Origin of the sequence: Bradyrhizobium sp. WSM1417 (genome assembly GCF_000515415.1) — a bacterium.
In the GTDB taxonomy this organism is placed as follows: Bacteria; Pseudomonadota; Alphaproteobacteria; order Rhizobiales; family Xanthobacteraceae; genus Bradyrhizobium.
Genome location: NZ_KI911783.1, coordinates 3,217,152 through 3,327,708 on the forward strand (window position 1 = coordinate 3,217,152; position 110,557 = coordinate 3,327,708).

The 110,557-nt window shown below is 64.4% G+C and carries 105 protein-coding genes, 1 tRNA gene and 1 riboswitch (2 of these 107 only partly in view); of the genes, 49 read left to right on the forward strand and 57 right to left on the reverse strand.

The features are described 5' to 3' along the window. Positions 1–1,102, forward strand: the 3' portion of a protein-coding gene (locus tag BRA1417_RS0115545) for an alkaline phosphatase (protein ID WP_027516529.1). 464 nt of this gene lie to the left of the window's left edge; 1,102 of the gene's 1,566 nt are visible here — the last part of the coding sequence; the start codon falls outside the window, past its left edge; the stop codon is at positions 1,100–1,102. 146 nt (positions 1,103–1,248) lie between these two features. Further along, complete coding sequence (locus BRA1417_RS0115550) at positions 1,249–2,067, forward strand: aldo/keto reductase (protein WP_027516530.1); 819 nt, start codon at positions 1,249–1,251, stop codon at positions 2,065–2,067. A 69-nt stretch (positions 2,068–2,136) separates the two neighbouring features. Here BRA1417_RS0115550 and BRA1417_RS0115555 read toward each other — a convergent pair whose 3' ends face one another. After that, the gene (locus BRA1417_RS0115555; RefSeq protein WP_027516531.1) at positions 2,137–2,364 is read right to left on the reverse strand and encodes a hypothetical protein; all 228 of its coding nucleotides are present in this window, start codon (positions 2,362–2,364) and stop codon (positions 2,137–2,139) included. 96 nt (positions 2,365–2,460) lie between these two features. Then, positions 2,461–2,913, reverse strand: coding sequence for a hypothetical protein (locus tag BRA1417_RS0115560; RefSeq protein ID WP_027516532.1), 453 nt, complete (start codon positions 2,911–2,913; stop codon positions 2,461–2,463). A 158-nt stretch (positions 2,914–3,071) separates the two neighbouring features. On the opposite strand from BRA1417_RS0115560, the gene BRA1417_RS0115565 reads away from it, so the two are divergent. Beyond that, positions 3,072–3,344, forward strand: a complete 273-nt coding sequence (locus BRA1417_RS0115565) for a helix-turn-helix domain-containing protein (protein WP_027516533.1) — start codon at positions 3,072–3,074, stop codon at positions 3,342–3,344. 17 nt (positions 3,345–3,361) lie between these two features. Further along, entirely contained in the window at positions 3,362–4,216 is an 855-nt protein-coding gene (gene hpaD / locus BRA1417_RS0115570; RefSeq protein WP_027516534.1) for a 3,4-dihydroxyphenylacetate 2,3-dioxygenase, read from the forward strand. A 10-nt stretch (positions 4,217–4,226) separates the two neighbouring features. On the opposite strand, the gene BRA1417_RS0115575 is transcribed toward hpaD, so the two are convergent. Together BRA1417_RS0115575 and BRA1417_RS0115580 are read right to left on the reverse strand one after the other, a co-directional pair. Further along, positions 4,227–5,462, reverse strand: a complete 1,236-nt coding sequence (locus BRA1417_RS0115575) for a PLP-dependent aminotransferase family protein (protein ID WP_027516535.1) — start codon at positions 5,460–5,462, stop codon at positions 4,227–4,229. 64 nt (positions 5,463–5,526) lie between these two features. Next, positions 5,527–6,054, reverse strand: coding sequence for a DUF3124 domain-containing protein (locus BRA1417_RS0115580; protein WP_027516536.1), 528 nt, complete (start codon positions 6,052–6,054; stop codon positions 5,527–5,529). 67 nt (positions 6,055–6,121) lie between these two features. Here BRA1417_RS0115580 and BRA1417_RS0115585 point away from each other — a divergent pair, with 67 nt between their 5' ends. The 4 genes from BRA1417_RS0115585 (at position 6,122) to BRA1417_RS0115600 (ending at position 11,579) form a co-directional block, all read left to right on the forward strand. Then, on the forward strand, positions 6,122–7,849 hold the full coding sequence (locus BRA1417_RS0115585) for a cation:proton antiporter (protein ID WP_027516537.1): 1,728 nt from the start codon (positions 6,122–6,124) through the stop codon (positions 7,847–7,849). 175 nt (positions 7,850–8,024) lie between these two features. Further along, entirely contained in the window at positions 8,025–9,101 is a 1,077-nt protein-coding gene (gene ribB, locus BRA1417_RS0115590) for a 3,4-dihydroxy-2-butanone-4-phosphate synthase (RefSeq protein ID WP_027516538.1), read from the forward strand. A gap of 161 nt (positions 9,102–9,262) precedes the next feature. Continuing rightward, a complete protein-coding gene (locus BRA1417_RS0115595) occupies positions 9,263–10,477 on the forward strand; it encodes an acyl-CoA dehydrogenase (RefSeq protein ID WP_007594720.1) in 1,215 nt (404 codons plus the stop codon). Between the two features lie 178 nt (positions 10,478–10,655). Further along, positions 10,656–11,579 carry an MBL fold metallo-hydrolase gene (locus tag BRA1417_RS0115600; protein ID WP_027516539.1) on the forward strand — a complete coding sequence of 308 codons (924 nt, stop codon included), beginning with the start codon at positions 10,656–10,658 and terminating at the stop codon, positions 11,577–11,579. A 7-nt stretch (positions 11,580–11,586) separates the two neighbouring features. On the opposite strand, the gene BRA1417_RS0115605 is transcribed toward BRA1417_RS0115600, so the two are convergent. Continuing rightward, on the reverse strand, positions 11,587–12,441 hold the full coding sequence (locus BRA1417_RS0115605; RefSeq protein ID WP_027516540.1) for a DUF1499 domain-containing protein: 855 nt from the start codon (positions 12,439–12,441) through the stop codon (positions 11,587–11,589). Positions 12,442–12,613: 172 nt separating this feature from the next. Next, positions 12,614–14,242: a fatty-acid--CoA ligase gene (locus BRA1417_RS0115610; RefSeq protein ID WP_027516541.1), complete on the reverse strand. Its 1,629-nt coding sequence runs from the start codon at positions 14,240–14,242 to the stop codon at positions 12,614–12,616. 65 nt (positions 14,243–14,307) lie between these two features. Between BRA1417_RS0115610 and BRA1417_RS0115615 the strand changes: the two genes are divergently transcribed. Continuing rightward, positions 14,308–15,444 carry an extensin family protein gene (locus BRA1417_RS0115615; protein ID WP_027516542.1) on the forward strand — a complete coding sequence of 379 codons (1,137 nt, stop codon included), beginning with the start codon at positions 14,308–14,310 and terminating at the stop codon, positions 15,442–15,444. Positions 15,445–15,481: 37 nt separating this feature from the next. Here BRA1417_RS0115615 and BRA1417_RS0115620 read toward each other — a convergent pair whose 3' ends face one another. Next, the gene (locus BRA1417_RS0115620; RefSeq protein WP_027516543.1) at positions 15,482–16,168 is read right to left on the reverse strand and encodes a L,D-transpeptidase; all 687 of its coding nucleotides are present in this window, start codon (positions 16,166–16,168) and stop codon (positions 15,482–15,484) included. Between the two features lie 335 nt (positions 16,169–16,503). Here BRA1417_RS0115620 and BRA1417_RS0115625 point away from each other — a divergent pair, with 335 nt between their 5' ends. The 3 genes from BRA1417_RS0115625 (at position 16,504) to BRA1417_RS0115630 (ending at position 18,703) form a co-directional block, all read left to right on the forward strand. Next, positions 16,504–17,481 carry a magnesium transporter CorA family protein gene (locus tag BRA1417_RS0115625; protein WP_027516544.1) on the forward strand — a complete coding sequence of 326 codons (978 nt, stop codon included), beginning with the start codon at positions 16,504–16,506 and terminating at the stop codon, positions 17,479–17,481. Positions 17,482–17,667: 186 nt separating this feature from the next. Further along, on the forward strand, positions 17,668–17,886 hold the full coding sequence (locus BRA1417_RS42825) for a hypothetical protein (RefSeq protein WP_026233114.1): 219 nt from the start codon (positions 17,668–17,670) through the stop codon (positions 17,884–17,886). Positions 17,887–18,082: 196 nt separating this feature from the next. Beyond that, complete coding sequence (locus tag BRA1417_RS0115630; protein WP_027516545.1) at positions 18,083–18,703, forward strand: Uma2 family endonuclease; 621 nt, start codon at positions 18,083–18,085, stop codon at positions 18,701–18,703. A 40-nt stretch (positions 18,704–18,743) separates the two neighbouring features. On the opposite strand, the gene BRA1417_RS0115635 is transcribed toward BRA1417_RS0115630, so the two are convergent. Together BRA1417_RS0115635 and pdxH are read right to left on the reverse strand one after the other, a co-directional pair. Then, complete coding sequence (locus BRA1417_RS0115635; protein WP_007607375.1) at positions 18,744–19,496, reverse strand: SDR family NAD(P)-dependent oxidoreductase; 753 nt, start codon at positions 19,494–19,496, stop codon at positions 18,744–18,746. Between the two features lie 97 nt (positions 19,497–19,593). Continuing rightward, positions 19,594–20,235, reverse strand: coding sequence for a pyridoxamine 5'-phosphate oxidase (gene pdxH, locus BRA1417_RS0115640; RefSeq protein WP_027516546.1), 642 nt, complete (start codon positions 20,233–20,235; stop codon positions 19,594–19,596). Positions 20,236–20,348: 113 nt separating this feature from the next. On the opposite strand from pdxH, the gene BRA1417_RS0115645 reads away from it, so the two are divergent. Beyond that, positions 20,349–20,750, forward strand: a complete 402-nt coding sequence (locus BRA1417_RS0115645) for an RT0821/Lpp0805 family surface protein (RefSeq protein WP_027516547.1) — start codon at positions 20,349–20,351, stop codon at positions 20,748–20,750. 109 nt (positions 20,751–20,859) lie between these two features. Continuing rightward, entirely contained in the window at positions 20,860–21,822 is a 963-nt protein-coding gene (locus BRA1417_RS0115650) for a DnaJ C-terminal domain-containing protein (RefSeq protein ID WP_027516548.1), read from the forward strand. A gap of 328 nt (positions 21,823–22,150) precedes the next feature. On the opposite strand, the gene BRA1417_RS0115655 is transcribed toward BRA1417_RS0115650, so the two are convergent. Both BRA1417_RS0115655 and BRA1417_RS0115660 read right to left on the reverse strand, forming a co-directional pair. Then, a complete protein-coding gene (locus BRA1417_RS0115655) occupies positions 22,151–22,921 on the reverse strand; it encodes an anti-sigma factor (RefSeq protein ID WP_027516549.1) in 771 nt (256 codons plus the stop codon). 106 nt (positions 22,922–23,027) lie between these two features. Next, positions 23,028–23,516 carry a sigma-70 family RNA polymerase sigma factor gene (locus tag BRA1417_RS0115660; protein ID WP_007594679.1) on the reverse strand — a complete coding sequence of 163 codons (489 nt, stop codon included), beginning with the start codon at positions 23,514–23,516 and terminating at the stop codon, positions 23,028–23,030. 173 nt (positions 23,517–23,689) lie between these two features. On the opposite strand from BRA1417_RS0115660, the gene fabI reads away from it, so the two are divergent. From fabI to BRA1417_RS0115680, 4 genes are all read left to right on the forward strand, one after another. Continuing rightward, complete coding sequence (gene fabI / locus BRA1417_RS0115665) at positions 23,690–24,505, forward strand: enoyl-ACP reductase FabI (protein ID WP_007594677.1); 816 nt, start codon at positions 23,690–23,692, stop codon at positions 24,503–24,505. A 14-nt stretch (positions 24,506–24,519) separates the two neighbouring features. Then, complete coding sequence (locus BRA1417_RS0115670) at positions 24,520–25,119, forward strand: histidine phosphatase family protein (protein WP_027516550.1); 600 nt, start codon at positions 24,520–24,522, stop codon at positions 25,117–25,119. A gap of 88 nt (positions 25,120–25,207) precedes the next feature. Further along, a complete protein-coding gene (gene aroC, locus BRA1417_RS0115675; protein WP_027516551.1) occupies positions 25,208–26,296 on the forward strand; it encodes a chorismate synthase in 1,089 nt (362 codons plus the stop codon). An 80-nt stretch (positions 26,297–26,376) separates the two neighbouring features. Beyond that, positions 26,377–27,567 carry an adenylate/guanylate cyclase domain-containing protein gene (locus tag BRA1417_RS0115680; RefSeq protein ID WP_027516552.1) on the forward strand — a complete coding sequence of 397 codons (1,191 nt, stop codon included), beginning with the start codon at positions 26,377–26,379 and terminating at the stop codon, positions 27,565–27,567. A 44-nt stretch (positions 27,568–27,611) separates the two neighbouring features. Here BRA1417_RS0115680 and BRA1417_RS0115685 read toward each other — a convergent pair whose 3' ends face one another. From BRA1417_RS0115685 to BRA1417_RS0115710, 7 genes are all read right to left on the reverse strand, one after another. Continuing rightward, on the reverse strand, positions 27,612–28,781 hold the full coding sequence (locus tag BRA1417_RS0115685) for an HWE histidine kinase domain-containing protein (protein ID WP_027516553.1): 1,170 nt from the start codon (positions 28,779–28,781) through the stop codon (positions 27,612–27,614). A gap of 61 nt (positions 28,782–28,842) precedes the next feature. Then, positions 28,843–29,094, reverse strand: a complete 252-nt coding sequence (locus tag BRA1417_RS42830) for a hypothetical protein (protein WP_084462249.1) — start codon at positions 29,092–29,094, stop codon at positions 28,843–28,845. Between the two features lie 546 nt (positions 29,095–29,640). Beyond that, entirely contained in the window at positions 29,641–29,946 is a 306-nt protein-coding gene (clpS, locus tag BRA1417_RS0115690; RefSeq protein ID WP_027516554.1) for an ATP-dependent Clp protease adapter ClpS, read from the reverse strand. A 43-nt stretch (positions 29,947–29,989) separates the two neighbouring features. Then, a complete protein-coding gene (locus BRA1417_RS0115695) occupies positions 29,990–30,331 on the reverse strand; it encodes a DUF190 domain-containing protein (protein ID WP_027516555.1) in 342 nt (113 codons plus the stop codon). A gap of 2 nt (positions 30,332–30,333) precedes the next feature. Then, on the reverse strand, positions 30,334–30,762 hold the full coding sequence (crcB, locus tag BRA1417_RS0115700) for a fluoride efflux transporter CrcB (RefSeq protein WP_027516556.1): 429 nt from the start codon (positions 30,760–30,762) through the stop codon (positions 30,334–30,336). A gap of 6 nt (positions 30,763–30,768) precedes the next feature. Further along, positions 30,769–31,158 (reverse strand): fluoride efflux transporter CrcB, encoded by a 390-nt coding sequence (gene crcB / locus BRA1417_RS0115705; protein WP_027516557.1) that lies wholly within the window; start codon positions 31,156–31,158, stop codon positions 30,769–30,771. Between the two features lie 16 nt (positions 31,159–31,174). Then, positions 31,175–32,386, reverse strand: a complete 1,212-nt coding sequence (locus tag BRA1417_RS0115710; RefSeq protein ID WP_027516558.1) for an MFS transporter — start codon at positions 32,384–32,386, stop codon at positions 31,175–31,177. A 135-nt stretch (positions 32,387–32,521) separates the two neighbouring features. Beyond that, positions 32,522–32,599: riboswitch (Fluoride riboswitch) on the reverse strand. A gap of 283 nt (positions 32,600–32,882) precedes the next feature. Between BRA1417_RS0115710 and BRA1417_RS0115715 the strand changes: the two genes are divergently transcribed. Further along, positions 32,883–33,752, forward strand: coding sequence for a DUF1194 domain-containing protein (locus BRA1417_RS0115715; protein WP_027516559.1), 870 nt, complete (start codon positions 32,883–32,885; stop codon positions 33,750–33,752). Between the two features lie 166 nt (positions 33,753–33,918). Next, the gene (locus tag BRA1417_RS0115720) at positions 33,919–34,551 is read left to right on the forward strand and encodes a hypothetical protein (protein ID WP_027516560.1); all 633 of its coding nucleotides are present in this window, start codon (positions 33,919–33,921) and stop codon (positions 34,549–34,551) included. Between the two features lie 4 nt (positions 34,552–34,555). Here BRA1417_RS0115720 and BRA1417_RS0115725 read toward each other — a convergent pair whose 3' ends face one another. After that, entirely contained in the window at positions 34,556–34,735 is a 180-nt protein-coding gene (locus tag BRA1417_RS0115725) for a hypothetical protein (protein ID WP_027516561.1), read from the reverse strand. 31 nt (positions 34,736–34,766) lie between these two features. Further along, entirely contained in the window at positions 34,767–35,825 is a 1,059-nt protein-coding gene (locus BRA1417_RS0115730) for a class I SAM-dependent methyltransferase (protein ID WP_027516562.1), read from the reverse strand. Positions 35,826–35,993: 168 nt separating this feature from the next. Between BRA1417_RS0115730 and BRA1417_RS0115735 the strand changes: the two genes are divergently transcribed. Next, positions 35,994–36,596: a hypothetical protein gene (locus tag BRA1417_RS0115735; protein ID WP_027516563.1), complete on the forward strand. Its 603-nt coding sequence runs from the start codon at positions 35,994–35,996 to the stop codon at positions 36,594–36,596. Here BRA1417_RS0115735 and BRA1417_RS0115740 read toward each other — a convergent pair whose 3' ends face one another. The 8 genes from BRA1417_RS0115740 to BRA1417_RS0115775 all read right to left on the reverse strand — a co-directional run bounded on the left by BRA1417_RS0115740 (position 36,597) and on the right by BRA1417_RS0115775 (position 45,668). Then, positions 36,597–37,844 (reverse strand): class I SAM-dependent RNA methyltransferase, encoded by a 1,248-nt coding sequence (locus tag BRA1417_RS0115740; RefSeq protein WP_027516564.1) that lies wholly within the window; start codon positions 37,842–37,844, stop codon positions 36,597–36,599. Then, entirely contained in the window at positions 37,837–38,571 is a 735-nt protein-coding gene (locus tag BRA1417_RS0115745; RefSeq protein WP_027516565.1) for a TlyA family RNA methyltransferase, read from the reverse strand. Before BRA1417_RS0115745 ends, BRA1417_RS0115740 begins: the two co-directional genes overlap by 8 nt. Positions 38,572–38,597: 26 nt before the next feature. Beyond that, positions 38,598–39,152, reverse strand: coding sequence for a nucleoside 2-deoxyribosyltransferase (locus BRA1417_RS0115750; protein WP_027516566.1), 555 nt, complete (start codon positions 39,150–39,152; stop codon positions 38,598–38,600). Between the two features lie 32 nt (positions 39,153–39,184). Beyond that, on the reverse strand, positions 39,185–41,113 hold the full coding sequence (gene dxs, locus BRA1417_RS0115755; protein WP_027516567.1) for a 1-deoxy-D-xylulose-5-phosphate synthase: 1,929 nt from the start codon (positions 41,111–41,113) through the stop codon (positions 39,185–39,187). Between the two features lie 597 nt (positions 41,114–41,710). Beyond that, entirely contained in the window at positions 41,711–41,962 is a 252-nt protein-coding gene (locus BRA1417_RS0115760) for an exodeoxyribonuclease VII small subunit (protein ID WP_027516568.1), read from the reverse strand. Between the two features lie 73 nt (positions 41,963–42,035). After that, positions 42,036–42,965, reverse strand: coding sequence for a histone deacetylase family protein (locus BRA1417_RS0115765; protein ID WP_027516569.1), 930 nt, complete (start codon positions 42,963–42,965; stop codon positions 42,036–42,038). Positions 42,966–43,099: 134 nt separating this feature from the next. Then, positions 43,100–44,758, reverse strand: coding sequence for a bifunctional UDP-sugar hydrolase/5'-nucleotidase (locus tag BRA1417_RS0115770; protein ID WP_027516570.1), 1,659 nt, complete (start codon positions 44,756–44,758; stop codon positions 43,100–43,102). A 148-nt stretch (positions 44,759–44,906) separates the two neighbouring features. Continuing rightward, positions 44,907–45,668 carry an enoyl-CoA hydratase-related protein gene (locus tag BRA1417_RS0115775; RefSeq protein ID WP_027516571.1) on the reverse strand — a complete coding sequence of 254 codons (762 nt, stop codon included), beginning with the start codon at positions 45,666–45,668 and terminating at the stop codon, positions 44,907–44,909. Positions 45,669–45,914: 246 nt separating this feature from the next. Here BRA1417_RS0115775 and BRA1417_RS0115780 point away from each other — a divergent pair, with 246 nt between their 5' ends. After that, entirely contained in the window at positions 45,915–47,156 is a 1,242-nt protein-coding gene (locus BRA1417_RS0115780; RefSeq protein WP_027516572.1) for an MFS transporter, read from the forward strand. A gap of 39 nt (positions 47,157–47,195) precedes the next feature. On the opposite strand, the gene BRA1417_RS0115785 is transcribed toward BRA1417_RS0115780, so the two are convergent. Continuing rightward, positions 47,196–48,374 carry an IS481 family transposase gene (locus tag BRA1417_RS0115785; RefSeq protein ID WP_035968316.1) on the reverse strand — a complete coding sequence of 393 codons (1,179 nt, stop codon included), beginning with the start codon at positions 48,372–48,374 and terminating at the stop codon, positions 47,196–47,198. Positions 48,375–48,575: 201 nt separating this feature from the next. After that, positions 48,576–50,354 (reverse strand): acyl-CoA dehydrogenase, encoded by a 1,779-nt coding sequence (locus tag BRA1417_RS0115790; protein WP_027516573.1) that lies wholly within the window; start codon positions 50,352–50,354, stop codon positions 48,576–48,578. Positions 50,355–50,608: 254 nt separating this feature from the next. Between BRA1417_RS0115790 and BRA1417_RS0115795 the strand changes: the two genes are divergently transcribed. After that, a tRNA-Gln gene (locus BRA1417_RS0115795) sits at positions 50,609–50,683 on the forward strand. A gap of 22 nt (positions 50,684–50,705) precedes the next feature. Here the strand turns inward: BRA1417_RS0115795 and BRA1417_RS0115800 are convergent. Further along, the gene (locus tag BRA1417_RS0115800) at positions 50,706–51,968 is read right to left on the reverse strand and encodes an ROK family protein (protein WP_027516574.1); all 1,263 of its coding nucleotides are present in this window, start codon (positions 51,966–51,968) and stop codon (positions 50,706–50,708) included. 255 nt (positions 51,969–52,223) lie between these two features. On the opposite strand from BRA1417_RS0115800, the gene BRA1417_RS0115805 reads away from it, so the two are divergent. From BRA1417_RS0115805 to BRA1417_RS0115820, 4 genes are all read left to right on the forward strand, one after another. After that, positions 52,224–53,189: a sugar-binding protein gene (locus BRA1417_RS0115805; protein ID WP_084462488.1), complete on the forward strand. Its 966-nt coding sequence runs from the start codon at positions 52,224–52,226 to the stop codon at positions 53,187–53,189. 51 nt (positions 53,190–53,240) lie between these two features. Continuing rightward, positions 53,241–54,767 carry a sugar ABC transporter ATP-binding protein gene (locus tag BRA1417_RS0115810; RefSeq protein ID WP_027516576.1) on the forward strand — a complete coding sequence of 509 codons (1,527 nt, stop codon included), beginning with the start codon at positions 53,241–53,243 and terminating at the stop codon, positions 54,765–54,767. Then, a complete protein-coding gene (locus BRA1417_RS0115815) occupies positions 54,764–55,825 on the forward strand; it encodes an ABC transporter permease (RefSeq protein WP_027516577.1) in 1,062 nt (353 codons plus the stop codon). Before BRA1417_RS0115810 ends, BRA1417_RS0115815 begins: the two co-directional genes overlap by 4 nt. Positions 55,826–55,961: 136 nt before the next feature. After that, the gene (locus tag BRA1417_RS0115820; RefSeq protein WP_027516578.1) at positions 55,962–57,311 is read left to right on the forward strand and encodes a carbohydrate porin; all 1,350 of its coding nucleotides are present in this window, start codon (positions 55,962–55,964) and stop codon (positions 57,309–57,311) included. A 109-nt stretch (positions 57,312–57,420) separates the two neighbouring features. Here the strand turns inward: BRA1417_RS0115820 and BRA1417_RS0115825 are convergent, their stop codons facing one another. Then, the gene (locus BRA1417_RS0115825) at positions 57,421–58,308 is read right to left on the reverse strand and encodes a VOC family protein (protein WP_027516579.1); all 888 of its coding nucleotides are present in this window, start codon (positions 58,306–58,308) and stop codon (positions 57,421–57,423) included. A 167-nt stretch (positions 58,309–58,475) separates the two neighbouring features. Between BRA1417_RS0115825 and BRA1417_RS0115830 the strand changes: the two genes are divergently transcribed. After that, positions 58,476–59,663 carry a CaiB/BaiF CoA-transferase family protein gene (locus tag BRA1417_RS0115830; RefSeq protein ID WP_027516580.1) on the forward strand — a complete coding sequence of 396 codons (1,188 nt, stop codon included), beginning with the start codon at positions 58,476–58,478 and terminating at the stop codon, positions 59,661–59,663. Here BRA1417_RS0115830 and BRA1417_RS0115835 read toward each other — a convergent pair. Beyond that, positions 59,660–60,445: a DUF72 domain-containing protein gene (locus BRA1417_RS0115835; protein ID WP_027516581.1), complete on the reverse strand. Its 786-nt coding sequence runs from the start codon at positions 60,443–60,445 to the stop codon at positions 59,660–59,662. The two genes, BRA1417_RS0115830 and BRA1417_RS0115835, sit on opposite strands and share 4 nt — an antisense overlap. 94 nt (positions 60,446–60,539) lie before the next feature. Here BRA1417_RS0115835 and BRA1417_RS0115840 point away from each other — a divergent pair, with 94 nt between their 5' ends. Next, positions 60,540–60,755 carry a hypothetical protein gene (locus tag BRA1417_RS0115840; RefSeq protein WP_027516582.1) on the forward strand — a complete coding sequence of 72 codons (216 nt, stop codon included), beginning with the start codon at positions 60,540–60,542 and terminating at the stop codon, positions 60,753–60,755. Positions 60,756–60,761: 6 nt separating this feature from the next. Here BRA1417_RS0115840 and BRA1417_RS0115845 read toward each other — a convergent pair whose 3' ends face one another. The 5 genes from BRA1417_RS0115845 to BRA1417_RS0115865 all read right to left on the reverse strand — a co-directional run bounded on the left by BRA1417_RS0115845 (position 60,762) and on the right by BRA1417_RS0115865 (position 67,175). Beyond that, positions 60,762–61,910 (reverse strand): amidohydrolase, encoded by a 1,149-nt coding sequence (locus tag BRA1417_RS0115845; RefSeq protein ID WP_027516583.1) that lies wholly within the window; start codon positions 61,908–61,910, stop codon positions 60,762–60,764. Between the two features lie 268 nt (positions 61,911–62,178). After that, the gene (locus tag BRA1417_RS0115850) at positions 62,179–63,267 is read right to left on the reverse strand and encodes a mandelate racemase/muconate lactonizing enzyme family protein (protein ID WP_027516584.1); all 1,089 of its coding nucleotides are present in this window, start codon (positions 63,265–63,267) and stop codon (positions 62,179–62,181) included. Positions 63,268–63,369: 102 nt separating this feature from the next. Further along, entirely contained in the window at positions 63,370–64,377 is a 1,008-nt protein-coding gene (locus BRA1417_RS0115855) for an alpha/beta hydrolase (protein WP_245286364.1), read from the reverse strand. 326 nt (positions 64,378–64,703) lie between these two features. Beyond that, complete coding sequence (locus BRA1417_RS0115860; RefSeq protein WP_027516586.1) at positions 64,704–65,897, reverse strand: M20/M25/M40 family metallo-hydrolase; 1,194 nt, start codon at positions 65,895–65,897, stop codon at positions 64,704–64,706. Between the two features lie 24 nt (positions 65,898–65,921). Next, positions 65,922–67,175: an MFS transporter gene (locus BRA1417_RS0115865; protein ID WP_027516587.1), complete on the reverse strand. Its 1,254-nt coding sequence runs from the start codon at positions 67,173–67,175 to the stop codon at positions 65,922–65,924. 156 nt (positions 67,176–67,331) lie between these two features. Here BRA1417_RS0115865 and xylB point away from each other — a divergent pair, with 156 nt between their 5' ends. The 4 genes from xylB to BRA1417_RS0115885 all read left to right on the forward strand — a co-directional run bounded on the left by xylB (position 67,332) and on the right by BRA1417_RS0115885 (position 72,599). Further along, complete coding sequence (gene xylB, locus BRA1417_RS0115870; RefSeq protein WP_027516588.1) at positions 67,332–68,777, forward strand: xylulokinase; 1,446 nt, start codon at positions 67,332–67,334, stop codon at positions 68,775–68,777. Between the two features lie 209 nt (positions 68,778–68,986). Further along, positions 68,987–70,522 (forward strand): sugar ABC transporter ATP-binding protein, encoded by a 1,536-nt coding sequence (locus BRA1417_RS0115875; protein ID WP_027516589.1) that lies wholly within the window; start codon positions 68,987–68,989, stop codon positions 70,520–70,522. After that, positions 70,515–71,555: a ribose ABC transporter permease gene (locus tag BRA1417_RS0115880; protein ID WP_027516590.1), complete on the forward strand. Its 1,041-nt coding sequence runs from the start codon at positions 70,515–70,517 to the stop codon at positions 71,553–71,555. The genes BRA1417_RS0115875 and BRA1417_RS0115880 overlap by 8 nt, the downstream gene beginning before the upstream one ends. Positions 71,556–71,651: 96 nt before the next feature. Continuing rightward, on the forward strand, positions 71,652–72,599 hold the full coding sequence (locus tag BRA1417_RS0115885) for an ABC transporter substrate-binding protein (RefSeq protein ID WP_027516591.1): 948 nt from the start codon (positions 71,652–71,654) through the stop codon (positions 72,597–72,599). Between the two features lie 155 nt (positions 72,600–72,754). Here the strand turns inward: BRA1417_RS0115885 and BRA1417_RS40535 are convergent, their stop codons facing one another. Both BRA1417_RS40535 and BRA1417_RS0115895 read right to left on the reverse strand, forming a co-directional pair. After that, complete coding sequence (locus BRA1417_RS40535; RefSeq protein WP_035968563.1) at positions 72,755–73,072, reverse strand: hypothetical protein; 318 nt, start codon at positions 73,070–73,072, stop codon at positions 72,755–72,757. 304 nt (positions 73,073–73,376) lie between these two features. Next, a complete protein-coding gene (locus BRA1417_RS0115895) occupies positions 73,377–74,639 on the reverse strand; it encodes a L,D-transpeptidase (RefSeq protein ID WP_245286239.1) in 1,263 nt (420 codons plus the stop codon). Positions 74,640–74,837: 198 nt separating this feature from the next. On the opposite strand from BRA1417_RS0115895, the gene BRA1417_RS0115900 reads away from it, so the two are divergent. Then, positions 74,838–76,043 (forward strand): transglycosylase SLT domain-containing protein, encoded by a 1,206-nt coding sequence (locus BRA1417_RS0115900; RefSeq protein WP_027516593.1) that lies wholly within the window; start codon positions 74,838–74,840, stop codon positions 76,041–76,043. Positions 76,044–76,297: 254 nt separating this feature from the next. Here BRA1417_RS0115900 and BRA1417_RS0115905 read toward each other — a convergent pair whose 3' ends face one another. From BRA1417_RS0115905 to BRA1417_RS0115915, 3 genes are all read right to left on the reverse strand, one after another. Next, positions 76,298–76,648, reverse strand: a complete 351-nt coding sequence (locus BRA1417_RS0115905; protein ID WP_027516594.1) for a hypothetical protein — start codon at positions 76,646–76,648, stop codon at positions 76,298–76,300. A 424-nt stretch (positions 76,649–77,072) separates the two neighbouring features. After that, positions 77,073–77,354: an HGGxSTG domain-containing protein gene (locus BRA1417_RS0115910; protein ID WP_027516595.1), complete on the reverse strand. Its 282-nt coding sequence runs from the start codon at positions 77,352–77,354 to the stop codon at positions 77,073–77,075. Beyond that, entirely contained in the window at positions 77,351–78,007 is a 657-nt protein-coding gene (locus BRA1417_RS0115915; RefSeq protein ID WP_027516596.1) for a hypothetical protein, read from the reverse strand. Before BRA1417_RS0115915 ends, BRA1417_RS0115910 begins: the two co-directional genes overlap by 4 nt. Positions 78,008–78,442: 435 nt before the next feature. On the opposite strand from BRA1417_RS0115915, the gene BRA1417_RS0115920 reads away from it, so the two are divergent. Then, entirely contained in the window at positions 78,443–79,417 is a 975-nt protein-coding gene (locus BRA1417_RS0115920; RefSeq protein WP_027516597.1) for a tripartite tricarboxylate transporter substrate binding protein, read from the forward strand. Here BRA1417_RS0115920 and BRA1417_RS0115925 read toward each other — a convergent pair. Beyond that, the gene (locus BRA1417_RS0115925; protein WP_027516598.1) at positions 79,404–79,889 is read right to left on the reverse strand and encodes an NUDIX domain-containing protein; all 486 of its coding nucleotides are present in this window, start codon (positions 79,887–79,889) and stop codon (positions 79,404–79,406) included. The two genes, BRA1417_RS0115920 and BRA1417_RS0115925, sit on opposite strands and share 14 nt — an antisense overlap. A gap of 99 nt (positions 79,890–79,988) precedes the next feature. Between BRA1417_RS0115925 and BRA1417_RS0115930 the strand changes: the two genes are divergently transcribed. Beyond that, the gene (locus BRA1417_RS0115930) at positions 79,989–81,113 is read left to right on the forward strand and encodes a DUF1236 domain-containing protein (RefSeq protein WP_027516599.1); all 1,125 of its coding nucleotides are present in this window, start codon (positions 79,989–79,991) and stop codon (positions 81,111–81,113) included. 50 nt (positions 81,114–81,163) lie between these two features. On the opposite strand, the gene BRA1417_RS0115935 is transcribed toward BRA1417_RS0115930, so the two are convergent. Next, entirely contained in the window at positions 81,164–82,120 is a 957-nt protein-coding gene (locus tag BRA1417_RS0115935; protein ID WP_027516600.1) for a lytic transglycosylase domain-containing protein, read from the reverse strand. 182 nt (positions 82,121–82,302) lie between these two features. Here BRA1417_RS0115935 and BRA1417_RS0115940 point away from each other — a divergent pair, with 182 nt between their 5' ends. Further along, the gene (locus tag BRA1417_RS0115940) at positions 82,303–83,337 is read left to right on the forward strand and encodes a L,D-transpeptidase family protein (protein WP_027516601.1); all 1,035 of its coding nucleotides are present in this window, start codon (positions 82,303–82,305) and stop codon (positions 83,335–83,337) included. Here the strand turns inward: BRA1417_RS0115940 and BRA1417_RS0115945 are convergent. The 3 genes from BRA1417_RS0115945 to BRA1417_RS0115955 all read right to left on the reverse strand — a co-directional run bounded on the left by BRA1417_RS0115945 (position 83,334) and on the right by BRA1417_RS0115955 (position 85,882). Further along, positions 83,334–83,609, reverse strand: a complete 276-nt coding sequence (locus tag BRA1417_RS0115945) for a hypothetical protein (RefSeq protein WP_027516602.1) — start codon at positions 83,607–83,609, stop codon at positions 83,334–83,336. The genes BRA1417_RS0115940 and BRA1417_RS0115945 overlap by 4 nt on opposite strands. 79 nt (positions 83,610–83,688) lie before the next feature. Further along, positions 83,689–84,546, reverse strand: coding sequence for a VOC family protein (locus BRA1417_RS0115950; protein ID WP_027516603.1), 858 nt, complete (start codon positions 84,544–84,546; stop codon positions 83,689–83,691). Between the two features lie 145 nt (positions 84,547–84,691). Next, entirely contained in the window at positions 84,692–85,882 is a 1,191-nt protein-coding gene (locus BRA1417_RS0115955) for a urate hydroxylase PuuD (RefSeq protein ID WP_027516604.1), read from the reverse strand. Between the two features lie 234 nt (positions 85,883–86,116). Between BRA1417_RS0115955 and BRA1417_RS0115960 the strand changes: the two genes are divergently transcribed. Further along, positions 86,117–87,451 (forward strand): sorbosone dehydrogenase family protein, encoded by a 1,335-nt coding sequence (locus BRA1417_RS0115960; protein WP_027516605.1) that lies wholly within the window; start codon positions 86,117–86,119, stop codon positions 87,449–87,451. Positions 87,452–87,615: 164 nt separating this feature from the next. Here the strand turns inward: BRA1417_RS0115960 and BRA1417_RS0115965 are convergent, their stop codons facing one another. Genes BRA1417_RS0115965 through BRA1417_RS0115975 form a run of 3 tightly spaced genes read right to left on the reverse strand, consistent with a single transcriptional unit; the run spans position 87,616 to position 89,804 of the window. Next, positions 87,616–88,416, reverse strand: coding sequence for an SDR family NAD(P)-dependent oxidoreductase (locus tag BRA1417_RS0115965; protein WP_027516606.1), 801 nt, complete (start codon positions 88,414–88,416; stop codon positions 87,616–87,618). Position 88,417: 1 nt separating this feature from the next. Next, positions 88,418–88,972, reverse strand: a complete 555-nt coding sequence (locus BRA1417_RS0115970; protein ID WP_027516607.1) for a carboxymuconolactone decarboxylase family protein — start codon at positions 88,970–88,972, stop codon at positions 88,418–88,420. A gap of 19 nt (positions 88,973–88,991) precedes the next feature. Beyond that, a complete protein-coding gene (locus BRA1417_RS0115975) occupies positions 88,992–89,804 on the reverse strand; it encodes an SDR family NAD(P)-dependent oxidoreductase (protein ID WP_027516608.1) in 813 nt (270 codons plus the stop codon). Positions 89,805–90,038: 234 nt separating this feature from the next. Between BRA1417_RS0115975 and BRA1417_RS0115980 the strand changes: the two genes are divergently transcribed. The 4 genes from BRA1417_RS0115980 to cyoD are packed head-to-tail and all read left to right on the forward strand — an operon-like array spanning position 90,039 to position 93,889. After that, positions 90,039–90,872, forward strand: coding sequence for a ubiquinol oxidase subunit II (locus tag BRA1417_RS0115980; RefSeq protein ID WP_027516609.1), 834 nt, complete (start codon positions 90,039–90,041; stop codon positions 90,870–90,872). Then, a complete protein-coding gene (gene cyoB / locus BRA1417_RS0115985) occupies positions 90,862–92,862 on the forward strand; it encodes a cytochrome o ubiquinol oxidase subunit I (RefSeq protein WP_027516610.1) in 2,001 nt (666 codons plus the stop codon). The genes BRA1417_RS0115980 and cyoB overlap by 11 nt, the downstream gene beginning before the upstream one ends. Beyond that, positions 92,862–93,503: a cytochrome (ubi)quinol oxidase subunit III gene (locus BRA1417_RS0115990; protein ID WP_027516611.1), complete on the forward strand. Its 642-nt coding sequence runs from the start codon at positions 92,862–92,864 to the stop codon at positions 93,501–93,503. The genes cyoB and BRA1417_RS0115990 overlap by 1 nt, the downstream gene beginning before the upstream one ends. Beyond that, positions 93,500–93,889 (forward strand): cytochrome o ubiquinol oxidase subunit IV, encoded by a 390-nt coding sequence (gene cyoD / locus BRA1417_RS0115995; protein WP_027516612.1) that lies wholly within the window; start codon positions 93,500–93,502, stop codon positions 93,887–93,889. The genes BRA1417_RS0115990 and cyoD overlap by 4 nt, the downstream gene beginning before the upstream one ends. 217 nt (positions 93,890–94,106) lie before the next feature. Here cyoD and BRA1417_RS0116000 read toward each other — a convergent pair whose 3' ends face one another. Beyond that, the gene (locus tag BRA1417_RS0116000; RefSeq protein WP_027516613.1) at positions 94,107–94,895 is read right to left on the reverse strand and encodes a thermonuclease family protein; all 789 of its coding nucleotides are present in this window, start codon (positions 94,893–94,895) and stop codon (positions 94,107–94,109) included. Positions 94,896–95,091: 196 nt separating this feature from the next. Between BRA1417_RS0116000 and BRA1417_RS0116005 the strand changes: the two genes are divergently transcribed. The 4 genes from BRA1417_RS0116005 (at position 95,092) to BRA1417_RS0116020 (ending at position 100,036) form a co-directional block, all read left to right on the forward strand. Then, positions 95,092–96,690 carry a GMC family oxidoreductase gene (locus BRA1417_RS0116005; RefSeq protein WP_027516614.1) on the forward strand — a complete coding sequence of 533 codons (1,599 nt, stop codon included), beginning with the start codon at positions 95,092–95,094 and terminating at the stop codon, positions 96,688–96,690. Between the two features lie 7 nt (positions 96,691–96,697). Beyond that, complete coding sequence (locus BRA1417_RS0116010) at positions 96,698–97,147, forward strand: hypothetical protein (RefSeq protein WP_027516615.1); 450 nt, start codon at positions 96,698–96,700, stop codon at positions 97,145–97,147. A 91-nt stretch (positions 97,148–97,238) separates the two neighbouring features. Beyond that, on the forward strand, positions 97,239–98,258 hold the full coding sequence (locus BRA1417_RS0116015; RefSeq protein ID WP_027516616.1) for a S1C family serine protease: 1,020 nt from the start codon (positions 97,239–97,241) through the stop codon (positions 98,256–98,258). A gap of 59 nt (positions 98,259–98,317) precedes the next feature. Beyond that, complete coding sequence (locus tag BRA1417_RS0116020; RefSeq protein ID WP_027516617.1) at positions 98,318–100,036, forward strand: FAD-dependent oxidoreductase; 1,719 nt, start codon at positions 98,318–98,320, stop codon at positions 100,034–100,036. 141 nt (positions 100,037–100,177) lie between these two features. Here the strand turns inward: BRA1417_RS0116020 and BRA1417_RS0116025 are convergent, their stop codons facing one another. Continuing rightward, a complete protein-coding gene (locus tag BRA1417_RS0116025; protein ID WP_027516618.1) occupies positions 100,178–103,654 on the reverse strand; it encodes an indolepyruvate ferredoxin oxidoreductase family protein in 3,477 nt (1,158 codons plus the stop codon). A 177-nt stretch (positions 103,655–103,831) separates the two neighbouring features. Between BRA1417_RS0116025 and BRA1417_RS0116030 the strand changes: the two genes are divergently transcribed. The 3 genes from BRA1417_RS0116030 (at position 103,832) to BRA1417_RS0116040 (ending at position 107,372) form a co-directional block, all read left to right on the forward strand. Further along, on the forward strand, positions 103,832–104,800 hold the full coding sequence (locus tag BRA1417_RS0116030) for a hypothetical protein (protein WP_027516619.1): 969 nt from the start codon (positions 103,832–103,834) through the stop codon (positions 104,798–104,800). A 204-nt stretch (positions 104,801–105,004) separates the two neighbouring features. After that, positions 105,005–105,706: a cysteine hydrolase family protein gene (locus tag BRA1417_RS0116035; protein WP_027516620.1), complete on the forward strand. Its 702-nt coding sequence runs from the start codon at positions 105,005–105,007 to the stop codon at positions 105,704–105,706. A 10-nt stretch (positions 105,707–105,716) separates the two neighbouring features. Next, positions 105,717–107,372, forward strand: a complete 1,656-nt coding sequence (locus BRA1417_RS0116040) for a hypothetical protein (RefSeq protein WP_027516621.1) — start codon at positions 105,717–105,719, stop codon at positions 107,370–107,372. Here BRA1417_RS0116040 and BRA1417_RS0116045 read toward each other — a convergent pair whose 3' ends face one another. The 4 genes from BRA1417_RS0116045 to soxA form a co-directional block, all read right to left on the reverse strand. Next, complete coding sequence (locus BRA1417_RS0116045) at positions 107,373–108,197, reverse strand: carbohydrate ABC transporter permease (RefSeq protein WP_027516622.1); 825 nt, start codon at positions 108,195–108,197, stop codon at positions 107,373–107,375. Further along, entirely contained in the window at positions 108,194–109,132 is a 939-nt protein-coding gene (locus BRA1417_RS0116050) for a carbohydrate ABC transporter permease (protein ID WP_027516623.1), read from the reverse strand. Before BRA1417_RS0116050 ends, BRA1417_RS0116045 begins: the two co-directional genes overlap by 4 nt. Further along, positions 109,129–110,451 carry an ABC transporter substrate-binding protein gene (locus BRA1417_RS0116055; RefSeq protein WP_026233315.1) on the reverse strand — a complete coding sequence of 441 codons (1,323 nt, stop codon included), beginning with the start codon at positions 110,449–110,451 and terminating at the stop codon, positions 109,129–109,131. The genes BRA1417_RS0116050 and BRA1417_RS0116055 overlap by 4 nt, the downstream gene beginning before the upstream one ends. A 78-nt stretch (positions 110,452–110,529) precedes the next feature. Beyond that, positions 110,530–110,557 carry the end of a sulfur oxidation c-type cytochrome SoxA gene (soxA, locus tag BRA1417_RS0116060; RefSeq protein WP_027516624.1) on the reverse strand. The gene runs 752 nt beyond the window's last position, so the window shows 28 of its 780 coding nt (coding positions 753–780); its start codon lies beyond the right edge, outside the window; the stop codon is at positions 110,530–110,532.

Genomic DNA, 110,557 nt, shown 5'->3' on the forward strand with positions numbered 1-110,557 from the left:
GGGCATCGACACATCGCGCGGCGGCTACCGCAGCTATCGCACCATGCTCGACAATCGCCCGGACTTCTTCATCCACTCCGGCGATCACATTTATGCCGACTGCACGATTGCCTCCGAGCAGACGCTGCCGAACGGCGAGATCTGGCGCAATGTCGTGACCGAGGAGAAATCCGAGGTCGCGCACACGCTGGCGCAGTTCCGCGGCAATTACAAATACAACCATCTCGACGAGCACTTCCGCGCCTTCCATGCCGAAGTGCCGATGTTCGCGCAATGGGACGATCACGAGGTCGCCAATGATTGGTCGCCGACCGGCAGCTATGACGCGGCCGGCCATGAGGATGACGGCACCCCGCGCCTGGTCGCGCGCGCCCGCCGCGCCTTCTTCGACTTCATGCCGATCCGCGACATCGGCGCGCGAAAGGGGCGGGTCTATCGCAAGATCGCCTATGGTCCGCAGCTCGACGTCTTCATGATCGACATGCGCAGCTATCGCGACGAGAGCTGGAACAAGGGCGACGATCACCGCGGCTGGATCCTGGGCGCCGAACAACTCGCCTGGCTGAAGCGTGAGCTCGCGGGCTCGCGCGCGACCTGGAAGGTGATCGCGGCCGACCTGCCGATCGGGCTGGTCAGCCTCGATGCCGTTGCATTGGGTAATGGGCCGCCCGACCGGCGTGAGCACGAGATCGCCGATCTTCTCGCGTCCATCAAGCGCGCCGGGATCCGCAACATCGTCTGGCTCACCGCCGACATGCACTACACCGCCGCGCATTATTACGATCCGAACAGGGGGCAATTCCAGGACTTCGAACCGTTCTGGGAGTTCGTCTCAGGGCCCTTGCATGCCGGCACCTGGGGCCCGGGCAAACTCGACGATACCTTTGGTCCGGTTGCGATGTACCAGAACGGGTGCAGCGAGGCGCAGGGCGAAAACCTCGCGCCCTGTTTCGGACTGCAATTCTTCGGCAAGGTCGACATCGATGGCCGAACCGGCGTGATGAGCGTGACGCTGAAGGACGTCGACAACCGGGACCTCTGGTCGGTCGATATTGTGCCGCAGCCGCAGGCGCGTCCAGCCGTCGTGGCGCAGCATTCCTGAGGGGTGCTAACCCGATCTTGATTGGCCGCATTGCGCCTGCCGCGCTATGCTGTCCGTTCCCGCCACCTCTCTTCCATCCCCAAAGAGTCTGCTCACGCAGCATCGCTGCTGGCCTCGGCGGGCTGAACGATGTCAGGAGCCTTTTCATGGATACTCTCAAGACACAGGGCATCAGCATGCCCAAGCTTGGCCTCGGGACCTTCCGCATGCAGGGCGATGCCTGCCGCGCGGCAGTCGAGAGCGCGCTGTCGATCGGCTATCGCCATATCGATACTGCCGAGATGTACGGCAACGAAGAATCGATTGGCGCGGCGCTCGCCGCAGCCCGGCTGCCGCGGGGCGAGCTGCACGTCACGACGAAAGTCTGGCACGAGAACCTCAGCGCCGACGCCATTCGCCGCGCTTTCGACGCCAGCCTGAAGAAGCTGCGGCTCGACCATGTCGATCTTTATCTCGTGCACTGGCCGTCCAAGGCGGCGAACTGGGGTGCGGTGTTCGAGACCCTGATGAAGCTGAAGGAGGAGGGGCGCACGCGGGCGATCGGCGTCGCCAACTTCACCACGGCGCTGCTCAAGATCGCGGTCGAGGACATCAAGGCGCCGATCGCCTGCAATCAGATCGAATATCACGCCATGCTCGATCAATCGAAGGTGCTGGCCTATCTCAAGGCCAACTCGATTCCGCTGGTCGCCTATTGCCCGTTGGCACAGGGGCGCGTGGCCTCCGATCCGGTGCTGGCCGAGATCGGCGCCAGGCATAATGCAACCGCCGCGCAGGTCGCGCTGAAATGGCTGCTCGAACAGGACGGTGTCGCCGCGATCCCGAAAGCCTCGCGCCGAGAGAGCCAGCAGGCCAATCTCGACGCGCTGAAGATCACGCTCGACGATGCCGACCGCAACAAAATCGCCGCGCTGCCCAAGGACAGGCGCTGCGTCAATCCCGGCTTCGCGCCGGCATGGGATTGACCTCGCCGAACGTTTCGTGCACGCAAAGAAATGGCCCCGCGAGGGGCCATTTCCATATTGCGTTGCGCATTAGTCCCAATGATGGCGGTGACCACGCTTGATCACGACGACGCGGTCGCGATGGCGCCAGCCGCGATGCCAGCCGTGATCGCGATGCATGCCGTATTCGGCGCGGGCGCCATACATGCCGTGATGATGACCTCCGCGCTTGATCACCACCGTCTCCGCGCTGGCGAGCGTCGGCAGTGCAACCGCGAGCGCGCCGACAGCGGCAAGCACATAACCAAACTTCTTCATGATGTTCTCCTCCAATGGAATGCAAATCTAAACGGCGCATTCGCGGGAACGTTCCGGAGGAATCGCAGGAGATTTCTGAACGCCTGTTCAGGTGGGTTAATCGCAGCGCTGTTGTGCAGGTGTTGGCGCGCCGGTCGCGATGTATTTGCCGTCCCTGATCGTGTACTCGCCGCGCTCGCTGCGATTGTAGATTGCGCGCAAGCTGCCTTGCTTCGAGAGGAGCAGACCGAACTCGCGGGTCTGCTGCAGCAAGGGGAAGTACACCATCACATTGAGCAGGCCGTCGGCGCTGACCGTCGCCGATACCACTTCGTTTTCGTCCTTGGTCTCGCCGAAATTGCGCCGGTACATCACCCTTCCGTCCTTGCGGATCTCGTAAATCAAAAGCGCGCCCTTGTCGCGGTCGGGCCGGACCGCGCAGTCGATCGCCCATGAGCCGAGCAGACCCCATTGCTCAACGGTCGCCGCGAGCGACTCGGCACCAGCCGCCGGCTCGAACGCAACCCACAGCACTGCTGCCGCGATCCAGCGGTTCAAACAACGCCTCATGTTCTGAAAAGCCCCACCTCCGAATGATTCCGAAGTGTAGCATCCTGCGAGCAATCGTCCACGCTGACCACCAATCGCGCGCGAATTTGATCCGCGTCAATGAGGCCGGCCGCTTCCGGGGTAGGATGGCGCTCCCGAAGGCGAAATTGGATAGACCGATGCTGAATCAAGTCATGGATTTCGCAGGCGAGGTGCTGCCCGGGAGCTGCGCCGTGCCGCCTTATTCCGAGAGCGCGTTTCTGGCCGAGCTGGGCGACCGCTTGAAGTCCTCACGCATGCGCTGCGTCCTGTCGCGCCGGGAGCTGGCCCGCCGCTCCGGGATTTCCGAGCGCTACATCGCCCAGATCGAGGCCGGCAAGGGCAACGTCTCGATCGTGCTGCTGCTGCGGCTGGCCTCCGCGATCCACGGCAGCCAGCCCGAGGCGGCTTGACCCTTGAGGTGAGCGCGATGGGGCACCTCGTACTGGCAGCCAAGGTCACGCACGTCCCCTCGCTGATGCTCTCGGAAAGGCCCGGCAGTCATTTGCGCTCGGCGCGCGAGGCGGCCGTGGGCGCGTTGCGCGAGCTCGGTCGGCGGGCGAAAGCGCGCGGCGTCACCACCTTCGTGGTGTTCGACACCCACTGGCTCTCCAATTTCGGCTATCACATCAACGCCAACGCGCGACATCGCGCCTCGTTCACCAGCCACGAGGCGCCGCACATGATTCAGGATCTGAGCTACGATCTGCCGGGCGACACGAGACTCGCCGAAGCGATCGCCGCCGAAGCCGGCGTTGCGGGGCTCGATGTCAACGCGCATCAAGTGCCGAGCCTCGGGCTCGAATACGGCACGATCGTGCCGATGCACTACATGAATTCGGACGGCTTCGCGAGGGTGGTTTCGGTTGCCTCGCCGCTGTTCACGTCCTTCGAGGAGAGCCGGACTCTCGGCGAGGCGACGCGACGTGCCATCGAGAAATCCGGCGAGCGGGTTGCGATCCTCGCAAGCGGCTCGCTCTCACATCGGCTCTGGCCCAACAAGAAGCTGGGCCCCGAGGCGTGGACGAGCGTTGCCAGCGAGTTCAACCGCCAGGTCGATCTGCGCGTGCTCGAGCTTTGGCAGAGCCGTCGCTACCGCGAATTCCTCGACATGCTTCCGGATTACGCCACCAAGTGCAACGGCGAGGGCGGTATGGCCGATACTATCATGCTGTTCGCCGCGCTTGGCTGGTACGAGTACGATGGCGCGGCCGAACAGCTCTGCGAGTATTTTCCGTCCTCCGGCAGCGGCCAGGTCAACGTGGAATTTCACGTCGCGGCATAAGGCATCGCCCTCACACTCCCGCCTTCTCCACATTGGCGCTGCGGGCGGGCACGCCGAACTCCTTGCGGCAGATATCAGCCAGCACGGCGACGCCCTCGCGGATCTGCTGATGTGAGGGGCTCGCAAAGCACAGCCGCAATCGCGATCTGGAATGATTTTTGTCGGTCGACCATTCCGGCCCCGGATTGATCGATACGCCGGCGGCAAGCGCGGCCTGATACAGCTTCAGCGTATCCACCTGATCGGGCAGCTTCACCCACAGGAAGATGCCGCCCCTGGGCTCCTCGAACTCGGCTGCCGTCCCGAACTGCTCGTTGACGGCCTCCATCAGCGTATCGAGCTTGGTGCGCAGCGCCTTCGTCAGCGCCGGCACGTGGGTCGAAAAATGCGGCTTGCAATAGGCGGCGAGCACCATCTGCTCCAGCGCGCCGGAGCCGGCGTCCGTCTTCAGCGCCAGCATCCGCGACATCACATCCCAGGGCGCGACGATGAAGCCGACGCGCAGCGCGGGCGCGATCGACTTCGAGAACGAGCCGATATGGATCACGCCGCCGTTCGGGCTCATCGCATGGATCGCCGGCGGCCGCTGTCCTGACCAGACCAGATCGGCATAGCAATCGTCCTCGAAGATCGGCACGCCGTAGTCTGCCGACAGCCGCAACAGCTCCGTGCGGCGGCCCTCCGGCATGATGCTGCCGGTCGGGTTCTGCACCGTCGGAATGGTGTAGATGTATTTCGGCCGGATGCCGCGGCCCTTGAGGTCGGCCAGCGTCGCGGCCAGCGCGTCCATGCGCATGCCGTCCTTGTCGAGGGGGATTCCAACGACGTTGACTCCGAGCCGTGCCAGGCGGGTCAGCGAGCCCTGATAGCTATCCTGCTCGAAGATCACGGTATCGCCGCGCGTCAGCAGCGTGGCGTTGACGAGGTCCAGCGCCTGCAGCGAGCCGGAGACGATCAGGAGATCGTCGACTGTGCAGTTGATGCCCGCATCGCGCTTGAGTTTTGTGACCAGGAATTCGCGCAAGGGCAGATAGCCCTGGGGACCATGCGCCAGCCCGTAAGTGGCGAGCGAGCGGCCTTCGCGTTGCAGAGCCAGGTTGGCGGCCTCGATCAGATGATCGAGCGGCAGCTGCTCGGAGTCGTTATTGCCCCCGACAAAACTGTATTTGGCGAGGCCCGTCCAGCGCGCAGAGGGGGCCGGCAGCCCTGCGGGAAACAGGGGCGCAAAATCGAAGCTGGACGTCATGGGAGCGTTCCTCGTTCTATTCTTGTCAGGCTGCCGGCTTTGCGCCGGCCATCGTGCTTCTTGCCTATTTCTTGCCGACCGTCCGGGTCGGACGGCCCTGGCTGATGAAAGCGTAATGCGCATTGGCGACGCCGCCAACCATCAAGGCCTCGACGGCAGGCTCGGCGATCTCGCTTGTTGCGGCCCAATCGACGAGGAAATTGGCTCCGGTCCCGCCGCGTACGTCGTCGGTCGGAATGAAGATCGAGACGGTGGCGAGGGGCTTCAACGCGACGGGTGCCTTCAGATAGCTCTCGACCTGCTTGCCTGCGGTGTCGAAATAGGCGATGCGTTTGACCACCAGTGCTTGCGTCTCGGAGGCGTTGTGCACGCTCAGGGTCACCGAGAAGTCGACGCGCAGCTTGCCCTGGCTCATCGCGACGCTGGAATAGGCGGGCACGTAGAATCCGCCGGAGACGGCAAGTTCTTCCTTCGGCAATGCGGTGAGGGAATCGGCAAAGCTTTGTTCGATATTGACCTTGGATTGAGCGGCTGCGGGGACGGAGCAGAGGAGGGGGCATAGCAGCATTGCAATGGCCAGCCCCATCCGCATGTGACGAATTGCTCGCTTGCCGCGCCGCACTCGATCACTAGGGTGCGGCAAAACGGACCAATCTGGCATGCACGAGCTCATTCGCGACATCACTCTCTGTATCCTGTTTGCCTGGATGCTGGGCCTGCTTGCCCACTTCTCCAGGCAGCCGTTGATCCTGGCCTACCTTATCGCCGGCTTCTGCATTGGTCCATTTGGCGCCGGCTGGGTCAAGTCGCAGGAATCGATCAGCGTCATCTCCGAGCTCGGCCTGATCTTCATGCTGTTCATGATCGGCCTGGAGATCGACCTGAAGAAGATCGTGCGGGCGGGAAAGGTCATCCTGTTCGCGGCGGGCGGCCAGCTCCTCGGCGGCTGCCTGCTCGGGGTGCTGTTCTTCGCCGGCATCGGCCTGTCGCTCGGGGGCGGGCAGTTCGATGCTGTTTACCTCTGTGTCGCCTGCGCGCTGTCGAGCACCGTCATCATCGTCAAGGTGCTCTACGAGAAGCGCGAGCTCGACACGCTGCCGGGCCGCATCACCCTCGGCGTGCTGGTGCTCCAGGACATCTTCGCGATCCTGTTCCTGGCGGTGCAGCCGAGCCTTGCCAATCTGGAAATCAGCGTCATCCTGCTCTCGATCGGCCGCGTCGCGGTGCTGGTCGCCGCGGCCCTGCTGGTGAGCCGCTACGTGCTGCCGCGCCTGTTTCACCAGATCGCCCGCCGCCCCGAGTTGATCCTGCTCGGCGCGCTCGCCTGGTGCTTCCTGGTCGCCGAGACCGCCGAGCGGCTGTCGCTGTCGCGCGAGATGGGCGCCCTGATCGCCGGCGTCTCGCTTTCGACCTTTCCCTACGCGCTCGACGTCACGGCCAAGGTCACCACGCTTCGCGATTTCTTCATCACGCTGTTCTTCGTCGCGCTCGGAATGACCATTCCCGTGCCCGGCCTCTCCGTGATCGGGCTTGCCCTGATGATCGCGGCGTTCACGGTGGTGAGCCGCCTCGTCACCACCTTCGCCCCGCTCTATCTGATGAAGCAGGGCCTGCGCGCCAGCCTGTTGCCGGCCCTGAATCTCGCGCAGATCTCCGAATTCTCGCTGGTGGTGATCCAGACCGGCGTCGCCGCCCACCACATCGCGGCCGAGACGGCGAATGCGGCCTCCTTCGCCTTTGTGGTGCTGGCGGTGCTCTCAACCTTCGTGATGACCCGCAGCGACGAGATCACCCGCTGGGCGATCGGTCCCCTGAAGCGGATCGGCCTGCGCGATCTCGACCACGGCAACGGTCACGGCGAGGAAGGGCACGAAGGCCATGGCGAGGCGCGCCGCATCGTCATCCTCGGCTTTTTCCGTGCGGCGAGCGCGCTGCTGGCCGAGATCGAACGGCAGGCCCCGGTGCTGCTCGAGCAGACCACCGTGATCGACTTCAACCCCAATGTGTACCAGACGCTGCTTTCGCGCGGCCTGCACGTGATCTATGGCGATATCAGCAGCGCCGACACGCTGCTCCATGCCGGCGTCGGCAAGTCCGAGATGATCATCCTCAGCGTACCGGATTCGCTTCTGAAGGGGGCCAGCAACGAGAAGCTGGTCCGCCACGTCCGCACCCTCAACCCGACCGCCATGATCGTTGCCACGGCCGATCTGTTGTCGGATGTGGACGAACTCTACGCGGCTGGCGCCAGCTATGTCACCGTGACCCGGCTCAGCGACGCCCATGAGCTGTTCACGGTGATCGAGGCCGCTCAAGCCGGCCTGTTGGCCGACAAGCGTGCCGAGCTCGATCAGCGGCTCGGCGAGCGGCGCGAAGTGCTGCCCTGACCGCGCCCGGCTGGCTTCTCACCGGGGCTTTTCCGCGCCCATATCCCTGATCTCCCCAGTGCAAGCCGCCCGCCGGGCAGGGCTGCGGTCCGGCATATGCGGTTGCACCGGGGACACTAGCGCCCCGGCCCAAGTCCGGCTAAGCCTCCGGGCCATAACCGTCAGAGATTGGGAAATGCCGGATAACGTCCAGGAAGTCTTGCAGGCCTTTGCCCGGGGTGAGCTCGTGGTCGTCACCGACGACGATGACCGCGAGGGCGAGGGCGATCTGATCGTCGCCGCCTCGTTCTGCACCGCGGAGAAGATGGCATTCATCATCCGCCACACCTCCGGCATCGTTTGCGCGCCGATCACCACCGAAGATGCGCGCCGCCTGCGGCTCGATCCGATGGTGGCCCACAATGATTCCGCGCACACCACCGCATTCACGGTCTCGATCGACTACAAGCCCGACGGCGGCACGGGCATCTCTGCCGAGGAGCGCGCCTCCTGCTGCCGCGCGCTGTCAAATCCCAACGCCGGCGCCAACGACTTCGCCCGTCCCGGCCACATCTTCCCGCTGATCGCCAAGGACGGCGGCGTGCTGCTGCGCTCCGGCCATACCGAGGCCGCGGTCGATCTGTGCAAGCTCTCCGGCCTGCCGCCGGTCGGCGTCATCAGCGAGTTGATGAACGACGACGGCAGCGTGATGAAGGGCGAGCAGGTCGCCCGCTTCGCCGCCCAGCACAACCTCAAGCACGTCACCATCGCCGACATGATCGCCTACCGCCAGGTGCGCGAGAAGCTGATCGAGCGGGTCTCGACCTTCGTCACTGAAAGCCCGATCGGGCCGCTGCAGGGCTATGCCTACCGCTCGCCGTTCGATTCCATCGCCCACGTCGCCTTCGTCTACAACGGCGTCGGCGACGGCAAGAACGTTCTGACACGCTTCCACAAGCCGAATATCGTCAAAGACATCTTCACCGGCCACAAGCGCATGGCGGCGGTGCTCGAGCACTTCAAGAAATCCGGCCGTGGCGTTCTGGTCTATCTGCGCGACGGTGCTGCCGGTGTCCCCGTGGCGCCGCTGCCCGATGAGAGCGCGACCGAGGCTGACCGCAACCGCCAGTGGCGCGAAGTCGGCGTCGGTGCACAGATCCTGCGCGATCTCGGCGTCACCTCGATCCGGCATCTCACCTCTTCGGTGCACGACTACAAGGGCCTTTCCGGCTTCGGCATCGAGATCGTCGCCAACGAGCTGCTCGAAAGCTAGCGCTGTCATCCCGGGGTGCGCGAAGCGCATCCCCCGACGCGCGCCTCGCGGGTCCCCCAGGAATCACGCGGACCCGATCCTCTGCAACGCAATTGCACTTGTTGCCGCGGCGCTTTACGTTGTCGGGCAAATTTTGACGGAACCAGACGAAAGGACGTTTCATGACCGCGCGCCCTCAGGCCAAGGACAAGCCGGCTTCGGCTTCTTTCCAATGGGACGATCCGTTCCTGCTCGACGAGCAGCTCACCGAAGACGAGCGCATGGTGCGCGACACCGCGCGCGCCTACGCCCAGGACAAGCTGCTGCCGCGCGTCGCCAAGGCCTATCTCGAAGAGAAGACGGATCGGGAGATCTTCAACGAGATGGGCGAGCTCGGCTTGATCGGCATCACGTTGCCGGAGGAATATGGCTGCGCCAATGCAGGCTATGTCGCCTATGGTCTGGTCGCGCGCGAAATCGAACGGGTCGATTCCGGCTACCGCTCGATGAACTCGGTGCAGTCCTCGCTGGTGATGTATCCGATCTACGCCTATGGCGACGAGAACCAGCGCAAGAAGTACCTGCCGAAGCTCGCCAGCGGCGAGTGGGTCGGCTGCTTCGGGCTGACCGAGCCTGACGCCGGCTCCGATCCGGCCGGCATGAAAACCCGCGCCGAGAAGGTGTCGGACGGCTATCGCCTGACCGGCAGCAAGATGTGGATCTCGAACGCGCCGATCGCCGACGTGTTCGTGGTCTGGGCCAAGTCGGCCGCGCACGACAACCAGATCCGCGGCTTCGTGCTGGAGAAGGGCATGAAGGGCCTGTCGGCACCGAAGATCGGCGGCAAGCTGTCGCTTCGCGCCTCCATCACCGGCGAGGTCGTGATGGACGGCGTCGTGGTTCCGGAAGACGCGCTGCTGCCCAACGTCTCCGGTCTGAAGGGCCCGTTCGGCTGCCTCAACCGCGCCCGCTACGGCATTTCATGGGGTGTGCTCGGCGCCGCCGAGGACTGCATGCACCGGGCCCGCCAGTACACGCTCGACCGTAAGCAGTTCGGTAAGCCGCTCGCTGCGACCCAGCTCGTGCAGAAGAAGCTCGCGGACATGCAGACCGAGATCGCGCTGGGCCTTCAGGGCTCGCTGCGCGTCGGCCGCCTGATGGACGAGGGCAAGTTCGCGCCCGAGATGATCTCGATCATGAAGCGCAACAATTGCGGCAAGGCGCTCGACATCGCCCGCGTCGCGCGCGACATGCACGGCGGCAACGGCATCTCGATCGAGTATCACGTGATGCGCCACGTCCATAACCTCGAGACCGTCAACACCTACGAGGGCACCCACGACGTCCACGCCCTGATCCTGGGCCGCGCGATCACGGGCATTCAGGCGTTTTTCTAGGCACGTATTCCGTGGCCGTTGTTTGCTCAGCTGCCATCGTCCGCCTTGTGCGCAATTGCGCACTGGGGCGGACGATCCAGTATCCCAGAGACCTCGCCTTCGTCTCGACCGCCGCGGCGTACTGGATACCCCGCTTTCGCGGGGTATGACGGCAGAGAGTTTGGCTACAGGAAGTCCCATGTCCGACAACGACGACGTCCCGTTCAACCGCGACTTTCCGCTGAAGCCCGGCATCGTCGAGGAAGTCCGCCCCGGTGTGCGGCGCGTGCTCTGTAACAATCCGAGCCCGTTCACTTTCACCGGCACGGTCAGCTACATCGTGGGCCGGGGCAATGTCGCGATCATCGATCCCGGTCCGGACGACGAGGCGCATGCGGCGGCGCTGCTCGATGCTGTCAGCGGCGAGACGGTGAGCCATATCTTCGTCACCCACACCCACCGCGACCATTCGCCGAACACCGCGCGGATCAAGCGGGCGACCGGCGCGCCTGTTTACGCCGAAGGCCCGCACCGCGCCTCGCGCCCGCGTTTCGAGAGCGAGAAGCACAATCCGGAATCCGGCGCCGATCGCGACTTCGCGCCCGATATCAGGATCGCCCACGGCGACGTCGTCGAAGGAGACGGCTGGCGGCTCGAGGCCGTGGCGACACCCGGCCATACCGCCAATCACCTCGCGTTTGCCTGGCCCGAGCGGAAATTCAACTTCGTCGGCGATCACGTGATGGGGTGGTCGACCTCGATCGTGGCGCCGCCCGACGGCTCGATGATCGACTACATGGAATCGCTGGATCGTCTCGCCGCGCGCGAGGAGGATATGTATTTCTCCGGCCACGGCCCCGAAATTCCAGACGGTCCGCGCTTCGTGCGCTTCCTGATCCGTCACCGCAAGGCGCGCGAGGCCTCCATCCTGCACCGCCTCGCCAAGGGCGAGACCGACATCCCGACCATGGTCCGGGCGATCTATATCGGCATCGACCCGAGGCTCACCACCGCGGCAGGCTACTCCGTGCTGGCGCATCTGGAAGACCTGGTCGCCCGCGGCGTGGTGGCCACGGACGGCGATCCCGTGATCGGCGGGACCTATCGGATGGCGAACGCCTAGCGTTCCGTCACTTCTTCACCGTCTTCGCCGGCGCCTTCGGCGGCGCCACCGGCGTCTTCTTCACCGGCTTGAGTGCGTCGGCATCGGCGGCGGTGTTGAGATCGTCGATGAATTTCTTCACGCGCGCGGCGTTGCTGCCGAGGTCGCTCTCGAAATAGCGCGAGGCGGAGCGGATATCGACGCGGGAATCCTCGCCGTCGGGCACGACGCGGATCGCGATGTCCTCGCGGAATCCCATGATCGGCGAGCGCGCCACCGCCTCGATGCGGCCGATGCGGCGCGGCGGCTGCGGCGCGCGCTCGTCGATCACAAGCCATTTGCGCTTGTTGACGAGCTGAAGCGCGATCGCATAGGCGCGGTCGACCGAAATCTCGAGCTCGATCGGCTCGATATCAGGATAGAACTGACGCTGCTGCTCGGCCGAATAGAGGCCGGCATACACAGCGGTATTGGCACCATCGCCGGTGCGCAGGCGGGCCAGCGCGTCGAAGCGCGGCGGGTCGATCGGGTCGGTGGTGATGTCGTGGATCGCCGGCAGCTTGCGGTATTGCAGGCCGAGATAAGCGGGATAGGCGAGGATCACGCCGTCGATCAGGAACGCGAGCAGGATGCGCGCCATGCCGCGCGAGCCGTTCTGCCAGATCGCGGCAAAGCCGGCGAGCCCGAACAGGATCGAGAGCGCCGCAATCCCAAGCCCGCCGAAGAAGGTCGCGAGTGCCGGCTTCATCTCCAGGAAGCCGAACCGGACGATAATGATCGAGACCACCACCGCCACCACAGCGAACACGGCCAGATTGCGCGCCCAGCTCGCGAGGCTGGACACGGGCTCCGACTGATAGGGAGCGGAAAACCTGCGGGCCATCGGGTGAGCTCTGCCGGGGTCTTGAGGGCGATGCCGGCCGATCGGGCACGACGATGGGCCGTTGAGACCACGGCCCCGAGGCAAATTCAAGGGTTCCCGGGATGTTACGGCCTGTCATTCCGGGTTCGATGCCGTTGGCATCGCCCGGAATGACGGTGTTTGGTTTGGCCGCCTACGCTGCCGCGTTCGGGAAGCGGTATTCTTTGAACTGGTCGCGCAGCGCGGTCTTCAGGATCTTGCCCGTCGCCGTGTGGGGGATACCGTCGACGAAGGCAACGTCGTCGGGCATCCACCATTTGGCGATCTTGCCGTCCATGAACTTCAGGATGTCCTCGCGGCTGGCCTGCTGGCCCTGCTTCAGCTGCACGATCAGCAGCGGACGCTCGTCCCATTTGGGATGAAACACCCCGATCACGGCGGCTTCCGCCACGGCTGGATGGCCGACGGCGAGGTTCTCCAGCTCGATCGAGGAAATCCACTCGCCGCCGGACTTGATCACGTCCTTGGAGCGGTCGGTGATCCGCATGTAGCCGGCTTCGTCGATGGTCGCGACGTCTCCGGTGTCGAAGAAGCCGTCCTCGTCGAGGATGTCAGTGTCGACCCGGTAATAGGCCTTGGCGACGGCCGGGCCGGCGACCTTGAGACGGCCGAAGGTCGTGCCGTCCCAGGGCAGTTCCTTGCCGGCATCGTCGGTGATCTTCATCTCGACCGCGAACGGCGCGTAGCCCTGCATCTGCAGCACGTCGAGCCGCGCCTCGCCGGTCGCATTCTGGAACGGCGGCTTCAGCGCCGCGACGCTGCCGATCGGGCTCATCTCGGTCATGCCCCAGGCGTGGCGGACGTTCGAGCCCATGTCGAGGAAGGCCTTGATCATCGAGCGCGGCATCGCCGAGCCGCCGCAGATCACCATCTTCAGGTCCGGCAGCTTCAGATTGTTGGCGGTCATGTGCTGGAGCAGCATCAGCCACACCGTGGGCACGCCGGCGGTATGCGTCACCCTCTCGGTCGAGAGCAGCTCATAGACCGAGGCGCCGTCGAGCTTGGCGCCGGGCATGACGAGCTTGGTCCCCTGCGAGGGCGCGGAGAAGGCGATGCCCCAGCTGTTGGCGTGGAAGAGCGGCACAACGGGGAGCATGGTCTCGGAGGCGCTGGTGCCGAGCGCGTCGACATTGTTGGCCATCAGCGCGTGCAGCACGTTGGAGCGATGCGAATACAGCACGCCTTTGGGGTCGCCGGTGGTGCCCGACGTGTAGCACATCGCGGCCGCCGTGTTCTCGTCAAAGTCCTTCCATTTAAACTGGCCGTCGGCCTCCGCGATCCAGTCCTCGTAGGCGACCACGTTCTTCAGCGTCGTCTGCGGCATGTGCGCCTTATCGGTGAGCACGACATAGCGTTCCACGCTTGTCAGCTTGTCGGCGATCTTCTCCAGGACCGGAATGAACGTGATGTCGGTCATCACGATGCGGTCCTGCGCATGGTTGATGATCCAGGCGATCTGTTCGGGGAAAAGGCGGGGATTGACGGTATGGCAGATGGCGCCGATCCCCATGATGCCGTACCAGACCTCGAGATGGCGCCAGGTGTTCCAGGCGATCGTTGCGACACGGTCGCCGAGCTTGATGCCGTCGCGCTCCAGCATTTGCGAGACCTTGAGCGCCCGCTTGTGGATATCGGCATAGGTGGTGCGATGGATCGGTCCCTCGACCGAGCGCGTCACGACCTCCTGCTTGCCATGAATCTTGGCGGCGTGTTCGATGATCCGGTGGCAGAGCAGGGGCCAGTCTTGCATCAAACCAAGCATTCCGTCGTTCCTCCGAGAAGCCGCTGGGCGGATTGTCGCTCTCAGCGTTGGGCCAAAGAATTGTCATGAGTTTTAGCCTGCCCGCCTTTCGCCGCAAATGGTCTTGTCGCGGCTATATGTCCGTCGGCGCGGCCATGGTTACCGTCGCGCTTGGTCTCGCGGATCGGGCAGAAGCGCGCAAATATGGGTCTCCGCTGGACATCTTTGGTATTGCTGCACCACGGCCGCGCGCGGCGGTTCATTCTGCCAATATTTCTGGCAGGATCCCGCTCCCAAGGCCTCGCCCCGAGGAGGCCCCCAAGGCCTCAGCCAAGGCGTCGGACGAGGCTCCTTCGGAGACCGACGGCAAGCCTTCCGCGGAAAGGCCTTCCGCGGACAAACCTGGCGCCACCAAGCCCGCCGAGGCGGCGCCGCCGCCCGAGAAGCAGGCCTCGGCGTGCCGCCTTGCGCTCACCGAGGAGATCGCGATCGCGCCCTCGATCCCGGATATCCGCGGCCCGGGAGCCTGCGGCGGTGAGGATCTGGTGCGGCTCGAGGCCATCGTGCTGCCGGACAAGCGCAAGGTGGCGGTCAAGCCGGCGGCGATCCTCCGCTGCACCATGGCGTCCGCAATCGCCGATTGGGTGCGCAAGGACGTGGTGCCGCTGGCCTCGAGCCTCGGCTCGACCATCAGCGATCTCGACAATTTCGACAGCTTCGAGTGCCGCGGCCGCAACCGCGTTGTCGGCGCCATGCTGTCCGAGCACGGCAAGGCCAACGCGATCGATGTCCGCGCCATCAAGCTCGTTAACGGGCAGTCGATCGGCCTGACCGATCGCACCATGTCGCGCGAGGTGCGCGAGCGCGTGCTGCATTCGGTTTGCTCGCGCTTTTCGACCGTGCTCGGCCCTGGCTCGGATTGGTACCACGAGGACCATATCCATCTCGACCTCGCGCAGCGGCGCAACGACTACCGGATCTGCCAGTGGAACGTCTGGGATCCGCTGCCGCAAATTGCTCCGCTGCTGCCGGCGGAACGGCCCGAGGAGGCGCCGCCACGTGAGTTCGCGGCCAAGCCCGAAGCGAAGCCCGAGGCCAAGCCCGATGCCAAGCAAGGAGTTGACGACGAGGCGGCGGAGACATCTTCTGCGCCCGCGGACAAGCCTGCGGCCGACGGCAATAAAACCCAGCCGCACAAGCCGGCAACAAAAAAGCGCCGGTAAAACCGGCGCTTTTGAATGTCTGAGATCAGGAACCTGATCAGTAGCTGCCCGCCTGGCCGGTTTGGCTGCCGCCGAGTGCGAGGCGCGAATTGTAGGGCGAATCGCCATGCTTGGGTTCGAGCACCACAACGAGGGTGCCGACCTTGACGCGATCATAGAGATCGATCGCGTCCTCGTTGGTCAGGCGGATGCAACCCGACGAGATCGAGGCGCCGATATATTCCGGCTGGTTGGTGCCGTGAATGCGGAACAAGGTGTCCTTGCCGCCGGAGTAGAGATACATCGCGCGGGAGCCCATCGGATTGTCCGGGCCGGGTGCGACATAGGTCGGTACGCCCAGGCGCGAAATTTCGCCGGGGGTGGGGTGCCAGGCCGGCCACTCGGTCTTGCTGCCCACCTTGGCGATGCCCGACCAGGCCATGGCCTCTTCGCCAACCGTGATGCCGTAGCGGATCGCCTTGCCGCCATCCAGCACGTAATAGAGATAATGGTTGTCGGAATCGACCACGATCGAGCCAGGCGTTTCCTTGCGGTGGTAATCCACGATAGCGCGGCGGAACGGCTCTGCGACCGCAGTATTCTCATACCTGACCTTGGCGAGGAGTTCCTTGTCCTTCGGCTTGAACGCCTTGGTGTCGGTCGCCTCGTAATGCGTGGCCTGCATGCAGCCCGACAGCATCAGGCCAGCGGCCAGAATCCCGAACATAACTTTCAGCGACGACATGATTTGGTTCCAATCGACAACAACAAGCTTTCGTGGGGCTTGAGCAAGCCCAAGTCCACGATTCCGTTGGCTCCATTATCGTTGAAATCTGCCACAATTCCAGCCTTACGAAGCTTCTCCCGCGCTGCAAGACCTTACCTGTGGCTTTTCTGCCGCAAATTTTGCGGGCCAGAGTCGGTTTCGGGGCAAAACGGGCGCATGTGTCGATTCTGTGCCACAGTTGGGCCATGGCGTCGCCACAAATGCAAACGCTCCGTTAATGTGCTTGTCATCATCAACTTGTCAGAATCGCGCTAAGGGCTGTCAGTCTGTCGCAGGCCCTGCTGGAGTTGTGCATGTTTTCTGTGTTTGTTCCCTCCGAGTCCTCCCTCAAGAAGGCCTTCGTCGAGGATCTCGCGGCAGTCCCGGAGCATGCGGTCTGGATCGACCTCGTCAACCCGACCGCGGCGGAGGACAAAGCCGTCGAGAGGCTCTCGGGGATTGCGATCCCGACCCGGGAAGACATGCAGGAGATCGAGATCTCGAGCCGTCTCTATATGGAGAACGGCGCGCGCTACATGACCGCGACGCTGATGTGCCACTCCGACACCGATATGCCCCGGACCACGGCGGTGACCTTCATTCTCGGCGACCACCGTCTGGTGACGGTGCGCTATGACCAGCCCAAGCCCTTTGCGCTGGTCGAGGCCAAGCTGGCCCGTTCCTGCACACCGGCCATCACCGGCGAGATGGTGCTGATGGAGCTGCTCGATGCCGTGATCGACCGCTGCGCCGACATCCTGGAGCGCTGCGGCGCCGAGATCGACCAGGTCTCGCATGACATCTTCGAGCCGGAGAGCGAGCGCCACGGTCACGCCAAGCAATATTCGCAAATCCTGATCTCGATCGGACGCAAGGGCGATCTGACCTCCAAGGTTCGCGAGAGCCTGGTCTCGATCGGCCGCGTCGTCGCCTTTCTCTCGGCCGTGGTAGAGGGCGTGAAATGGTCGAAGGACATGCGTGAGCAGCTCAAGACCATGCAGCGCGACGTCGTCTCGCTGACCGACCACGCCTCCTACCTCTCCAGCAAGATCACCTTCGTGCTCGACGCCATGCTCGGCGTCGTCAATCTCGAGCAGAATAACATCATCAAACTGTTTTCGGTCATGGCGGTTGTCCTGATGCCGCCGACGCTGATCGCCTCGATCTACGGCATGAATTTCAAGTCGATGCCGGAACTCGAATGGGCGCACGGCTATCCGTTCGCGCTGGTGCTGATGCTGATCGCGGCGATCGTTCCGTACTGGATCTTCAAGTGGAAGAAGTGGCTGTAATAGCTACCGAGATCTTACGCGGGACGCAGAGACACAGTGTCTGGTGTCGCAGAATAGAGCGGGATTGCGGCCGCACGGCGATGTGTGCTCGCCGCCCCAATTCCTCCGGTAAAATTTGAGCGGTGGGCTGAACGTTTACGCGAAACTTGTCTGCGATAAGGAGCAGGTAAGCCGCGAGGAACAGCCATGGTTGAAAAACACATAACGACGCCCCCCAACGTCATCGATCTGGCGAGCTATCGCCACGTCGCGACGAGCGGCAAGGCGTCGTCGATGTCGGCACGCATGTGCCGGCACTGTGGTGCTCCGCTGCTCGACGGTGAGAACGACGACGATTGTTCGACTGCAATCAGCACGGCCGCTCCGCAGCCACGCGAGAGGTCACGTCGGATTCGACTCGATTGAGGAACGGAAGCCAAGCGCGATCCAGGTCCTGCGGCGGCGTTGTCTGGATCGCCTTGCTCCCGTTCCCGTAGCTCTTCCCTACAGTTGGACCGTAGCGTCTGATGGGAAGGTGGCGGCCCCTGCCAGCCCTCCTTATCTCTATTGGCGTTCGCGGCGGAGCCGATTAGGCTCACGCCCGGTGACGTCGGAGACGCCGATGGGTGTTGGAATCAAAGAACCCACCAGGGCCGGGCGCATGTCCGGCGAGCGCTTCCGCGTGTTCCAGGAAGGTCGGCCGGACCATGAGCGCTGGGAGCTTGTCGGAGGTGTCCCGATGATGATGACGCCGCCGACGATTGCGCACAACCGCATCGCGGGAAATCTTGAGCGTCTGCTCAACGACGCGCTCGCGAGTCACGATCAGAGTCGCATCGCAATGCAGCGTCCCGGCATCGAACTTGGGTCGGGCGAATTCCGCCCCGAGCCGGATGTTGCCGTCATCGATGCGGAGTACGAGCCGGACCAGAGGTTCGTCGAGCGAGCCTATCTGCTGGCAGAGATCGTCTCCGCCAGTGACGACACGCGGGTGCCCGCCACCGAAAAAAGGTGGATCGACGTCAAACGAACCATCTACCTCGCGCACGCGGCCTGCGAAGCGGTGCTCATCATCGAGCAGGACCGGATGGAGGTCCGTCTCGACGCGAGAACGCCGAGTGGCTGGAGCTCGCAAACACTCGGCGGGTCCGAGCAATTGAAGCTGCCCGCATTCGGAGTGCAATGCGCCGTTGCTGATCTCTATGAGGGGACACCGTTACAGCCGCGAAAGCGCCCCGCTTGAAGGGCTCTCAGACTCTCCGTCTTTGTACGATGACGAGAGCCTACACGTGCTGGCCGCCGTTGATGTGGATCTCGGCGCCGTTGACGTAAGAACTGGTGTCCGTGCACAGCACGTAGATGATTTTGGCGACCTCGTCCGGTGTGCCGAGGCGATGCATCGGGATCTGCTGGTCGACGATCTTCTCGGTGCCCGGCGACAGGATCGAGGTGTCGATCTCGCCGGGTGCGATCGCGTTGACGCGCACGCCGACGCGGCCGAAATCGGAGGCCATCTCGCGCGTCAGGGATGCGAGCGCAGCCTTCGAGGTGGCGTAGGCGGCGCCCGCGAAGGGATGCACGCGCGAGCCCGCGATCGAGGTGACGTTCACGACAGAGCCCTTGGCCGTCTTGAGTTCCTCGATCAGTCCGCGCGCCATCATGATTGGCGCGAAGAAGTTGACGTTGAACACGTGCGTCCAGGTGTCGAGGTCGGTGTCGATCGAGCCGAGCCTGGAGCCGCCGGCGCCCTTCGGTGAGATCGCGGCGTTGTTGACCAGCGCATGCAGCATGCCGCCTTCGAGCCGGTCGCGGATGTCGGAGATCGCGCGGGTGGTATCGGCGGGGGTGGCAAGATCGACCTGGATATGGTCCTCAGGGCCTGCGTCCCACGGACAATCCTCCGGGAACGGATGTCGCGAGCAGGTGATCACGCGCCAGCCGGCCGAGGAGAAACGGATCACGGTGGCATGGCCGATGCCGCGGCTAGCCCCGGTCAGGAGCAGCGTGCGGCGCGGCGCGTTGGAAGGCTGCGGCATGAAGGTCTTTCAGGTTGGAGCATGATCCGGATCCGGAGGGCCGCGTTAGCGCAAAGCGGGCAGGGGCTTTCCGAAAGGATGATGCTCGAACAAAATACTAAGGATACATCCGCGTCTTGGACCATTTCTGGCCGGCCGCGTCATGGCGAAATTCGATGCGGTCGTGCAGGCGGAATGGGCGGTCGTGCCAGAACTCGATACGCGACGGCGTGATACGCCAGCCGCTCCAGCCCGGCGGCCGTGGCACCTCGCCGATGATGTGCTTGGCGGCGACCTTGGCGATCGCCTGCTCGAACGCGAAGCGGCTCTCGAGCTCTTGCGACTGCTTGCTCGCCCAGGCGCCGATCTGCGCCTGCTTGGGCCGGGTGGCGAAATAGGCGTCGGCCTCGGCCTCGGTCACCGGCGTCACGTTGCCGCGGATGCGGACCTGACGGCGCAGCGACTTCCAGTGAAAAAGTAACGCCGCCTTAGGATTTGCGGCGAGTTCGCGGCCCTTCTGGCTGGCGATGTGGCTGTAGAAGACGAAACCATCGGTATCGAAGCCCTTCATCAGCACCATGCGCACGTCCGGCAGGCCGTCGGGGTCGACGGTTGCGAGCGCCATGGCGTTCGGATCGTTTGGCTCGCTCTTGATGGCTTCGTTCAGCCAGGCCTCGAACAGCGCAAAGGGCTCGTCGGCGGCGGTGAAATCACCGGATGTTAAGGGTGTCTGGTGTTTCATCGAGGTCGTGTCGGTCATGTCTGGGGTCCGAGTTGCGTCCTGCGGTCCAAAACGCGCTGTTGTCTGCTACCGCCCTATATAGGGTATGGGGACGCGTTGGCCTATCGGCGATCCGGCCATCCGGCTTCGTCATGACGATCATTCTGATCGGGCTCGGCACCGGCGGTTGCAGCTTTTCCCGCAACGACAAGAGTGCCTACGCCAAGGCCGACGACAGCGACCTCACCGGCTCGATCGCAATGCCGGCCAAGGCGCCGACCGACACCGATCTCGCGTTCGCCCGCAACGCCGCCTCAGACGTCCTCAGCAAGAACGACAAGGATTCCAGCCAGCATTGGGAGAATCCGGAAACCGGGGCGCGCGGTTCGGTCACGCCGATCGCGCAATCCTATGCCGCCGAGGACGGCCGTAAGTGCCGCGACTTCCTGGCAAGCTATGTCAACGGCAGCACCGAAAGCTGGCTCCAGGGCGCCGGCTGCCAAAGCAGCCGTGGCAGTTGGGAGATTCATACGCTAAAGCCGTGGCGGAGCTAGGAATCGCTCCACCAGCCTAGTTGCAAAAATACCACTCGCCCCCCACATGAGGCTCAGTTGGGGCGGGGAGCCCTTTGTACAATTCGATTTCTTGAAGGAGACGTGACGGATGCGCGACCCCTATGAGGTCTTGGGGGTGCCGCGGAGCGCCAACGCTGCCGCGATCAAGAGCGCCTATCGCAAGCTTGCCAAGAAGCACCATCCCGACAGCAACAAGAACGACCCGAAGGCGGCCGAGCGCTTCGCTGAGCTCAATACGGCCAACGAAATCCTCGGCGACGAGGACAAGCGCAAGCAATTCGACCGCGGCGAGATCGACGCCGACGGCAAGCCGCGCTTCCAGGGTTTTCCGGGCGGCGGCGGGCCGCGCGGGCGCGCGGGTCCCGGTGGGTTCGAAAGCTATACGTTCCGCGGTGGCGGCGCGGGCCCTGGTCCGGGCGGCGGCGCGTTCGAGGACATCCTCAACAGCATGTTCGGCGGTGGGCCGCGCCCGCGCCCCGGGGCCGGCGGCGGTGCCCAGTTCGAATTCGACACTGGCGGGATCGGGCTCGATCTCGACGTCAATGTCGCCATGACCGTCTCGCTGGAGGAGGCGGTGAAGGGCGGCGAGAAGCGCGTCCGGCTGCCGAATGGCAAGGAACTCAACGTCAAGATTCCGGCCGGCGTCACCGAGGGCCAGCAGATCCGGTTGCGGGGGCAGGGCGAGAGCGCCCAGGGCCATCCGCCCGGCGATCTCCTGATCACGATCAGCATCGCGCCGCATCCGTTTTTCAAGATCGAGGGCGCCGATCTGAGGATCGACCTGCCGGTCACGCTCTACGAGGCGGTGCTTGGCGGCAAGGTCCGCGTGCCCACCCTCGGCAATGCCGTGGAGCTTTCGGTCCCGCAGAACACCTCCAGCGGCCGGACCTTCCGCCTTAAGGGCAAGGGACTGCCAAAAGCTGGCGGAACCGGGGATCTCTTCGTCACCATCAGGATTATGCTACCGGACGGGAACGACGCCGAGCTTGAAGCATTGATGCAGAAGTGGCGGGACCAGCACCCCTACAATCCACGTAGCGGGTTTGGCTAAGCGTGATCCGGAAAGTGTGAAGGGGTTCTTCTAAGACTGAGAGCGTCGTCTGTCGAGATGATGCTCATCATATGCCTGAGGCGTGGTAGCCGTTCTTGGCTCACGTGCTCGACGTGTCGGCTGTCCGGCGGGGCAGCCGATAAAAAGGTGCGGCCTCGAGAGGGGGACCAGCGCGGTACCAAAAACCCCAATCGAGGCCGCCCGCGTCGATCGGCGGATCGAACGCCGCTCATTTTCGCGTGATCATCCGGTGCGATAATGAGACGCGCCGATGTCTTCATTCCAAATTTTCAATGTCGGAATCGAGGCACCGCGCTTGCGTGGTTGTCTAGGTGCCGCTTTTCTCTGCTTGGTCGTAGACCGCCTTCGCCACTTTGGTCAGCCGGTCGCGGTCGCCACCACCGCTGACGACGTAGCCGACGCCGCGCTCCGACCAGAACAGTGCCCCGTCCTTGTCCGTTCTGGCGTAGCGCATCTGCGTCGCGCCATTCTCGGTCTTGGCGGTGTAGATCGTGTACCGCTCGCCCGAGGCGCCCTCATACATCAGGAACGACGCCGGCCCGTTCGGCCCCGGCAAGAGCCGGCCTCCGACGAGCTTCAGTCCACTCGCCTCCAGGTTCGGTGCAAACACGGTCCAGCCGCAGCGTCTGGTCAGCCAGGCCTGGAGGTGGTCGCGCTCGTTGCCGCCGACCTCGACGGGATGGCGAACCTCGACGACATAGAGGCGGTGGGCGTCGAGCGCGTCGGTCGTAAAACTCTGGAAGGTCGAGGGCGCGTTGGCGGCGCCATGCGCCAGCCAGCCGGCGGAGCCGCCGGCGACGAAGGCCACGAGCACGGCCGCGGCGGCGCCATACAGCCACTGCCGCGGGCGGCGCTCCAGCCGTTCGAGCTCCAGCCGCGCCGGCACCGGCTCCTGGGCGACAGAATCGTAGCGGGCGTGCAGCATCTCGGCCATGGCGCGCCAGGACTGCACGCGCTCGCCATCCTCGGGCTGCGCGGCAAGCCAGGCCTCGACATCGGCGCGGCGCTCGGCCGGCAACTCGCCGTCGACATAGGCGTGCAGTTCGTCCTCGGTCACTGGGATCTTGCGGTCGTTCATATCGATCGTCTCTGGCTCTGCGGCCCAAAATGTTCTTCGTGTTTCAACTGCGCCGCTTCCCATGCCCTGCAGGAGAAACGACCGGCGCGATGCATCAATCCTGCCATCATTTCACCCGCCTGAGCGCCGGGCGCTCACCCTCCAGCGAGGCTTTGACGTGGGCGCGGGCGCGCGCCAGGCGCGACATCACGGTGCCGATCGGCACGCCCTGGATGTCGGCGACCTCGCGGTAGCTCATGCCCTCCAGCATGACCAGGAGCAGCACCGAGCGTTGCTCCTCGACCAGCGTCGCCAGCGCCCTCTCGATATCGCGCCCTTCGGCTTCGGTCCCGCTGGCATCCGGGTTGTTCTCCGTCAGCTGCATGAATTGCGGCCGCCGTGCCAGCGAGCGCCGCCGGTTCTTGTTGAGGTTGGTCAGGATCGTATAGAGCCAGCTCCTGACGTCGCCCCCGAGAAACAGGCGCTCCGAACGCAGCGCCCGCACCAGCGTATCCTGCACCAGATCATCGGCCGCATCCGCCTCGCGCGTGAGCGCGCGGGCGTAGCGGCGCAACGCCGGGATCATGGCTTCAACACTCTGGCGAAACGCACTCATTGCGGTCTTGACGTCCTGATGTTCGGCGCGAGCGCCACAACGATCATAACACCCGAGCGGAACGGCTATTCCGGCGCTTGAAACAGCGTTAACGCCGCGTATTAGGACTGTACCGCAACGGAGGGCTGGTGTACCTCCAAACCTCACCGGGAGCTCGACGGGACGTTAGCAAAATGGCGCAGAATTCAGGTCTGATGCAGGGCAAGCGGGGCGTGGTCCTCGGCGTTGCCAACAACCGTTCGATCGCCTGGGGCATTGCCAAGGCATGCCACGCGGCCGGCGCCGAGCTTGCCTTCACCTATCAGGGCGATGCGCTGAAGAAGCGCGTCGAGCCGCTCGCCGCCGAGATCGGCGGGCTCGTGCTCGGCCATTGCGACGTCACCGATGCCGCGACCATCGATGCGGCCTTTGCGGTGCTGAAGGAGAAGTGGGGCAAGATCGACTTCCTGGTGCATGCGATCGCCTATGGCGAGCAGCTCGACGGCCGCTACGTCGACACCACGCAGGAGAATTTTTCGAAGTCCATGCTGATCTCCTGCTACTCGTTCACGGCCGTGGCGCAGCGCGCCGAGAAGCTGATGACCGACGGCGGCTCGCTCATCACGCTCAGCTATTACGGCGCCGAGAAGTGGATGCCGCATTACAACGTCATGGGCGTCGCGAAAGCGGCGCTCGAAGCGAGCGTGCGTTATCTCGCCGCCGATCTCGGCGAGAAGAACATCCGCGTCAACGCGATCTCGGCGGGGCCGATCAAGACGCTCGCGGCGTCCGGCATCGGCGATTTCAGATATATCCTGAAGTGGAATGAGGCCAACGCACCGCTGCGGCGCAACGTCTCCACGGAAGACGTCGGCGGCAGCGCGCTGTATTTCCTCTCCGACCTCTCGCGCGGCGTCACCGGCGAGGTGCACCACGTCGATTCCGGCTATCACGTGCTCGGCATGAAGCGCCCGGACGCGCCGGACATTTCGTTCGGCGGGAAGGACTAACTTTTCAGCCAACAATGCCCGTGCCCACGATCTATTATCTGCGCCACGGCGAGACCGAGTGGAATGCGCTCGGGAGGCTTCAGGGCACCAAGGACATTCCGCTGAACGCGCGCGGTCGCGCTCAGGCCGTGCAGGCCGGCGGCATTCTCGCCGATCTGTTCAAGCGCGAGGGCCGCGACAAGGCCGCATTACCCTACGTGTCGAGTCCGCTTGGCCGCGCGCGAGAGACCATGGAACTGGCGCGGAGCAAGCTCGAACTGCCGACTGCGGACTATACGCTCGACGATCGCCTGCGTGAGATCGGCTACGGCACCTGGGAGGGACTGACGCTGGCCGAGAGTGAGGCCTCCGATCCCGATATCTACGCCCGCCGCCTCGCCGACAAATGGACGGTAGGCCCCGCAGGCGGGGAGACTTACGCCGACGTCCAGGTCCGCGTGCGCGCCTGGTACGACCAGCTGCGGACCGACACCGTCGCGGTCGCCCATGGCGGGACCTGCCGGGCCCTGATGGTTTCACTCGGCCTGGAGACGCCGGCGAGCGCCGCCGAACTCTACATCGAGCAGGGCGCCGTCTACGTGTTCCGCGACGGGCGGTTGGAGAAGTTCAGTTAAGCCGGCTCGCCGTCTCCGTGGCGGCTGCGGGTTTGACCACCGGCGCCCCGCGCGTTACCACACGCGGGAACCGAGCCTGCGAGCAGCGATGTCCTTCAACACCTTCGGCCACATGTTCCGCGTCACGACCTTCGGCGAGAGCCATGGGGTGGCGATCGGCTGCGTGGTCGACGGCTGCCCGCCCATGATCCCGCTCGTCGAGGCCGACATTCAGGGTGATCTTGATCGCCGCCGGCCCGGCCAGTCGCGCTTCACGACCCAGCGTCAGGAGCCGGACCAGGTCAAGATCCTCTCCGGCGTGATGGCGCATCCGGAGACCGGCGTGCAGGTGACGACGGGCACGCCGATCGGGCTCCTGATCGAGAACACCGACCAGCGCTCGAAGGACTATTCCGAGATCAAGGACAAGTTTCGTCCCGGTCATGCCGACTTCACCTATGAAGCGAAGTACGGCCTGCGCGACTATCGTGGCGGCGGCCGCTCCTCGGCGCGCGAGACCGCGACGCGCGTTGCCGCCGGCGCGATCGCGCGAAAGGTGCTGCCCGATGTGAAGGTGCGCGGCGCGTTGGTGCAGATGGGCCCGCACAAGATCGACCGCGCGAAGTGGGACTGGGACGAGATTGCGAACAATCCGTTCTTCTGTCCCGACAAGGACAAGGCCGCATTCTTCGAGACCTATCTCGACGGCATCCGCAAGAGCGGCTCCTCGATCGGCGCGGTGATCGAGGTCGTCGCCGAAGGTGTGCCGGCAGGCCTTGGCGCGCCGATCTACGCCAAGCTCGACGCCGAGCTCGCCGCCGCAATGATGAGCATCAATGCGGTGAAGGGCGTCGAGATCGGCGCCGGCTTTGGCGCGGCCGAGCTTGCCGGCGAAGAGAACGCCGACGAGATGCGCACCGGCAATGACGGCACGCGTTTTCTCTCCAACCATGCCGGCGGCGTGCTGGGCGGCATCTCCACGGGGCAGCCGGTGGTGGTGCGCTTCGCGGTCAAGCCGACCTCGTCGATCCTGCAGCCGCGTCTCACCGTCGATCGCAACGGCGCCGACACCGAGATCATGACCAAGGGCCGCCACGATCCCTGCGTCGGCATCCGCGCCGTCCCCGTCGGCGAAGCCATGATGGCCTGCGTGTTGGCGGATCATTTCCTGCGCGACCGCGGCCAGGTCGGGCGCTAGCGTTGCGCGAGGCGCTTGTATCGCGCCACTAGCCCACCGCGCAGCTTGACGATCCCACAACTTCGTCCGCAAATGCGGACATGGAAAGCTCCGAGCTCCAACGTATCGCCAGCTGGCTGATCGACGGCGCCTGGTCGTCGAAGACCCCGGCCGAGATGACGGCGGAAGCCTGCGAACGGATGGTCGCAGCCGGGCTGCCGCTATGGCGGTTCGGCATCTTCATCCGCACGCTGCATCCCGAAATTTTCGGTCGCAACTTCATCTGGCGGGAGGGCGAGGAGGTCGAGATCGGCACGGTCGATTTCGAGATCCTGCAGACGCCGGAATTCGCCAGAAGTCCGCTGCGGGTCGTGTTCGAGCAGGGACTTGAGGTGCGGGGACGCATGGACGATCCCGGCAGCAAGCATTTCCCTTTTTTCGACGATATGCGTGCCGAAGGCGTAACCGACTACGTCGCGACGCCAATGCCGTTTCTCGACGGCTCGGTCCACGCGACGAGCTGGACCACGCGCCATCCAGGCGGCTTCACCGCTGAACACATCGCGGCGATCCACGCCATCATCAAACCGCTCGCGCGCATCACCGAGATCATCAGCCTGCGCCGCACCGCCGAGATGCTGCTCGACACCTATGTCGGCAATCGTGCCGGCGCGCGCATCCTTGGCGGTCAGATCCGCCGCGGCCACAATGACACCATGCAGGCTGCGATCTGGCTCTCCGATCTGCGCGGCTTCACCGCACTGTCGGACCGGCTGCCGGCCGAGACCGTGGTCGAGATCCTCAACCATTATTTCGACTGCCAGGTCGCCGCGATCCGCGGCCATGGCGGCGAGGTGCTGAAATTCATGGGCGACGGCCTGCTCGCGGTGTTCCCGATCGACGAATATGTCGGCGATGCCGCGCATGTCTGCACGCGGGTGCTGGAGGCGGCGCGCGAATCCCGAGCCAGCGTCGAGGCGCTCGCGTATCCTGTCGGCGACGCCGTCGAGCGCTTCCGCTTTGGGGTGGCGCTCCACGTCGGGAATATCCTCTACGGCAATATCGGCGGCGGCAACCGCCTGGATTTCACCTGCATCGGCCCCGCCGTGAACCTTGCCGCCAGGCTCGAGAAGATCACGGGTCGCCTGGGGCGGACGGTCGTCGCCTCGGAAATGTTCGCCAATGTCTGCCGCCACGACTGGCACGAGCTCGGCGAATTCCCGATCGCGGGCTTTTCAAAGGCGCAGCGCGTGTACGGGCTGACGGAGGAGACGCCGGTGGTGACGGCCTGAGGTCGTCCTCGGATGTCCGCCGCCGTCAACCCGGTGAGCAGAATTCAGGCGTTCGACGCCATCACCGACCTCAGCGGTACGTCCAGCTGATAGATAAATCCGGACGGTTCATAGGCCAGCCGCACCTGCCCGTTCAGTTGCTGGCCGAGCGACTCGATCATCCGGGTGCCGTAGCTTCGCCGCGTCGGCGGCGCCACCACGGGGCCGCCGCTTTCGCTCCACTTCAGGCGCAGCCTTTGCTCGATCTCGTCCACCGTCCATGCGATTTCAACATGCCCGGAGGAACTGGACAGCGCGCCGAATTTCGTCGTGTTGGTGCAGAGCTCGTTGAACGTCATCGCCAGCGCTATCACGGCACCGGATGTGATTCTGAGGTCCGGGCCATTGAAATGGAATCGTCGGCCCCCCTGACTGTCAAAAGGATCGGTGGCGCCGCTCAGCGTATGAGTGAGGCTCGCATTTGACCAGCTGACCTGTATCAGCAGGTCGTGGGCGCGCCCCAACGCCAGCAAGCGGCCATCCATGGCCTTTTGCCCGTGCTCCAGATTGATTGCGGTCCGGAAGCTCTGGGCTGCGATTGCGCTCACCGTCGCAAGCGTGTTCTTGATGCGATGATGCAGCTCTCCGAGGATGAGCTTTTGCAACTTGTCGGCAGCCTCGCGCTCGTGGGCTTCGATACCGGCTTGAGCGAGCAGGACCTTGGCGTCGGTGTCGGCCTGTTCCAGCAACAGGCGCAGATTGTCGTTTTCCGCGGCCAGAACCGATTCCTGTGGCGAACGACCAACCTCAGGGTTTTCCCCGGGATCCGTCGTGGTGGTCGGAAGGATTTTTAGCGCGCCAGCCCCGATCATTGCCTGCAATTGCGAGATCATTTCGTCGACGGCGAGCGGCTTGCGAAAGAAGCGGCTGTCCGCCGGCGTTTCGTTTTCAGACGGCTTTACCTGACCGGAAACCAGCACGATCTTGATGGCAGGCCAGCGATCGTGCACCGCGTGGGCCAGCTTCAAGCCGTCCATGGTCCCGGGCATCTGGATGTCGCTGAACAGAAGCGAGATGTCCGACCGCGACTCGAGGATTGCGATAGCTTCGTCGGCATTGACGGCCTGCACAGGGCAGAAGCCTGCATCCTCCACGATATCGACTGCGCGCATGCGCAAGATCATCTCGTCTTCGACGACGAGAACGTTCGGCAAGGAGGTTGGAGGTGTAGACATCTGTGCACGACACTTTCCTGGATAATCCGACAAGGCCGGTCGGCGCTTTGCGATTGTTGGTCTAGCGGCGCGCCGTCACCAAGCGAGCTTCATGAACCCTGGCATCGGATTCACCTCGGCGCAGACACGATGCTTCGAAGTCCGGCCAGACTTGGCTACCGCAATTCGTGGCCACCGGATGGCTCGCCAGCCGGTCCGCCTTCGCCAAAGCAACTGTCTCGCGCGCTTTCACTTGCGGAGCAAAACCGGGCAACACCATTACGGACACTCCGAGGAGCGCGAATATCGCGAACGCGATAAGAGATTTCATCATTTGGGGCTGCTTTGGCTGTCGACCGCCCCGTTTCGTTTGGGGACGCTGTTACAACAACCAAAATGAAATATTGTTCATTTCATACAACTTATATTTGAAGTGTGATTTGCGGGCGGATGCCGCCCTCGGCCCGGATCGCCGCTCGATGAGAAGAGGCCGCCGACCAGGTTGGCTACCACTACCTCGGTGTCTTGGGGCCAGGCAGGCTTATCCAATCATGAATGTGCGACGCCGTTTCGCTCAATCGCGCCGCTTTGAGCAGCGCTTCCCGCTGGACGCCGGGCGGGGCTATCTCTGCGCGACGGCGAGCCTCGGCTGCCAATTGGGCAAGGCGATTGCTCAGCGGGATGGTTCTCTTTGTGGTGTCTTGCATAGGGCGCTCCGCATTGGGCGGGAGCGCAAAGACTCTCTCAGTCACCGATAGATGCCGTGATGGGCCGGTGATGGCTCACCATGCGCCTGTTGGCAGCCAATAGATACATTATTCAGCAGGGCAGATTTGACGCCGAAATCGAAAGACGGCGCACCAAAGGCGGACCGGTGCAACTATTCCTCCGGCTCTGTGGTGAACAGCAGCGGATAGCCCTTGGTGCGGCCGGCGTCGGTGGCACGGGTGGCCTTGGTCTCTGCGACGTCCTTGGTGAACACCGCGACCACGCAGGCGCCGAGCTTGTGGGCGGTGATCATTACCTTGTAGGCCTGATCCTCCGTCATGCGGAACTCGGCCTTGAGGATCATCGTGACGAATTCGCGGGGCGTAAAGTCGTCGTTGATCAGGATGACCTTATGCAGCTTCGGCCGCTCGACCTTGGTCTTCGTCCCGGTTTTCGGTTTTGCAACAGTGTCGTTCATTCCGCCTCCCGGATATGGCGGGCTTGGGTTCCGGCCGGCGCGCTCAGCGCACGGCCTTCTCACCATATTGCAGGACCTGCACCTTCTCCAAGGTGATCAGGCCGCTCGACATCATGCCATCCAGGATGGGCAGGAATGCATTGATGTTGTCCTCGCTGTCGACGATCTCGATCAGCAGCGGCAGGTCTTCCGAGAGCCGCAGAATCTTCGACGTGTGGAGCCGGCTCGACTTGCCGAAGCCCATCGGGCCGCGCAGCACGGTGGCGCCGGCCAGATGCCGCTCGCGCGCCGTCATCACGATCGCTTCATAGAGCGGCTTGCCGTCGAAATGGTCGTTCTCGCCAATGAAGATCCGGAGCGAAACTGCCTGATCGGGGATTTGCATGGTCAGCTCCTTGGCAAGCGGTTGGTGCCGCTGGCTATCATATGGCCGGCCCATACCGACACCAGCCAGCAAATGACGGATGCCGCGATATAGGCGAGGGCCGTATATTTCATGCCGCCGTGGAGCAGGCGGAAGGTCTCCAGGCTAAAGGTCGAAAAGGTCGTGTAGCCGCCGCAGAACCCGGTCATGACGAACTGCCGGTGCTCGGGCCGGGCCAGCAGGCGGCCGTCGGGCCCGGTCAGCGTCGCGTAGAAGCCGATGATCAGTGAGCCCGTGGCGTTGATGAACAGCGTCGCGACCGGGAAGCCGGGGCCGGTGTCGAGCGCAAGCCCGACCAGATAGCGCGTCAGCCCGCCGACCATGCTGCCGGCGGCAATCCAGGCATAGAGCGTCGCGGTGCGCCAGCGATCGGCAGAGGAGGGGGACTTCATCTGCCTCTAGCCTCCCAGAGTGTCCGCGAGGAGGAAGCCGCAACTGACGGCCGCGAGGCAGAGCACGACCGAGACCGCGACATTTCCGAGCGCATGCATCGCCTCGCCGTTGCGCGCCAGCGTCAGCGTTTGAAGGCTGAACGAGGACACCGTGGTGTAGCAGCCGAGAAAGCCGGTGACCGCGAACAGCCAAGGATCGGGCGCGGCGAAGGCCGAGCCGGGATGGGTCGCCAATGCGCCAAAAATGCCGATCAGAAAGGCGCCGGTGACGTTGATAGTGACGGTGCCCCACGGAAACGTCTCGCCCAGCCGCCGCGCGATCGCGCCGGAGATGAAATAGCGCGCACAGCCGCCGAGCACGCTGCCGATCATGATCGCAAGCACTCCGTTCAGCACGGCGAACAGCCCCCCGTCATCGTTTCTCCTCCGTTGCCAGCCCGTTGCCGACGGCAAATAGTCCCATGAGTGCGACCAGCGCGAAGCCGAGCCCCGCCAGGAACGTGCCGGCCGGACCATAGGCATCCCACAGCGCACCGGCGATCACGCTTGCGGCCAGCAAGGCAAGGCCGGTGAACAGGTTGAAATAGCCGAACGCAGTGCCGCGCAAGCTCGGTGGCGCTGCGTCGGCGACGAGGGCCGAGAGCAGGCCTTGCGTCAATCCCATGTGGAGTCCCCACAGCACGACGCCGAGGGCGAGGCCCCCGAAATTTGGCAGCAGCGCCAGCGCGAGATCGGCGCCGGCGAGGAAGACGAGGCCGAGCGCGAGCAGGCCGGTGCGGTTGATGCGGTCCGAGAGCACGCCGGCCGGATAGGCCGACAACGCATAGACGATGTTCATCAGCACCAGCACGGCCGGCACCCACATCGCATTGAGCCCGATGTTCTGTGCGCGCAGGATCAGAAAGGCCTCGCTGAAACGCGCCAGCGTGAACACGACGCCAACCGCGACCACACGCCAGTACAGGGATCCAAGCTGCCGCATCGCGGCGATGTTCAGCGGATTCCTTGACGGCTCCCGGCCTGGATCCGGCTCCGGCTCGCTCACCGCGAACGCGATCAGTCCGAACGACAGGAAGCCCGGCAGCACGGCCACCCAGAACACCATCGTAAAATTGTCCGCCGTCCACCACATCAGGCCGATCGCCATGAGTGGCCCCACGAACGCACCGATGGTGTCGAGCGACTGACGCAGGCCGAAGCTCGCGCCGCGCAGACCGATGGGTGCGATATCGGCGATCAGTGCGTCGCGCGGCGCGCCGCGAATCCCCTTGCCGACGCGGTCAATGAAGCGCGCGGCAACCAGCCATTCGACGCTGGGGGCAAGCGGGAACAGCGGTTTTGTCAGCGCGGCGAGCCCGTAGCCTAGCGCGGCGAGCAATTTGCGCCGGCCGAGCCAGTCGGACAACGCGCCGGAGAAGATCTTCGTGATCGAGGCGGTCGCTTCGGCAATGCCCTCGATGAAGCCGACGGTGAGCGTGGAGGCGCCGAGCACGGTGACGAGATAGACCGGCAGCAGTGCGTGGATCATCTCGGAAGAGACGTCCATCAGCATCGAGACGAAGCCGAGCACCCAGATCCCCCTGGGCAGCCCCGCACGTGCAGCATTCGGTGTTGTCGTCGTCACGTCCAGGACTTCTCCTCGGCCTCTGCTTGACCTCTCCTTGGCCGCTCCTTGCCCTCGCGTCCAGGCAACAAAAAACCCGCCGGCGGCGGGTTCGTCCATGCTCCCGCCGAAGGCAGAGGCCTGAAAATTGCCCCTCCTCAAGCAGGAGTCATCAGCCCACTACGGTCACAGGCCGCCGGGCGGTTGTCGGGGGACTCCATCCCCATCTGTCCGGCCAGCCTAACATGGAAATGGCGCCGGACAAGTGGGCGGGGTGCTCTGTCCCGTGGCCCGTTCTTCCGGGAGCGCACGGCGCATGATGGCATGCCGTGCCACGATCGCGCAGTCCGCGGCGCGAGCGCGGCAACATGGCGGCAGCTTGCGTAATGCTTCGCAATGCCCGAGCCGCAAGTCCTAACGCGCAAATCCCTAACTGGAATGTGAAGCGCAAGCGATCTTCGGACTTTGCGGCAAGGCGATTGCATGTCACCATCGCGTCATACGACGGGAGGCTGCGATGCGCTTGCTGTTCTCGATCGGGGCTGTGCTGGTGACCGGCATGTTCGCCGGAGGGGACGTCGCGGGCATCGCGGCACCAGGACCCAAGTTTGAGTCGCCTAAAATTCAGCCGCAGCGGCAAGCAGCCGACAGGGACGCGCAGACGGTCGATGTCGAGCTGATCCTCGCCGTCGACGTCTCCTACTCCATGGACATGGACGAGCTCGCGGTCCAGCGCGAAGGCTATGCGCAGGCGATCCAGTCGAAGGAATTCCTGCAGGCGCTGAAGCTGGGCCCGAACGGCCGGATCGCGGTGACCTATTTCGAGTGGGCCGCCTCGACCGACCAGAAGATCATCATTCCGTGGCGCCTGATCGACGGACCGGAGACCGCCGATGCCGTCGCCGCCGAAATCCTGAAGACGCCGATCCGGCGCGCCTCGCGCACCTCGATCTCCGGAGCGATCACTTTCGCAATGCCGCTGTTCGATGAGGATCCCTATCGGGGCTTGCGCCGCGTGATCGACATTTCCGGCGACGGTCCCAACAACAATGGCACACCGGTCACGATCGCGCGGGACGCTGCGATCGAGAAGGGTATCGTCATCAACGGCCTGCCGATCATGGTCAAGGAGCCGTCCTATTCGACCATGGATATCGATAATCTCGACTTCTACTATGAGGATTGCGTCATCGGCGGCCCCGGTTCTTTCGTCATCACGATCAAGGACCGCGACAAGTTCAAGGAAGCCATCCGCACCAAGCTCTTGATGGAGGTTGCGGGCCGTATGCCGGAGCGCCCCGTGATGCGCGTTGCGGACAAAGACAAGGAGCCGCGTGTGAACTGCATGATCGGCGAGAAGATCTGGTCGGACCGCTGGGGGCGCTGACGCGCTACCCCCGATGAGGCCATTTGCTGGCTTCGCCCCGCGGTTGAATTTAACCGTTCGTTAATCGGTGAGTGGCCCTAATCCAATTGTTTCCGTCAATGACCTGATATTGCTGGCCGGCGCGCAGACGAAGGCGGGTTTGTCAGACTGGTCCGCCGAGCAACCAATGGCCATCGTCACGCAGAGCACCAGCCAGATTTCTCCTGCCAGCGAGCGGGTCTATCACCAGAGCAACCTGCTCGGTGAATGGAAGGGCAATTGGGCGGGAAACAATCAGGCCGTCGGCTTCAAGGTCGTGAACATCCGCGGCGCCCGCGCGCAGGTGGAATACACCCATAACGGGCACACCGAACGTGGTTTTGGCAAGGTCGACGGTGCAACCATCAGCTTCGGTTCGGTCACGATCGGGACCAAGAACGGCAAGAATGCGGCGCTCGTGTTCTCCGCCGGCGGCGGTCAGGCCAGTGCATCACTTGAAAAACAGGCGCCGCCGGCCTCCGAAAGCCGTCTCATCGGAAGCTGGGGTGGCTATTCGGCCGACAACAACAAGAGCGCGAGCTTCCGGGTCGTCTCCATCACCGGCAACGAGGCGCTGGTCACGACCACGATCGACGGCGTCACCCGGCAGGGCACCGGCATCGTCTACAAGAACGTGGTCATGTTCGGACAAACGCAGATATCGACGGACGACGGAAAGAACGGCAAGGTCATCTTCCAGGTCGGAAACAAATCTTTCCAGGTAGGGGTGACGAAATTACCGTCGTCCGACACGTCGTCCTCGGTGGACAGGACGGCGTAGCCGATCACGGCTGCTGCTCGCCGGACCGCGTCAGCGCCTTCAATTGCCGCTCGACCTGACGCAAGGCGTCGCGGGCGGGCGCCAAAGCGCCATTGCCGATCATTTGCGGCGGCCAGCTTACGTTGCGGCGCGAGCGAGGCAAGGATGTCGGCGCCAGGCGTGGCTGCAGCATCAGCATGGCCATATGCCGCAGCAATGCGCCGGAATGGGGAAGATCAGATCCGCGCCTCCAGAATCAGATTGAAGGGCGTTTCAGCAGCGCGGCGGAAGCGCGTCAGTCCGCCCTCTCGCGCGACCTTGCGCAGCCTTGCCTCGCCCGCTTGCGCGCCCAGTGCGAGGCCCACCTCCTGGTCGAGCGAGGCCGGCGTGCAGATCATGGTCGACGCCGCATAATAGACCCGCCCGACCGGGTTGAGATTGTCCTCGAGGCGGTCGCCTGCGAACGGCTCGACCAGCATGCAGGTGCCGTCCTTTGCCATGGTCTCGCGCACGTGGCCGATGGCGCCGACGGGATCGCCCATGTCATGCAGGCAATCGAAGAAGCAGACGAGATCATAGCCCTCGGCCGGATAGGTCTTGGCGGAATGAACAGCGAAGCTGACCCGGTCGCCCAATCTGGCTTCGGTGGCCGCCTTTCGCGCGGCCTCGATCGAACCCTCATGATAGTCGAAGCCGTAGAAGCGGGAGTTCGGGAAGGCTTCCGCCATCAGCCGTGTCGAGACGCCGTGCCCGCAGCCGACATCGGCGACCTTGGCGCCGCGCTTCAGCTTGTCCACGACGCCGTCGAGCGCGGGCAGCCATTCCTGCACCAGATGATGCATGTACCCGGTCCGGAAAAAGCGGGCGGTGCCGCAGAACAGGCACTCGCTGCGCCGGTTCCAGCCGACGCCCTTGCCGGATTTGAATGCGTCCGAGACCTTCGGCTCGTCGAGAAACGCCGAGGCAATGACATTGCCGAATGCGCCGAGGAACACCGGACTGTCCTCATCGGCAAGCGCCATCGCCTGCTCCGGCAGCATCGAGAATTTTGCCGAAGCGGAATCGTATTCGATGTAGCCGGACGCCGCCTGGCTCGCGAGCCATTCGCGGACGTAGCGCTCCGCCGTCCCGGTGGCGCTTGCGAGCTCGGACGAGTTCATCGGTCCCTTGGCGGCAAGGGTACGGTAGAGACCGAGCTTGTCCCCGAGAAGGACCAGCGACGCATTCATCGCCGCCCCGAATTCGGTGACCATCTTGCCCATAAAGGCATTCAACCTGTCGGAATTGACCTCCATGACAGCCTCCGTGCTGACGCGCCCCCTTAGGTGGGTCAATCCGGCATGCGGGAAGTTCAAACTGGCAGGAAAACGTGATCCCGGAACTCAAGGGAAGACTGGTGTCGCTATACTGGCATTCATGATGTCTGGTGGGTATAACTCGCAGGCTTTTCGACGGTTATTAGGATGTCCAGGCTTACACGCTCTTGCGGTCTCGCGGTTTTTCTTGCCCTGCTCTGCCTCGGGGAAGCGCCGGCTCATGCGCAAGGCGCACCCCTGCAATATTGGATCCCCGGCGGACCTTTCGGCTTCGGCGGCGTTGCCGGCCAGAGCGCCGACAGCTACGGCAATTTCCCCAGCTTCAATGGCGGCGACGCAAGCGGCCGCAGCAATTTTGCGAACGGCTTCTTTGTCGGCAGCCAGCATGGCAATCTCAATTGGAGCGGTCTCAGCTCGGCCGGACTGAGCGGCAATTTCAGCGCGCTCTCCTACGACAGCACGCAGTTCGGCTACAACATCAAGACCGCGGGCGGGATGCCCCTCACGTTCTTTGCCGGTTTCGACACCCTGAAATACGGCAACGGCATCGGCAGCTCGCTTGCGCCGCTCACCTCCAGCGCTGCGCCCGGCTATGGTGCATTCGCGGGTGTCGAGTTCAAGCCGACCTCCAACCTCAGCCTGTCGTTCGGCGCCGGCTTCACCCAGCAGGACTCGGGCCGCATGGATAGCGATCTCAGATCGAACATGCTGCCCGGCGAGTCGCCGGCGTTGAGTGGCCTTCGGCGCTAACTAGCGCGTGAACTTCGCAACGAGCTCGACATGCGGCGTGTGGCGGAACTGATCCACCGGCACGACCACATCGATCTTGTAGCCGCCATCGATCAGCAGCCGCGCGTCGCGGGCAAATGTCGCGACGTTGCAGGAGACCGCGACCACCACAGGCACCTTGCTCACGGCGAGCTTCAAGGCCTGCGCCTGCGCGCCCTGGCGCGGCGGGTCGAACACGACGGCGTCGAAATCGCGCAGCTCCGGCGCCACCAGGGGACGGCGGAACAGATCGCGCGGCTCGGCCTTGAGCGGCTTGAGCCCCGGCGTGCGCGCGGCTTTTTCGAGCGCTGCAATGGCGCCGGCGTCGTTGTCATGGGCGGTGACGCGGGCCTTCTCGGCGACCCGCAACGCAAACGGGCCGACGCCGCAGAAGAGATCGAGAACGTTCTTCGCCTTGCCGATGCGCTCCGCGACGAGCGACGCAAGCGTCTCTTCGCCGGCCACGGTCGCCTGCAGGAACGAGCCCGGCGGCAGCGTCACCTCGGCGCGGCCCATCTGCACGGTCGGCGGCAGGCGTTGCAGCACCAGTTCGCCGTGCCGTGTCAGCCGCGCCAGGCGGTGCTGCTCGGCGACGCGCGAGAGCGCCGTCACGAGCGGCGTAGGCAGCGGGCCGGAGCCGCGCACGTCAATGTCGAGACCGTTGGCGGTCGCGGTGACCTGGATGTCCAGCGGTTTCGTCACCGGCATTTTGGACGTCAGCAGCTCGGCGAGCGCCCAGCCGGCATCGAGTGCACCCTCGAGCCCGGGATCCAGGATCGGGCAGCGATCGATCGGGATGACGTCGTGCGCGCTGGCAGCCGAGAAGCCGACCTTGAGGATGTCATGGGTGCCGAACCGGCCGTGCAGCGTGATGCGCCTGCGTCCCGCACCGTGGGCATCGACCAGTGGCGCCACCTCGCAGTCGATGCCGGCCTGGGCCAGGGTCTCGACCACGATGCCGCGCTTCCAGGCGTGATACGGTTCAGCCGCCCAGTGCTGGATCGCGCAGCCGCCACAGACGCCGAAATGCGGACAGAACGGCGCGACGCGCTCGGGGCTGGCGACATCCACCGCCAGCAGCTTGCGGCGGTCGGGATGATTGCCGACGACATGATCGACCTCGACGGTCTCGCCGCCGAGCGTGTAGGGCACATAGACGGGATCGCCGGCGTCGAGCGAGACGCCGTCGCCGCGATGGCCGACGTGATCGATCGTCATGCGCTCAACCACGGCGCGCGCCCAGGAAGAATTCGATATTGCCGTCGCCGCCGGTGATCGCCGACGGGAACACCTCGATATCGGTGCAGCCGAGCGAGGCCGCAAAGGCGGCGATGTCGTCGCAGATATCGCGGTGCACGGCGGCGTCGCGGACGATGCCCTTCTTGTTGTGCTTCCGGTCCGCCTCGAATTGCGGCTTGATCAGCGCCAGCAGGCTCATCGGCGCGGCCGCCAGCGACAGGGCCACGGGCAGCACCGTCTTGAGCGAGATGAAGCTGACGTCGATCACGACGACATCGGGCCGCGCCGGCAAACGCTTGCCGTCATAGGCGCGGATGTCGGTCTCTTCCATCGACACGATCTTGGAGTGACCGCGCAGCGAGGGATGCAGCTGACTGGTGCCGACATCGACGGCAAAGACGAGACTGGCGCCGTTGGCCAGCAGCACCTCGGTGAATCCGCCGGTGGACGCGCCGACGTCGAGGCAGACATGGTCCTCGATCTCGATCGGGTAGCGCTCCAGCGCGCCGGCGAGCTTGACGCCGCCGCGGGAGACGTAGGGGTGCGCGGGCTCGGCCTGGATCACGGCGTCCTCGGCGATGGTCTCCGACGGCTTTGCGACCTGCTTGTCGTCGGCGGTGACGAGCCCGGCCTCGATCGCCGCGCGCGCCCGCGCCCGGCTCTCGAACAGGCCGCGCTCGACCAGCAGAACATCCGCGCGCTTGCGGGCAGGGGACATCATCTCTCCGAAGACACCTGAGGCGCTTATGTAGCGATCAATCGCGCGGCCGCCATCCGGACGCAAGCCTCGAAGGCGGCCAGATCGTGCCAGACGTCGATCGGCATCTGCGCCGGCGTCACCAGCGGGCAACCATGCAGCTCCAGCGCATGGACCATCATGAGATTGTCGACGAGGCCAAAATCCTCGACCGTCAGCCCCTGCGCGTCGACCAGCCGTCCGTCCTCGGACGTCACGTCCATGAAGCGACCGACACGATCGGCATAGGCAGCGCCGTCATTGGAATAGGCGAGGCAGAACTTGCGGCGGCCGGCCATGTAGCCGAGCTCGTAGACGGTGCCGGGATCGGCGCCAGCGCCCCGGAACGGCGTGAGGTTGGCAATGATCGCATCGGCCGCGTCCATCATCGCCTCGTTGCCGCAAAAGATCTGCCGCGAGGCATCGGGAGCGGCGAGGTCGATCTCGTTGTCGAGGGGATAGAGGCCGGTGAGGCCGTGCGCAGCACAGATCGCGGCCTTCTGCCGGCCGATCTCGACCGCATCTGGCAGGAACACGTCGGGGCCTGCCAGATAGATTTTCATCGAGCTGCTTCGCGGAAGGTCGAAGCTCGCTGTTACGCGAGCTTGACCGTTTCGGCCTTGACGTCCTTGCCGAGCGCCTCGAACACCTTGGCGACGATGCCCTTGGCGTCGAGACCGGCACGACCGTACATCGCCGCCGGGGTATCGTGGTCCTGGAACACGTCGGGCAGCACCATGGTGCGGAACCGCACCAGGCCGCTGTCGAGCGCGCCCTGATCGCTCAGGTACTGCGCAACATGCGAGCCGAAACCGCCGACCGAGCCTTCCTCGATCGTGATCAGGATCTCGTGGTCGCGCGCGAGCTTGAGCACGAGCTCGGTGTCCAGCGGCTTCATGAAGCGCGCATCCGCGATCGTGGTCGAAAGGCCGTGGGCTGCGAGCTCGTCGGCGGCCTTCTCGCATTCGGCGAGGCGCGTGCCGAAGGAGAGCAGGGCGATCTTGCTGCCCTGGCGGACGATGCGGCCCTTGCCGATCTCGAGCGGAATGCCGACTTCGGGCATCTCGATGCCGCGGCCTTCGCCGCGCGGATAGCGCAGCGAGCTCGGACGATCGTTGATCGCGACCTGGGTCGCGACCATGTGCACCAGCTCGGCTTCGTCGGCGGCGGCCATGATCACCATGTTCGGCAGACAGCCGAGATAGGCGTTGTCGAACGAGCCGGCATGGGTGGCGCCATCGGCGCCGACGAGGCCGGCGCGGTCAATGGCGAAGCGCACGGGCAGGCTCTGGATCGCGACGTCATGCACGATCTGGTCGTAGCCGCGCTGCAGGAAGGTCGAGTAGATCGCGCAGAACGGCTTGTAGCCTTCGGTGGCGAGACCGGCGGCGAACGTCACGGCGTGCTGCTCGGCGATGCCGACGTCGAAGGTGCGGTCCGGGAACGCCTTGTTGAAGATGTCGACGCCGGTGCCCGATGGCATCGCCGCGGTGATGGCGACGATCTTGTCGTCCTTCTCCGCTTCCTTGACGAGGCTCTGGCCGAACACGTTCTGATAGGCCGGCGCATTCGGCTTGGACTTGGCCTGGGTGCCGGTCGCGACGTCGAACTTGACCACCGCGTGGTACTTGTCGGCGGAAGCTTCCGCCGGGCCGTAGCCCTTGCCCTTCTGCGTCACGACGTGAACCAGGATCGGGCCGGTCTCCATGTCGCGCACGTTCTTCAGCACGGGCAGGAGATGGTCGAGGTTATGGCCGTCGATCGGGCCGACGTAATAGAAGCCGAGTTCCTCGAACAGCGTGCCGCCATCCATCATGAAGCCGCGGGAATATTCCTCGACGCGGTTGGCGCGGCTGGCGATGATCTTCGGCAAGCGCTTGTTGATCTGCTTGGCCGCATCGCGCAGCGTGCGGTAGGTCTTGCCCGAGTAGAGCCGCGACAGGTAGGCGCTCATCGCGCCGACCGGCGGTGCGATCGACATGTCGTTGTCGTTGAGGATGACGATCAGGCGCGAGTTCATCGCACCTGCATTGTTCATGGCCTCATAGGCCATGCCCGCCGACATCGCGCCGTCACCGATGACGGCGATAACGTTGTTCTTGCCGCCGGAGAGGTCGCGCGCGACCGCCATGCCGAGGCCGGCGGAGATCGAGGTCGAGGAATGCGCGGCGCCGAACGGATCGTAATCGCTCTCGCTGCGCTTGGTGAAGCCGGACAGGCCGCCGCCGGTGCGCAGCGTGCGGATGCGATCGCGCCGGCCGGTGAGGATCTTGTGCGGATAGGCCTGGTGGCCGACGTCCCAGATCAGCCGGTCGCGCGGGGTATCGAAGACGTAATGGATCGCAGTGGTGAGCTCGACCACGCCGAGGCCTGCGCCGAAATGACCGCCGGTCACCGAGACGGCATCGATGGTCTCCTGACGCAGCTCGTCGGCGACCTGGCGAACCTGCTCGATCTTGAGCTTGCGCAGGTCGTCAGGCGTCCGGATGGTGTCGAGAAGCGGCGTTTTACTGTATGCGTTCACGGCGATTTCCAATTTGTCAGCGCCGGAAGATCGTTCCGGTGCGCGATGGGTTTGCTCAATATCGGCGCAGCGCGAGTCCTTAAACCGTCGGAGCCACCTGCATGGGGCAAAGCCCCGTCTTCAAGCTTAGGTGAGCTTAAGTGCTCTCCGGTTCAGTCTCTGTGATCCCTGTCACTTAGATCGGCTTCGTCCATCCCAGCCAATTCATCAGCAGTTTGAAGCGCTTGCTGTCGGTAATAAGTGCCCACGCAAGGCTTACAAAAAGCCACACTCCGCGCAGCTTTACACCAAAGCTTGGGCCAAAGCCAACCCGCTGGGCCAATTACGGGGCATGCACCTGCAACCCCCGGGCCAAAGTGGTTAATCCCAGCGCCAGTTCAAGAGTTCCAAGCTTGCTCGGTTCCTCGGCAGGTTTTGGAGTGTGAGAAGCTGTTTTAGACGGGAGTCAGGAGACGATGGGGCCCTCGTGAGGGAATTCCATGATCTCCCGGGCCCGGGTTCCCTGGATCAAAGCAGCCGCAGCGGCCCGACAGGGACGTGCGATCATGAAAAATTGCGGGTGGCCGATGCATGGATGGGCGGCTTTGAAGGCGGCCCTTACTGGACGTCGAGCGGCGCGGTGCCGGTGGCCTGGCCGCTGGCATCGGTGGTGATCTTGTCGACGCGCGCCTCGGCCTGGCGCAGCAACTCCTCGCAGCGGCGCTTCAGGGCCTCGCCACGCTCGTAGATCGTCACGGATTCCTCGAGCGGCACCTTGCCGTCCTCGAGCCGCTTCACGATGGTTTCGAGCTCCTCGATGGCGCGTTCGAAGGTCAGCCTGGAGACGTCGATTTGGGTATTTTCGGCCATATAAGTTTCCGATTGCCCGATTCGCTTCACGTCGGAGAAAGCAAAGTTTTGCGGGCGCAATGTGGCGGGCGTGTCAGGCGCCCATCAGGGCGCCGACATGCGCCGTAACAGATTCTTTCAGTCCTTGCAGGTCGTAGCCGCCTTCGAGCACAGAAACAACGCGCCCCCCGGCGGTCTTGTCGGCGAGGTCCATCAGCTTGCGCGTGACCCAGGCATAATCCTCCGCGCGCAAATTCAGGGACGCCAGCGGATCGCGATAATGCGCGTCGAAGCCGGCAGAGATGACGAGCAGCTCCGGGCTGAATTTTTCGAGCTGCGGCAGGATCAAATTCTCGAACGCGATGCGGAATTCCGGCCCGCCGTCCTCGGAGGCGAGCGGCGCGTTGACGATGGTGTCGTGGTCGCCGCGCTCGGTCTTGGCACCGGTGCCCGGAAACAGCGGCATCTGGTGTGTCGAGCAGTACATCACGGTCGGGTCCGACCAGAAGATGTCCTGCGTGCCGTTGCCGTGATGCACGTCGAAATCGACGATGGCCGCGCGCTTGATGCCGTATTTGCGCTGCGCGTGGCGCGCGGCGATGGCGACGTTGTCGAAGAAGCAAAAGCCCATCGGCTTGCCGATCTCGGCGTGGTGGCCGGGCGGGCGCACCGCGACGAAGGCGTTGCGATGCTCACCCGTCATCACCGCTTCGGTCGCAGCGACCGCGCCGCCGACGCCGCGCATCACCGCTTCCCACGTGCCCGGCGACATCGAGGTGTCGCCATCGATATAGACCAGGCCGCTGGTCGGCGCGATGTGGCGCAGCTCCGTGACGTAGTGCTCGTTGTGGCAGAGCGTGACGAGGTCGAGATCCCCCTCCGGTGCCTGGTCGCGCACCAGGAACTGGAAGCGCTCATGCGACAGCGCTTCCTCCACTGCGCGCAGGCGGTCCGGCCTTTCAGGGTGTCCCGGCGGCGTGACGTGGTCGAGGCAGGCCTTGTGGGAGAGGAGAAGCGTACTCATCAGTCGGCCTCATGGGATGCGGGCTCTCGACGTCGCTTGGCGTATCCGGCGCCAAAACGCAAATGCAAAACCCAATCTATGCGTTCCCCCGGGAATGGCAAAGGGTGGTCCCGGACCGGTCCGTTTGATCCGGATCAATTCACGCGCAGAATGCGGCTCAGCGGCAGCGGCCCGATCGGCCCGTGCGCCCTGAAGAACGCGAACAGCGCGTCGGCGTCGTAGCCGCCATATTGCAGCCCCGTGCCCTGTTTGATGACCGTGAAGCCGTCGCCCCCGACTGCGAGGTAATCGTTGAGGGTGACGCGGTAGCCGCTTCCGGCTTCGATCGGTCTGCCGTTGAGCGTCATCTTCTCGTTGATCACGCGCTCGCCGTACGGCTTCGCCGCATCCCAGGCGTAACTGAACCCGTTCGAGACCTGGAGAATCCGCGGCCGCTTCGGATCGAGCCATTGCTGCTCCAGCATGTCCTTGAGCTGGTTGCCCGTGAGCGTCATGGTGACGAGCCGGTTGCGAAAAGGCTGGCTGGCGAAAACGTCGCCGAAGGTGATCGCGCCGTTCTCCTTTGGAACGATGTCGGTGCGGATGCCACCTGGATTGGTGAGCGCGATGACGGCACCGCCGTCCCTGGCGTCCCGGGTCGCGGCGAGCTGCGCGTCCGCAATGACGTCGCCGAGGGCGCTTTCGCCGGCCTCGTTCGGCACGCGTGACAGCGTCTGCGTCACCGATCCAGCCAGGCGATTGGCGATCGGCGCCGAGAGCCTGTCGTAGGCATCGATCAATGCGGTCTGCTCGGGATCCCTGGGCAGCGAAGCATTGGCGACGAGGACATTCTCGGCCTTGGCGCTGGCGACGTCGCGGGTTACAGGATCGAGCTTGAGATCGATCGCGGTGACCAGCGTACCGTATTTGTCGCCGCTGGTGACGAGCCGCCCGTCGATATCGCAGACATAAGCACGATGAGTGTGGCCGCTGACCACGACGTCGACGGCGCGATCGAATTTTTTCACGATGTCGACGATCGGCCCGGTGATGGCAGGGCATTCATTGTAGTCGCCGGCCGGCTCGCCGCCCTGGTGGATCAGCACCACGATCGCCTCGACCCCGCGCGCCTTCAGCTGCGGCACCAGCGCGTTCACCGTCTCGGCTTCGTCGCGGAATTCGAGGCCCGTGACGCCCGATGGCGAGACGATGCCCGCGGTCTCCTTCAAGGTCAGCCCGATGAAGGCGATGGGGATGCCCTCGAATTCCCTGATCTCGTAAGGCGGCAGCACGCTCCTGCCCGTCGCGGTCTCGATGGTAGATGCTGCGAGGTAGTGGAATTTCGCGCCCGTGAAGGGGTGCGGCCCCTGACAGCCGTCGACCGGATGACAGCCCCCGTTCTGCATCCGCAACAGCTCGGTCTTGCCCTCGTCGAATTCGTGATTGCCGACCGAACTGATCGCGAGCCCCATCATCGAGAGCGACTCGATCGAAGCCTCGTCGTGGAACATTGCCGACAGGAACGGGCTCGCGCCGATCAGGTCGCCGGCGGCGACGAAGATCGTGTTCTTGTGGCCCTCGCGCAGCTGCTTCACCAGCGTCGCCATGTATTCGGCACCCCCGGCGGCCACCATCACCTTCCTGGACTTGTCCTCGGGATCACTGATCCGGATGCCGCCCGGCGGCGGGCGCAGATTGCCGTGGAAATCGTTGATCGCGAGGATGCGCAGCTCAACGGGCGCTGCGGTTTGGGCGGACGCGGGCAGGCCGGCGAGCGCGAGCGAGAAGACGGTCAGGCGGAGAACATGTCGCATGGAACCAGACTAGTCGTTCCGCACGAAGATTTCACGAAGCTTTCTTCCTTCTCCCCTTGCGGGAGAAGGTGGCGCGAAGCGCCGGACGAGGGGTTGTCTCCGCAAATTCAAATGTGAATTCTCCTGCAAGGGGCGAGGGAAAAACAGCCTATTTTTTCTTCTTCCTGTTCGCAAACGCGTTGAAGGCGGCGGTGGCTTCTTCCGACTTCAGCCGCTCACCGAACAAATGGGCCTCCTGATCGATGCGGCGGGTGAGCTCCTCGGATGCCACGCGCAGCAGCTTGCGCGAGGTCGCGACCGCTTCGGCGGGGAGCCTGCAGATATCGCGCGCCACCTTGCGCGCCTCGACCTCGGTATGCCCCGGCGAGACCACGGTGTTGACGAAGCCGGCGGCATGCGCTTCGGCGGCCGTAAAAGTCCGTCCCATCACCAGCATGGCGAAGGCGCGCTGGTAGCCCATCGTGTTCGGCATCAAGAGGCTGGACGCGCCGACCGGCACGAGCCCGAGATGGATGTAGGGCGCGGAGAAGGTCGCCGCGTTCGAGGCCAGCACATAGTCGCAATGGAACAGCATCACGGTGCCCATGCCGATCGACGCGCCGTCCACGGCCGCGATCACCGGCTTGGCGTTGAGGGCGAGCGAATAGAGAAACTTGGCGCCGTCCGACAACGTCTCGGGGCGCGACGTGTCGGCGTGCATGAAATCGTCGATGTCGTCGCCGGCGGTGAACACGCCGGAGCCGCCGGTGATGATCATGCAGCGGATATCGGGATTGTTCTGCGCGGTGTCGATCGCGCGGCTCATCTCCCGATACATGTCCTGCGTGATCGCGTTCTTCTTGCTCGGGCGACGCAGGGTGATCACGCGCGTTCCGCGCTCTTCGGTGACGATGATGTTGCCATTCGGCATGAGGGGCCCCTGCGGTCGCCGCGATACTGACATTGGCTGGACTCGCGAAACGTCAGCCTACATCATCTTGCAGGCGTGCCAATGCGCTGGCTCGACCTTTTGAAGACCGAATTCGCGTGAGACGGGCGCATCACGCTCCCCGCCGTGCCGCGCGCTGCATCAATCAGCCCCCTTTTTCATTTGAAAAACCCCTGGTTGTGGTGCACGATCGGCTCGCGCCGTTCCATTTGGCCGATTGCCCGATTGATGATTGCCGCTACGCGTGTTGACGAATCCTCGCTGCACTACCGCGGCTGGCGCGTCGTGCTGGCCTGCTTCCTGATGGCTTTCTTCATGTTCGGCTTCGGCCTGTACGGCCAGGGCGTCTATCTCGCCGAACTGCAGCGCGCCCATGGCTGGCCGGGCACGCTGGTTTCCGCGGCCAGCACCTTCTCCTTTCTGCTGACTGCCGTGCTCGTCATCTTCACCGACGATCTGCTCGCCCGCATCGGGTTGCGGTCGCTGATCCTGTGCGGCCTGTCGGCGCTCGGCGCTTCGACGGTGCTGCTGGCGGTGCTGCAGACGCCGTGGCAGCTCTATCTCGCCTATGCGCTGATGTCGGTCGGCTGGACCGGCATGGGTACGGTGGTGATCGCGACCGTGCTGAACTCCTGGTTCGAACGGCGCCGCGGGCTCGCGCTCAGCCTCGCCTACAACGGCGCAACCTGCGGCGGCATCGTCCTCGTGCCGCTGCTGCTGACGCTGAGCGGCAGCATCGGTTTCCGTTCCGCGATGCTGGCGGCCACGCTGGCGATGGTGGTGCTGGTGCTGCCGGTGGTGGTCATCTTCACCGGCTGGCGGACCGAAATGTCGCCGACGCCGGGCGAGAATTCATCCGCTGGCGGCACCGCCGTGCCTGCGGTTCACTCGCGCAAGACGCTGCTCGCCAACGCGGCGTTCTGGACCATGGTGCTGCCGATCGCGATCGCGCTGCTGGCGCAGATGGGATTCATCATCCACCAGGTGACGTTCCTCGAACCGCTGATCGGCCGCGCCAGTGCGGGCCTTGCCGTCACCATCATGGCGGCGATGGCGGTGGTCGGGCGCCTGTCGCTCGGCCTGTTCGTGGACCGGCTCGATCCGCGGCTCGCCTGCGCGGCATCGATGACGAGCCAGGCGGCGGCGCTGTTCGTGCTTCTGCAAACCACGAACCCGACCGTGCTGCTCGTGTGCTGCGCCGTCTACGGTTTCTCGATCGGCAACATGATCACGTTCTCGCCCTTGATCATCCAGCGCGAGATCGGCGCTGGGGCCTTCGCCGCCGCGATGGGACTGGGCACCTCGATCAGCGGCATCGTCAGCGCCTTCGGCCCCGGTATCGTCGGCCTCGTGCGCAGCGTAACCGGCGATTACACGAGCGCGTTTGCGATGTGCGTGGTGCTCGATCTGGTGGCGGCGGGCGTTGTGCTATGGCGGCCGGGGAGACGTACGAAGCTCGCAGCTTCGTAGTTTGTCCCACACACTCGGTGTCATCGCCCGACTTGATGTTTAGACCGGAGACATAGCTGACGCTTGTTCGGACACATCACTGACAGGTTGGCCACTGGTCAAGTCGATTGATGCGACCTGCCAACTGGCGAAGAAGATTCCGTAATGGCCGTCGCGGTCGAGCGGTCGGATGGCGAGCCGCTCGCCGCAGAAGGCTTGTGGGACTTTCCACATTTGCCCCTGGAAGGAGATGTAACTCCGAGTCGAGGAGACGGTGCGAACGATCTCTCCGGCATCGTATTGGACCTGCGGAACTCGTTCCGGCATGGCGCGAGAACTTGGCCGGTAGCGATCGGCGGGGACCCCCATGCCGAGACTTTCATGAGGCCGTTCCAGATTGTAGAGCATGCGCCAGCTATCGAGGGCGTGTTGGACTTCCGCCAGAGTGCGGAACGCGCGCAGAGCAAACACTTCCGCGTTCAGGCTGCGATGGAAGCGTTCATTCTTGCCCCGGCCCTGGGGATGGCGCGGCCTGGCATGCACCACCCTAATGCCAAGCTTGAGTAGCCAAACCTTCAGCGCGGTCCAGCGGACGCCAGACGTATCACCCCAAGGGGAGCCATTGTCGATGTAGAAGGCCTCCGGCAGGCCATAACGGCGGAAGGTATCGATCAGATGCTTCTGCACGGCGGGACGCTGCTCGTTGGCGCATGCCTCCAGACACACGGCATAGCGCGAGTGATCGTCGACCATGGTCAGCGGATGACAACGCGTTCCGTTGGCAAGGGGCATGTGGCCCTTGAAGTCCATCTGCCACAGCTGATTGGGCGCCTCCTTCTCAAAGCGATGGCCTGGAGGGCTCGGCGGGGCCTTCTCACTTGGCTTGATCCGCTCGTTCCGGCACAGGATCTGATGGACCGTCGAAGGCACAGGCACAGCCTGGCATTCGCGCTTTAGGCAATGGGCAATCTTGCGCGCCCCCCAGGCTGGATGCTGGTCACGCACAGCCAAAACCTGCGCCTCCACAGCAGGCTCGCTGCGTTTGGGCATCCGCTTCGGACGACGGGGCTGATCCGCCAGTTCATGGTCGCCAGCCTGCCAGCGCCTCAGCCATTTGTAGCCCACATCAGGACTGATCCCGAACCGCCGGCACAGCTCTCGCCGGTTCGTTCCCTCCTGCAAGGCAAGTCGCACGAACTCTCGTCGTTGATCCATCACCGACACCTCGTTCCAGGGCATGGACGGCCTCCCGAATCGACCAGACCAGCCCATTTTGATGTGTCAGCTATGTCTCCGAACACCTGTCAGTGATCTGTCCGGTCTAAACACTTGACCGGGCGATCCAGTAATCCGAGACGTCTGTAGTCTATCGAGAAGCCGCTGCGTACTGGATTCCCCGCCTTCGCGGGGAATGACAGTGAGGAGGAGGGTAGGCCTCACTCACCCCAACAGCACCGCATCCGCCGCCGCCACCGACTCCGCGCTCTCCGTCACGGTGCGCTCGAGCGCGCCGGCCTGCACGGCGATGTTCTCGGCGAAGAAACGCGCCAGCGAGACGTAGCGCGCGGCGTCCGTGATGCCGTCGGATTTCGCGGCGAGCGCTTCGGATGCCAGCATGCAGCCGCCGAGCGTGGCGCCGAACTGCTGCAGATACGGCGTCGCGCCGGCCAGCGCCTCGTTCGGCGCGGACGCAACCCGCTCCAGCAGCCATTTGCTGGTGCGCGTCAGCGCCTCCAGTGCCTCGCGCAATTTCACGCCGGTGGTGCCGAACGCGGGATCGTTGGAGGCCTCGACCTGCTTCACAATGGCCGAGAGCTCGTCGAGCAGCGCCCACACCGATGCGCCGCCGTTGGCCGCGAGCTTTCGCGTGACGAGGTCGATGGCCTGGATGCCGTTGGTGCCCTCGTAGATCGCGGTGATGCGGGCATCGCGATAGTGCTGCGCCGCGCCGGTTTCCTCGATGAAGCCCATGCCGCCATGCACCTGCACGCCGAGATAGGCGACCTCGTTGCCGATATCGGTGGAATAGCCCTTGGCCATCGGCGTCAGCAGCGCCGCGCGCGCGGCAGCGTCGGCGCGGACCTTCGGATCACTGGCGCGCGTCGAGACGTCGATCGCCACCGCGGTCGCATAGCAGATGGTGCGCGCCGCCGCGGTCTGCGCGCGCATCCGCATCAGCATGCGCTTGACGTCGGGATGCACGAAGATCGCATCGGATCCGTCACCCTTGTTGCCGAGGGCGCGGCCCTGCTTGCGCTCTTGTGCGTACGACAATGCCTGCTGATAGGCGCGGTCGGCGACACCGACGCCTTCGAGGCCGACGCCGAGGCGGGCCTGGTTCATCATCGTGAACATGCAGCGCATGCCCTGGTTCTCTTCGCCGACCAGGAAGCCGATCGCGCCGCCATGATCGCCCATGGTCATGGTGCAGGTGGGGGAGGCATGCATGCCGAGCTTGTGCTCGACGCCAGAGGCAAAAATGTCGTTGCGCGCACCGAGCGAGCCGTCTTCGTTCACCATGAATTTCGGCACCAGGAACAGCGATATCCCCTTGGTCCCGGCCGGCGCGTCGGGCAGGCGCGCCAGCACGAAATGCACGATGTTGTCGGTCATGTCGTGCTCGCCATAGGTGATGAAGATCTTCGTCCCCTTGATGCGATAGGTGCCGTCGGCCTGCTTCTCGGCGCGGGTGCGCAGCGCGCCGACATCGGAGCCGGCCTGCGGCTCGGTCAGCTGCATCGTGCCGGTCCATTCGCCGGAGACGAGCTTCTCGAGATAGATCTTCTTCAACTCGTCGCTGCCATGCGCGTCCAGCGCCTCCATCGCCGACGCCGTCAGCAGGGGGCAGAGACCGAAGGCGACGTTGGCGGCGCTCCAGATCTCGGTGCAGGCCGCGTTGATCGCGAGCGGCAGGCCCTGACCGCCAAAGTCCTCGGGGCCGGAGACCGCGTTCCAGCCGCCCTCGGTCCAGCGTTTGTAGGCATCCGGCCAGCCCGGCGCGGTCGTGACCTTGCCGTCGCTGAGCTTGATGCCGTGCTCGTCGCCGACCTTGTTCAGCGGCGCCAGCACGTCGGTTGCGAACTTGCCGGCTTCCTCCAGCACGGCGCTCACGATATCGCCGTCGAAATCGCCGTAATGGCCGGCCTCCATGGCAGCCTTCAGGCCGGCGCCGTGGTTGAGCGACAGCAGCATGTCAGAGATCGGCGCGCGGTAGGTCATGGCTCACTCCCGGAGAGACAGGTCTTGGCGTCGTATTCCCATGAAACGGCGGAGGTCTCAACTGTCGGGAGGGGTGACGGAGCTGCCGTCGGGAGCGGGGGGCGTAGCGCCCATATCAGGCATGGCGCGGTGCCACCGGCGCCCGTGGTATTTTGCCCCTCCGGGCGGTTGAAATGCCGCGTCTCTCCCTATAGACCGGCACCACTCGAGGGAATCCGCGGACGCTCCTGTCGCCGCCGTTCCCGAGGGCCTGATGGGGCGTAGCCAAGCGGTAAGGCAGCGGATTTTGATTCCGCCATTCGGAGGTTCGATCCCTCCCGCCCCAGCCAGCGCGCAAGCTGCTCGCGGCGCTTACTCGGTCGCTTCCATGTGGTTTTGGTCCACGACCCGCAGCGTCCGTCGCACCATGCCCTCGACAATGACCGCCGACTCGCTTGGACGCAGATGGATCGCCGTGGACCTGAGCAGCCATGGCAACACCGCCTGCTCGAGCCGCTCCTCATAGGCGTGGCGCATCATGTCGAAGGCCATCAAGCCTGGACCCGCCAGGATGACATGATGTGGGCGCAGCACCGATATCGTTGCGGCGACCGCTTCCGCAAGCGCGCGACCTGCCTGCAGGAATAGGTGCTCGAGACGTGGATCGCCGCCCAGTGCGCGCTCGCGCAGCAGGGCCATCTGTCCCTCGGACGGTTGCTGCGAGTCGGCCGGCGGCAGATCGAGAAAGGTGCGGGCGTCGCGGTAGAGCGCATAATCGGCAAGGTAAGCCTCGATACAGCCGCGCTGGCCGCAGCGGCATTGTGGGCCGTCCGGCGCGAGCTTGACGTGGCCGATCTCGCTGCCAGCGCCCCAGCGTGCTTCACCATCGGCAACGACGCCCATCCCGATGCCGTGACCGACCATGATCGTGGCCGAGAGGCCTTGCGCCAATGCCGGTTCGGCGGCCGTGAGGGCGAGCGCGACCGCGACAGCGTCGTTCGCCATCACGACATCGACCCCGAACGCCTGACGTATCGGCGTCGCCAGATCGACTTCGGTGATCGACAACGCGGGACTCCACAGCGTCGTGCCGGTGTCGACGTTCACGATGCCTTGCAGCGCAATGCCGATTCCCAACAGCCGATGGCGCGGCGTCGCCGTCGCATCGAGCAGCGCATTGATTTGCGCGATCACGAGATCGCGCAGCGCGGCTGCATCGAGCGCGCGCGTCGACAGTGCAAGTCGCGACTGCGCCACGCCGGAGCCCCGGAAATCCGCGATCAGCGTCTCGATCAGGTTCATGCGGACCGAGATCGCGACGATGCGCCCGAACTCCGGGTTCAGGGTCAGCAGCACGGCCGGCCGGCCACGGCGGCGGCCATTCAGCCCGTCCGCATCCTCTTCCTCGCCATCCTCGGACCAGGGGCTTGCCGCGGTCTCGGTCTCGCAGAGCAACTCTTCCGCGATCAATCTCGACGTCAGGCCTGAAACAGCGGGGAAGCTCAGTCCCGTGCTCCGGGCGAGCGCCACGCGTGGCAGCGGCCCCTGGCGTCGCAAGACGTCGACGAGACGGCCGCGGTTGGATTCGCGGGCCGTGTTCGACACGCGTCTGGACGGCTCAATTTGGTCAACCATGCTGCCTCTTTAATTCACCACGTAAATTTAATGGAGGGGGCGAGATGCGGGTGTAACCGGAAAAGCACAATCGGATTCGGTTTTCAGCAGCCATATTTACTATTATCGTACCATCTGTACTATTTAGACTTGAAGAAGGGGCAAGTACATCCTGATCCGGCTGGTTTGCCCTGCGGCATTTGTTCGCGACGTAAATAAAAGATGGCGCATAAGCGCTGTGAAACCCCCAAACGGGGGTGACCAAGGGAGGTGTACATGAACGGATCGATGAAGAAACTCATGGTGTCGCTGTTTGCGACCGCAGCTGCGCTCGCCGTCGCTACGGGGGCGGCGCAGGCCCAGCAGAAAAAAACCATCGCGCTGGTGACCAATGCCGCGGCCGATTTCTGGACGATCGCCGGCCGTGGGCTCGAAAAGGCTCAGAAGGAGCACCCGGAATACGACATCCAGTTGATCGTCACGAACGAAGCGACCGCGGCGGGCCAGCGGCGCGAGCTGGACGACCTGCTGGTGCGCGGCGTCGCCGGCATCTCCATCTCGGTCGACGATGCGCCGCATGCAACCGAGGAGCTCAACAAGGTTGCGGCCAAGACCGTGCTGATCACGACGGACAGCGACGCGCCGCAGAGCAATCGTCTCGCTTATATCGGCACCGACAACGTCGCGGCCGGGCGGCAGGCCGGCGAAGAGATCAAGAAAGCGCTGCCGAACGGCGGCAAGATCGCGCTGTTCGTCGGCACGATGGACGCGGACAATGCCCGCGAGCGGGTGCAGGGCATCAAGGACGCGATCGCCGGCACCAAGGTCGAGCTGGTCGACGTGTTCACCGACCAGGTGGACTTCGCCAAGGCCAAGGCGAACATGGAGAACGTGCTGGTCAAATATCCCGACATCGCACTGTTGTCCGGGCTTTGGAGCTACGAGACACCGCTGATCTATGACGCGGTCAAGGCGGCGGGCAAGGCCGGCAAGGTGAAGATCGTCGGCTTCGACGAAGACCAGCGCACGCTGCGGGGCGTTTCCGACGGCACGATCGAATCGACCGTGGTGCAGCAGCCCTACGAGTTCGGCTATCTCTCCGCCACCAACATCATCAAGACGCTGAACGGCGACAAGTCCTGGATCCCGGCGGGCGGCAAGCTGATCGTGCCGACCAAGGTGATCAGCAAGTCCAACGTCGCGGCGTTCACCGCAGACATGAAGAACCTCCTCAAGAAGTGAGCTTCAGGCGCCCGGCGGCACGTCCGCCGGGCGTCGTGCGGGAGGAAATGAATGGCGGAAATCCTGTTCGAACTCGCCGGGATCAGCAAATCCTATCCCGGGGTCATGGCGCTCGATGACGTCAGTTTGCGCGTGGATCGCGGCGAGGTCGTGGGCCTGATCGGCGAGAACGGCGCCGGCAAGTCGACGCTGATGCGCGTGCTCGGCGGCGTCGTCGCGCCGAGCGAGGGCGTGATCCGCATCGGCGGCACCGACCACGCACGTGTGACGGTGACCGAGGCGACGCAGGCTGGCATCGCCTTCGTGCATCAGGAACTGAACCTTTTCGAAAATCTCGACGTCGCAGCCAACGTGTTTATCGGGCGCGAGAAGCTGATGGGCGGGCCGCTGAAGCTGGTGGACAATGCCGAGATGCGTGCCCGCGTGACGCCGCTTCTGGAGCGGCTGGGTGCCGATTTCGCGCCGGACACGCTGGTCGAAGACCTGTCCATCGCCGAGCGTCAAATGGTGGAGATCGCCAAGGCGCTCTCGATCGACGCCCGCGTGATCATCATGGACGAACCGACCTCCAGCCTGACGATTTCGGAGACGGAACGGCTGCTGGAAGTGATTGCCGATCTGAAGGCGCACGGCATTTCGGTGATCTATATCTCTCACCGGCTCGGCGAGATCATGACCTGCGCTGACCGCGTCGTGGTGCTGCGCGACGGGCGCACTGTTGGCGAGTTGGCGCGGGACCAGCTGAGCCACGCCGCAATGATCCGGCTGATGATCGGCCGCGATCTGAAAGCGCTGCATACCCCGCCGAAACGCCCGCCGCAGCCGGGCGGCTGCGATATCGTCGGCGTCGTGACATCAGCCTTTCCCGACCGGCAGGTTGATCTTTCCGTGCGGCATGGCGAGATCCTGGGCCTGGCGGGGCTCGTCGGCGCCGGCCGCACCTCTCTTGCCCGCGCAGCGTTTGGCATTGACCCGCTGCTGGGAGGCGAGATCAGGATCGACAACGCACCGGTCGCGGTCGCATCGCCGCGCGACGCGATCAGCCAAGGCATCTATCTGGTGCCGGAGGATCGCAAGAAATCCGGGCTCGTGCTGGAATTGCCGATCCGCGAGAACATGACGCTGGCGAGCCTGTTGGATCATGCGCGGATGTGGCTGGTCAGCGGCGCAGCCGAGCGCAAGGTCGCGAAAGAGCAGGTCAGGCGTCTCTCCATCAAGGCGCCAAGCATCGACATGGAGGTGGTGACGCTCTCCGGCGGCAACCAGCAGAAGGTCGTGCTCGGTAAATGGCTGTCCATGCAGCCGCGCGTGATGTTCTTCGACGAGCCGACCCGCGGCATCGACGTCGGCGCCAAGGGCGAGATCTACGCGTTGATGCGCGAGCTTGCCGACCAGGGCGTCGCGATCGTGATGATCTCCTCGGACATGGAGGAAGTCATCGGCGTCTCCGACCGCGTGGCGGTCATGCATGAAGGCAGCGTCACTGGCGTGCTCGAGCGAGAGCAGTTCAGCGAATACAACGTATTGCGACTGGCCATGGGCCAGGCGCTCGAAACCGCGGAAGCGGCCGCGCCATGATCAGGAAAGAGCTCGGTCTGGGATTGCTGCTGGTGGTGATCGCCGCCATCACGGGCGCGATCAATCCCGCCTTCCTGTCGCTGGTGAACCTCTTGAACATGGCCAATCTGATCGGCCTGTTCGGCGTGTTCGCGCTCGGCGAGGGGCTCGTGATCATCACCGGCGGCATCGACCTGTCGCTCGGCTCGATGTTTGCGCTGCTCGGCGTCGTGTTCGTGGATCTTCTGACGACCTACGAGGTGCCGTGGCCCCTGGCGCTCGTGGCCGTGCTGCTGGGCGGGCTGGTGCTCGGGGGCATTCAGGGGTTCCTGATCACCCGGCTGAAAATGCAGCCCTTCATCGTGACGCTGTGTGGGTTGCTGATCTATCGCGGCGCCGCCCGCTACTACACGAGCGATTCGACCCGCGGCTTCGGTTACGGCGACGAGGCGGCGACACTGAGCAGCATCGCGTCGGGCAATGTAGCGGGAATCCCGAACACCTTCATCCTCCTGATCATCCTTGCGCTGATCCTCAGCGTGCTGCTGCACCGCTCGGTCTACGGGCGCTGGCTTTATGCCGTCGGCAAGAACGAGGAAGCCGCGCGCTTCTCGGGCATCAGCACGAACTTCGTGATCGCAACCGCCTATATCATCAGCGGCGGGCTCGCCGGAGTTTCGACGGTCTTGTTCGTGTTCTACACGAATTCGGTCTCGCCGAGCTCCTTTGGCAATTTCTACGAGCTCTACGCGATCGCGGCCGCCGTCCTGGGCGGGTGCAGCTTGCGCGGCGGCGAGGGATCTATTCTCGGCATCGTGCTGGGCACGGCGCTGCTGCAGGTGTTGCAGAACCTCGTGAACATCCTGGGCATTCCCAACTCGCTGAACTTCGCGGTGATGGGCACGGTGATTCTCATCGGCGTATTGGCCGATCAGCAGTTGCAGGCGCGACGGCGGCGCAAGCTGGCACTGGCCGGCGTCGCCCGCACCGCGCCGAAATCGACATTGGCGGAGCAAGTCCAGAGCGCGTCACCGCGCGCTGCGGATGCATTGCCGGCGAGAACGGGTGATCGGGCATGACGGATCCAGGCTCCAGTTGACACAAGGCTGCCTGGGCGGCGGCCGCTGGGGAGGGAGCGCGTTCCAGGCTCAAGGGCTTTGGGCAGGGACGTGAGGCAAAGCAAGCAAAGCCTGAGACGGCGGGAGGACGAGTAAAATGTTGCGCAGGTTTATAAACACCGCAGGGGTGTGCGGTGTGGGGATTGCTGTCTCATCGCTGTTTTGCGGTGGAGTATATGCGGCCGATTTTTCGACGAAAGCTGCACCTGTTCCGTATGGTACGGCTGACGATTTCTGGACGCGGCCGTATCTGTTCGGCGATCTCGGCAGGACCAAGCTGAAGGAACAGGGCATCGAGCTGGGCCTGACGCTCGGCAACGAATCCGTCGGCAACCTCTCGGGTGGAAGCAGGAACACCGCAGCCAACGCCGGTCAGTTGTGGTTCGGCGCCAAGCTGGATATGGGAAAACTCGCCGGCATCCCCGGCGGCACCGTCGGTCTCACGCTGGTCGACCGCTTCGGCAAGAACCTGAATACCGAAGCGGACATTCCCGCCCTGCAGCTGACCAACGAAGTGTTCGGCCGCGGCAATATTCTGCGCCTGACGCAGCTCTATTACTCGCAGAAGCTTTTCGATGACCGCCTTGAACTCAAGGGCGGCCGTCTTCCGGTCGGGTCGGACTTCTTCTTCGGGCTGTGCGAGTTCATCAACCTGACCTTCTGCGGCGGTCAGCCCGGCAACATCCAGGGCGGCTACATTTACAACTGGCCGGTGAGCCAGTGGGCCGGTGTCGTGCATTACAAGATCGCGCCGGAATTCACGGTGTCGGTCGGTGTCTACGATGCCAATCCGGGTTACCTGACGACGTCAGACCCTGGCGTCTACTTCCTGCCCGGCATTCCCGCCTCGAATCGCGCCAGTGGCGTGATGGTGCCGGTGGAGTTGGTCTGGGCGCCGAAGGGCCCCTTGACCGGGACCTGGAGACTTGGCGGCTGGTACGACAGCGCCTCCTCCATTGATGGCGGTCTTCCGGGTGTCATCAGCACCATCCCGGGCGTCGGTGGCGTCCCGGATCAAAATATCAGTGATCAACGCGGCCGCTTCGGCGTTTACGAGTCGATCCTGCAGCGGTTGACCGTCGAGGGTCCGGGCGCGCAGGGTTGGTATACCTTCCTCAATACCACCGTCGCCGATCACCGGACGTCGTACCAGGATTACCAGATCGCTCTGGGCTTCAGGCATACCGGAACGTTCTCCTGGCGTCCCCAGGACGAAGTCGGCTTCGCTGTGGGCACGACCCACGTGAACACGGCTGCCCTCAGTCCCAACGCCGGCGGCAACGAAGTGCCGCTCGAAGTCTGGTACGGATGGCAGGCGACCGGCTGGCTGAACCTCAAGTTCGAAGCCCAGTATGTCATCAATCCCGGTGGACGCGGCTATAACGCGGTCGGGGTGAAGACCGACAACGCCGTGGTTCTTGGCATGCGCACCGAGGTCCACTTCTGACGGGACGCTCACCCGTCTGATGCGAAAGGTGGGGCATGCCCGTCCCACCGGAGCGCACGCAACATGTGGCGGCTCCGCTCAGCGGAGCCGCCCGGGACTTGGTTATCACCTATCCCTCATACTGGTCCGGCCCCATCGCCCAAAGCGATTGATCGTGGCCGGATGCGTAATTGCGATTGTTCAGCGCCGGATTGCGATTGACCATCGGCCGCATGAACATCGGATGGGTGGCGCTGCGCACCTCGTGCTCGACCGTGAACAGCGGCTTTCCGCTGTCGAGATCGACGATATCGCAGAAGCGGTACTGGTACTGATTGTCCTCGCGCGAGATCAGATCGCGCGCCAGCAGCTTGCGATACGGGCCGGAAAAGTCGGTGATGTACATCTGCACGTGGTGGCCGTCATAGTCGCCTTGCGGCCGATCGGTCTCGCGGAACAACAAATGCTGGTCGCGGCCCGTCTTCACGGCGGCAACCGTGCCGTCGCCGTTCCGCAACTCGGATGGCATGCCCATGATCTCGGGGTAGAAGGCACAGATGCCGCGTGCCGATCCCACCGGTACGTCGAGCTCGACATAGGGGATGCCGAGCGCGACGCGGCCGAAGCGCGCGGCGTCGGGCTCGTAGCAGCGCAAGCGGTTGCCCCACGGACAAATCGCCTCGACATGGTCGTTGTGCTCGGTGAAGGCGAACGCGGTGCCCTCGAGCTTTTTGGCGACCGACGCCAATCGCGCCAGCAACGCCTCGCGGCCCGCGATCACCAGCCCGACATGACCGCGCAGCACCTGCGGCCTGCCGCTCGGCAAGTGAAACTGGCTCCGTCCGGCGTTGATCCACATGTTGGTGTCGGACACCATCAGAAAGGGATCGCGGGTGAGCCCAAGGCCTGCGACATAGAACAGCGTGGCGAGCCGCTGGTCCGGGACCTGGATGTTGACGTGCTCGAAATGGATCGCGTTGCCGAGATCTTCTTTGGATCGATCGAATTGTTGCGGCATGGACGGGGCTCTGATGGGGGAGGGACAGGTCCATCCTAGAGCACAATTTCCGCCAGTCGAAATGATTCGCGGATCACATCTCGAGGGTAGGGGCATGGCGTCCATTGTCACCTTGCCGCAAATGCCAATCCCTGTAAGCTGACAAAAAGCACAAAGGAAAGAGATCGATGGGAGGGGTTCTGGACGGCGTCCGGGTTCTTGATTTCGGGCGCTATATCGCGGGGCCCTATTGCGCGACCTTGCTGGCCGAATTCGGCGCCGAGGTCATTCGCGTGGAGAAGCGCGATGGCAGCGAGGACCGCTTCGTGGCGCCGGTCGGCGAAACTGGCGAAGGTGCGCTGTTCCTTCAGGTCAACCGCAACAAGAAGTGCCTCACGCTCGATCCGATGAAGCCGGAAGGGCAGGAGGTGATGCGCCGGCTGATTGCGACCGCGGACGTGGTCGTCGCCAATCTGCCGCCGCAGACCTTGCGCGCGATGAAGCTCGACTACGATTCACTCAAGGCGATCAAGCCGGACATCATCCTGACGACCGCCACCGCGTTCGGCGGGCCGGGACCGTGGTCCGACCGCGTCGGTTTCGACGGCGTAGGCCAGGTCATGTCGGGCTCGGTATACATGACCGGGGCCGGCGATCCGCCCTACCGGGCCGCGGTCAACTGGGTTGATTTCGGGACGGCGCTGCATTGCGCGTTCGGCACGCTCGCCGCGCTGATCGAGCGCGGCAAATCCGGGCGCGGGCAGATCGTCGAGGGTGCATTGCTCGCAACCGCCTTGTCCTTCACCAATGCCACGCTGATCGAGCAGGCCGTCATCAACGTCAATCGGGTGCCGACAGGCAATCTCGGCCAGACCGCGGCGCCCGCCGACATCTACCGCACCAGGGACGGCTGGGTGCTGTGCCAGGTCACGGGGCATCCGCTGTTCAAGCGCTGGGCCAGGCTGATGGGCGAAGAGGAGCAGTGGCTGAACGATCCGCGCTTTGCCGACGACATCAGCCGCGGCAACAACGGCGCCGTCATCAGTGAGCGGATGGCACGCTGGTGCGCCGAGCGCACCACGCAGGAGGCCGTCGACACCCTGGGCAAGGCCATGATTCCGACCGGCCCCGTGCTGAGCCCGCAACAAGCGCTGGATCATCCGCACGTCCGCGCCGCCGGATTCATGCAGGACGTCGCCTATCCCGGCCTGCCGAAGCCCGCACCGGTGGCACGCGCCGCCGTCCGCCTCTCTGAAACGCCCGGCGAAATCGCGACGCGTCCGCCGACGCTCGGCGAGCATACCGATCTTATCCTGACCGAGCTCGGCTACGACAAGGCCGCGATCGCGGCGCTCCGGCAAGGCGGCATCGTCTAGCGGTGAACAACGGCACCTGCGCGGCGGCTTGCCGTCGTGATCGCCGCGCTTTGCCGCACGTTGAGCAATTGCTTCAACGCCTGTGCATCGGCCGGCGCCGCGCTCTTCTGGTCATTGTCGAAATAGACGTAGACGTCGCAGCCCTGCCGCTTCCAGGACTTGATGCGCCGCGCCCATTGCGCCAGCGTGGGTTTTGTATAGTTCCCGTGATAGCGCCCGCTTGGTCCGTGTCCGCGCACATAGACGAAATCCGCCGTGCGCTTCCATGGCGCCGGCGCGTCGTGATGGTCGGACAGGCACAGCGAGATGTTCTCGTCGGCCAGCATCCGCAAGATGCGCGGCTGATACCAGCTCGGATGACGGAATTCGAAACTGTAACGCCGCTTCCGCGACAACAGCTTGAAGAAGCCGGCGAGGCGGCCCGCGTCGGCTTCGAATTGCGGCGGCAGCTGGAACAGGATCGGGCCGGCCTTGCCGCCGAGCCGTGAGATGCGATCCTCGAGTAGCTCGAGGCTGTTCACCGAGCGATCCGACAGGCGCTTCCAATGCGTGATGAATTTCGACGCTTTCCACGCGAAGACGAAATCGCGGCCGGTCTGCTCCCGCCAAGCCGTGACGGCCTCCGGCGTCGGGGTGCGGTAGAACACGCCGTTCAGCTCGGTGGTGTCGAACTGTCCGGCGTAGTAGCTCAGCTGCTGCTTCAGCGTCACGCCCTCGGGAAAGAACGGGCCTCGCCAGGAGGCGTAATGCCAGCCGGAAGTTCCGATCAGAACGCGCGCCATATTTGAGGTGTCCATCCGTTGCGATTTGCCGGATGGGAACGTCCGTGCGGCCGATACGTTGCTCGTGAGCTTGATCAACGCAGGACCGGAACCGATGTACGCGCTGTTCGAAGGCAACAAGCAGATCGGCGATCCCTTTCCTACCGAGAAGGAGGTGTGGGAAGCCGCCTTGATCGAGGGGCTGGTGACCGACGTGCCGGTCGCGGACGAGGAGGGCGGCCGGCTGCTGCCCGCCGGCTATCACGTCGCGCAGGTCGAGGAGAATTTCGAGCCGAAGCCGGGCTGGAAGCTGCCGCGCGAGATCTCTTGAGCGGGCCTAGTTCGAAGCCAGCGCCGCCTTGGCAACTTCCGCCATCCAGCCTGAGGCCACCGGCAGGATCGCATCGTTGAAATCATAGCGCGGGCCGTGCAGCTCGGCGCCATCCCGCAATTCGCCATTGCCAATCCAGACGAAGGCGCCGGGGCGCCGCGAGAGAAAGTGGGCGAAATCTTCCCCGGCCATGCTGGGCGCGAGGTCGCGCCGCAGCTCGGCCCGCACCTTGTCCGCAGCGAGGCGCGCGAGATCCGCCTCGGCCAGCGTGTTGATGACGACGCCGACGCCAATGACGATCTCGGGCGTGACCTTGACGCCGAAGCTCGTGGCAATCCCGGCGCAGATCTGTTCGATCCGCGCCACGACGGTGTCCTTTACCGCATCACGATGGTAGCGCAACGTGCCGCCGATCGAGACGCGTCCGGCGATCTGGTTGCGTGCCGTGCCGCCTTCCAGCGTGCAGAGCGAGAGCACGGCGGTGTCGAGCGGATCGACGCTGCGCGACACGATCGATTGCAGCGCCACGATCAAATGGCCGGCCGCCATTACCGGATCGCGCGTCAGATGCGGCATGCCGGCGTGACCGGCATGGCCGTCGATGGTGATGCTGACGCGCCCGCCGGAGGCCATGACGACGCCGTCATGGACCGCGATGGTGCCTACGGCGAGTCCCGGCCAGTTGTGAAAGCCGAACACCCGATCCATCGGAAAGCGATCGAACAGCCCGGCCGCGACCATTGCGCGCGAGCCGCCATAACCTTCCTCGGCCGGCTGGAAGATGAAATCGACCGTGCCGCTCCAACTGGTGTCGGCGGCGAGCAGGGCGGCGGCGCCGAGCAGCGAAGCGGTATGCCCGTCATGGCCGCAGGCATGCATCACACCGGGATTTTGCGAAGCGTAGGCGAGCCCCGTATCTTCGCTGATCGGCAGCGCATCCATGTCGGCGCGCAGGCCGACGCGGCCCTGGGCGTGCCCGCGCGTCAAGGTCGCGACGATGCCGTGGCCGCCAACCCCGGCCTCGAAGGAAATGCCGAGCTCGGTGAGCTTGTCCTGCACGAAGGCGGCGGTCGCTTTCTCCTGGAGGGACAGTTCGGGATGCGCATGCAAATGCCGGCGCCACGCGGTCAGTTTCTGGTGCAGCTCGGGGGTCAAGATGGGAATCTCTCGGATTATGTGTCGGCGTCGACACCATAGCCGAATAACCGCTGCTTGCATCAAGCGCCAGCGAATGCCTCGGGTGCAGCAACGCGTTGGTGATTGCTGGCGCAAACCGACAGCGCTGCGCGCTCCACTTCACCTCTCCCGCTTGCGGGAGAGGCCGGGAGAGGGCTCGATCGTCATTGGGGATCTCACTGCGGAGAGACCCTCTCCTCGACCCTCTCCCGCAAGCGGGAGAGGAAGGCGCGGCCGCGGCTCCGTGCTACGCCGACAGCTTCGTCAGCCCGTTCCAGTCGAAGCTGATGCCGTGTCCGATACGGTCCGGCGCGAGCGCAAGCCCATCCTGCAGCACCAGCGGATGCTCGATATATTTGTCGAGCCCAAAACCGTGCGCCTCCAGGTACGACCGGTTCGGACAGGCCGCGAGCAGGTGCACGGTGATGTCGTGCGCGCCATGGCTGGTGACGGGCAGGTTGAACGCCTCCGCCAGCCGCGCGATCTTCATGAAAGCGGAGACGCCGCCGCAATTGGTGACGTCAGGCTCGGGATAGGACACCGCGCCCGCGACGATGTAATTCTTGAACTCCCACAGCGAACGCAAATTCTCGCCCGCCGCGATCGGCACGCCGCCGACCTGCATGATGCGGACATGGCCCGCGACATCGTCGGGGATAACAGGCTCCTCGAGCCAGGTGAGGTCGTAGGGTTGGAACGCGCGGGCGGCGCGGATCGCTTCCTCGACCGTCCATTTCATGTTGGCATCCACCATCAGCGGAAAGCCGTCGCCGAGATGCTGTCGCATCGCGGAGACCCGCGCCACATCCGACTTGAGGTCGGGCCGGCCGGCCTTCATCTTGATGGCGCGAAAGCCTTTGGCGAGATTGCCGTCGGTCTGCTTCAGCAGCGCCTCGACCGAAAGATCGAGGTCGATGCCGCCGGCATAGCAGGGCACGCGCGCATCGAAGCCGCCGAGCAATCGATACAGCGGCAGCTTCGCGCGCCGCGCTTTCAAATCCCACAGCGCGATGTCGAGGGCCGAGAGCGCCAGCACTGCCGGCCCGCCGCGGCCGCCATAATGCAGCGCCCACCAGACCTGATGCCAGATCGCCTCGGTATCATCGGCTTCATGGCCCTCGACCAGCGGGGGGATTTCGCGTTTGAGGATGTCGGCGACGGCGCCGCCATTGCGCCCGACCGTGTAGGTGTAGCCGACGCCCTCGGCGCCATCGGCATCGCGCACCCGGCAGGTGATCAGCTCGAACGCTGCGATGTCGCCGTGGGTCGAGTCGGAGAGCATGACGGGGAGAGGGATCCGGTAGAATCCGGTCTCGATGTTTGAAATGCGCGGCATGATTTTCTCCCTGCGTTTTCTTTGCAGGCTAGACCGACGGCCGCGCCGCGGCAATGCGGTCGTTGCGACATCGCGGCGCATCTTGGGCAAGATCGCGTTGAGCTATTGCGCCGGCGCGCCGGCGGCCGGTCGCCGCGAAGCGTCCTCGGCAAGCTGCTGACCTTGAGCGAGCCTGCGCTCGATCATGCCCATCACGGTGGTCACGTCTTCGAAGGCGCGCGAATGCGCTTGTCCCTGTAAGCGGGTGATGTCGAACACCAGAATATTGGCCCGCGCCAGTTCGTCCTTGTAAGGCTCTTCCTCCGCGTTGACATCGCCGAGCCGGGTGAGGCCGCCCGCGATCGACTTCGACAGCTTCAGCGCACCGTCATCCTGCGACAGGAACAGCGCGAATCGCGGCCGCGACGATCCCATCTCCTGCATCTGTTCGCGAAACGCCGCGAAGTCGACATCGGGGGCCACCATAGCCACGTTCCTGATCTTGCCGCCGATCTTCCCAGTCCGGCGTGCCCTGGCCTGGAGGGCATTCAGCGTGATCAGGCAGCCCATGGAATGGCAGAGCACGGTGACCTCGCGGATTGCGGGGTTGAGCGCCACCTGCTCGATCAGCCCGTCGAGCGATCCGACGGATTCACGGGCGACCTCGCCGTCGCGCTCATAGGCGCGCAATCCGACCAGGCCTTGCGAGGGCCAAGAGAACAGGATCGGAATCACCGGGGCTCTCGAGTCCTGGACGATTTGCGCGAAGCGATAGACCGCATCGTCGAAGCGGTTGTTGAAGCCGTGGACGAAGATCATCGCCTTGCTGCGGCGGGTCTTCTTGGCGACACTGTTGATGGCAGTATTGAAGGCGGTCCTGTCGAGATAGTCGGCCGACACCGTGACGAACTCGCGGCGCGGATCGCCGGGCGGCACCGTCGGCCACTGGATCGCTCCGACCACGCGGGCCTCGTCAGGCGGAATTGAGACAGAGACCATCGCGTAGGACATCGTGGCGGCACGTTCGCGGCTGAACATGTCGCCAGTGTCGACGGCGGCGCGCTCGCGGGTCGTTGCTACAAGCACCGGAACACGTGACGTGCTCTCCGCGGCCTCGACCGGAACGAGCACGCCCTGCAAGGGGCGTCCTGCGCAGGATGCGCAAGCAAGAGACAGGATCAAGACGCCCGTCACGCGCCGGCAAGTGCGGGAGGTGGCCTGTGAGCTCATGCTGCTGCGAGGAATGGCAATGGGTCCGTGCCCCGATCTTTCGCGACCTCCGCCCACTGCTGGACCTTCGGCCTCTGGTTCACTTGATTTAGATCAAGCGCAGCGGGCCGGGCGCTTCGATCCGCGGCCGGCGCGGGGCCGGTCGACCCAACGCGCGAAGCGCTGTCCCGCGGAAGGATATCGCCGGCTTTGTTTTCCAATTCGTCGGCGGGGTTTTGGTGGGCAGCTCACCGCATCGTCGCGAGCTGCACGGCCAGCGCGCAGGCGCGGTCGTATTCGTCCAGATTGATCCACTCGTCGATCGTGTGCGCCTCGTTCTGGCCGGCGCCGAAGGTCACGGTCGGAACGCCGTGGCGGACCATCCAGTTGGCATCGAGGCCGCCATTGGCGGTGCGCACGTTCGGGGTGCCGCCGACGGCGGATACGGCCTCTACCGCGCGTTTGACGACGGGAAGGTTGTCCTTCATGCGGAACGGGAAATAATCGGTCTCGGCCTTGAACTTGACCTTGCCGGACTTGCCTTGCGCGTTGGTGACTTTCTTGGCCGCCTTCTCGAACGCGGCCTTGTAGGCTTTCGTGATCTCCTTGAAGAATTTTCCGTCATGGCTGCGGCTTTCCCCGCGCACATGTACGTAGTCGGTGACGACGTTGGTGGCGTCGCCTGCAGGCCGCCCCTCGCCGCCGGTGACGGGGCCGACATTGCTGGTACCTTGCTGCTTGCGCTTGACCACCTTGCCGAACCAGCCGCCGGCCTTCACGTCGGCCAGCGCAAGCGCGAGGATCATGGTCGAGGAGATGCCGCGCTCCGGCGCGACGCCGGCATGCGAGGCGCGGCCGAAGATCTCGACGGTCCAGCGATCCGCACCGACCGCACCGATGACGACGTTGGAGGCCGAGCCGCCGTCATAGTTGAACGCCATCACCGGCGAGCCAAGCTCGTCCAGCTTGACGTGGCGCGCGCCGTAGAGCCCGCTCTCCTCGCGCACGCAGAACAAAAGCGTGATCGGCGGATGATCGAGCTGTTGCTTTTCGAGCTCGGCTGCTAGCGTCACCAGCACGCCGCAGCCGCAGCGATTGTCGCCGCCGAGCGCGGTCTTGGCCTCGTTGACGATCTTGCGACCAGACTTCTTCGGCCTGGCGCCGGCGCAGAGCGGCACGGTATCCATGTGGGTCATGAACATAATGCGCGGCTGGTTGTGCAGCGCGCCGCGGCCGGGCAGGTCGACGATGAGGTTGCCGGTCTCGGTTGGCACCGGAATACGGGTATTGGCGTCGTCGAGCCGAATCGCTTTCGCCGGCACGCCGCTCTCCTTCAGCGCAGCCGTGAGCTCACGCCCGATCGCGGCCTCCTGTCCGGTGACGCCCTCGACGGCGAGAAAGCGCATGAGGCGGTCGGTGGCGGCTTTGGTGTCGACAGGCATGAGATGTCCCCTTGATGCAGGGCTCTACTCTATCGTCGGTCTTGGCGAGGTATAGACCAAAAAGATCAGCGCGCCGATGCCAAGCATGGCAGCCATGAAAAGCAGCACCGCCGGCAGCCCCGCGAACGCCGCCACGCCGCCGGTGACCGACTGCATCAGCGCCGCGCCGAGGAAGAAGGCGAGGTTGATCGCCGCGAGCGCCTTGCCTGCCACTTGCGCGTCGACCAGCTGCCGCGACATGCCGAACAGCAGCGGCTGCGCCGAGGTCGCCAAGCCGATGAGCACGAACAGCACCAGGTCGTATTGCGGCGGCATCACGGGAAGGCCGAGCAGCATCGCGATGGCATAGTGCGGCGCCCCTAACGCCATCAGCGCCAGCAGCAATGCGCCGACCAGGTGCGTTCCCGCCACCAGCGCGCGGCGGTGGCCGATCCTGCGGTCGATCATGCCGACGAGAAGGGGACCTGCAATCATCGCCAGCGTGAAGGCGCCGAGCTGGTTGCCGGCCTCGACTCGGGACAATCCCTTGACCTGCATCAGCCACGGCCCGCCCCACAGGCCGCGCAGCACCAGCGAGGTCGCAAGCGATACCAGCGCCAGCGCGATCAGGCCGCGCAAGGGCCGCGAAAGTCCCAGCCTGAGCACCTCGATCATCTGCGACAGCGGCGAGGATTCGTCCTTGTGCTCGGCCGGCTGATTCGGCACCAGCAGGAACACCGCGAGCGCTACGGCGACGCCGCCGAGCGCCGAGATCCAGAACCCGGCGCGCCAGCCGTAGGTGTCGACGACGAAGGCGAGCGGGCTCGATGACAACAGCATGCCGATATTGCCGATCGAGAGGATCGCACCGGACCACAGCCCGAAGCGCGCGGCCGACAATTGCTTGGCCGCCAATGTCATCGGGCACATCAGCATGCCGGAGGTGGCGACGCCCAGCAGCACCTGTCCGACCGCGAAGCTTTCGGGTCCTGTCGCGAACCCCGACGCGATGGCGCCGACCACGGTTCCCGCGAGCAGGCTCAGCGACACCGGCCGCACGCCAAAGCGGTCCATCGCCGCACCGACCGGGATCTGCGCGGCCGCAAACGCGAACGGGTAGACCGAGGTGAGGCTCGCCAGCGCCTGGGGTTCGATGCCGAAATCCGCCGCCATCAGGTCGAGGCTGACCGCCGGAATGGTGCGCAGCAAGGTCGAGAGCATGTGCCCGCAGGCCAGTGCAAGCAGCGCAAAGATCAGCGCGCGGGTGGCTCCCGCGTCGTGGGTGGCGGCAGTGGTCATGGGCGTTGCGTCCCGGCAAGGTTTCGGGTGGGGTTACATGATTGACGGGTGCATGCCAACATCGGGACCGCCATGCCCGCAATGTCATTCCCGCAATGTCGTGGATGCACAAGGCAATGGACGCGCAAGATCCTGGACCTGCAAGGCAAGTGAATCATGTATCTCGGCATCGACCTCGGCACCTCCGCCGTCAAAACCGTTCTGGTCGACGAGGCGCAGCGCGTGGTGGCGAGCCGCAGCCGGTCGCTGACGGTCTCTTCGCCGCGTCCCGGCCATTGCGAGCAGGACCCGGCACAGTGGATCGAGGCCACGTTCGCAACGCTGGACGCCTTGAAGGCAGATCACGCGCGCGAACTGGCCGAGGTCGAGGGCATCGGCCTGTCCGGCCAGATGCACGGCGCGACGCTGCTCGACGCCGGTCACACGCCATTGCGGCCCTGCATTCTCTGGAATGACGGACGGTCCTTTGCGGAATGCGCCGAGCTGGAGCGGTGCTGGCCCGCCTTGCGGACGACGACAGGCAACAAGGCGATGCCGGGATTCACGGCGCCAAAACTGCTGTGGGTCGCCAGGCACGAGCCGGAGATCTTCGCGGCGACAAAACTCGTGCTGCAACCCAAGGCCTATCTGCGCCTGGTGCTGACGGGCGAGGCGATCGAGGATGTCTCGGACGCCTCCGGTTCGCTGTGGCTCGATGTTAGGAGTCGCGATTGGTCGGATGAGGGGCTCGCCGCGACCGCGCTGTCGCGCCGCCAGATGCCGCGCCTGGTCGAGGGCTGCGCGCCGGCGGCACGGCTGCGCAGCGAGATGGCGCAGCGCTGGGGCATGACCGGGCGGCCGATGATCGCGGGCGGGGCCGGCGACAATCCGGCGGGAGCTGTCGGCATCGGCGCCGTCAATCCCGGCGCAGCCTTCATTTCGCTCGGAACCTCCGGTGCATTGCTGGTGCCCACCGAGACGATCGCGGCCAACCCGGAGCGGGTCGTGCACATTTTCTGCCACGCCGTCCCCGGCAGGTGGATTCAAGCCGGCGCGATCCTCTCGGCAGCATCGTGCCTGGCCTGGATCGCGCGGCTGTTCGGGACCTCGGAGGCCGAGCTGCTGGCGCCGCTCGGGTTGCACCCGAGGGCGCCGTCGCCGGTCAGCTTCCTGCCGTATCTCTCCGGCGAACGCACACCGCACGACGACCCCGACGTGCGCGGCATGCTCGATGGGCTCAGTCACGCCACCGATCGTGACGCGATCGTGCAAGCCGTGCTGGAAGGCGTCGCCTTCGCGCTTGCGGACTGCCGGGACGTGCTTGCCGAGACAGGACTGGCGATCGCGGAGGCCGATGTCATCGGCGGCGGTTCGCGGTCGCGGTTCTGGTTGTCGGCGCTGGCCAATGTCCTGAACATGCCGGTGCATCGCTTTGCCGACGGCGAGACGGGCGCGGCATTCGGTGCGGCGCGGCTCGGCCGCCTCGCCGTCACCGGTGAGGCGATCGACGCCGTCTGCACCGCGCCACGGCGCGTCGAGACGTTCGAACCTGAGCCCGCGCTCGCGCAGGCCTATGCCGAGCGGCTGCCGCAATGGCGGCGCCTGTACCGGCCGCGGCGCTGATCGCGATACGCGATGATGTGGCGAAGAAAAGGCATCACGCGCGAGATCGGTTCCGTCTGCAAAAGATAAAAGCAGCGCCGAACCGTTGGTCGGCATGCCGGAGGTATTGCCCTGCGCCACAACCTTTTGTTTAATGCTTGCACCCGCGCCGGGGACCAACGAGACGCGGGCGAGATTGCGATGCCGCCGTCGGCGCGTGGGGAGGTGTGATGAGCGAGCCCATCCTCGAGATGCGCCGGGTCTCTAAATCGTTTTTCAGCATCAAGGCGCTGCGCGACGTCGACCTCACCGTCTACGCGGGCGAGATCCACGCTTTGATGGGCGAGAACGGCGCCGGCAAATCCACCCTGATGAAGATCTTGTCGGGCGCCTACCGGCCGGACCCGGGCAGCGAAATCCGCATCGATGGCCAGCCCGTGCAGATCAGCGGCCCGCTCGGCGGCCGCGCGGCCGGCATCGCGATCATCTATCAGGAACTCTCGCTCGCCCCCAATCTGAGCGTTGCGGAGAATATCTATCTCGGTCGCGAGGTCTCCCGCGGCGGCTTGCTCGCGCGCGAGGCGATGCAGGCCGGCGTCGGTCCGATCCTGGCGCGGCTCGGCGCGGATTTCACGCCGCAGACGCTGGTCGCCAATCTCTCGATGGGCCAACGCCAATTGGTCGAGATCGCGCGCGCGCTGCACGCCCGCTCCAGGATCCTGATCATGGACGAGCCGACCACCGCGCTCTCGGCCGGTGAGAGCGAAAGGCTGTTTGCGCTGATCCGCCAGCTGCGCGCCGAAGGCCTCGCCATCATCTACATCTCGCATCGCATGGACGAGGTCTATGCGCTCGGCGATCGCGTCACGGTGCTGCGCGACGGCACGCTGGTGGGTTCGCTCGACAAGGGCGACATCCGCGCCGACACCATCGTCCGGATGATGGTGGGTCGCGACGTCTCGTCCTTCTACAAGAAGGAGCATGATCCCAGGAACGATCCCAACGCGCGATCGGGAGCTCCCGTGCTCGCGGCCGTCGACATCGCCGACGGCAGGCGCGTCAAGGGATGTTCGCTCACGGTGCATGCGGGCGAGGTGGTCGGTCTTGCCGGCTTGGTCGGCGCCGGCCGCACCGAGCTTGCGCATCTCATCATCGGCGCCGCGCCGATGGTCTCGGGCCATGTCGAAATCGAGGGGCGCGCGGTCTCCATCCGGACGCCGGGCGAGGCGCTGGACGCCGGCATTGCCTATCTCACCGAGGACAGGAAGGCGCTCGGCCTGTTCCTCGACATGTCCTGCCTCGACAACATCAATCTCGCGGTGCTCGGCCGGGATGCGAAATTCGGCGGCATCCTCGACCGCGACAAGGCCCGCGACCGCGCCAAGCGCGCGTTTGCGGGCCTCGGCATCCGCGCTGCGAATGTCGGTGTTCCCGCCGGCGGGCTCTCCGGCGGCAACCAGCAGAAAGTGCTGCTGTCGCGGCTGCTCGCGATCGGCCCGAAGATCCTGATCCTCGACGAGCCGACGCGCGGCGTCGACGTCGGCGCCAAGTCCGAGATCTATTCGATCATCGACAATCTCGCGAAATCCGGCACCGCGGTTCTCGTCATCTCGTCCGACCTGCCCGAGATCATCGGCATCTGCGACCGCGTCGTCGTGATGCGCGCAGGACATATCGCCGGGCAGATCCGGCGCGACGCGACATCGCCGCTCAATCAGGAGGAGATCATGGCCCTCGCCACCGGAACGGAGCAGCTCGATGCCTGAGAACGGCGCTTCCGCCAACACCGCCCCCGTGGCGCCCGGTCTTGCCGCCGCGCAGGAGACCAAGCGGCAGCGGACGCGGATGATCATTCGCGCGGTCGGCATGCTGCCGGTGCTGCTGTTGCTGTGCATCGGCTTTCACGTGCTGTCGGACGGCCGCTTCTTCACCGGCCAGAACATCGGCATCGTGGTGCAGCAATCCGCGGTCAATACCGTGCTGGCCGCAGGCATGACCTTCGTCATCCTCACCGGCGGCATCGACCTTTCGGTCGGCTCCATCCTGGCGGCGGCGGCGATGGCCGGGCTGATCATCTCCAAATTCCCCGATCTCGGGGTGCTGTGGTTGCCGGCCGCGGTGCTCACCGGCGCCGTCTTCGGCATTCTCAATGGCGGCTTGATCGCGCTGTTGCGGCTGCCGCCCTTCATCGTCACGCTGGGGTCGCTGACCGCCGTGCGCGGCGCGGCCCGCCTGCTCGGCGCCGACACCACGGTGTTCAATCCGTCGATCCCCTATGCCTTCATCGGCAACGGCGCCTTGACCCTCATTCCGGGCGTCGTGTCGATTCCCTGGCTCTGGGTGATCGCGTTGCTGGTCATCCTGGTGTCGTGGCTGGTGCTCAAGCGCACCGTGCTCGGCGTGCACATCTACGCGGTCGGCGGCAACGAGAGCGCGGCGCGGCTCGCCGGCATCAAGGTCTGGGCCGTGCTGATCTTCGTCTATGGCGTGTCCGGCCTGCTCGCGGGCCTCGGCGGCGCGATGCAGGCGGCGCGCCTCTACGCCGCCAATGGCCTGCAACTCGGCCAATCCTACGAGCTCGACGCCATCACCGCCGTGATCCTGGGCGGAACCTCCTTCGTCGGCGGCATCGGCTCGATCTGGGGAACGCTGGTCGGCGCGCTGATCATTGCGGTGTTGTCGAACGGCCTGATCCTGATCGGCGTGTCCGACGTCTGGCAATATGTGATCAAGGGCCTGGTGATCATCGGCGCCGTGGCGCTGGACCGCTATCGGTTGCAGGGCTCGGCGCGGACCTGAGAGCAAGAAATGCAGCGGGCGCCGCGCCATCATGTTCATTCCGTCACGGCAACTGGTCGCCGCGCCGGAGCTTCAAACAGACCAGGGAGGAAGCCAATGTTGAAGTCGATCTCGTTTGCCGGCGCCGCGATGGCGCTCGTCCTGAGCTCCGCGCCCTCCGGCGCCAAGGAGCTCAAGTCGATCGGCGTTTCGCTGGGCTCGCTCGGCAATCCGTTCTTCGTCGCGTTGTCGAAGGGCGCCGAGTTCGAGGCCAAGAAGACCAACCCCAACGTGAAGATCACCACCGTCGGCTTCGAATATGATCTCGGCAAGCAGGTCACCCAGATCGACAATTTCATTGCCGCCGGCGTCGACTTGATCCTGCTCAATCCCGGCGATCCCAAGGCGGTCGGCCCGGCGATCAAGAAGGCGCAGGCCGCCGGCATCGTCGTCGTTGCCGTCGACACCGCGGCCGAAGGCGCCGACGCCACGGTGACCACCAACAACGTCCAGGCCGGCGAGATCTCCTGCCAGTACATCGTCGACAAGCTCGGGGGGAAGGGCGACGTCATCATCGAGAACGGCCCGCAGGTCTCCGCGGTGATCGATCGCGTCGTCGGCTGCAAGAACGTGTTCGGCAAGAACCCCGGCATCAAGGTCCTGTCCAACGACCAGGACGGCAAGGGCTCGCGCGAAGGTGGCCTCACGGTGGCGCAGGGTTATCTGACCCGCTTCGCCAAGATCGACGCCATCTTCGCCATCAACGATCCGCAGGCGATCGGCACCGACCTCGCGGCGCGCCAGCAGCAGCGCACCGGCATTATCATCACCGCGGTCGACGGCGCACCCGACATCGAAGCAGCGCTCAAGGATCCGCAGGCGGCGCAGATCCAGGCCTCCGCCTCGCAGGACCCGTTCTTCATGGCCCGCCGCGCCGTGCAGGTCGGCGTCAACATTCTCAACGGCCAGAAGCCGGCTTCCACCGTCGAGCTGCTGCCGTCGAAACTGGTGACGCGCGACAATGTCAAAGACTACAAGGGCTGGACCTCGGATCGGTCGCAGTAGCGCGCGGGAGACGGCCGGCGCCGGGTGCGGCGCTGGCCGGCTTAGGTAGTGCGGTAGTAGCTAGGCATACAGCGCTATCCGCTGCTTGCGATCGCCAAGCAATTTGTGACCCCAAACGGACATTTGGACTCGCCGCCGACTGAGCGCTAACGGCTCTATTTTGGAGCGCCGGTCTGGCTACCCGAACCGGTGGTCTGTTCACTTTCCGGCCGGCCCGGAGGGTGCGCAGAGGCGCCTGGCTTGTCTTGATCTGCCACGAACCCGGACTGTCCGGAATTGCGTGTCTTGAGCCCCTTGTCTGCATCACGCTGCATCTGCTCGTTGGGCTCGCTAGTCTTGAGCCCACTGTCTACACCACGGTGCATCTCCTCCTTGGTTTGCTCACTAGGTGCGGCCTTTTGCTGTTGGGCCGCTGCTTGGAAGGCAATCGCGCTTCCGGCAACGACTATCATCGCGAGAGTTGCTGTTCGCATGCTTTCCTCCAGTGTGTTGCCCCGTCTCGCTAAACGCGCGGACTTCCCGGTGTTTCCTAGCTCCGATTGTTATTTCAAAAGGTACGCCGAACGATTGGATGGGATGGGCTCGGCATGGGTGATGTCCGCTCCCGGTGCTCAAGCGCAAGTAAGCAGCCGGGCTGCCGAAAGGCCGCTTGTGACCATTAGCGGACCTCGCGCCGCTTTGGCTCAGGTGCGGACATCAAGTTGCACCAGAATTGCGGTCGGACAATTCCACCGGGTTTCGCAGCGGCATCGTGTGTTGGTGGGTTGCGCCGCGGCGTCAATGCGTTACTACGATGAAATCCGTGTCTTTTCCCGTCTCCTGGCTAATTCCGTTGTCGGAAACGATCAACGAAGAGGCCGGCGTCAGGAGTTCAGAGATCTTCTCAACCGTATCCTGGGGCATTTCGATGCGGTTGAGCGCAGCGTTGGCTTTGTCGGGTAACGGTTCCGGCGCGGTTTGCTTCGCGGGCGCTTCTCGCCGTATCGTGGCAGCTTCGGACATGCGGGGCAATTCCTCTGGAATCGACACGACGCTCCAGCGAATAGCCGTTCCCTCCTTCTGGAATTCCATCGCGGTAAACACGTGCGTTCCCAGCGGCTCCTCCGGATTTTCGATCTTGACCGGGACATCAAACAGCGGCGTGAAGCCCTGACGCACGAACAGCTTGCTCAACTTGCGACTGACGAAGATGGAGATCGGGACGATTTTTTTAGGCACGCTTGCAGCGGGAGCCGAGCCGGGCTCCTGGAGACTGGCGGCTTCTGCAGTCTCGGCGTTTGACACCAGTGATCGCTGCGTTGCCGCGGCTGCATCGATGCTCTTGGTTGCGACGGTGGCACTCTGGAATTCGGACGAACCGGACGCGGCTTTCGGCTGAAATAGATGCGGATTGGCTATCTCGACCGGCTGGACATCACCATGCGCAATGATCACGCGGGTGCCGCGCTTCGTGAGATGCCAGACTCGAACGGCAAAATCATTCTTCAAACGGATGCAGCCGTGCGAAGCTGGATGCCCAGGCACGACACCGGCGTGCAACGCGATCCCTGACCAGGTGATGCGTTGCATGTAGGGCATGGGGGCGGCGCTATAAATATTTGAACGGTGCCATCGTTCTTTGCTGATGACGCTGAACACGCCGAGGGGCGTCGGATGCCCCTCCATTCCCGTGGACACCGAAGAGCGTGCAATCAGGGCCCCATTGTCAAAAAGCGAGACCCGTTGGTCTGCTATCGAGATGATGATCTGGAGCGGGCCCTTCGGAAGGGGCTCGGGCCGAACGTTCTTCGCCGTTTGAGAGTTTGTCTGCCGGTGGTGGTGCTTGTCTTTGTACGGAGCGTATTGGCTTCGCCAGAACGTGTGTTGGGGTCCAAGCAGAAATTGAGCGTGTGCGATCCCCGCAGGGAGCATGAAAATGGCGAGTACAGCGGTTGTTATCGCGCGCTGCATTGCTGGTAATTCCTTAACGAGCATCGCCCGCCCGTAGGCGCGATTCCATCGTTTCGAGACGATGCGCGAAGCCGAAGCCTGATGCGTCATCCTGACAGCGCACCAAGCCTCTCCTCCAAATCTGGTCGCAGTGGGTCGAAAATTGGACCGTACTCACAATTACCGTGGGAGTTGCCGCTGAGACGGGCGCGATTGCTTGTGATCGACGCGTTGCAATCGGGCAACACGCTTCGGAAAAATTGACGAGCGGCCGTTCGCGCCATTGCGCGGCCCACATTGATTCCAAGAATGAGCCTCTTCGCATGCTTGGCTTTTCTACACGGCTCCGGTGGAGCCTATGGGGGCGACGGCATCATGAACCCGCGGCGATTTGCGATAGTGGCGCCGACGTTTTGCGGAACGGTCGTTCTCGCGGGGTGGATCGTTGGCTGGCTGGCTGGCTTGGGTCCGGCCGGCTCCGAGAACGCCCGCGCAGTGACAGTCCAGGACCGCGCAGCATCTCTCGCCGCCACCGCGAGGCTCCCGGATGAACCGCAAGCAATCGCAATGGGCAACACCGGACCCGCGAACGCCGCTGTCGCTAGCGCCGAGGTGGCGACGGCCGCTGAGCCCGCGGCGGTGACGGCCACCGACACGACGGCGGCCTCGGACAAATCGGAATCGATCGTCCTGGCCGCGTTGCCCGATCCGTCGCAAACGCTGTCGGCCGATTTATCGCCTGTGCAGGGCTCGGTGGACTTGGGCCACCACGATGTCGCCCAGCCGGCGCCGACCACGTGCGGTGCATCCGGCGGTGCCTCCAGCACGGGGCCGCAGGACTTCCGGTATCTCATTTGTTATGTCTGGTCCGAACTGCCGCCTGCCGAGAAGCCGGCGGCGATCGTCTTGCGTTCGTTCAAGGACATCCCGGTCGGAACGCCGGTGGAAGAGATCAAGCGCGCGTCCGACGCTTTCGGTCTGGATTTCAATTTCATGAAGGCCGTGGCCAAGGTCGAGTCCGGTTTCGACCCCAAGCAGCGCACCGGGTCGTATATCGGGCTGTTCCAGCTGAGCAAATACGAGTTCAGAAAATTCGGCTCCGGAGACATTCTTAATCCCCGCGATAATGCCGTTGCGGCAGCCTACAAGGTCATCACGGAAGGCATTCTATTCCAGTGGGTGACGCGCAGGAAGCCAGACTTGAACGATCTTTACCTGATCCATCAGCAGGGCTGGGAAGGCGCCGCGGAGCACCTCAGCCAACCCAATCGCATCGCCTGGAAATCGATGTGCGCCACCGGCGAAGGCAGGGAGAAGGGCGAAAAATGGTGCAGGCGCGCGATCTGGGGCAATACGCTTCCGGCCGTCAAAGAGGCGTGGAAATCCGTGGAGAAGCTGACGTCGGAGGCGTTCGTCGGAATGTGGCGCGAGCGGGTCGCTCATTTCCAATCGAAATACATGGGCACCGCAACCGCCGACGCCGAGCGGGCGCAGGCACCAGTGAATGTTCGTTGAGTGGCTAGCAGGAGTTGCCGCACCCGCGGCGAGCGGGGTTTCACCGTCGCCGGTCGCGCGGATGCACTTTACATCGTCAACGACGCGCTCGGGTCGTTCCTGCTGCTAGCGAGGTGATCGATCAGGTGCCGGTGTCTGCTTGTGGCCCGAAGGCGAAGTGTCCGGCACGCCGCCAGCAAGGGCCATAGCGGACATCGAGAATACGTGGGCAAATCGACACGAATGACCCGAAGCGGAGCACCTTGAAAGTGAAGTCAAGTCATGATGCCAGGCATGAAGCATCGGACGCGCGGATGGCCGTCTATGTAATGCCTCCAGACCATTGTACGGCCGAAGCGGTTTGGTTCTGTGACAACCGCACCCTCAGGTACGAGCACCCATTCGCCGTCAATGAGGACGCGGTAACGGCCCCGACTGGACTCCCAATCGGCATCGGACACGATGTAGCCATCGGCATCGGTACAGCACTTTCCAAATTCGCTCTGCAAGCTTTCAAACCACGACTTCAGCGGAGAGTGGTCGTATCGGCCATCGTCGCGTGCAAGGACCGGCGTCAGTAGCAACGCTGAACCCAGCAACGATGCCGCAAGTTTCGCTGGAAACATCTGTTTGCCTCCGCGATATTCGCCGGCCGATCCGCTGGCTTGGTGCGGCTTAGGCTGGCAACCCGGAAACCGAGTCCGTTGCAACTGCCGCTGACGAGTGACGATAGCTACAATCGCTCGATGCTGTGATGGGACAGTTCATTCCCATCGCCCATTGACGTGAGTCCGGCAATTCGAGCGAAGGTTCAAACACGACAACGCTTCAATTAAAGGTCAGTGCAGCTGCTTCTTTGCCTAGCTTGCCCCTTTGGCCGACCTCCAGGCTGGCGCCGAGCTTGTCCGCTCAGGACGGCGCAGCCGACCAAAGCCATCACAGACTTGTGGAAATGACCCACGGTGCATGAGTCTGCAGGGCATCTGTTGCGGATCGCCGCAACCGCGTTCGTCGACAACGATTGCGATCTATGGTGGTCGCCCGCAACGTCTATTCGGCAATCAACGACAGCTCCCCAAGTAGCTTCAACGCATCATCCAGCACCTCCCGGTCCTGCCGTCGTTCAGCGGCCGAATCACGCGTGAATGCGCCGTGCGTTCGTGCATTCTGATTTCCTTTCGGCGCGCCCGATCTCCGTGCCCCGCCGTGCATGCGGCAGCGGGCCTTGCCGTGCAGCGCCGGCGCGCGGCAGGCAGTGCCGCTTCGCGTCTCGGCGCCACAGCGCGGGCTCGTCCACATCGCGCAAGTGTTGCGGATGTGATCGCCGCTCATGCGCTGGCGCCTTGCCTCGATTCCGCCTGTTCGCATTCGCCGGCCTCGCGCGGCGGGACCGTTCCAGCGGCCGTCGCAACGTTCGGCTCCGCCACAATCATGCTCGCGTGTTGCGTCACGTTGCCCACGATCGCCCTGCCGCCATCCTGCACCGACAAATTCCGGACCGTGATCGCACGCTCGCCGTTGTTGCGGTGGCGGCTGAGTGCCTCGATCTGGCTTGCGAAGGTGCGGGCCAGCCGGGTCAGCGCGCGTGTGAGGCTCTCCTGCTGCGGAATGTCGTCGGTGAGGGCGAGGCGGCAGGCGGAGCGCATGGCCGCGGCGTGAACGGACACCATCTGCACCGCGAGCATGGCCTCGATCGAGTCCTTTGGCGCGATGCTCTTCACCAGCGAGATCATGAAGGCGAGATTGGCTTCGTCGGGTTTCCGTCCGGTCATGCTGGCCTTCACCAATTGCCTGAGCAGACCATGGAGCGCGTCACTGTCGGCGGCGCCGAGCGCTTCGGCCAGCAGCCGTTCGCCGGCTTGCGGGTCGGCATGGAGGATCGCAATCCGCCGCTTGTAGAGCTTGACCCGCGGGCTTGCGGCGGAGCCGCTGCGATCGTTTGCCGCAACCGGCGGCGTGCTGTGGCGTTTGGCAGATGTCGTCATGTGCTGTGTCCTTTGCCCGCGCGGGCGCGTTGCGCGCGACATCGATCGCTCGCTGCGCGCCTGCGGGATTTTCGAGATGTCGATGAAGGGCTTACGCGCAATCGCCGCGAGGCCCCCGGGGGTCGGGCGGCGTGGACGCTGGCGATTGTTGCGATGATGGCATTCTGCCGGTGTTTTGCCCGACGAGTCAAACGAACATTGCGAAGCGCGCAATCCTCGTTCGTCCAAGTCCTCGTTCGTGCAAGTGCTTGATCTTGCAAGCGTCGGCTACTGTGCATGGGGTTGTTTTCGCGTTTTTTGTTTCGAAGCGGCTCCGACCTGCCGCGCGACGGAATGCCAGCCTGCAAACGCGATTGCGAAATCCGGCGCGCCCGCTCATCATGATCTGCGAATGCGCCGCGTCATGGCGGCGCGAGGCGTCTGGGGAGAGAACGAATGCAACGAATGCTTCGCCTGCTGGCGATCGTCGCCGGATTGTGCGCGACGACCGGGGCCGTCGCGCAAAAATATCCGGTGCGGCCGGTCAAGATCATGGTCGGCTTCAGCGCGGGCGGCCCGGTCGACGTCGTCGCGCGCATCGTCGCCGATCGGCTGGGCAACAAGCTCGGACAAGCCTTCGTGGTCGAGAACCGCGCCGGCGCCAACGGCATGATCGCCGCCGAAGGCGTCGCGCATGCGGAAGGCGACGGCTACACGATGCTGGCCTGCAACTCGTCCACGATCACGCTCAACAAGACGCTGTTCAAAGATATCCGCTACGACCCGGAAAAAGACTTCGCGCCGCTCACCACCGTCGTGTCGGCGCCGCTCGTGCTCGTGGTCAATCCGGAGAACCCCAAGACGGCCAACATCAACACCGTCGCCGATCTCGTCGCCGCGGCCAAGGCTGCACCCGGCGCGCTTGCCTACGGCTCGGGCGGCAACGGCAACCTCGCCCATCTCGCCATGGAGCTGCTCAGCCAGAAGGCGGGCGTCAAGATGATCCACGTGCCCTATCGCGGCGGTGCTGCGTCCGAGGTCGGCATCCTCGCGCAGGAGGTCCTGGCGGTGTTCGATCCCCTGTCCGCCGTGCCGCTGGTGAAGGCCGGCAAGCTGCGCGCGCTCGCGGTGTCCTCAGCCGAGCGGCTGCCCGCGCTGCCGGATGTGCCGACCGTTGCGGAAGCCGGCTATCCCGGTTTCGACATCTCGTTCTGGGTCGGCTTCTTCATGCCGAAGGCAACGCCCGCGCCGACGCTCGAGATGCTGCACCGGGAGATCGTCGCCGCCGCCGACGATCCGGTGTTACGGGAGCGGCTGGAGACGCAGGGCGTCGTCAGCGTGCTCAGCCCGGCCGACTACGCCGCCAAGATCGCGAAGGAGACCAGGGAGCTCGCCGAAGTCGTGGCGGCCGCGAATATCAAGGCGGAGTAGGGCGTCTGCTTGGCGTGCTGCCGGCCACCTCAGCCAGCCGCTCGAGCAGAGGCCGCTGTCCTGCGTTGATCTTCTCGTGCGCTGCTGCGAGCGTGAACCATTCTGCGCGGTCGACCTCGGGGAAGGTCTGACGCTTGCCGCTGCGCGGCGGCCATTCCACCTCGAAACTGTTGCTGCGAATGCTGCGCAGATCGATGTCGAACTCGGCCGCGAACGCGGTGACGATCTTGCCGCCGCGCTGCTTGACCTGACCAAGCGAAGTCAGCGGCGTGGACAGCTCAAGTCCAAGCTCCTCGGCAAATTCCCGTCGCGCGGCGATGTCTGCGTCTTCTCCGTCCGCGTACTCGCCTTTCGGGATCGACCAGGCGCCGAGGTCCTTGTTGCGCCAGAACGGCCCTCCGGGATGAACGAGCAGGACCTCGATCTCCCCGCGCTTCCGATAGGCAATGATCCCGGCGCTCTTCGATGGCATCGCAGGTTCCGTGTAGGCGCATTCGCTCGGGAAAAAGTGGAACAGACGGTTTTAGCGCAGGTTAATAGCCAACGCTTCAACCGAACAAGGGAGTGAACCATGATCCGCCTGTTGGCAACGACAGCCTTAGGGCTGGTGCTGGCGAACGCCGCCTTTGCGCAATCGCCAAACACCAACACCAAGTCCGAGCAGACGCCGCAATCCCAGTCCAATTCCACAGCTCCGTCAACGACCTCGCCGTCTGGCGCAGCACAAACGCAGCAGTCGCCATCGCAACCGCAGCAATCATCAACGCCGGGAGCGTCGACACAGAATACCCAGGCGACCACTCCGTCTTCCGGGTCGGCCAATTCCAGCTCCGGGACCAACGCCACCAACAGCGCGGACACGTCCTCCCGGCCGCCCAACAGTACGGCCAACTCCAACACGGCCGGCAACCAGCCCGCCTCGCAGCAGAGCGCCAATCCGCCGGCGGCAAACGCGAACCAGGCGCAGGATCGCTCCAATCCTCCGGCGAACAACACCAATCAGGCGCAGCAGGCGCCCAATGCGTCTGGAACCAACCAAGCCCAGCAATCGCCAAACACGTCGAGCAGCAATCAGGCGCAGGACCAGCGGAACGGTGCGAATTCACAGGCCGCCGCGCGCACCGACGTCAACCTCAACAAGCAGCAGGAGACCAAGATCAGCGCGTCCATCTCCCATCTCAACGTGCGGCCGCTGACCAGCGTCAACTTCTCGCTCAACGTCGGCACGGTGGTGCCGCGCGATGTCCAGCTGTCGACGCTACCGCCCGACGTGGTCGAGATCGTGCCGCAGTATCGCGGCTACAGCTTTGCGCTGGTGAAGGATGAGATCGTCGTGGTCGATCCCGCGACATACAAGATCGTCACCGTGCTGCCGTACTCGGGACAATCCACCGCGGCAACGACGACCACGCGTGAGCGCAGCGCCAGCAAGTTTTCGGATCGCGATCGCGAAGTGATCCGCAAGCATGCGAAGACCCGCACCGAGGGACGGAGCGAACGACAGACCACCGGCAGCACTGCGCGGTCCGAGATTCACGTTGGTGACCGCGTTCCCGAGAGTGTCGAGGTCGAGGAATTCCCGAGCACCGTCTACCGGGACGCGCCCGACTTGCGCGAGTACCGCTACATTCACCGCGATACGCGGACCTATGTCGTCGAGCCCCGCGAACGCCGCATCATCGAGGAGATCGACTAGTCCACGGTCCATCGGAAGCCGCTCCATCGAGCGGCTTCCGGATTTGCGCATCAGCCTGAAGATCGCTCGCGCGCCGCAAAACGGATGGCGCGGGCCTTCGCGCTCTTTCCCGCGGCGCGCGCGGCGATCATGCTGCGTGCCTTGCCGGGGGTGCTCTTTCGGATCAGGGACGCGAGCCGCTTGCGTGCGCGGCTGGCGGTCAATCGCGCCGCCAGCTGCTCTGCCTTGCGAATGATGGTCGTGACCGAGGGCGTCAGGTTCACCGGAACCCAGGCGACGTCTTTGGTCTTGGACAGGCTGCCGATGCCTTCGCATGGCGCCTCACGCGGCAGGTCGATCCGGATCGCGAGGGCCTCCGCGCGTTCGGTCCAGTCCTCGGCCCTGGTGCCGGTGATGATGCGGACATAGTCGCGTGTCTCACGCGGCAGCTCGCTTTCTTTGGCAAGCCATTTCTGGATCCGGCCGGGACCTGCGTTGTAGGCGGCTGCGGCAAGGCCGAGATTGCCGAAATCGTCGCGCAGCTTGCGCAGAAATTTGGCCGATGCCGGCAGCGCCTTCATCGCATCGAACGGATCATCTAGCCCGACCTCGGCGGCCGTTTCCGGCATGAACTGTGCGACGCCTTGCGCGCCGGCCTGGCTGACTTCGTTAGACTTGAAGCGGCTCTCCTGCCAGATCAGGCGTGCGAAGAACGGCACGGGGATGCCGCTGGCTTCGGCAGCGCCACGAAGCGCGTGGCAGAAGCGCTCCGTCGGCGAAACCGGCGCCTGTGCGACGGGTTCGACCGCACGCTGCGGCTCGGGTGTCTCCTCATAGGCCGCGCGCGCATTGGCCAGCTCGAGGGCCTGTACGCTTGCGAGGAACAGCTCGACCACCGGAACAAGTGGCGAGGCCTGAGTGTTTTGAAGAACGGTGTGATCGAAAGCTGATGTTTGGCGGGACGCCGACGGATCGAAGTCGCACATCAGAATCATGAACGCGGCGCAAGCCGCGACGACAAATCGCATTTGCTGGAGCAACCTCGAACTGTGGGTGAACGGCCAGCGGTGCGCCGGCGATAAGGAGTTATTAACCGAGCGATTGCGGCAAAGCTGCGGTCTCGTCGGTTCCGCCGGTGTTACTACGGTGTTCCCGCCGGGAAACTCTCTTCTCCGCGATTTTGCGGGCATGGCGAATTGGGACGAGCGAGATGATGCGGTGGATGCTTGGCGCGGTGATTTCGCTGTCGGTGATCTCTCCGGCGCTTGCGGGCAATCTCGATGCAGCAGCGGTGAATGACGCTGCGCGTCCCACAAAGCCACCTGCTAGCGACAAGCTCAACGCATCGATCGTGAAGCTTCAGATTCTGCTCGACCGTGCGCGGTTCTCGCCCGGGGAGATCGACGGCAAGCTCGGCGAGAACGCGCAGAAGGCGCTGAAGGCATTCGCCGAGCAGAACGGCGTTGCATCCGACAAACCGATCGTACCGGAGCTTTGGGATAAGTTGAATGCAGCGAACGAAGGTTCTGTCCTCGTCGAATACAAGATCACGGACGCGGATGTGAAGGGCCCGTTTCTGAAGGAGCTGCCCGGCAAGCTTGATGACATGAAGCCGCTGAAGGCCCTGAGCTACACCAGTCCGCTCGAAGGGCTTGCCGAGAAATTCCACATGAGCGCAGACCTGCTTCGGACGCTCAATCCCGGCAAGTCCTTCGACAAGGCTGGAGAGACGATTACGGTTGCGAATGTCTCTGCACGAAGCGAGCTGCCAGCCATTGCGCGGCTCGAGATCGACAAGAAGAACGGCACGCTGAAAGCATTCGACGGGGGCGGCACCCTGATCGCATTCTATCCCGCGTCAATCGGAAGTCCGGATCGTCCGACGCCGAGCGGTACGCTCAAGGTCACCAGCACTCACGAGAATCCGGTCTATCACTACAACCCCGACTACAAGTTCAGAAGCGTCAAATCGAAAAAGCCGTTCGATGTTCAGCCGGGCCCGAACAATCCGGTGGGAGCATACTGGATCGGCTTATCCGCTCAGGGTTACGGCATCCACGGAACGGCGGAGCCTGACAGGGTCAGCAAGTCCGCGTCGCATGGCTGCGTCAGGCTGACCAATTGGGACGTGCGCGCGCTGGGCGAGCACGTCAAGCGCGGCACACCGGTGGTCTTCCTGGATGCGCCGACGGACTCCTCGGCCAGGCAGCAGGGAAAGTCCGGCGGCAGACGCGCCTCGAACTAATCTTTGGGAAAGTCCTTGCGCATCGCGATCTCGGCGGCATCGCCGGGCGATAGCACGGTCTGGTCGAACGCTGCTTGCGGCCTCGTCATGATATCGTAAAGCGAGATGCCCTTGATCGGCTTGCCCATGAGCTCACGGACGCAGTCGGCGAGCGTGCCGTTGTAGACGAGATAGGGCGGACCTCGATCCTTCTGCCTCTCGCCTTTCAGCGACGGCCACTTTTTCAGTTCGGCCGGCGCGTCATAGGCGATCGGCGATTTCTCTTTAAACATGCGCTTGGCCCCTGAAGGCGCGGGTAGCCCAGAAGCCTAGGGCCGCCCGGTAAAACGCTTATTAAAGAATTAGTTCAAATCAGCCGGCAACAAAGGCGAGCAGGGTGCCGTTCGCCTTGGCGGGCGGCACGCAGATCGCAGGCCCACTGCGCACCGCTGCCGAACCAAGCGCCTTCTCGGTGGCCGCGAGATCGCCGCTCACGAGCACCAGGGCAGCGCCACCGCGTTCGGAAAGACCCGCGAGCGGCACGCCGGGATAGCGTTTGCCGAGCTGCTCCAGGGTCAAGTAGACGAAGTCGGCACGATCGCCTCCGGAGGGTACGGTCACGGCGCCGTCGGCCTCGGCCTTCGGCTCACGGTCGATCAGCCGCCCCAGATGCGCGGCGTCCTTCGCGGGCTCGGGCGTCGCGATCAACGTCTGCTTGATGCGCCTGGCCGCATTGGCGTGCTTCATCAGCTCGGGAATCCACACCGTCTCGCGCGTCTTGTGCTGGCAGGCGAAAATGCGCACGCCGCCGGGCGCTTCCGCGGTCGGCCACATGAAGGTACGGAATTTCGCCGCCGACACCGTGCCATCAGGCAGCGTCACGGGCCGTTCGAAATCGGTCGGGCCGATCGGCTCCAGGCCGCGCGCGCGGATCTCCTCCGCGCCGGCGGCGGAATCGATCGCGGTGAAGGCGATGCGCTCGATGCCTTCGCCGCGCTTGTCGAGGAAGGTACGCGCCGGCGCGTTGTGCTCGGTCGCCGCGAGCACGCCGAGCAGCTCCATATAATCCGGGTCGAACATGATGGTGTAGTTGCCGGTACCCATATGTGCGCTGTGAGTGCCGCGCGGCGAGATGGCGAAGCCGAGCTGCCGGTAGTTCTCGGCGGCTTTGTCGAGGTCCTGAACCATGACGACGGCGTGGTCGATACCGATGACGTTCTTGAGGGCCACTGTTCTTTCCCCGCATGCAAATTGACTGGACCGCCGTTGGCGGCCGCCAGTCCTGTCTACGCCGGATAGGCAGTCAAGTCATTTTCAAATCGGCGGGACATGCGGAAATTCATTCCGCGAAACGCGATATCGACGCGCGATGGCGTCAGCGCGCCTGCTCGATATAGGCGGCGAGGATAGCGCGCTCCTCGCTGGTCATTTCGGTGATATTGCCCGGCGGCATCGCATTTGACCAGGCGGCGACGCGGCCGATCAGACGGATGTTGCGATGGATGTGCTCGGGCGCGTCGAGCAATATGCCCTTCGGCGCGGTCACGATGCCGGCCCAGACCGGCTCGGCGGCATGGCACATGCTGCAGCGGGACATCACGATCTCCTCGAAATCGGCAAGCGTCGGCTGCGCCCCCAGCGCGCTTGTCTTGACCTCGCGCGGGCCGGCCGCCGAGAGGAAGAGGATCGCGATCACGCCGACGGTTGCGACACCCCACACCCACCACGGCGATCTGCGTCCGGCATGACCCTCGTTGAAGAAATGACGGATCACGGGGCCGAGCGCCAGGATGATGGCGACGATAATCCAGTTGAAGCGGGTGGCGTAGAGCAGGGGATAGTGGTTGCTGATCATCAGCACGACGACAGGCAGCGTCAGATAGTTGTTGTGGACCGACCGCACCTTGCTGGTCTTGCCGAGCTTTGGATCGGGCGCCTGTCCTGCGATCAGGGCGGCCGCGATCTTCTTCTGGTTCGGGATGATCAGCGTGAAGACGTTGGCGACCATGATGGTGCCGATGATCGCCCCGATCTGGTTGAAGGCGCCGCGCCCGCTCAGCACGTGGGTGAAGGCGTAGGTCAACGCCACCAGGAACAGATAGCCGCCGATGGCGAAGGGCAGCTCGCGCTGCGCGAGCCCGGTGCGGCAAGCCGCTTCATAGAGCAGCCACGCCAGTGCGAGGCTGCAGAGGCTGAACAGGCCGGCCTGGAATGGCGTGAGGTCGAGGATCGACTTGTCGACCAGGAACAAATCGGCCTCGAGATAATACACCACAACCATCAGCGCGAAGCCGGACAGCCAGGTGGTGTAGGCCTCCCATTTGAACCAGGTCAGCTCGTCCGGCATCTGTGCGGGCGCGACCAGATATTTCATGATCCGGTAGAAGCCGCCGCCATGGACCTGCCAGGCCTCGCCCTGCACGCCGTCCGGCAGATCGCTGTCAGGCTTGAGGCTGAGGTCGAGGGCGATGAAATAGAAGGAACTGCCGATCCAGGCGATCGCTGCGACCACGTGGAGCCAGCGGAGCAGCAGGCTCGCCCATTCCGATATGATGGATCCCCACATGATCACCCCAACAGATGCGACCCCAATGCCGCAGCCTTGATGACCGCAACCGGCGGCCCGCCCTTACAATGTGTCGCACCGATCAGCCGCATTTTCCAGTACGATGGGCTGCGGCTGATGCACATCGTGCGGGCATGAGCTGACGTGGGATTCGGCAGGCATTTGTCCTGTCGCAGAACGTTTGCGCGTCGATCGGCGTTGGTGCGCCAGACGTGACGGCCGGGAGGAAGCGATTTGAAGAACAAGATTTCGTTCGTAGCGATGTCCGCCGGGTGGCTGGTCGCGGTCGCGAGCTGCGCCCAGGCGGAGCCGGTGCTGCAGGGCAAGGATGCCTACGGCGATTGGCAGGCCGACAAGCCTGGCACGGTCAGGTTGATCCGGCCGCCGGACCTGGTCAGGCCCGGCGCCACGCGGTCGGTTGCGAGCTCGTCGCGCGTGGTGCCGCGCCCGCCGGAGAGGGCGCTTCAGGTGCCGGCCGGCTTCAAGATCGAGCTGTTCGCCGAAGGGCTGCGCGCCCCGCGCATTGTGCGCGTGGCGCCGAACGGCGATGTCTTCGTCGCCGAGACGCGCGCGGGCAACATCCGCGTGTTGCGCGCCGAAGGCGGCAAGGCCGCGACCAACGAGGTCTTCGCCAGCGGACTGCGGCAGCCGTTCGGCATCGCCTTCTTCCCAAACGGCGACAATCCGCAATGGGTCTATGTCGCCAACACCGACAGCGTCGTCCGCTTTCCCTATCAGGCCGGCGATCTCAAGGCACGTGGCAAGGCGGAGACGATCGTCGCAAGCCTGCCGCATGATGGCGGTCATTCCACCCGCGACATCGTCTTCACGCCCGATAACAAGCGCATGCTGGTGTCGGTCGGCTCGCTCAGCAACGTCGCCGAGGGCATGGGCACGCCGCCGGGTGGCTTGGAAGCCTGGTCGAAAGCGCAGCCGCTCGGTGCGGCCTGGGCGAGCGAGACCGAGCGCGCCACGGTGCTCGCCTTCACCCCCGAGGGCAAGGAGCGGAAGATCTACGCCACCGGCATCCGCAACTGTGTCGGTCTTGCGATCCAGCCGCAGACCGGGCTGCCCTGGTGCTCGACCAACGAGCGCGACGGGCTCGGCGACGATCTCGTGCCTGACTATGTGACGAGCGTGAAGGAGGGCGCGTTCTACGGTTGGCCGTGGTTCTATATCGGCGGCAACGAAGACCCGCGCCACGCCGGCGCGCGGCCGGACCTCAAGGACAAGGTAACGGTGCCCGATGTGCTGGTGCAGCCGCACTCGGCCTCGCTCGGCATGACCTTCTATCAGGGCACGCAGTTTCCATCCGAATACCAGGGCGATGCTTTCGCGGCCGAGCACGGCTCCTGGAACAGGTCGAAGCGCACCGGCTACAAGGTGATCCGAATCCGGATAAAGGACGGCAAGCCGACCGGCGAGTATGAGGATTTCGTCACGGGATTCGTGGTGAGCGATACCGAGGTGTGGGGGCGGCCGGTCGGTGTTGCCGTGGCAAAGGATGGCTCGCTGCTGGTGTCGGAGGACGGCAACGGGACGATCTGGCGGGTGACGCATTCGCGCTGAGCGAGCTCTCTTCGCCTCTCCCCGCGTGCGGGGAGAGGCCGGAATTTGCGAGAGCAAATTCCGGGTGAGGGGGCCCTCCGCGAGTCCGCTCTCACCGTTTGCGCGGAAGCAGCCCCTCACCCCAACCCTCTCCCCGTAAGAACGGGGAGAGGGAGAAGAAGTGCTCACCCCCGTCTCACACTCGCTCCGCCATCCACCGGCAACGTCACACCCGTGATGAAATTCGCCTCGTCCGAGGCCAGGAACAGCGCGGCATTCGCGACGTCCCAACCAGTGCCCATCTTCCTGCGCAGCGGCACCTTGCTGTCGCGTTCGGCTTCGACTTCGGCGCGGGTCTTGTGCCATTCGCGGGCGCGGGTGTCGACGGCCATCGGTGTGTTCATCAGGCCCGGCAGGATGACGTTGGCGCGGATGCCGTGTTCGGCGTTCTGATAGGCGAGCTGTTCTGTGAACGCGATCATCGCCGACTTCGTCGCCTTGTAGGCGACGTACGGGTAGGTCGTGATCGCCGCCATCGAGGAGATGTTGATGATCACGCCGCTGTTCTGCGCGCGCATGATCGGGATCACCTCTTTCGCCGCCCAAATGCAGCTCTTCAGATTGATGGCGACGACGCGGTCGAACGCCTCTTCGGTGATTTGCAGCAGCTCGGCGTCGCCGCCGGACAGGCTGACGCCGACATTGTTGTGCAGCACGTCGATCCGGCCCCAGCGCGCCTGCGCCTCCGCGATCATCGCCTTGATGTCGGCGGACTTTGTGACGTCGGCCCTGAACGCCGCGGCGGTGCCATGCTTCGCGGCGATCATGGCGGCGGTTTCCTGCGCCGATTCCAGATGATGATCGACGCACAACACCTTGGCGCCCTCGCGCGCGAAGGTCAGCGCCGTGGCGCGGCCGTTGCCCATGCCTTCGCCGGGACTCTGGCCGGCGCCCACGACGATCGCAACCTTGTCCTTCAAGCGCATGTCAGTTCACTCCCGGGATCGGGTACTGCTGGAGTACCTCTTTGTAATATGGCTCGTTGTCGATCTTCATGGTGGCGAGCACGCGCACCACGCCGCAATAGAAGGCGATGGTCAGCACGAGGTCGACCATGTGCTCGTCCGAGAGATGCTGTTTGATCTCGGCAAAGGTCGCATCCGACATCGCGAGTTCGCGTACCATCTCGCGGGCACCTCTCAGGATCGCCTTGGCCTGCGGCTCGAGCGTCGAGGGCTTGCCCTCGGTCTCCGCCATCAGGCCGGCGATGTCATCGTCGGTGACGCCGAACTCCCTGCCGATCTTCACGTGGTGAGTGAACTCGTATTCCGATTTCTCCATCCAGCCGACCTGGAGGATCGCAAGCTCCCGCAGGCGCGGGTCGAGCTTGCTCTTGAAGCGGATGTAGCCGCCGATGCCGTTGAAGGCGCGCGCCATCTCCGGCGAGTTGACCAGCAGCTTGTGCAAATTGGTGTTGCGCTTGAGCATGTCGCGATATTCGGGCGCGACCTGGTCGGCCTCGAGATAGGGCAGGCGGGCCATCCCTGTGTTTCCTTCCTTGCTAGTGTTCTTGTGACTCGCGTTCGGGCGCTTGCAGCGTCACCCCGCCGTCCACCACCAGCACCTGGCCGGTGATGTAGCGCGCAAAATTGCTGAGCAGGAATTTGACGGCATGGCCAACGTCCCAGCCGGTGCCTTCCGTTTTCAGCAAAGACGCCTTGGCCCGCTGGGCGCGCGCCTGTTCGCTCATGCCGCGGCCATAGACCATCGGCGTGTACATCGGCCCGGGGCAGATGCAATTGACGCGGATGTTGTCGCGGCCGTGATCGACCGCCATTGCGCGGGTCAGGCCGATGATCGCGGCTTTCGAGGTCGAATACGTCGTCAGGCCGCGCGGCCGCAGCGCCGAGATCGAGGAGATGTTGACGATCGCGCCGCCCCGCGCGGTCTTGATCATGGCAGGGATCGCGTGCTTGGAGAGCAGGAACATGCTCTCGACATTGACCTGCATGACGCGGCGATATTGCTCGGGCGCTTCGTCGACCACGCTGCCGCGGCTGCCGATGCCGACATTGTTGTCGAGGAAATCGAGCCGGCCCCAGCGGTCGAGCGCGGCTTCGACCAGCGTCCTGCAATCGCTCTCGCTGGTGACGTCACCGCCATGCGCCGTGGCCGTGCCGCCTTCGGCTGCGATCATCTCCGCGGTGCGTTCGGCGAGCTTGAGGTCGCGATCGGCCACCAGCACTTTGGCGCCGGCGCGAGCCAGTAGAATTGCGGCGGCGCGGCCGTTGCCGATACCGTCGCCGGCAGCGCCGCCGCCGCTGACCAGCGCCACCTTGCCGGCGAGACCGGGATCGTCCTCGGGCCCCTGCATGTCGTTTCATCCCGATTATTTTCGTGCACTCTAGCAATCGCCCCGAGCGGAGAGAAGGGCCGGGCTCCCGCTTTCATGTCATTGACATCGCATGGAATTGCATGCCGCCGCGCGAGAAGGGCGAACGATCGACCCGCGCCGTTAGGAACCGACCTCACGCGACTGCGTTTGCCGCCGGAGCCTTTCCCGCGCTAGGCTCTGTCCCGGGGCTTCCCAACCGCCAGTGGCTTGCCGATGAATCTGCTCGATCCACAAGGGCCTGTGGCTGCGGCCAACAGCACCATCCTGGTCGATTCCGTCTTCATCATGCTCGCGATCGTGGTGCCGACCATTTTCGCGATTTTGGCCTTTGCGTTCTGGTTTCGCGCCTCGAATCCCAAAGCAAAGTTTCAACCCGACTTCGTCTATTCCGGGCGGGTGGAAATGGTGGTGTGGGCGATCCCCGCGCTCACCGTGATCCTGCTCGGCGGCGTCGCCTGGATCGGCTCGCACCAGCTCGATCCCGCGGCACCCGTGCCCGGCACCGGCAGTCCCGTTCGCATCCAGGCCGTTTCCCTCGACTGGAAATGGCTCTTCATTTATCCGGACCAGCGCATTGGCACCATCAACACGCTGACGGTACCGGCAGGCGCCGAACTGAATTTCCAGTTGACGTCGTCGAGCGTGATGAATGTGTTCTTCATTCCGCAGCTCGGCAGCATGATCTACACCATGAACGGGATGGTGACGAAGCTGAACCTGCGCGCCGACAATGAAGGCAAGCTCCAGGGGCTGTCGGCGCATTTCTCCGGCGACGGCTTTCCGGACATGATGTTCGACGTCAACGTGGTCTCGCCGCTCGCCTTTCCGGATTGGGTGGCGACCACGGCAAAGAGCGATGCCGTGCTGAACGAGGACAGCTACAAGAAGCTGATGCAACAGGGCGTCGAGAAGGGCAGGCCGACCTACCGGCTCGACGATCCCCGGCTGTTCGACCTGATCGCGACCCAGCACATTCCGCCGGGACCGGGGCCGGAGCTCGCATCCGAAGCGGGCCGGTCGCACAGTGGAGGCCATGATGCTCGGTAAGCTCGATTGGTCGGCGATCCCGTTCGATCAGCCGATACCGCTGATCGCGGGCGCGGTGGTGTTGGTCGGGATTCTCGCCGTGCTGGCCTGGGTCGTGGTGAAGGGGCATCTGCCCTATCTCTGGCACGAGTGGATCACCAGCGTCGACCACAAGCGGATCGGCGTGATGTACATCCTGCTGGCCTCGGTGATGCTGCTGCGCGGCGGCAGCGACGCCATCATGATGCGGATTCAGCAGGCGGTGGCCTATCAATCGCAGGGCTATCTGCCGCCGGAGCACTACAACCAGATATTCTCCGCACACGGCACTATCATGATCTTCTTCGTGGCGATGCCGTTCGTGATCGGACTGATGAATCTCATCGTGCCGCTCCAGCTTGGCGTACGCGATGTCGCTTTCCCGACGCTCAATTCGGTCGGCTTTTGGCTGACCGCGACCGGTGCGCTGCTGGTCAATCTCTCGCTCGTGATCGGCGAGTTCGCCCGCACCGGCTGGCTCGCCTTTCCGCCGCTGTCGGAGCTGTCCTACTCGCCGGGCGTCGGTGTCGATTATTACGCGTGGTCGCTGCAGATCTCCGGCGTCGGCACGTTGGTTGCCGGCATCAATCTCGTGACGACGGTGCTGAAGCTGCGCACCAAAGGCATGAACTATCTGCGCATGCCGATGTTCTGCTGGACCACACTGGCCTCGAACCTCCTGATCGTCGCGGCTTTCCCGATTTTGACCGCCACCCTCGCGATGCTGCTGCTCGACCGCTATCTCGGCTTCCACTTCTTCACCAATGAGGCCGGCGGCAATGTCATGATGTTCATGAACCTGATCTGGGCCTGGGGGCATCCCGAGGTCTACATCCTGGTGCTGCCGGCCTTCGGCATCTTCTCCGAGGTGGTCTCGACCTTCTCCGGCAAGGCGCTGTTTGGCTATCGCTCGATGGTGCTGGCGACCATGGCGATCTGCATCATCTCCTTCATGGTCTGGCTGCATCATTTCTTCACGATGGGCGCAGGCCCCGACGTCAACGCCATCTTCGGCATCGCCAGCATGATCATCGCGATCCCGACCGGGGTGAAGATCTACAACTGGCTGTTCACGATGTATGGCGGCCGCATCCGCTTCGAGACGCCGATGCTGTGGTCGATAGGTTTCATGGTCACCTTCATCATCGGCGGATTGACCGGCGTGCTGGTCGCAGTGCCGCCGGCCGATTTCGTCCTCCACAACAGCATGTTTCTGGTCGCGCACTTCCACAACGTCATCATTGGCGGCGTGCTGTTCGGCGCCTTTGCTGGCTTCGAATACTGGTTCCCGAAGGCGTTCGGCTTTCGCCTCGACGACCGCTGGGGCAAGGCTGCGTTCTGGTTCACTTTCCTCGGCTTCTACGTCACCTTCATCCCGCTCTACGTCGCCGGCATGCTGGGCATGACGCGGCGCATGCAGCACTATGACGTCGCGGCGTGGCGGCCTTGGATGCTGGTTGCAGCCGTCGGAATGGCCGTGCTGACGGTTGGCGTGATCTGCCAGATCGTGCAGATTGTGGTCAGCATCCGCAACCGCGAGGCCCTGCGCGACCGCACCGGTGATCCCTGGGACGGCCGCTCGCTGGAATGGGCGACGTCGTCGCCGCCACCCGTTTTCAACTTCGCTTTCAATCCCGATGTGCGCGGTGAAGATGCCTATTGGGATCTGAAGGCCCATGCCAAGCAGCAATCCCTCGATCATGATGCGCCCGAGTATCATGACATCGAGATGCCCAGGAACTCGCCGACCGGCTTCGTCTGCGCGTTCTTCGCCACGGTGATGGGCTTTGCGCTGATCTGGCACATCTGGTGGATGGTGATTTTGGGCGGCATCGGAGCGTTCGCGACATTCGTCGTGTTCGCCTGGCGCGACCATGACGAATACGTCATTCCGGCCGACGAAGTCGCTGCAATAGACCGCGTCAACCTCGAGGAGCGGCGCAATCTTGTCAGCATGGCGGGGACAATCTGATGTCAATGACCGCGACCGCCGGCCGTGCGCACGCCGATCCCCATCACATCGGCCTCGTCATCGAGCATCCCGGCCCAGCGCCGAAGCGCATCGTGACCGCCTATGGCTTCTGGATCTTCCTGCTCTCCGACATCGTGATGTTCTCCTGCTTCTTTGCGGCCTATGCGGTGCTGGCCGACCAGACCGCCGGCGGCCCGAAGGGTTCGGAGATCTTCGATCAGCGGAACGTCGCGATCGAGACGGTCTGCCTGCTGCTGTCGAGTTTCACGTGCGGCATGGCGAGCATCGCAGCCGATGTGCGCAACCGGTTCTGGTTCTATCTCGGGATGGCGGTGACGTGTTTGCTCGGCCTCATCTTTCTCGTCATTGAGTTTCGCGAATTCGCTGACCTCGTTGCCCGCGGCTATGGCCCATCGCGCAGCGCTTTCCTGACCTCGTTCTTCTCGCTGGTCGGCTGCCACGGTCTCCATGTCTCGGCCGGCATATTGTGGCTTCTCACCATGATGGCCCAGGTCTTCGCAAAGGGTTTTCGTGCCGACGTGCTGCGCCGGATGATGTGCTTTGCGTTGTTCTGGCATGCGCTCGACATCGTTTGGGTCGGAGTCTTCTCCGTGGTCTATTTGCTTGGGAGTGGCGTATGAGCGATCAGACGCATATGCCGGCCGGCCATGACCTCGCGCCGGGCGACGAGGAGCAACACAGTGTCGGGACGCGTATCCTCGGCTACGTGGTCGGTCTTGTTCTGGCGCTGCTGCTGACGGCGACCTCGTTCTTCATCGCCGGCACGGATCTGGTCTGGCAGCCCTCGATTCCCGTCGCGCTGATCGTGCTGGCGATCGCGCAGATGGGCGTGCACCTCGTGTTCTTCCTGCACATCACCACCGGCCCCGACAACACCAACAACGTGCTGGCGCTGGCCTTCGGACTGCTGGTCGTGTTCCTGGTGGTCGGTGGCACCGTCTGGATCATGGCGCATCTGAATGCGAACATGCCGGCCATGGATCAGATCATGCCGATGCACCGCTAAGGGCGCACAAAAAAGAAGAGCCGCTTGTTGTGACAAGCGGCCCAAGTCTAGGGAGGAAACGCCCGAGCAAAGCAATCGGGCCGGAGCCGGATTGCCGCCAAGGAAACGCTCGCGCAAAGCGCTTGCGTACGCTTACAAATGCAGCAACTCTCGATAGAGTTCAATTCCGGATGAATACTGTCTCCGGTTGCCGCTCACGGGTGCGTGATGGGCTTCGTTATTTCGGCCGCCGGCAGTTGTAGGCCTTGCGGAAGCCCGCAGCCTGGGCGTCGTCCTCCGAGCAGAACCAGCGGTCCGGTTTGGTGGTCGCGGGGTAGCTCGGGCAGCCCCGTAAATGGTAGATGCCGATATTGCCGGTCACGCGCGCGCGGACCGCAAGCTTGCCCTTGATGCCACAGCTCGGCGGCATCGTCAGATCCTCGGGAAACAACACTGCGCGAATCTCTTTGTCGCGGTCGGTGCGGCAGGCGGCGCCCAGGAGCGCGCCGTCCTTCTTGCCGGTGCGGAATTCCTGCGGTGCAACAAAGCAGCCCTTCCAGATTCCGGCCGAGGTTGATTTGGCGTCGGCCGCGGCCGACTTGATGTTCGCCTTGACCGGCTCGCGGGCGATGGCATAGCCGAGCTTGACCAGCTGTTCGTTCAAGCTGGTCTTGTCGCCCTCGGCCGTGCAGATCGCGCGGTGCCGCTTGCCAAAACTCTTTTCCGGTCCGACATCGTCGCAACGCACCGATCGCTTGCCAATCAGCTTGGCGAGCTGGTCGCGGGCCTCGATGCCGCAGGTCCAGGGATCGGCGTGATCGTCGATGCAGACCTGGTCCAGCTCGGGTGCGTCGACGCCGTCGAGGCGGTAGGTGACGTCGCCGAGCTGGATGGCGTTGCCGTCGCGGACCGTCGCGGCGGCGGTCAGCGCCGAGGCGGGGCCGGAGGTGCCCAGAAATCCGGACAGGGCGAGAAGGAAAACGAGCGCAAAAGCGCGGGCGCTGGCAAAGGATTTTCGGAAGGACATAAGGTCTCGCTATCGATGGCTCGTGCGGCTTGTTCCTAGCATCCGGATGTGGCGATACCAATGGTCTGCGCCCCGCGAAGTGCGACATTCCGGCCTCGCGGCTTTACTCGGCCGTAGCTCTGATCCTATCGTTCGCCGGCCTTGCGGAGCGGAGGCCGAATCGCCCGGGAAGCGGCGAAGGGAGGAAAATTTCGCGATGAAAGACCCCGTGGACGTCCTGATCATCGGCGCCGGCGCTTCGGGCGCGGCGGTGGCGTGGTCGCTGGCCGAGACCAAGATGCATATTCTCTGCCTGGAGCAGGGCGGCTGGATGAACCCGCCGGAATATCCCAGCACGGGCCGGGACTGGGAGGCCAAGTTCTACGGCGAGTGGTCGTCGAGCCCCAACGTCCGCGGACGGCCTGAGGACTATCCGATCAACGACGACGATTCGCCGATCAAGGTCGTCAACTACAATGCGGTCGGTGGCTCGACGGTGATGTACACCGCGCACTGGCCGCGGCTGCACCCCTCTGATTTCAAGGTGAAGACGCTCGACGGCGTCGCTGACGACTGGCCGATCGACTACGACGCGCTGACCCCGTTCTTCGAAGAGAACGACCGGATGATGGGCACGTCCGGCCTCTCGGGCGACCCGCTCTCACCGCTGACGCATCCGCCGATGCCGCAACAGCCGATGGGGTTGTCCGGTGCGATCATCGGCAAGGCCATGAACAAGCTCGGCTGGCACTGGTGGCCGTCGGATACGACGGTCGCGACCATGGACTACGAGGGCCGCGCGCGTTGCATCAATCTCGGCCATTGCACGCCAGCCTGCGCGCAAGGCGCGAAGTCCTCGACCGACATCACCTATTGGCCGCACGCGGTCCGCGCCGGAGTCGAGCTGCGCACGCACTGTCGGGTGCGCGAGATCACCACCGACGAGAACGGCATGGCCACCGGCGTGGTCTATTACGACAAGGACGGCCTCGAGCAGTTCCAGCCGGCGCATGTCGTCATCATCGCCTGCAACGGCGTCGGCACGCCGCGGCTGCTGCTGAATTCGGCATCGAACCGCTTTCCGAACGGGCTTGCCAATTCGTCTGGCCTCGTCGGCAAGAACCTGATGTTCCATCCTTATGCGCAGATCTACGGCTACGTAAAAGAGCCGACCGATAGCAACCGCGCGCCGCCGACCTGCCTGTGGAGCAAGGAATGGTATGACACGGACCTCTCGCGCGGCTTCGTGCGGGGCTATGGCGTTCAGTTCGTGCGCGGCGCGGGGCCGGTGTTCGAGGCTGTCGTCAGCGAGCAGAAGGGGATATTGCCGTGGGGCGCCGATCACCACCGCGTCTTCCGCAAGCTCAACGGCCACCGGCTCGGCTTTTCCGCGATCTGCGAGGACCTGCCGGAGGAGCATAACCAGATTACGCTCGATCCGGTCTTGAAGGACGGCCACGGCATTCCCGCGCCGAAGATCAATTACACGATCAGCGAGAACAGCCGGAAGATGATGGAGCATGCGCTGGCGCGCGGCCGGGAGATTCTCGAAACCGCGGGAGCGAGCGACATCTGCGTCAACTCGCCGATCCCGTGGGGCGGCTGGCATCTGCTCGGCACGGCACGCATGGGCACCGACCCCGAACGCTCCGTCGTCAATGAATGGGGCCGCTCGCACGACGTCAAGAATCTCTTCATCGTCGACGGCAGCATCTTCGTCACCTCGGGCGGGGTGAACCCGACGTCCACCATTCAGGCCCTTGCGCTCTACATCGCCGACCAGATGAAGCAGCGCCTCGCCAATTTGTTCGATTGAGGCCGACATGTCCGCAGACAATCAACTGACACGCCGCCAATGCGACGACCTCCGCGCTATCGCCGCGATGATCGTGCCCGCCAGCGACGAGTACAAGGTGCCCGGCGCCGACGACCCCGCGATCCAGGCTGACATGCTGGCAACGCTGGGGCGTGACGCCAAATTGGTGGCGCTGGCGCTCGACCATCTGGCGCGGCTCGCGGGCCAACCCTTCGCCGAGCTCGATGCTGCCAGGCGCGATGCGGTGGCGCAGGAGTTTCGCAGTTCCGGCGGCGCGGCGGCCGCGACGCTCGTCCGCGTGGTGCTGCAATGCTACTACCGCGACGACCGTGTGCTGCGCTCGCTCGGCCTCGAGGCACGCGCGCCGTTCCCCCTGGGTTACGTGCTGCCGGATGGCGACTGGTCGCTGCTGGACCCGGTCAAGGCAAGGGCGGGCACGCTGCGACGGGCACCCTAGCCACCTGGGCAGTCCAGCCTTGCGCCCCGGGCGGGTCCCTTGCGCCTAAAGGAGCAGGCCACCATCTGTGTGAGCCTCAAGGACTCCTACCATGTTGGATTTTACTTCAGACATCGTCGATGACGCCGCGTCATCGCGGGCGACAGCGGCTGTCCCGGACAACGACAGGGCCCTGCTGGACGCCTATTCCAATGCCGTGATCGACGTGACCGACCGTGTCGGTCCGGCCGTCGTGCGCGTCGAGACCGGACCGAAGGTGCCGAACGGCCGCGAGCGCGGCGGGCTTGGCTCGGGCATCGTGATCTCGCCGGACGGGCTCGTTCTCACCAATAGCCACGTGGTCGGCTCGTCGAAGGAGATCCGGCTGCGTGACGTCGAGGGTCATGTCGGCGACGCCCGGGTGCTCGGCGTCGATCCCGACACTGATCTTGCGCTGCTTCGCGCCAATGGCGTGCGGGACTTGCCCTATGCGGCGCTCGGCAATTCCAAGACCTTGCGGCGCGGCCAGCTCGTCATCGCGATCGGCAACCCGCTCGGCTTTGAATCGACCGTCACTGCCGGCGTGGTCTCGGCGCTCGGGCGCTCGATCCGCTCGGTCAGTGGCCGTACCATCGAGGACGTGATCCAGACCGATGCTGCGCTCAACCCCGGCAACTCGGGCGGGCCGCTGGTGTCGTCGAATGCCGAGGTGATCGGCATCAACACGGCCATCATCAACGGCGCGCAAGGCATCTGCTTTGCGGTCGCCAGCAACACCGCGCAATTCGTGCTGTCGGAGATCATCCGCCACGGCTATGTCCGTCGCGCCTATATCGGCGTGGCCGGCCAGACCGCGCCGATCCCGCGGCGGCACGCGGTGCTGGCCGGCGTCGAGAACAAGATGGGCGCGCTGCTGGCTCAGATCGAGCCGGACGGGCCGGCGGCGAAGGCGGGCCTGTTGTCCGGCGATGTCGTGATCGGCCTCGACGGCGTCGAGATCAACGGCGTCGACGATCTGATCCGTGTCCTCGACCGCGACCGGATCGGCCGGCGGCTGGCGATGGACGTGCTCCGGCTCGGCCGCCTGCGGGCATTCGACATCGACCCGGTCGAGCGCAAGCCGGCGCGCTAGCGTGTGGGCGCCGAAGCGAGGTATGACGGTGTCATGTCTCGCTTCGGGAACCCCGCCGCATGATGCCGGCGCATGAGACCTACGATATCATCGTCGTCGGCGCCGGCGCGGGTGGCATGACGGCAGCGGCGGTGGCCGCCGCCGAGGGCCTGCGCGTGCTGGTGATCGAGAAGACCGCTTTCGTCGGCGGCACCACCGCATGGTCCGACGGCATGATCTGGATTCCAGCCAATGCCAAAATGAAACAGGCGGGGCTCTCCGATAGCGTCACGGACGCCGTGCAATATTTGTCGAACACGGTGCCCGAGCCCGCCAATGCGGGCCTCCGCGCCGCCTTCCTCGCGCGCGGACCGGAGGCGGTCGCCTATCTCGAAGCCAACACGCAAGTGCGCCTCCAGCCGGTGAAAGCCTGTCCGGACTATTATCCGGAGCGGCTGGGCGCGACGCCGGGCGGGCGCGTGCTCGAGCCGGTCGTCTTCGACGGCACGCGGCTGGGCGCGCATTTCGCGCGGCTGCGCGCGCCGCTGCCGGAGTTCACGTTATTTGGTGGGATGATGGTTAGCCGCCCCGACATTCCCCATCTGCGCCGGGCCGGAAAATCGCTGCGCTCGGCTCTTCGCGCGGCGCGGCTGGTTTCGGAGTATGCGTGGCAGCGGCTGCGCAGCCCGCGCGGCACGACGCTGCATCTCGGCAATGCGCTCGCCGCGCGGCTGTATGCCTCGCTGCTGGCGCGGCAGGTCGAGATCCTCTTCAGTGCGGACGTGGAGGATTTGTCGATGCAGGGCGAGCGCGTCGGCGGTGTCATTATCCGTCATGGGGCGCGCGATCGCCTGATCGCCGCGCGACGCGGTGTGGTGCTGGCGACCGGCGGCTTCTCGTACGACGCGACCTTGCGCAAACGCTTCTTCCCGCCCGCGGCCGGATTCATCTCGGCGACCCACACGTCCGCTACGGGCGACGGGATCCGCCTCGCGACCGCAACCGGCGCAGCGCTCAATACGGATGCGACGAGCCCCGCCTATTGGGTGCCGGCCTCGCTGTTCCGGCGCGCCGATGGAAGCCGTGGTGTTTTCCCGCACATGGTGACCGACCGCGCCAAGCCCGGCGTGATCGCCGTCAATGCGGCCGGCCGGCGCTTCGCCAACGAGGCACTGTCGTACCACGAGTTCGTTCTCGCCATGCTGCGTGACGGCGAACCGGATCGGCCGTTCCACCTGATCTGCGACCGCCAGTTTCTGTGGCGCTATGGCCTCGGCCGCATCAGGCCGTTCACGCGCAATATCCGGCGCTATGCGGCGAGCGGCGAGTTGGCCGAGGCCGCTGATATCGCGCAGCTCGCAGCGAAGATCGGCATCAAGCCGTCGACACTCGCGGCGACCATCGCCAACTACAATTCCGATGCGAAGGAGGGCCGTGACCTGGAATTCGGCCGCGGCAGCACGATCTATCAACGCCATTTCGGAGACGCCGCCCACAAGCCCAACCCGTGCGTCGCGCCCATCCTATGTGCGCCGTTCTTTGCGATGCGGATTTATCCGGCCGATCTCGGCACGGCGATCGGCATGAAGGTGGATGCCCAGGCGCGCGTGTTGCGCGAGGACGGCACGCCGGTTGCCGGGCTCTATGCGTGCGGCAACGACATGGGCTCGGTCATGAACGGCAATTGTCCCGGGCCGGGGATTGCACTGGGGCCGGCGCTGACGTTCGGGTACATCGCGGGAAGGCATCTGGCGGAGGGGAGTGTGGTTGGGGCGAGTGCGGCCACAGCGTTGGTCTAGCCGCCACCACCGCTGTCATGCCCCGCGAAGGCGGGGCATCCAGTACGCCGCGGCTTCTCGACTTAGTCACCAGCTTCTCGGAGTACTGGATCGCCCGGTCAAGCCGGGCGATGACACCGAGTATGTGGCGCCGGCTTGTCCTTACTCCGCCGCCGCCGCAAAGCGGCTGTTCTCCAGTTCCGCTTCCAACCGCGCCTTCTCCGCCGCCGCCAGCTTGATGTTGGCTTCCTTGATATGCCCGAAGCCGCGGATCGTCTCCGGCAGCCGCGCGAGCCTCGCCAGCAGCGGGATCTGCTCTGCTTTCAGCCCGGCGATCCGCCGATCGATCATGTCGAGATAATCCGCGACCAGCTTCCGCTCGGTCCGGCGCTCCTCGGTGCGGCCGAACGGATCGAACGCGCCGCCGCGCAGGAATTTTAGTTTGGCCAGCACGCGGAAGGCGTGGATCATCCAGCCGCCGAATTCCTTCTTCTGGAGATGTCCGGTGGTCTTGTCGCGCTGTGCGAAGATCGGCGGGGCCAGATAGAACTTCAGCTTGAAGTCGCCGTCGAATTTCTCCGAGACCTTCTTGGAGAAGCTGCCGTCGGTGTAGAGCCGCGCGACCTCGTACTCGTCCTTGTAGGACATCAGCTTGAACAGGTTTTTCGCGACAGCCTCGGTCAGCTCCGTGGACGCGGGCGAGGCAGCTGCTTCCGCCTTGCGCACCTTGGCGACGGCCGCGGAGTAACGGTCGGCGTAGGTCTTGTCCTGATAGGCCGTCAAAAACTCGGCGCGCGTCGCGATGATGTCGTCGAGCGACTTCGTCGGCGCGGAAGCCCGGCTCCTGAATTGCAGCACGCTGCGCAGCCGCGACATGTCGTGGGCGGCGAGGCGACCCCAGGTGAAGGCGAGCTTGTTCATCTCGATCGCGGCGCCGTTGATCTCGATGGCGCGGAGCAGCGCGTCCAGCGACAGCGGGATCGCGCCTTTCTGGAAGGCGAAGCCGAGCATGAACGGGTTAGTCGCGATCGAATCGCCCATCAGCGCGGAGGCAATGCCTGTCGCGTCGATGATATCGAGGTTCTTGTCGCCGACAGCGTCGCGCAGCACCGTCTGCATCGTGCCCATCTCGAAATCGAGATCAGGGTTTTGCACGAAGCTCGCGGTCGGCTGCAGGTCGGCGTTGATATACGCTTTCGTCGTTCCGCGTTCGGCGCGGCTGAGCGCAGAGGGACCTGCCGAGACGATCATGTCGCAGCCGAGGATGACGTCGGCACCGCCCGTGGTGATCCGGACCGCGGAGATGTCTTCCGGCTTCGCGGCGATGCGCACATGGCTCATCACGGCGCCGTTCTTCTGCGACAGGCCGGTGAAGTCGAGCGCGGAGCAGCCGCGGCCGTCGACATGGGCGGCCATGCCGAGCAGCGCGCCGATGGTGATGACACCGGTGCCGCCGATGCCGGTGACGAGGATGTTGTAGGGGGCGTCCAGCTCACGAGCGGGCGGCAGCGGCAGGTCGGCAAACAACTGGCCTGAATCCACCGCCGAGGTTTTGATCCGCTTGAGCGTGCCGCCATGCACGGTGACGAAACTCGGGCAAAAACCCTCGACGCAGGAGAAGTCCTTGTTGCAGTTCGACTGGTCGATCTGGCGCTTGCGGCCGAACTCGGTCTCCAGCGGCTGCACCGAAACGCAGTTCGAGGCTTGCGAGCAGTCGCCGCAGCCTTCGCAAACGAGCTCGTTGATGAAGGCGCGCTTGGCGGGATCCGGATACAGCCCGCGCTTGCGGCGACGGCGCTTTTCCGCGGCGCAGGTCTGATCGTAGACAATGACCGTAAGGCCCTTGATGTCGCGCAGCTCGCGCTGCACGGCGTCGAGCTCGCGGCGATGATGGACGGTCGCGCCTTGCGGGAAGTAGTTGGCGTCGGGGTATTTGGTCGGATCGTCCGAGACGATCGCGAGGCGCTTGACGGCCTCGGCCCAGACCTGATGCGCGATCTGGGCGACGTTGAAGCCGCCCTCGGCCGGTTGGCCGCCGGTCATCGCGACGGCATCGTTGTAGAGGATCTTGTAGGTGATGCTGATGCCGGCGGCCGATGCCGCGCGAAGGGCAAGCAGCCCGGAATGGGTGTAGGTGCCGTCCCCGAGGTTCTGGAAGATGTGCTGCTCGGTGGTGAAGGGCGCTTGCCCGATCCAGTTCACGCCCTCGGCGCCCATATGCGAGATCAAATCGGTGCGGCGGGTCGGCATGCTCAAGGCCATGCCGTGGCAACCGATGCCGGCCATGGCGCGGCTGCCCTCGGGCACGCGCGTCGAGGTGTTGTGCGGGCATCCCGAACAGAAGAACGGCGTGCGCGCGAGCTTGATTTGCGCGGAGGCCGGAACAGGAGTGTCGAAGGCCTCGAGCCGGGCGAGGCGCTGCTCAAGCACCGGGCTATGGTGGCCTAGCTTGCGCAGCCGCGCCACCAGTGCGGATGCAACGAGGGTTGGCGTCAGCTCGCCTTCGCTCGGCAATAGCGGCGCGCCGCGCTCGTCGCGTTTTCCCGTCACGGTCGGGCGCCTGGACGCATCGATGTTGTAGAGGATGCGCATCAGCTGGTCTTCGATGAAGCCGCGCTTCTCCTCGACGACCAGCACGTCCTGAAGTCCTTCGGCGAAGCGCTTGGCCCCGCTCTCCTCCAGCGGCCAAGTCAGTGCGACCTTGTAGATGCGCAAGCCCAAATCCTGCGCGTCCTTGTCGGTAATGCCCAGATCGGCCAGCGCCTGTCGCAGATCGAGATAAGCCTTGCCGGTCGCGACGATGCCGAGCCGTGCCGGCCTCGAGTCGAGCACGATGCGGTCGAGCTGGTTGGCACGCACAAAGGCCTGTACCGCCGCCATCTTCGGGCCGAACAGGCGCCTCTCCGCGTCCAGCGGCGGATCCGGCCAGCGGATGTTGAGGCCGCCGGGCGGCATCTCGAAATCGTCGGGGAGCTTGATCTGGATGCGTTCGGGGTCGCTATAGATCGAGGCCGAACTCTCCACCGTCTCGCTGATCGCCTTGAAGCCGACCCAGCAGCCGGAGAAGCGCGACAGCGCAAAGCCGTAGAGGCCGAGATCGAGGTAATCCTGCAGCGTCGCCGGATTGATCACGGGGATCAGCGCCGCCGCGAAGACCTGCTCGCTCTGATGCGCCAGTGTCGAGGATTGGCAGCCGTGGTCGTCACCGGCAAGCGCGAGCACGCCGCCATGGAGCGAGGTACCGGCCGCATTGGCATGCTTGAGTGCGTCGACCGAGCGATCAACGCCAGGCCCCTTGCCGTACCAGATGCCGAACACGCCGTCGACCTTGGCACCGGGAAACAGACCGACCTGCTGGCTGCCCCAGACGGCGGTCGCCGCGAGGTCCTCGTTCAAGCCGGGGACGAAGGCGATGTCGTGCTGCTGGAGATGTTCCTTCGCGCGCCACAGCGCGTGGTCGTACATGCCGAGCGGGGAGCCGCGATAGCCCGAGATGAAGCCGCCGGTGTTGAGGCCCTGCAGCCGGTCGCGTTCGCGCTGCAACATGGGCAGCCGGACCAGCGCCTGAGTACCGGACAGGAAGATCCGCTTCGATTCGAGCCGGTATTTGTCATCCAGCTCGACCTGCATCAGCGTCATTTCGGAAGTCCTCGTCTCTTGTTTCGGCTCTTATTCGACTTGGGGTTTGCGCTGCGGGAGGGAGGAGCGGCTGCGCGACGCGAATTGTCACAGTCAAAGGCATGCGCAGACGAAGTCAATATCGCTGGCCGCATCCGTGGCGCTCCTGCTAGTCATGGCTTGCTTGCGGAGGACACCATGACGGCACAAGCGTTCGATACCGAGATCACGGAGACCGACGGAGCCCTGATCGGGCCGTGGCGTCAGCCGCGTCAAATGCTGCAAGCTCAAACCTATGACGCGCACGCCTCGATCCACGACGACGCCACCGCGCAGAAGCTCGGCTTCAAGGGCGGCACCATCGAGGGTCCGACCCATTTCAGCCAGTTCGCACCGCTGGGTGCGCGTTTGTGGAGACAGGCCTGGTTCGAGAGCGGATGCCTCTCCGCGCATTATCGCAGCGTCTGTTACGAAGGCGAGGAGGTGCAGGCGACCCTGTCGAAACCGTTGCCCGGCACCAGCCAGTGCCAGATCCAGATGGTGAAGCGCGATGGCACGGAGGTGCTGCGCGGCACGGCCTCGGTCGGAGAGCCGCACGCCGCAACCGCGCTGGAGGCGCGCCTTGGCGAACTCAAGCCGCTCACTGATCCCGTGATCCTGCGCGACGTGAAGGTGGCGCAGACGAGCCGGCGGCTCGTGGTGCGGATGGCGTTCGACCAGATCATGGGCGAGCTCTATCCGTTCTCGCTGCGGCAGAAGCTCGCTGCCATCACCGAGACCTCGCCGTATTATTCAGGCGCCGGCAATCCTTCTGCGAATCCCTGGGGCAGGGCGATCATCCCGATGGAGATGCTGAGCGTGCTGTTCCAATACCGCTCCAAGGACGATCCTCTCCCGGCCAAGGGACCGGCCGTCGGACTATTCGCCGACCAGGAGATCAGGCTGGTGAAGGGCCCGCTGTTTGTTGACGAGGAGTACGAAGTCGAGCGCGAGGTTATCGCGCTCTCCGGCAGCCGCCGCACCGAGAGCGCCTGGGTGAAGACGCGCGTGTTCGACAAGACAAACATTGTGGTCGCGACCATGCTGCTGAACATGGCCACGCTGAAGGATTCCTACGCGCCGTATGAGGAAGAATATCGACGGCTGTACGGAGATACTGCCCGCTAAAAGCGAGCTTCGTTGTCGCTCATCCTCTAGGCAAATGCACGTCGCAAAGTCGTCGCACAGCGAATAAGCAGACGCGAGGCAGCCTGATAAGCTTCTGACAGTGCAGCAAATTTTCCCGCGCTGTCCGCCCGATCGTCATTGTACACAATGGCACGGCGCTTGCAGAACTCCTGGCACAGAGAGTTCTCGCGAGGGGCGGGCGTCATGTTGAACTCAACCAAGCCGACACTGGGTGTCATCAGCGCCGAACCGGAGCCGGTCAAGCTCGACTGGCCTGCCACTGCGCTTCTCATCATCGACATGCAGCGCGACTTCATGGAGCCCGGCGGCTTCGGCGAGACGCTGGGCAATGACGTCAGTCAGCTCGCGCGCGCGGTGAAGCCGATCGGTGCCGTGCTGAAGGCCGCGCGGGATACCGGCATGCTGGTGATCCACACGCGGGAGGGCCATCTGCCCGATCTCTCCGACGCGCCGCCGGCGAAAATCGAGCGCGGCGCGCCATCCTTGCGCATCGGCGACCCCGGTCCCATGGGACGCATTCTCATTCGCGGCGAGGCGGGCCACGACATCATCCCGGAGCTCTATCCGCTCGACAGCGAGATCGTGATCGACAAGCCCGGCAAGGGCGCGTTCTACGCCACCGAGCTCACCGAGGTGCTGGAGAAAAACGGTATCGAAAATCTGCTCGTGTGCGGCGTCACCACCGAAGTGTGCGTCAACACTACCGTGCGCGAGGCCAATGATCGCGGCTATCGCTGCGTCGTCATCTCGGACGGCTGCGCGTCCTACTTCCCCGAATTTCACGAGATGGGCCTGAAGATGATCAAGGCCCAGGGCGGCATCTTCGGCTGGGTCGCAAGCTCAGCCGCGGTACTGGAGGCGATGAAGATTTCCACATCAGCGTAGGGGCATCACGATGAGCACAGGCACGACAGGGACGGCCGGCACCTCCGAGTTCAAGCCGGCACTATGGACACCGGGCGACTGGAACGCGTTTTTCGGCTTCGGCACCAACATCCTCGTCAACATGCTGGTGCTCACGGGCCTGTTGCGCTTCGTGTTGAAGATGCCCGACAGTCTCGTGTTCGGCCGCATCCTGCCCGCGCTCGGGTTGATGATGTGTCTCTCCACCTTCTACTACGCGTTCCTCGCTTATCGTCTGGCGCAGAAGACCGGCCGCAACGATGTCTGCGCGTTGCCCTCGGGCGTCAGCGTGCCGCATATGTTCATCGTCACCTTCGTGATTATGCTTCCGATCACGATCAAGACCGGTGATCCGCTCAAGGGCTGGTCGGCGGGCCTGGTCTGGGTGTTCTTCCAGAGTTTTATTCTCATGATCGGCGGCTTTATCGCGCCTTTCATCCGAAGGATCACGCCGCGCGCGGCGCTGCTCGGCACGCTTGCGGGTGTCTCCGTCACCTTCATCTCGATGCGGCCGGCCCTCGAAATGTACATGACGCCGCAGATCGGCCTGGTCTGCTTCGCCATCATCCTGGTGAGCTGGTTCGGTGGCGTGAAATATTGGCGCGGCATTCCCGCCGGTCTCGTTGCGATCGCGGTGGGCATGGTCATCGCCTGGGGCTCGAACCTGTTCGGCCTCGGTCTCGGTGGACTGAGTGTCAAGGGCGTCGGTGATGCCTTCGCCAATTTCGGCTTCTCGGTGCCGATCCCGGCGGTGGGCTACGTCTTCTCCGGTTTCGAATTCCTCGGAATCATCCTGGTCACCGCCATTCCGTTCGGCATCTATGATCTCGTCGAAGCCATGGACAATGTCGAGAGCGCGGAAGCCGCCGGCGACGAATATCCGACCACGCGCGTGCTCACCGCCGACGGAATCGTCAGCCTGATCGGCTGCCTGATGGGCAATCCCTTCATCAACGCCGTCTATATCGGCCATCCCGGCTGGAAAGCGATGGGCGGCCGCATCGGCTATTCGGCTGCGACCGGCATCATGGTGGTGGTGCTGGCCTGGTTCGGCATCATCTCGGTGCTGCTGGCGCTAGTGCCGGTCGTCGCGATCTCGCCGATCCTGCTCTATATCGGGATGCTGATCGGCGCGCAGGCGTTCCAGACCACGCCGGTCAAGCACGCGCCCGCGATCGTGCTGGCGCTGACGCCGCATCTCGCAGCGTGGGCCAAGCTCCAGATCGACACGATGTTGGGCTCGACCATGAACGCGGCTGCGACCGTGGGCGGAATGGCCGCCGACAAGGCCGACGCGGTCAAGGCTGCGGCGATCGCCGCCTTGCCGCAGCAGGGCGTGTTCTATCACGGGTTAGAAGTGATGGGCGGCGGCTCCATCCTCGGCGGCCTGATTCTGGGTGCGATCGGCGTCTTCATCATCGAGCGCGACTTCGAGAAGGCCTCGGCATTTGCGCTGGTTGGTGCAGTCCTGACCTACTTTGGTTTCATGCACGGCGAAGCCGTCGGCATCGGTGGCGGCTTTGGCGTCACGCCCGCGGTCGCGTTCGCCTATGCCGTGATGGCCGCCGGTCTGTTCGCGGCCAGCAGGCTCGGCGCGAGCGAGCCCTACATGCCGCATGCGGACATGCACGCGGCACCGGCGGAGTAGCTAGCCGCCCTTGACGGCACCAGCGGTGAGCCCGGCGACGATCTGTCGCTGGGCGAACACCGTCAGCAGCAGCACCGGGAGGGTGACGATCAGCGCGGCGGCCGCGAGCGGCCCCCAGCTCAACTGGTCGAACGAAATCATGTTGTAGACGGCAACCGGCAGGGTGCGGGTCTCGCGTCCGGCCAGCACGATGCCGAACACAAAATTATTCCAGGAGAAGATCACGGCCAGGATGAAGGCGACCGCGATGCCGGGCTTGGCGATCGGCAGCGCGACATGGTGGAAGACCTGCCAGCGCGTGGCGCCGTCGATCAGGGCTGCTTCTTCCAGTTCCATCGGCGTCGTCTCGAAATAGCCGATCATGATCCAGATCACGATCGGCACCGTGACCACGAGGTGGATGATGATCTGCGGCACCAGCGTGCCGAGCAGTCCCAGCCACTGGAACATGAGAAACAGCGGGATCAGATAGGACAGGCCCGGCGTGATACGGGCGATCAGGATCACGATCGCGGATTTGTGCGCGGCCATCCGCGCAATCCCGTAGCCGGCGGGAACGCCGACGAGCAGCGCAAGCAACGTCGCGCTGCCGGTCACGATCAGGCTGTTGATGAAATAGGTCAGGAAGCGGTTGGAGGCGAGCACGTCGGCATAGTTCTTCCAGGCGATATGCTCGGGGAAGAACACCGGCGGGTAGGCGGCGTTGTCGATCTCGAATTTGAGCGACAGCGACAGCATCCAGAGAAAGAACAGGATCGCCGGCGACACCATGAGGAACACCGAGAACCACAGGCCGATTTTGCCGATGATTTGCCTTGGACTCATGTGCCGCTCGCGATCTCGGTCCACAGCATGCGTTGGCGCGCATAAAGCATCACCGCCGCAAGCAGAACGATCAGCAGGAAGAACACGACCGCGATCGCCGAGCCGTAGCCGAGATCGTAATAGGAGAAGGCGACGCTGTAGAGATAGATGTTGATGGTCTCCGACGCCGATCCCGGCCCGCCCTGCGTGATCGCGAAAATGATGTCGAAGCTCTTCACGGCGTCGATCATGCGGATCATGCCGGCGATGAACAGGAACGGCATGATCAGCGGCAGGGTGATGAAGCGGAACACCTGCCAGATGCTGGCGCCGTCGATCTGTGCACTTTCATAAGGCTCGGTCGGGATCGCGGCCAGGCCGCCGAGCACGATCAGCATGACCAGCGGCGTCCATTGCCAGGTCTCGACCAGCACCAGCGAGGGAATGACGGTCGCGGGATGGAATACCCAGAGCTGCGCAGGGATTCCGACCAGTGACAGCAGATAGTTCAATACGCCGAGCTGCGGGTGGAACATCATGGTCCAGACCAGCGCGATCGCCACCGGCGTCGCCATCATCGGCATGATGAAGACGCCGCGCAGAAAGCCGCGGCCGGGGAATTTCTGGTGAAACACCACGGCCGCAAACGTGCCGAGCACGAGCGGCAGCAGCACGGAGAGTATGGTGTAGACCAGTGTATGTCCGACGGCCTCAATGAAGCGGGGATCGCTCGTCAGCCGCAGATAATTGGACAAGCCAACGAAGGTGGTCGACGAGCCGACCTTCCATTCGTTCAGGCTCATCCAGATCGTGAAGACCCACGGAAAGATGATGATCGCGATCACGACGACCAGCGCCGGCACCACGAACGGCCAGTAGGATGGCGGCCGCAACTCCTTCTCCGGCGCGGCATCAGACTGTGCCGCGCCCGGAGTCGATTGTGTCAACGCACTCACGCCTTCTCGCTACGCTCCAGGATCGGCCGGTACTGATCGTTGGCCTTCTTCAGCTCGGCGGCAGGATCGGCGCCGGACAAGGTCGCAGTGACGGCGGCGCCCACGATGTCGCGGAATTCGGCGACCGGAATCACGACGGGCAGGCCCAGCTTGCTGATCTTGCCGGAATCGATCACCGATTGCAGCCACTCCTTGGTCTTGACGCCCTTCTGGACCTCGGGATCGCCGAGGATCGAATTGCGGAACGGTACGCCGCCGCCGGCCTGCAGCAGCCGCGCGCCCTGGGTTTTCGAGACCACCCATTGGCAGAGCAGATAGGCGGCTTCCTTGTTCTTGCTCGCAGCGGCAACGCCGATGCCGTCGCCGTAGGTCGAGGAATATTGCCCCTTGGGGCCGGCGGGCACGACGGTGTAGCCGACCTTGCCGACAACGCGCGAGGCGGCCGGATCTTCCAGCGGCGGCGCCCAGCCGACGCCGTCGATCCACATCGCGGATCGGCCTTGCGTGAACGAGGCCATCGACTCCATCCAGTTGAAGCCGGCGACGCCGGGCGGTGCCGATTTCGTCAGGAGCGTCTGATACAGCTTGGTCGCGGCAATGGCTTCCGGACCGTCGGTCAGGATATTGCCCTTGGCGTCGAGGAATTCCCCGCCATAATTGAGGAAGAAGTTGCTCCACATCGCCATGTTGGCGTTGCGCAGGCCGCGCCCGACAAAGCCGTAGATGCCTTCCTTGGTGTCGGTGAGCTTCTCGGCCGCCGCAGCCATCTCGTCGAGGGTCTTGGGAACGGCGACGCCCTTCTTCTCGAACAGCTCCTTGTTGTAATAGAGGATGAAATAATCGACCGACCACGGCAGCGACAGCATCTGGCCCTTGTCGTTCCTGGCGTATTGCAGGCCCGCCGCCGAGAAGTCGCTCTCGACGAGATCGGGCGCGGTCAGCGCCGGGTCCTTCATGAAGGGAGTCAAGTCGGCGAGCCAGCCGGCCTTCTCGAACTGCCGCTTCTGCACGTGATAGCTGAGATGGACGACGTCGAAGCTTGGACGGCCCGAGGTGAACTCGATCACCACCTTCTGGCGCTGCTGCTGCTCGGGAATCTGCTCCGCTTCGACCTGGATGCCGGTGAGCTCGGTGAACTCCTTGACGTATTTTTGCAGGTTGTCGCCGCGGGGCCCCTTGGCGAGGATCACCTCGAGCTTGGTCCCTGCGTATTTTTTCCAGTTCACCTCGGCGCGCGCCGGCAATCCCGTCAGGCTGAGCGCGCCAGCTGCGGCAGTGCCCGTCAAGAGCGTACGACGCGAGATTTTGTGGTTGACCACTTTAGGTCCCTCCCTGTGACTCAATTTGGGCGGATACTAGCGGCCGTTCCGCGTCTGCCTAGTCCTAATCTGTGGAATTCAGGGCCGCACGGCCGGCGTTTCCATC

Excerpts from the sequence above, each read along its gene's own strand:
- BRA1417_RS0115730 (WP_027516562.1), bottom strand. The coding sequence starts at position 35,825 with ATGGAGGTCAATTCCGACAGGTTGAATGCCTTTATGGGCAAGATGGTC.
- BRA1417_RS0115975 (WP_027516608.1), bottom strand. The coding sequence starts at position 89,804 with ATGCAGGGGCCCGAGGACGATCCCGGTCTCGCCGGCAAGGTGGCGCTG.
- BRA1417_RS0116025 (WP_027516618.1), bottom strand. The coding sequence starts at position 103,654 with ATGACGCTGATGCAGGTCGAGCTGGATGACAAATACCGGCTCGAATCG.
- BRA1417_RS0115820 (WP_027516578.1), top strand. The coding sequence starts at position 55,962 with ATGTTGCGCAGGTTTATAAACACCGCAGGGGTGTGCGGTGTGGGGATT.
- BRA1417_RS0115670 (WP_027516550.1), top strand. The coding sequence starts at position 24,520 with ATGCCCGTGCCCACGATCTATTATCTGCGCCACGGCGAGACCGAGTGG.
- BRA1417_RS0115955 (WP_027516604.1), bottom strand. The coding sequence starts at position 85,882 with ATGTGGGGATCCATCATATCGGAATGGGCGAGCCTGCTGCTCCGCTGG.
- BRA1417_RS0115840 (WP_027516582.1), top strand. The coding sequence starts at position 60,540 with ATGTACGCGCTGTTCGAAGGCAACAAGCAGATCGGCGATCCCTTTCCT.
- BRA1417_RS0115560 (WP_027516532.1), bottom strand. The coding sequence starts at position 2,913 with ATGAGGCGTTGTTTGAACCGCTGGATCGCGGCAGCAGTGCTGTGGGTT.
- BRA1417_RS0115735 (WP_027516563.1), top strand. The coding sequence starts at position 35,994 with ATGTCCAGGCTTACACGCTCTTGCGGTCTCGCGGTTTTTCTTGCCCTG.
- BRA1417_RS0115660 (WP_007594679.1), bottom strand. The coding sequence starts at position 23,516 with ATGAGTGCGTTTCGCCAGAGTGTTGAAGCCATGATCCCGGCGTTGCGC.
- BRA1417_RS0115990 (WP_027516611.1), top strand. The coding sequence starts at position 92,862 with ATGTCAATGACCGCGACCGCCGGCCGTGCGCACGCCGATCCCCATCAC.
- BRA1417_RS0115605 (WP_027516540.1), bottom strand. The coding sequence starts at position 12,441 with ATGGCCCGCAGGTTTTCCGCTCCCTATCAGTCGGAGCCCGTGTCCAGC.
- cyoB (WP_027516610.1), top strand. The coding sequence starts at position 90,862 with ATGCTCGGTAAGCTCGATTGGTCGGCGATCCCGTTCGATCAGCCGATA.
- BRA1417_RS0115850 (WP_027516584.1), bottom strand. The coding sequence starts at position 63,267 with ATGCCGCGCATTTCAAACATCGAGACCGGATTCTACCGGATCCCTCTC.
- BRA1417_RS0115830 (WP_027516580.1), top strand. The coding sequence starts at position 58,476 with ATGGGAGGGGTTCTGGACGGCGTCCGGGTTCTTGATTTCGGGCGCTAT.
- BRA1417_RS0115925 (WP_027516598.1), bottom strand. The coding sequence starts at position 79,889 with ATGCCATCGAAGAGCGCCGGGATCATTGCCTATCGGAAGCGCGGGGAG.
- BRA1417_RS42830 (WP_084462249.1), bottom strand. The coding sequence starts at position 29,094 with ATGATGAAATCTCTTATCGCGTTCGCGATATTCGCGCTCCTCGGAGTG.
- BRA1417_RS0116045 (WP_027516622.1), bottom strand. The coding sequence starts at position 108,197 with ATGAGTCCAAGGCAAATCATCGGCAAAATCGGCCTGTGGTTCTCGGTG.
- BRA1417_RS0115650 (WP_027516548.1), top strand. The coding sequence starts at position 20,860 with ATGCGCGACCCCTATGAGGTCTTGGGGGTGCCGCGGAGCGCCAACGCT.
- BRA1417_RS0115565 (WP_027516533.1), top strand. The coding sequence starts at position 3,072 with ATGCTGAATCAAGTCATGGATTTCGCAGGCGAGGTGCTGCCCGGGAGC.
- BRA1417_RS0115885 (WP_027516591.1), top strand. The coding sequence starts at position 71,652 with ATGTTGAAGTCGATCTCGTTTGCCGGCGCCGCGATGGCGCTCGTCCTG.
- BRA1417_RS0115860 (WP_027516586.1), bottom strand. The coding sequence starts at position 65,897 with ATGCCTGTCGACACCAAAGCCGCCACCGACCGCCTCATGCGCTTTCTC.
- BRA1417_RS0116020 (WP_027516617.1), top strand. The coding sequence starts at position 98,318 with ATGATGCCGGCGCATGAGACCTACGATATCATCGTCGTCGGCGCCGGC.
- BRA1417_RS0115980 (WP_027516609.1), top strand. The coding sequence starts at position 90,039 with ATGAATCTGCTCGATCCACAAGGGCCTGTGGCTGCGGCCAACAGCACC.
- BRA1417_RS0115895 (WP_245286239.1), bottom strand. The coding sequence starts at position 74,639 with ATGACGCATCAGGCTTCGGCTTCGCGCATCGTCTCGAAACGATGGAAT.
- BRA1417_RS0116015 (WP_027516616.1), top strand. The coding sequence starts at position 97,239 with ATGTTGGATTTTACTTCAGACATCGTCGATGACGCCGCGTCATCGCGG.
- BRA1417_RS0115970 (WP_027516607.1), bottom strand. The coding sequence starts at position 88,972 with ATGGCCCGCCTGCCCTATCTCGAGGCCGACCAGGTCGCGCCCGAATAT.
- BRA1417_RS0115685 (WP_027516553.1), bottom strand. The coding sequence starts at position 28,781 with ATGTCTACACCTCCAACCTCCTTGCCGAACGTTCTCGTCGTCGAAGAC.
- BRA1417_RS40535 (WP_035968563.1), bottom strand. The coding sequence starts at position 73,072 with ATGCGAACAGCAACTCTCGCGATGATAGTCGTTGCCGGAAGCGCGATT.
- BRA1417_RS0115815 (WP_027516577.1), top strand. The coding sequence starts at position 54,764 with ATGATCAGGAAAGAGCTCGGTCTGGGATTGCTGCTGGTGGTGATCGCC.
- BRA1417_RS0115940 (WP_027516601.1), top strand. The coding sequence starts at position 82,303 with ATGATGCGGTGGATGCTTGGCGCGGTGATTTCGCTGTCGGTGATCTCT.
- BRA1417_RS0115805 (WP_084462488.1), top strand. The coding sequence starts at position 52,224 with ATGAACGGATCGATGAAGAAACTCATGGTGTCGCTGTTTGCGACCGCA.
- BRA1417_RS0115595 (WP_007594720.1), top strand. The coding sequence starts at position 9,263 with ATGACCGCGCGCCCTCAGGCCAAGGACAAGCCGGCTTCGGCTTCTTTC.
- BRA1417_RS0115810 (WP_027516576.1), top strand. The coding sequence starts at position 53,241 with ATGGCGGAAATCCTGTTCGAACTCGCCGGGATCAGCAAATCCTATCCC.
- BRA1417_RS0115760 (WP_027516568.1), bottom strand. The coding sequence starts at position 41,962 with ATGGCCGAAAATACCCAAATCGACGTCTCCAGGCTGACCTTCGAACGC.
- BRA1417_RS0115725 (WP_027516561.1), bottom strand. The coding sequence starts at position 34,735 with ATGGCCATGCTGATGCTGCAGCCACGCCTGGCGCCGACATCCTTGCCT.
- xylB (WP_027516588.1), top strand. The coding sequence starts at position 67,332 with ATGTATCTCGGCATCGACCTCGGCACCTCCGCCGTCAAAACCGTTCTG.
- BRA1417_RS0115790 (WP_027516573.1), bottom strand. The coding sequence starts at position 50,354 with ATGACCTACCGCGCGCCGATCTCTGACATGCTGCTGTCGCTCAACCAC.
- BRA1417_RS0115910 (WP_027516595.1), bottom strand. The coding sequence starts at position 77,354 with ATGAGCGGCGATCACATCCGCAACACTTGCGCGATGTGGACGAGCCCG.
- BRA1417_RS0115775 (WP_027516571.1), bottom strand. The coding sequence starts at position 45,668 with ATGCCGAATGGCAACATCATCGTCACCGAAGAGCGCGGAACGCGCGTG.
- BRA1417_RS0115835 (WP_027516581.1), bottom strand. The coding sequence starts at position 60,445 with ATGGCGCGCGTTCTGATCGGAACTTCCGGCTGGCATTACGCCTCCTGG.
- pdxH (WP_027516546.1), bottom strand. The coding sequence starts at position 20,235 with ATGACCGACACGACCTCGATGAAACACCAGACACCCTTAACATCCGGT.
- BRA1417_RS0115715 (WP_027516559.1), top strand. The coding sequence starts at position 32,883 with ATGCGCTTGCTGTTCTCGATCGGGGCTGTGCTGGTGACCGGCATGTTC.
- BRA1417_RS0115920 (WP_027516597.1), top strand. The coding sequence starts at position 78,443 with ATGCAACGAATGCTTCGCCTGCTGGCGATCGTCGCCGGATTGTGCGCG.
- BRA1417_RS0115945 (WP_027516602.1), bottom strand. The coding sequence starts at position 83,609 with ATGTTTAAAGAGAAATCGCCGATCGCCTATGACGCGCCGGCCGAACTG.
- BRA1417_RS0115600 (WP_027516539.1), top strand. The coding sequence starts at position 10,656 with ATGTCCGACAACGACGACGTCCCGTTCAACCGCGACTTTCCGCTGAAG.
- ribB (WP_027516538.1), top strand. The coding sequence starts at position 8,025 with ATGCCGGATAACGTCCAGGAAGTCTTGCAGGCCTTTGCCCGGGGTGAG.
- BRA1417_RS0115905 (WP_027516594.1), bottom strand. The coding sequence starts at position 76,648 with ATGTTTCCAGCGAAACTTGCGGCATCGTTGCTGGGTTCAGCGTTGCTA.
- BRA1417_RS0115875 (WP_027516589.1), top strand. The coding sequence starts at position 68,987 with ATGAGCGAGCCCATCCTCGAGATGCGCCGGGTCTCTAAATCGTTTTTC.
- aroC (WP_027516551.1), top strand. The coding sequence starts at position 25,208 with ATGTCCTTCAACACCTTCGGCCACATGTTCCGCGTCACGACCTTCGGC.
- BRA1417_RS0115915 (WP_027516596.1), bottom strand. The coding sequence starts at position 78,007 with ATGACGACATCTGCCAAACGCCACAGCACGCCGCCGGTTGCGGCAAAC.
- BRA1417_RS0115765 (WP_027516569.1), bottom strand. The coding sequence starts at position 42,965 with ATGAGTACGCTTCTCCTCTCCCACAAGGCCTGCCTCGACCACGTCACG.
- BRA1417_RS0115930 (WP_027516599.1), top strand. The coding sequence starts at position 79,989 with ATGATCCGCCTGTTGGCAACGACAGCCTTAGGGCTGGTGCTGGCGAAC.
- BRA1417_RS0115585 (WP_027516537.1), top strand. The coding sequence starts at position 6,122 with ATGCACGAGCTCATTCGCGACATCACTCTCTGTATCCTGTTTGCCTGG.
- BRA1417_RS42825 (WP_026233114.1), top strand. The coding sequence starts at position 17,668 with ATGGTTGAAAAACACATAACGACGCCCCCCAACGTCATCGATCTGGCG.
- BRA1417_RS0115550 (WP_027516530.1), top strand. The coding sequence starts at position 1,249 with ATGGATACTCTCAAGACACAGGGCATCAGCATGCCCAAGCTTGGCCTC.
- clpS (WP_027516554.1), bottom strand. The coding sequence starts at position 29,946 with ATGAACGACACTGTTGCAAAACCGAAAACCGGGACGAAGACCAAGGTC.
- BRA1417_RS0116040 (WP_027516621.1), top strand. The coding sequence starts at position 105,717 with ATGAGCACAGGCACGACAGGGACGGCCGGCACCTCCGAGTTCAAGCCG.
- BRA1417_RS0115635 (WP_007607375.1), bottom strand. The coding sequence starts at position 19,496 with ATGCCGCAGCCTTCCAACGCGCCGCGCCGCACGCTGCTCCTGACCGGG.
- fabI (WP_007594677.1), top strand. The coding sequence starts at position 23,690 with ATGGCGCAGAATTCAGGTCTGATGCAGGGCAAGCGGGGCGTGGTCCTC.
- BRA1417_RS0115900 (WP_027516593.1), top strand. The coding sequence starts at position 74,838 with ATGAGCCTCTTCGCATGCTTGGCTTTTCTACACGGCTCCGGTGGAGCC.
- BRA1417_RS0115615 (WP_027516542.1), top strand. The coding sequence starts at position 14,308 with ATGAGTTTTAGCCTGCCCGCCTTTCGCCGCAAATGGTCTTGTCGCGGC.
- BRA1417_RS0116030 (WP_027516619.1), top strand. The coding sequence starts at position 103,832 with ATGACGGCACAAGCGTTCGATACCGAGATCACGGAGACCGACGGAGCC.
- BRA1417_RS0115720 (WP_027516560.1), top strand. The coding sequence starts at position 33,919 with ATGGCCATCGTCACGCAGAGCACCAGCCAGATTTCTCCTGCCAGCGAG.
- BRA1417_RS0115630 (WP_027516545.1), top strand. The coding sequence starts at position 18,083 with ATGGGTGTTGGAATCAAAGAACCCACCAGGGCCGGGCGCATGTCCGGC.
- BRA1417_RS0115610 (WP_027516541.1), bottom strand. The coding sequence starts at position 14,242 with ATGCTTGGTTTGATGCAAGACTGGCCCCTGCTCTGCCACCGGATCATC.
- BRA1417_RS0115785 (WP_035968316.1), bottom strand. The coding sequence starts at position 48,374 with ATGCCCTGGAACGAGGTGTCGGTGATGGATCAACGACGAGAGTTCGTG.
- BRA1417_RS0115695 (WP_027516555.1), bottom strand. The coding sequence starts at position 30,331 with ATGCAAATCCCCGATCAGGCAGTTTCGCTCCGGATCTTCATTGGCGAG.
- BRA1417_RS0115680 (WP_027516552.1), top strand. The coding sequence starts at position 26,377 with ATGGAAAGCTCCGAGCTCCAACGTATCGCCAGCTGGCTGATCGACGGC.
- BRA1417_RS0115645 (WP_027516547.1), top strand. The coding sequence starts at position 20,349 with ATGACGATCATTCTGATCGGGCTCGGCACCGGCGGTTGCAGCTTTTCC.
- BRA1417_RS0115770 (WP_027516570.1), bottom strand. The coding sequence starts at position 44,758 with ATGCGACATGTTCTCCGCCTGACCGTCTTCTCGCTCGCGCTCGCCGGC.
- BRA1417_RS0115880 (WP_027516590.1), top strand. The coding sequence starts at position 70,515 with ATGCCTGAGAACGGCGCTTCCGCCAACACCGCCCCCGTGGCGCCCGGT.
- BRA1417_RS0115625 (WP_027516544.1), top strand. The coding sequence starts at position 16,504 with ATGTTTTCTGTGTTTGTTCCCTCCGAGTCCTCCCTCAAGAAGGCCTTC.
- BRA1417_RS0115825 (WP_027516579.1), bottom strand. The coding sequence starts at position 58,308 with ATGCCGCAACAATTCGATCGATCCAAAGAAGATCTCGGCAACGCGATC.
- BRA1417_RS0115655 (WP_027516549.1), bottom strand. The coding sequence starts at position 22,921 with ATGAACGACCGCAAGATCCCAGTGACCGAGGACGAACTGCACGCCTAT.
- cyoD (WP_027516612.1), top strand. The coding sequence starts at position 93,500 with ATGAGCGATCAGACGCATATGCCGGCCGGCCATGACCTCGCGCCGGGC.
- BRA1417_RS0115575 (WP_027516535.1), bottom strand. The coding sequence starts at position 5,462 with ATGACGTCCAGCTTCGATTTTGCGCCCCTGTTTCCCGCAGGGCTGCCG.
- BRA1417_RS0116035 (WP_027516620.1), top strand. The coding sequence starts at position 105,005 with ATGTTGAACTCAACCAAGCCGACACTGGGTGTCATCAGCGCCGAACCG.
- BRA1417_RS0115865 (WP_027516587.1), bottom strand. The coding sequence starts at position 67,175 with ATGACCACTGCCGCCACCCACGACGCGGGAGCCACCCGCGCGCTGATC.
- BRA1417_RS0115800 (WP_027516574.1), bottom strand. The coding sequence starts at position 51,968 with ATGGTTGACCAAATTGAGCCGTCCAGACGCGTGTCGAACACGGCCCGC.
- BRA1417_RS0115780 (WP_027516572.1), top strand. The coding sequence starts at position 45,915 with ATGATTGCCGCTACGCGTGTTGACGAATCCTCGCTGCACTACCGCGGC.
- BRA1417_RS0115965 (WP_027516606.1), bottom strand. The coding sequence starts at position 88,416 with ATGCGCTTGAAGGACAAGGTTGCGATCGTCGTGGGCGCCGGCCAGAGT.
- BRA1417_RS0115555 (WP_027516531.1), bottom strand. The coding sequence starts at position 2,364 with ATGAAGAAGTTTGGTTATGTGCTTGCCGCTGTCGGCGCGCTCGCGGTT.
- BRA1417_RS0116005 (WP_027516614.1), top strand. The coding sequence starts at position 95,092 with ATGAAAGACCCCGTGGACGTCCTGATCATCGGCGCCGGCGCTTCGGGC.
- BRA1417_RS0116010 (WP_027516615.1), top strand. The coding sequence starts at position 96,698 with ATGTCCGCAGACAATCAACTGACACGCCGCCAATGCGACGACCTCCGC.
- BRA1417_RS0115750 (WP_027516566.1), bottom strand. The coding sequence starts at position 39,152 with ATGAAAATCTATCTGGCAGGCCCCGACGTGTTCCTGCCAGATGCGGTC.
- BRA1417_RS0115745 (WP_027516565.1), bottom strand. The coding sequence starts at position 38,571 with ATGTCCCCTGCCCGCAAGCGCGCGGATGTTCTGCTGGTCGAGCGCGGC.
- BRA1417_RS0115580 (WP_027516536.1), bottom strand. The coding sequence starts at position 6,054 with ATGCGGATGGGGCTGGCCATTGCAATGCTGCTATGCCCCCTCCTCTGC.
- BRA1417_RS0115620 (WP_027516543.1), bottom strand. The coding sequence starts at position 16,168 with ATGTCGTCGCTGAAAGTTATGTTCGGGATTCTGGCCGCTGGCCTGATG.
- BRA1417_RS0116000 (WP_027516613.1), bottom strand. The coding sequence starts at position 94,895 with ATGTCCTTCCGAAAATCCTTTGCCAGCGCCCGCGCTTTTGCGCTCGTT.
- hpaD (WP_027516534.1), top strand. The coding sequence starts at position 3,362 with ATGGGGCACCTCGTACTGGCAGCCAAGGTCACGCACGTCCCCTCGCTG.
- BRA1417_RS0115935 (WP_027516600.1), bottom strand. The coding sequence starts at position 82,120 with ATGCGATTTGTCGTCGCGGCTTGCGCCGCGTTCATGATTCTGATGTGC.
- crcB (WP_027516556.1), bottom strand. The coding sequence starts at position 30,762 with ATGAAGTCCCCCTCCTCTGCCGATCGCTGGCGCACCGCGACGCTCTAT.